General features: G+C 60.6%; 104 protein-coding genes and 1 pseudogene (2 of these 105 running past the window's edge). 62 read left to right on the top strand and 43 right to left on the bottom strand.

From position 1 onward, the window contains the following. From ELH03_RS24740 to ELH03_RS24695, 10 genes are all read left to right on the top strand, one after another. Window positions 1-409: the final stretch of a sensor histidine kinase gene (locus ELH03_RS24740; RefSeq protein WP_128411025.1), read on the top strand. Its footprint begins 1127 nt before the window's first position; only the last 409 of its 1536 coding nucleotides appear in the window; its start codon lies off the left edge, out of view; it ends in the stop codon at window positions 407-409. Between the two features lie 174 nt (window positions 410-583). Beyond that, on the top strand, window positions 584-907 hold the full coding sequence (locus ELH03_RS24735) for an antibiotic biosynthesis monooxygenase family protein (RefSeq protein ID WP_027686323.1): 324 nt from the start codon (window positions 584-586) through the stop codon (window positions 905-907). Between the two features lie 147 nt (window positions 908-1054). Then, complete coding sequence (locus tag ELH03_RS24730) at window positions 1055-2065, top strand: LacI family DNA-binding transcriptional regulator (protein WP_130806815.1); 1011 nt, start codon at window positions 1055-1057, stop codon at window positions 2063-2065. Between the two features lie 43 nt (window positions 2066-2108). Then, window positions 2109-3383: an ABC transporter substrate-binding protein gene (locus ELH03_RS24725; protein WP_130766845.1), complete on the top strand. Its 1275-nt coding sequence runs from the start codon at window positions 2109-2111 to the stop codon at window positions 3381-3383. A 72-nt stretch (window positions 3384-3455) separates the two neighbouring features. Then, complete coding sequence (locus ELH03_RS24720; RefSeq protein WP_063475756.1) at window positions 3456-4307, top strand: carbohydrate ABC transporter permease; 852 nt, start codon at window positions 3456-3458, stop codon at window positions 4305-4307. Beyond that, window positions 4304-5161, top strand: a complete 858-nt coding sequence (locus ELH03_RS24715) for a carbohydrate ABC transporter permease (protein WP_027686319.1) — start codon at window positions 4304-4306, stop codon at window positions 5159-5161. The genes ELH03_RS24720 and ELH03_RS24715 overlap by 4 nt, the downstream gene beginning before the upstream one ends. Before the next feature lie 13 nt (window positions 5162-5174). After that, the gene (locus tag ELH03_RS24710; RefSeq protein WP_128403288.1) at window positions 5175-6233 is read left to right on the top strand and encodes an ABC transporter ATP-binding protein; all 1059 of its coding nucleotides are present in this window, start codon (window positions 5175-5177) and stop codon (window positions 6231-6233) included. A gap of 19 nt (window positions 6234-6252) precedes the next feature. Then, window positions 6253-7521, top strand: a complete 1269-nt coding sequence (locus ELH03_RS24705; protein WP_130766844.1) for an MGH1-like glycoside hydrolase domain-containing protein — start codon at window positions 6253-6255, stop codon at window positions 7519-7521. Window positions 7522-7647: 126 nt separating this feature from the next. Then, entirely contained in the window at window positions 7648-7923 is a 276-nt protein-coding gene (locus tag ELH03_RS24700) for a ribbon-helix-helix domain-containing protein (protein WP_128403286.1), read from the top strand. 8 nt (window positions 7924-7931) lie between these two features. Next, entirely contained in the window at window positions 7932-8180 is a 249-nt protein-coding gene (locus tag ELH03_RS24695) for a type II toxin-antitoxin system RelE/ParE family toxin (RefSeq protein ID WP_245504891.1), read from the top strand. A 138-nt stretch (window positions 8181-8318) separates the two neighbouring features. On the opposite strand, the gene ELH03_RS24690 is transcribed toward ELH03_RS24695, so the two are convergent. From ELH03_RS24690 to ELH03_RS24660, 7 genes are all read right to left on the bottom strand, one after another. Beyond that, the gene (locus tag ELH03_RS24690) at window positions 8319-10946 is read right to left on the bottom strand and encodes an AAA family ATPase (RefSeq protein WP_130766843.1); all 2628 of its coding nucleotides are present in this window, start codon (window positions 10944-10946) and stop codon (window positions 8319-8321) included. Next, window positions 10943-12067 carry a metallophosphoesterase family protein gene (locus ELH03_RS24685; RefSeq protein ID WP_130766842.1) on the bottom strand — a complete coding sequence of 375 codons (1125 nt, stop codon included), beginning with the start codon at window positions 12065-12067 and terminating at the stop codon, window positions 10943-10945. The genes ELH03_RS24690 and ELH03_RS24685 overlap by 4 nt, the downstream gene beginning before the upstream one ends. 294 nt (window positions 12068-12361) lie before the next feature. After that, the gene (locus ELH03_RS24680) at window positions 12362-13741 is read right to left on the bottom strand and encodes an aldehyde dehydrogenase family protein (RefSeq protein ID WP_409995847.1); all 1380 of its coding nucleotides are present in this window, start codon (window positions 13739-13741) and stop codon (window positions 12362-12364) included. Window positions 13742-13754: 13 nt separating this feature from the next. Then, window positions 13755-15401 carry an acetolactate synthase large subunit gene (locus ELH03_RS24675; protein WP_130766841.1) on the bottom strand — a complete coding sequence of 549 codons (1647 nt, stop codon included), beginning with the start codon at window positions 15399-15401 and terminating at the stop codon, window positions 13755-13757. 95 nt (window positions 15402-15496) lie between these two features. Next, complete coding sequence (locus tag ELH03_RS24670) at window positions 15497-16375, bottom strand: DUF6030 family protein (RefSeq protein WP_130766840.1); 879 nt, start codon at window positions 16373-16375, stop codon at window positions 15497-15499. A gap of 429 nt (window positions 16376-16804) precedes the next feature. Then, window positions 16805-17527, bottom strand: a complete 723-nt coding sequence (locus tag ELH03_RS24665) for a ribonuclease activity regulator RraA (RefSeq protein ID WP_130766839.1) — start codon at window positions 17525-17527, stop codon at window positions 16805-16807. Window positions 17528-17597: 70 nt separating this feature from the next. Continuing rightward, window positions 17598-18383: an IclR family transcriptional regulator gene (locus ELH03_RS24660; RefSeq protein WP_128403279.1), complete on the bottom strand. Its 786-nt coding sequence runs from the start codon at window positions 18381-18383 to the stop codon at window positions 17598-17600. 214 nt (window positions 18384-18597) lie between these two features. Between ELH03_RS24660 and ELH03_RS24655 the strand changes: the two genes are divergently transcribed. The 5 genes from ELH03_RS24655 to ELH03_RS24635 are packed head-to-tail and all read left to right on the top strand — an operon-like array spanning window position 18598 to window position 23962. After that, window positions 18598-20118 (top strand): ABC transporter substrate-binding protein, encoded by a 1521-nt coding sequence (locus ELH03_RS24655; protein ID WP_130766838.1) that lies wholly within the window; start codon window positions 18598-18600, stop codon window positions 20116-20118. A 40-nt stretch (window positions 20119-20158) separates the two neighbouring features. Beyond that, window positions 20159-21079, top strand: coding sequence for an ABC transporter permease (locus tag ELH03_RS24650; RefSeq protein ID WP_128403277.1), 921 nt, complete (start codon window positions 20159-20161; stop codon window positions 21077-21079). Continuing rightward, on the top strand, window positions 21076-21993 hold the full coding sequence (locus ELH03_RS24645; protein WP_128403276.1) for an ABC transporter permease: 918 nt from the start codon (window positions 21076-21078) through the stop codon (window positions 21991-21993). The genes ELH03_RS24650 and ELH03_RS24645 overlap by 4 nt, the downstream gene beginning before the upstream one ends. Next, window positions 21993-22964 carry an ABC transporter ATP-binding protein gene (locus tag ELH03_RS24640; RefSeq protein ID WP_128403275.1) on the top strand — a complete coding sequence of 324 codons (972 nt, stop codon included), beginning with the start codon at window positions 21993-21995 and terminating at the stop codon, window positions 22962-22964. The genes ELH03_RS24645 and ELH03_RS24640 overlap by 1 nt, the downstream gene beginning before the upstream one ends. Continuing rightward, entirely contained in the window at window positions 22961-23962 is a 1002-nt protein-coding gene (locus ELH03_RS24635) for an ABC transporter ATP-binding protein (protein ID WP_128403274.1), read from the top strand. The genes ELH03_RS24640 and ELH03_RS24635 overlap by 4 nt, the downstream gene beginning before the upstream one ends. 64 nt (window positions 23963-24026) lie before the next feature. On the opposite strand, the gene ELH03_RS24630 is transcribed toward ELH03_RS24635, so the two are convergent. The 7 genes from ELH03_RS24630 to ELH03_RS24600 form a co-directional block, all read right to left on the bottom strand. Beyond that, complete coding sequence (locus ELH03_RS24630) at window positions 24027-26144, bottom strand: carboxy terminal-processing peptidase (RefSeq protein ID WP_128403273.1); 2118 nt, start codon at window positions 26142-26144, stop codon at window positions 24027-24029. 149 nt (window positions 26145-26293) lie between these two features. Then, entirely contained in the window at window positions 26294-26773 is a 480-nt protein-coding gene (locus ELH03_RS24625) for an MEKHLA domain-containing protein (protein ID WP_128411019.1), read from the bottom strand. Between the two features lie 126 nt (window positions 26774-26899). Continuing rightward, the gene (locus ELH03_RS24620; RefSeq protein WP_130766837.1) at window positions 26900-28090 is read right to left on the bottom strand and encodes a M20 aminoacylase family protein; all 1191 of its coding nucleotides are present in this window, start codon (window positions 28088-28090) and stop codon (window positions 26900-26902) included. A gap of 70 nt (window positions 28091-28160) precedes the next feature. Beyond that, window positions 28161-28940 carry an amino acid ABC transporter ATP-binding protein gene (locus ELH03_RS24615; protein ID WP_128403913.1) on the bottom strand — a complete coding sequence of 260 codons (780 nt, stop codon included), beginning with the start codon at window positions 28938-28940 and terminating at the stop codon, window positions 28161-28163. Continuing rightward, complete coding sequence (locus ELH03_RS24610; protein WP_128403914.1) at window positions 28937-29866, bottom strand: amino acid ABC transporter permease; 930 nt, start codon at window positions 29864-29866, stop codon at window positions 28937-28939. Before ELH03_RS24610 ends, ELH03_RS24615 begins: the two co-directional genes overlap by 4 nt. Then, window positions 29863-30753 carry an ABC transporter substrate-binding protein gene (locus ELH03_RS24605; RefSeq protein WP_130766836.1) on the bottom strand — a complete coding sequence of 297 codons (891 nt, stop codon included), beginning with the start codon at window positions 30751-30753 and terminating at the stop codon, window positions 29863-29865. Before ELH03_RS24605 ends, ELH03_RS24610 begins: the two co-directional genes overlap by 4 nt. 73 nt (window positions 30754-30826) lie before the next feature. Beyond that, on the bottom strand, window positions 30827-31789 hold the full coding sequence (locus tag ELH03_RS24600; protein WP_128403916.1) for an ABC transporter substrate-binding protein: 963 nt from the start codon (window positions 31787-31789) through the stop codon (window positions 30827-30829). 100 nt (window positions 31790-31889) lie between these two features. Here ELH03_RS24600 and ELH03_RS24595 point away from each other — a divergent pair, with 100 nt between their 5' ends. Further along, window positions 31890-33215, top strand: a complete 1326-nt coding sequence (locus ELH03_RS24595; RefSeq protein ID WP_128403917.1) for an aminotransferase-like domain-containing protein — start codon at window positions 31890-31892, stop codon at window positions 33213-33215. 57 nt (window positions 33216-33272) lie between these two features. Here the strand turns inward: ELH03_RS24595 and ELH03_RS24590 are convergent, their stop codons facing one another. Then, entirely contained in the window at window positions 33273-33995 is a 723-nt protein-coding gene (locus ELH03_RS24590; RefSeq protein ID WP_003562390.1) for a response regulator transcription factor, read from the bottom strand. 13 nt (window positions 33996-34008) lie between these two features. After that, window positions 34009-35247 (bottom strand): GAF domain-containing sensor histidine kinase, encoded by a 1239-nt coding sequence (locus tag ELH03_RS24585; RefSeq protein WP_130766835.1) that lies wholly within the window; start codon window positions 35245-35247, stop codon window positions 34009-34011. 281 nt (window positions 35248-35528) lie between these two features. Here ELH03_RS24585 and ELH03_RS24580 point away from each other — a divergent pair, with 281 nt between their 5' ends. From ELH03_RS24580 to ELH03_RS24560, 5 genes are all read left to right on the top strand, one after another. Next, window positions 35529-36545 (top strand): ABC transporter substrate-binding protein, encoded by a 1017-nt coding sequence (locus ELH03_RS24580; protein WP_128411018.1) that lies wholly within the window; start codon window positions 35529-35531, stop codon window positions 36543-36545. 72 nt (window positions 36546-36617) lie between these two features. Beyond that, complete coding sequence (locus tag ELH03_RS24575) at window positions 36618-38069, top strand: sugar ABC transporter ATP-binding protein (protein WP_130766834.1); 1452 nt, start codon at window positions 36618-36620, stop codon at window positions 38067-38069. Beyond that, complete coding sequence (locus ELH03_RS24570) at window positions 38066-39013, top strand: ABC transporter permease (RefSeq protein WP_130766833.1); 948 nt, start codon at window positions 38066-38068, stop codon at window positions 39011-39013. Before ELH03_RS24575 ends, ELH03_RS24570 begins: the two co-directional genes overlap by 4 nt. Further along, window positions 39010-39960, top strand: coding sequence for an ABC transporter permease (locus tag ELH03_RS24565; protein ID WP_128411017.1), 951 nt, complete (start codon window positions 39010-39012; stop codon window positions 39958-39960). Before ELH03_RS24570 ends, ELH03_RS24565 begins: the two co-directional genes overlap by 4 nt. 14 nt (window positions 39961-39974) lie before the next feature. Continuing rightward, window positions 39975-40889, top strand: a complete 915-nt coding sequence (locus ELH03_RS24560; protein WP_130766832.1) for an SMP-30/gluconolactonase/LRE family protein — start codon at window positions 39975-39977, stop codon at window positions 40887-40889. Between the two features lie 204 nt (window positions 40890-41093). On the opposite strand, the gene ELH03_RS24555 is transcribed toward ELH03_RS24560, so the two are convergent. Next, on the bottom strand, window positions 41094-42320 hold the full coding sequence (locus ELH03_RS24555; RefSeq protein ID WP_128411015.1) for an MFS transporter: 1227 nt from the start codon (window positions 42318-42320) through the stop codon (window positions 41094-41096). A gap of 118 nt (window positions 42321-42438) precedes the next feature. Here ELH03_RS24555 and ELH03_RS24550 point away from each other — a divergent pair, with 118 nt between their 5' ends. From ELH03_RS24550 to ELH03_RS24540, 3 genes are all read left to right on the top strand, one after another. Next, window positions 42439-43029, top strand: a complete 591-nt coding sequence (locus ELH03_RS24550; RefSeq protein WP_128411014.1) for a TetR/AcrR family transcriptional regulator — start codon at window positions 42439-42441, stop codon at window positions 43027-43029. 339 nt (window positions 43030-43368) lie between these two features. Further along, the gene (locus ELH03_RS24545; RefSeq protein ID WP_128403925.1) at window positions 43369-44706 is read left to right on the top strand and encodes an epoxide hydrolase family protein; all 1338 of its coding nucleotides are present in this window, start codon (window positions 43369-43371) and stop codon (window positions 44704-44706) included. Between the two features lie 193 nt (window positions 44707-44899). After that, window positions 44900-45469, top strand: coding sequence for a nucleoside 2-deoxyribosyltransferase (locus ELH03_RS24540; RefSeq protein ID WP_128403926.1), 570 nt, complete (start codon window positions 44900-44902; stop codon window positions 45467-45469). A 113-nt stretch (window positions 45470-45582) separates the two neighbouring features. On the opposite strand, the gene ELH03_RS24535 is transcribed toward ELH03_RS24540, so the two are convergent. The 4 genes from ELH03_RS24535 to ELH03_RS24520 form a co-directional block, all read right to left on the bottom strand. After that, window positions 45583-46068, bottom strand: a complete 486-nt coding sequence (locus ELH03_RS24535) for a GFA family protein (protein WP_128403927.1) — start codon at window positions 46066-46068, stop codon at window positions 45583-45585. A gap of 360 nt (window positions 46069-46428) precedes the next feature. After that, window positions 46429-47775: an SLC13 family permease gene (locus tag ELH03_RS24530; protein ID WP_130766831.1), complete on the bottom strand. Its 1347-nt coding sequence runs from the start codon at window positions 47773-47775 to the stop codon at window positions 46429-46431. A gap of 95 nt (window positions 47776-47870) precedes the next feature. Then, complete coding sequence (locus ELH03_RS24525) at window positions 47871-49385, bottom strand: malonate--CoA ligase (protein ID WP_130766830.1); 1515 nt, start codon at window positions 49383-49385, stop codon at window positions 47871-47873. Continuing rightward, window positions 49382-50806, bottom strand: a complete 1425-nt coding sequence (locus tag ELH03_RS24520) for a malonyl-CoA decarboxylase (RefSeq protein WP_130766829.1) — start codon at window positions 50804-50806, stop codon at window positions 49382-49384. The genes ELH03_RS24525 and ELH03_RS24520 overlap by 4 nt, the downstream gene beginning before the upstream one ends. Before the next feature lie 166 nt (window positions 50807-50972). On the opposite strand from ELH03_RS24520, the gene ELH03_RS24515 reads away from it, so the two are divergent. After that, complete coding sequence (locus tag ELH03_RS24515) at window positions 50973-51623, top strand: GntR family transcriptional regulator (protein WP_130766828.1); 651 nt, start codon at window positions 50973-50975, stop codon at window positions 51621-51623. Window positions 51624-51806: 183 nt separating this feature from the next. On the opposite strand, the gene ELH03_RS24510 is transcribed toward ELH03_RS24515, so the two are convergent. From ELH03_RS24510 to paoA, 5 genes are read right to left on the bottom strand one after another with little or no spacing between them, the layout of a single operon-like run. Then, window positions 51807-52415 (bottom strand): nucleotidyltransferase family protein, encoded by a 609-nt coding sequence (locus ELH03_RS24510; RefSeq protein ID WP_130766827.1) that lies wholly within the window; start codon window positions 52413-52415, stop codon window positions 51807-51809. Then, window positions 52408-53334, bottom strand: a complete 927-nt coding sequence (locus ELH03_RS24505) for an XdhC family protein (protein ID WP_130766826.1) — start codon at window positions 53332-53334, stop codon at window positions 52408-52410. The genes ELH03_RS24510 and ELH03_RS24505 overlap by 8 nt, the downstream gene beginning before the upstream one ends. Window positions 53335-53389: 55 nt before the next feature. Next, window positions 53390-55588: an aldehyde oxidoreductase molybdenum-binding subunit PaoC gene (gene paoC / locus ELH03_RS24500; RefSeq protein WP_130766825.1), complete on the bottom strand. Its 2199-nt coding sequence runs from the start codon at window positions 55586-55588 to the stop codon at window positions 53390-53392. Between the two features lie 3 nt (window positions 55589-55591). Beyond that, window positions 55592-56542 carry an FAD binding domain-containing protein gene (locus tag ELH03_RS24495; RefSeq protein ID WP_130766824.1) on the bottom strand — a complete coding sequence of 317 codons (951 nt, stop codon included), beginning with the start codon at window positions 56540-56542 and terminating at the stop codon, window positions 55592-55594. Then, on the bottom strand, window positions 56539-57186 hold the full coding sequence (paoA, locus tag ELH03_RS24490) for an aldehyde dehydrogenase iron-sulfur subunit PaoA (RefSeq protein WP_130766823.1): 648 nt from the start codon (window positions 57184-57186) through the stop codon (window positions 56539-56541). The genes ELH03_RS24495 and paoA overlap by 4 nt, the downstream gene beginning before the upstream one ends. Window positions 57187-57463: 277 nt before the next feature. Between paoA and ELH03_RS24485 the strand changes: the two genes are divergently transcribed. Then, on the top strand, window positions 57464-58330 hold the full coding sequence (locus tag ELH03_RS24485) for a creatininase family protein (protein ID WP_130766822.1): 867 nt from the start codon (window positions 57464-57466) through the stop codon (window positions 58328-58330). Here ELH03_RS24485 and ELH03_RS24480 read toward each other — a convergent pair. Beyond that, on the bottom strand, window positions 58293-59282 hold the full coding sequence (locus ELH03_RS24480; protein ID WP_130766821.1) for a LysR family transcriptional regulator: 990 nt from the start codon (window positions 59280-59282) through the stop codon (window positions 58293-58295). The genes ELH03_RS24485 and ELH03_RS24480 overlap by 38 nt on opposite strands. Before the next feature lie 184 nt (window positions 59283-59466). Between ELH03_RS24480 and ELH03_RS24475 the strand changes: the two genes are divergently transcribed. From ELH03_RS24475 to ELH03_RS24450, 6 genes are all read left to right on the top strand, one after another. After that, the gene (locus ELH03_RS24475) at window positions 59467-60483 is read left to right on the top strand and encodes an ABC transporter substrate-binding protein (protein ID WP_130766820.1); all 1017 of its coding nucleotides are present in this window, start codon (window positions 59467-59469) and stop codon (window positions 60481-60483) included. A 67-nt stretch (window positions 60484-60550) separates the two neighbouring features. Next, window positions 60551-61375, top strand: coding sequence for an ABC transporter ATP-binding protein (locus ELH03_RS24470; protein ID WP_130766819.1), 825 nt, complete (start codon window positions 60551-60553; stop codon window positions 61373-61375). Next, window positions 61375-62229 carry an ABC transporter permease gene (locus ELH03_RS24465; protein WP_130766818.1) on the top strand — a complete coding sequence of 285 codons (855 nt, stop codon included), beginning with the start codon at window positions 61375-61377 and terminating at the stop codon, window positions 62227-62229. Before ELH03_RS24470 ends, ELH03_RS24465 begins: the two co-directional genes overlap by 1 nt. After that, on the top strand, window positions 62229-63542 hold the full coding sequence (locus tag ELH03_RS24460) for a cytosine deaminase (protein ID WP_130766817.1): 1314 nt from the start codon (window positions 62229-62231) through the stop codon (window positions 63540-63542). Before ELH03_RS24465 ends, ELH03_RS24460 begins: the two co-directional genes overlap by 1 nt. 1 nt (window position 63543) lies before the next feature. After that, a complete protein-coding gene (locus ELH03_RS24455) occupies window positions 63544-64953 on the top strand; it encodes an FAD-binding oxidoreductase (RefSeq protein WP_130766816.1) in 1410 nt (469 codons plus the stop codon). Beyond that, complete coding sequence (locus ELH03_RS24450; protein ID WP_130766815.1) at window positions 64950-65531, top strand: NAD(P)H-dependent oxidoreductase; 582 nt, start codon at window positions 64950-64952, stop codon at window positions 65529-65531. The genes ELH03_RS24455 and ELH03_RS24450 overlap by 4 nt, the downstream gene beginning before the upstream one ends. Before the next feature lie 100 nt (window positions 65532-65631). Here the strand turns inward: ELH03_RS24450 and ELH03_RS24445 are convergent, their stop codons facing one another. Next, window positions 65632-66021 carry a RidA family protein gene (locus tag ELH03_RS24445; RefSeq protein ID WP_130766814.1) on the bottom strand — a complete coding sequence of 130 codons (390 nt, stop codon included), beginning with the start codon at window positions 66019-66021 and terminating at the stop codon, window positions 65632-65634. Window positions 66022-66215: 194 nt separating this feature from the next. After that, window positions 66216-68093 carry a HAMP domain-containing methyl-accepting chemotaxis protein gene (locus ELH03_RS24440; RefSeq protein ID WP_130766813.1) on the bottom strand — a complete coding sequence of 626 codons (1878 nt, stop codon included), beginning with the start codon at window positions 68091-68093 and terminating at the stop codon, window positions 66216-66218. Window positions 68094-68439: 346 nt separating this feature from the next. Here ELH03_RS24440 and ELH03_RS24435 point away from each other — a divergent pair, with 346 nt between their 5' ends. Next, on the top strand, window positions 68440-68967 hold the full coding sequence (locus ELH03_RS24435; RefSeq protein WP_130766812.1) for a GNAT family N-acetyltransferase: 528 nt from the start codon (window positions 68440-68442) through the stop codon (window positions 68965-68967). A 62-nt stretch (window positions 68968-69029) separates the two neighbouring features. On the opposite strand, the gene fhuF is transcribed toward ELH03_RS24435, so the two are convergent. The 7 genes and pseudogenes from fhuF to ELH03_RS24405 all read right to left on the bottom strand — a co-directional run bounded on the left by fhuF (window position 69030) and on the right by ELH03_RS24405 (window position 74653). Further along, a complete protein-coding gene (gene fhuF, locus ELH03_RS24430; RefSeq protein ID WP_130766811.1) occupies window positions 69030-69845 on the bottom strand; it encodes a siderophore-iron reductase FhuF in 816 nt (271 codons plus the stop codon). A gap of 3 nt (window positions 69846-69848) precedes the next feature. After that, complete coding sequence (locus ELH03_RS24425) at window positions 69849-72029, bottom strand: TonB-dependent siderophore receptor (RefSeq protein ID WP_130766810.1); 2181 nt, start codon at window positions 72027-72029, stop codon at window positions 69849-69851. Between the two features lie 334 nt (window positions 72030-72363). Next, the gene (locus tag ELH03_RS24420; RefSeq protein ID WP_130766809.1) at window positions 72364-72789 is read right to left on the bottom strand and encodes a type II toxin-antitoxin system VapC family toxin; all 426 of its coding nucleotides are present in this window, start codon (window positions 72787-72789) and stop codon (window positions 72364-72366) included. Next, window positions 72786-73040 carry a FitA-like ribbon-helix-helix domain-containing protein gene (locus ELH03_RS24415; protein ID WP_105009160.1) on the bottom strand — a complete coding sequence of 85 codons (255 nt, stop codon included), beginning with the start codon at window positions 73038-73040 and terminating at the stop codon, window positions 72786-72788. The genes ELH03_RS24420 and ELH03_RS24415 overlap by 4 nt, the downstream gene beginning before the upstream one ends. Window positions 73041-73346: 306 nt before the next feature. Then, window positions 73347-73463, bottom strand: a pseudogene (locus ELH03_RS38035) (TetR/AcrR family transcriptional regulator); the annotation flags it as partial. A 44-nt stretch (window positions 73464-73507) separates the two neighbouring features. Continuing rightward, the gene (locus ELH03_RS38530; RefSeq protein ID WP_281035107.1) at window positions 73508-73630 is read right to left on the bottom strand and encodes a hypothetical protein; all 123 of its coding nucleotides are present in this window, start codon (window positions 73628-73630) and stop codon (window positions 73508-73510) included. 129 nt (window positions 73631-73759) lie between these two features. Continuing rightward, the gene (locus ELH03_RS24405) at window positions 73760-74653 is read right to left on the bottom strand and encodes a LysR family transcriptional regulator (protein ID WP_105008508.1); all 894 of its coding nucleotides are present in this window, start codon (window positions 74651-74653) and stop codon (window positions 73760-73762) included. Between the two features lie 153 nt (window positions 74654-74806). Between ELH03_RS24405 and ELH03_RS24400 the strand changes: the two genes are divergently transcribed. From ELH03_RS24400 to ELH03_RS24355, 10 genes are all read left to right on the top strand, one after another. After that, window positions 74807-75460 carry a hydrolase gene (locus ELH03_RS24400; protein WP_130766808.1) on the top strand — a complete coding sequence of 218 codons (654 nt, stop codon included), beginning with the start codon at window positions 74807-74809 and terminating at the stop codon, window positions 75458-75460. Between the two features lie 458 nt (window positions 75461-75918). Continuing rightward, on the top strand, window positions 75919-77205 hold the full coding sequence (locus ELH03_RS24395) for a GGDEF domain-containing protein (protein WP_130766807.1): 1287 nt from the start codon (window positions 75919-75921) through the stop codon (window positions 77203-77205). Between the two features lie 178 nt (window positions 77206-77383). After that, complete coding sequence (locus ELH03_RS24390; RefSeq protein WP_128400675.1) at window positions 77384-78127, top strand: FadR/GntR family transcriptional regulator; 744 nt, start codon at window positions 77384-77386, stop codon at window positions 78125-78127. Further along, the gene (locus ELH03_RS24385) at window positions 78111-79709 is read left to right on the top strand and encodes an ABC transporter substrate-binding protein (protein WP_130766806.1); all 1599 of its coding nucleotides are present in this window, start codon (window positions 78111-78113) and stop codon (window positions 79707-79709) included. Before ELH03_RS24390 ends, ELH03_RS24385 begins: the two co-directional genes overlap by 17 nt. A 57-nt stretch (window positions 79710-79766) precedes the next feature. After that, window positions 79767-80726, top strand: coding sequence for an ABC transporter permease (locus ELH03_RS24380; protein WP_130766805.1), 960 nt, complete (start codon window positions 79767-79769; stop codon window positions 80724-80726). A 2-nt stretch (window positions 80727-80728) separates the two neighbouring features. Further along, on the top strand, window positions 80729-81607 hold the full coding sequence (locus tag ELH03_RS24375; protein WP_130766804.1) for an ABC transporter permease: 879 nt from the start codon (window positions 80729-80731) through the stop codon (window positions 81605-81607). A gap of 18 nt (window positions 81608-81625) precedes the next feature. Then, window positions 81626-82543 (top strand): dihydrodipicolinate synthase family protein, encoded by a 918-nt coding sequence (locus ELH03_RS24370; RefSeq protein WP_128400671.1) that lies wholly within the window; start codon window positions 81626-81628, stop codon window positions 82541-82543. 8 nt (window positions 82544-82551) lie between these two features. After that, on the top strand, window positions 82552-83568 hold the full coding sequence (locus tag ELH03_RS24365) for an ABC transporter ATP-binding protein (protein ID WP_130766803.1): 1017 nt from the start codon (window positions 82552-82554) through the stop codon (window positions 83566-83568). Then, entirely contained in the window at window positions 83569-84522 is a 954-nt protein-coding gene (locus ELH03_RS24360) for an ABC transporter ATP-binding protein (RefSeq protein WP_128404207.1), read from the top strand. Between the two features lie 25 nt (window positions 84523-84547). Further along, window positions 84548-85483 (top strand): dihydrodipicolinate synthase family protein, encoded by a 936-nt coding sequence (locus ELH03_RS24355; protein WP_130766802.1) that lies wholly within the window; start codon window positions 84548-84550, stop codon window positions 85481-85483. Between the two features lie 99 nt (window positions 85484-85582). Here ELH03_RS24355 and ELH03_RS24350 read toward each other — a convergent pair whose 3' ends face one another. Further along, window positions 85583-86347, bottom strand: coding sequence for an IclR family transcriptional regulator (locus tag ELH03_RS24350; protein ID WP_130766801.1), 765 nt, complete (start codon window positions 86345-86347; stop codon window positions 85583-85585). A gap of 193 nt (window positions 86348-86540) precedes the next feature. Between ELH03_RS24350 and ELH03_RS24345 the strand changes: the two genes are divergently transcribed. From ELH03_RS24345 to ELH03_RS24315, 7 genes are all read left to right on the top strand, one after another. After that, the gene (locus ELH03_RS24345; RefSeq protein ID WP_130766800.1) at window positions 86541-88115 is read left to right on the top strand and encodes an ABC transporter substrate-binding protein; all 1575 of its coding nucleotides are present in this window, start codon (window positions 86541-86543) and stop codon (window positions 88113-88115) included. Window positions 88116-88259: 144 nt separating this feature from the next. Continuing rightward, window positions 88260-89114, top strand: coding sequence for an alpha/beta hydrolase (locus ELH03_RS24340; RefSeq protein ID WP_130766799.1), 855 nt, complete (start codon window positions 88260-88262; stop codon window positions 89112-89114). Further along, complete coding sequence (ggt, locus tag ELH03_RS24335; protein ID WP_130766798.1) at window positions 89111-90721, top strand: gamma-glutamyltransferase; 1611 nt, start codon at window positions 89111-89113, stop codon at window positions 90719-90721. Before ELH03_RS24340 ends, ggt begins: the two co-directional genes overlap by 4 nt. A 64-nt stretch (window positions 90722-90785) precedes the next feature. After that, window positions 90786-91760 (top strand): ABC transporter permease, encoded by a 975-nt coding sequence (locus tag ELH03_RS24330; RefSeq protein ID WP_017957362.1) that lies wholly within the window; start codon window positions 90786-90788, stop codon window positions 91758-91760. A 5-nt stretch (window positions 91761-91765) separates the two neighbouring features. Next, window positions 91766-92680, top strand: coding sequence for an ABC transporter permease (locus ELH03_RS24325; RefSeq protein ID WP_130766797.1), 915 nt, complete (start codon window positions 91766-91768; stop codon window positions 92678-92680). Then, window positions 92677-93654: an ABC transporter ATP-binding protein gene (locus tag ELH03_RS24320; RefSeq protein ID WP_130766796.1), complete on the top strand. Its 978-nt coding sequence runs from the start codon at window positions 92677-92679 to the stop codon at window positions 93652-93654. Before ELH03_RS24325 ends, ELH03_RS24320 begins: the two co-directional genes overlap by 4 nt. Beyond that, window positions 93651-94658, top strand: coding sequence for an ABC transporter ATP-binding protein (locus ELH03_RS24315; protein WP_197730011.1), 1008 nt, complete (start codon window positions 93651-93653; stop codon window positions 94656-94658). Before ELH03_RS24320 ends, ELH03_RS24315 begins: the two co-directional genes overlap by 4 nt. Before the next feature lie 50 nt (window positions 94659-94708). Here ELH03_RS24315 and ELH03_RS24310 read toward each other — a convergent pair whose 3' ends face one another. Together ELH03_RS24310 and ELH03_RS24300 are read right to left on the bottom strand one after the other, a co-directional pair. Continuing rightward, window positions 94709-95134, bottom strand: coding sequence for a CBS domain-containing protein (locus ELH03_RS24310; RefSeq protein ID WP_017957358.1), 426 nt, complete (start codon window positions 95132-95134; stop codon window positions 94709-94711). A gap of 332 nt (window positions 95135-95466) precedes the next feature. Next, the gene (locus ELH03_RS24300) at window positions 95467-96516 is read right to left on the bottom strand and encodes an AI-2E family transporter (RefSeq protein ID WP_130766795.1); all 1050 of its coding nucleotides are present in this window, start codon (window positions 96514-96516) and stop codon (window positions 95467-95469) included. A 532-nt stretch (window positions 96517-97048) separates the two neighbouring features. Here ELH03_RS24300 and ELH03_RS24290 point away from each other — a divergent pair. Both ELH03_RS24290 and ELH03_RS24285 read left to right on the top strand, forming a co-directional pair. Beyond that, a complete protein-coding gene (locus ELH03_RS24290; protein WP_130766794.1) occupies window positions 97049-97723 on the top strand; it encodes a L,D-transpeptidase in 675 nt (224 codons plus the stop codon). A 14-nt stretch (window positions 97724-97737) separates the two neighbouring features. After that, window positions 97738-98274, top strand: a complete 537-nt coding sequence (locus ELH03_RS24285; RefSeq protein ID WP_130766793.1) for an OmpA family protein — start codon at window positions 97738-97740, stop codon at window positions 98272-98274. Window positions 98275-98367: 93 nt separating this feature from the next. On the opposite strand, the gene ELH03_RS24280 is transcribed toward ELH03_RS24285, so the two are convergent. Then, window positions 98368-100830, bottom strand: coding sequence for a glycoside hydrolase family 3 C-terminal domain-containing protein (locus tag ELH03_RS24280; RefSeq protein ID WP_130766792.1), 2463 nt, complete (start codon window positions 100828-100830; stop codon window positions 98368-98370). Between the two features lie 203 nt (window positions 100831-101033). Here ELH03_RS24280 and ELH03_RS24275 point away from each other — a divergent pair, with 203 nt between their 5' ends. Continuing rightward, a complete protein-coding gene (locus tag ELH03_RS24275) occupies window positions 101034-101672 on the top strand; it encodes a TetR/AcrR family transcriptional regulator (protein WP_105008524.1) in 639 nt (212 codons plus the stop codon). A 69-nt stretch (window positions 101673-101741) separates the two neighbouring features. On the opposite strand, the gene ELH03_RS24270 is transcribed toward ELH03_RS24275, so the two are convergent. Together ELH03_RS24270 and ELH03_RS24265 are read right to left on the bottom strand one after the other, a co-directional pair. After that, on the bottom strand, window positions 101742-104768 hold the full coding sequence (locus ELH03_RS24270; RefSeq protein ID WP_130766791.1) for an alpha-mannosidase: 3027 nt from the start codon (window positions 104766-104768) through the stop codon (window positions 101742-101744). A gap of 272 nt (window positions 104769-105040) precedes the next feature. Further along, on the bottom strand, window positions 105041-106060 hold the full coding sequence (locus tag ELH03_RS24265; protein WP_130766790.1) for a LacI family DNA-binding transcriptional regulator: 1020 nt from the start codon (window positions 106058-106060) through the stop codon (window positions 105041-105043). A gap of 170 nt (window positions 106061-106230) precedes the next feature. Here ELH03_RS24265 and ELH03_RS24260 point away from each other — a divergent pair, with 170 nt between their 5' ends. The 8 genes from ELH03_RS24260 (at window position 106231) to ELH03_RS38030 (ending at window position 114043) form a co-directional block, all read left to right on the top strand. Beyond that, complete coding sequence (locus ELH03_RS24260) at window positions 106231-107490, top strand: ABC transporter substrate-binding protein (protein ID WP_130766789.1); 1260 nt, start codon at window positions 106231-106233, stop codon at window positions 107488-107490. 63 nt (window positions 107491-107553) lie between these two features. Next, window positions 107554-108435: a carbohydrate ABC transporter permease gene (locus ELH03_RS24255; RefSeq protein ID WP_130766788.1), complete on the top strand. Its 882-nt coding sequence runs from the start codon at window positions 107554-107556 to the stop codon at window positions 108433-108435. After that, entirely contained in the window at window positions 108428-109264 is an 837-nt protein-coding gene (locus ELH03_RS24250; protein ID WP_130766787.1) for a carbohydrate ABC transporter permease, read from the top strand. Before ELH03_RS24255 ends, ELH03_RS24250 begins: the two co-directional genes overlap by 8 nt. Before the next feature lie 13 nt (window positions 109265-109277). Then, the gene (locus tag ELH03_RS24245) at window positions 109278-110420 is read left to right on the top strand and encodes an ABC transporter ATP-binding protein (RefSeq protein WP_130766786.1); all 1143 of its coding nucleotides are present in this window, start codon (window positions 109278-109280) and stop codon (window positions 110418-110420) included. Between the two features lie 139 nt (window positions 110421-110559). Next, entirely contained in the window at window positions 110560-111933 is a 1374-nt protein-coding gene (locus ELH03_RS24240; protein WP_130766785.1) for a NosD domain-containing protein, read from the top strand. Window positions 111934-112025: 92 nt separating this feature from the next. Continuing rightward, the gene (locus ELH03_RS24235) at window positions 112026-113714 is read left to right on the top strand and encodes a glycoside hydrolase family protein (protein WP_130766957.1); all 1689 of its coding nucleotides are present in this window, start codon (window positions 112026-112028) and stop codon (window positions 113712-113714) included. A 43-nt stretch (window positions 113715-113757) separates the two neighbouring features. Then, window positions 113758-113943 (top strand): hypothetical protein, encoded by a 186-nt coding sequence (locus ELH03_RS37525; protein ID WP_165420529.1) that lies wholly within the window; start codon window positions 113758-113760, stop codon window positions 113941-113943. After that, entirely contained in the window at window positions 113855-114043 is a 189-nt protein-coding gene (locus ELH03_RS38030) for a hypothetical protein (protein WP_130766784.1), read from the top strand. The genes ELH03_RS37525 and ELH03_RS38030 overlap by 89 nt, the downstream gene beginning before the upstream one ends. Window positions 114044-114127: 84 nt before the next feature. On the opposite strand, the gene ELH03_RS24225 is transcribed toward ELH03_RS38030, so the two are convergent. Next, window positions 114128-114646, bottom strand: coding sequence for a hypothetical protein (locus ELH03_RS24225; RefSeq protein ID WP_245504889.1), 519 nt, complete (start codon window positions 114644-114646; stop codon window positions 114128-114130). A gap of 148 nt (window positions 114647-114794) precedes the next feature. Between ELH03_RS24225 and ELH03_RS24220 the strand changes: the two genes are divergently transcribed. Further along, on the top strand, window positions 114795-115343 hold the 5' portion of the coding sequence (locus ELH03_RS24220; RefSeq protein ID WP_130766783.1) for an ROK family transcriptional regulator. The gene runs 591 nt beyond the window's last position; only the first 549 of its 1140 coding nucleotides appear in the window; it begins with the start codon at window positions 114795-114797; the stop codon falls past the right edge of the window.

Below are 115343 nucleotides of genomic sequence, written 5' to 3'. Positions count from 1 at the left end.
CCAGTTTAGCGGAATATCTGCTCGAGAATTCATTCCATCATTCGTTAAGACGCTTGTCGATGTCCACGGTCGCGCCGTTTCCGTTGACTTTGAAATCGACGACATCGTGATTGCAGCCGACAAGGCAACGCCGTTTGCCCTCCTGCTCAACGAGCTGATTGCCAACAGCATGAAATACGCGTTCGACGGTCGGGCATCCGGAAACATTCGCGTCATGCTGCACGTAACCGAAGGAGAGGAATCCCAACTTACCGTCGCTGACGACGGGATTGGATTTGATGGCCGATCGGACAGCGCCGGGATGGGGACGCGGCTGATCAAAGCCTTCGTAAATCAACTGCATGGCGAGGCGAGGTACAATCGCCTGGAAGGGACGCAGTTTACGGCAACACTCAAGCTTACCGATTGAGCGAGAGTTAATTCGAAGCCACGTCCCTGCCCAAAGCAAGCCTTCGGTTATCTCCGCTGCATCGGGGGCACTTTTCATCGGGCTTGGGGCGACACATTTTCCAGGCACCCTGCCGCTGGTGCGGGATTTCCTCGCCGTCGGCTTGCTCAATTCAGATGTCACTGGGAGCAGAAAATGACGAAAGTTCCAACCATAGCTCGTATCTGGCGTGGCCGCACGAAGCCGGAACTCGCTGATGAGTATGAAGCCTACAACCGCGCCGAGGGAATTCCTCCACTGCTAAAGACAGCACTCGACGTTCAACTGTTGCGCGAAGATCGTGAGGATGAGACATGGTTCACGACGATCTCCTACTGGGCCGACATGAAATCGATGACCGCGTTTACGAAAGGCGATCCACAGCAGGTTCATCATCTGGAGCGGGACGCAGAACTGCTTTGCGAACTTCCCGAGCGTATCCAGATACACAAGATAGTGGTCCCGCCCAGGCTGCGCTGAAAATACCCCCGCCCCTTCACACATCTCCGTGACGCCTCTGCTCGTCTTGGAAGATCATACCCGCGACGTCGACACGAAATCCAAAACGTTTTGGCTTGACTCCCAAAACGTTTTGGAGAATCTTTTTCTCACTTCGGGAGGAAGATCTTGGCCAATCTCAAACAGCTTGCGCAATCGCTGGGACTATCGATCACCACGGTATCGCGTGCGCTCGATGGTTATGCCGATGTGTCGGCCGCCACTCGCGAACGGGTGCGCGAGGCTGCCGACAAGGTCGGCTACCGGCCGAATGCTTCGGCCCGCCGCCTCCGCAGGCAGCGCGCCGAACTGGTCGCGGTCACGCTGCCAAGCGATCCCGGCCACATCGGTCCTCCGCATTTCCTCGATATGTTGTCCGGCTGTGCCGAACATCTTGCTGCTGCCGGCCTCAATCTGGTGATTGCACCGGTGCCGCGCGGCGAGAGCGAACTCGACATTTGCCGCCGCTTCGTCGATGGCCGCCGCGTCGACGCCATGCTTCTCGTTCGTACCAAGCGGAAGGACGAGCGCGTCGAATTTCTGCAGTCGCGCGGCATTCCCTTCGTCACCAACGGCCGCACCGAAAGCCTGCTGCCCCATCCCTATATCGACGGCGACGGCTTTGCCGGCTTCCGGGCCGCGACGCTGCGCTTCCATGCCGCCGGCCACCGCCGTATCGGTCATATCGCCGGCCCGCAGGAATATTACTTCGCATATGACCGCTGCCGTGGCTGGCGGGCGGCGATGGAGGAATGCGGCCTTGCCACCGACCTCTGCGCCGAAGGTGCGCCGTTGGAACAGGGCGGGTATCTCGCGGCGCTGGAAGTTTTGCGTCAACCATCGCGTCCGACCGCACTCGTCTGTGCCACGGACGAAATGGCGATCGGGGCGCTGAGGGCGCTGCGCGAGGTCGATGGCGGCAACCAGATCAGCATTGTCGGCCATGACGATCTGCCGATGGGCGCCTTCACCAGCCCGCCGCTCTCGACCATGCGCATGACCGGCGAAAACCTCGGCGCGAGCTTCGCCTCGCTGCTGCTGCGCGCCATTGGCGGGGAGCCCGCCGAAGAACTCCAGGAACTTCACGCGATCGAATTCGTCGATCGTGACAGCCATCGCCGTCCCGCCAAGGCGGCATAGACAGAAGTGCATCTCAAACAAAGAACAATGAAGGAGGAGAAAGATGAAACATATCATGTCATTTGGAATTCTGGCTTCCACCGTGCTGGCCTTCGCTTCGCCTGTGCTTGCCCAGACGGTTTTCGTGTCCACTCAGCTTCGTCCGATCGAAGAGGCGACCGTCGTCCGCGAGGAGTTGTTGAAGGATGTCGGCTCGGTTGATTACGTGGTCGAGGAGCCGCCGCAGTTTGCTGTCCGCATGGAGGCCGAACGTCAGGCCGGCAAGCGCACCGTCAGCCTCGTCGGTGCGCTGCATGGGGAGCTCTCGCCGCTTGCCGACAAGGACACGCTCGAGCCGCTCGACGATCTCGCCAAGAAGCTGGCAGCAAGCGGCATGCCGCAGTCGCTGCTCGACCTCGGCAAGCTCGGCAAGCCGACCCAGCAGTACATCCCGTGGATGCAGGCGACCTATGTGATGGCCGCCAAGAAGGAAGCGCTGCAATACCTGCCTGATGGCGCCGACGTGAACGCGCTGAACTACGATCAGTTGATCGAGTGGGGCAAGAATATGCAGGAGGCGACGGGCCAGCCGCAGATCGGTTTCCCGGCCGGCCCGAAGGGGCTGATGGCGCGTTATTTCCAGGGCTATTTCTATCCGTCCTTCACGGGCGGTGTCGTGCGCACCTTCCAGAGTGCCGATGCGGCCGCCGGCTGGGAGAAGCTGAAGACGCTGTGGACCTATGTGACGCCGAACTCCACCAGCTACGACTTCATGCAGGAGCCGCTGGCTGCCGGCGAAGTCATGGTCGCCTGGGACCATATCGCCCGGCTGAAGAATGCCATTTCCGCCGCACCGGATGATTATGTCGTCTTCCCCGCCCCCGCCGGTCCGAAGGGCCGCGGCTACATGCCTGTTGTCGCGGGTCTCGCCATTCCGAAGGGCGCACCTGACAAGGCCGGCGCAGAAAAAATCATCGAGCACCTGTCCATGCCGGACACGCAGCTTCTGACCGCCTCCAAGGTCGGCTTCTTCCCGACCCTCAAGGTCAAGCTGCCGCCGGATCTCGACGCCGGCGTCGCTCTGCTTGCCGGTGCGGTCACGGCCACCCAGGCGTCCAAGGACGCGGTCATCTCGCTGCTCCCGGTCGGCCTCGGCGACAAGGGCGGGGAATTCAACAAGGTCTACATGGATAGTTTCCAGCGCATCGTGCTGCAGAACGAGCCCGTTGCAGACGTGCTGAAGACCCAGGGAGCTACCATGGCCAAGCTGATGGCCGATACGAAGGCTGCATGCTGGGCGCCGGATGCCAAAAGCGACGGCCCCTGCCCGGTCGAATAAATCCGCCCGAGACGCGTCCGGGCGAAATGCCCGGGCGCTCCTTCACCACTCAGCTCGTCGAGGCAGGAGCCGATGACCAATAGCCGACCCTGGATCCCCTATCTGCTGATCCTGCCATCCGTCGCCTTTCTGGCGCTGCTGTTCGTCGTGCCGCTGGTGCAGACAATCTGGCTGGCGGTTTCGGACAATGGCGCGCCGTCGCTTGCGAATGCCGAGCGCATGGTAACCGACATCAATTTCACCCGCTCGGTGAAGAACACCTTCCTGCTGACGATCGCGGTCGTGCCGGTGCAGATCGCCATTGCGCTTGCCATGGGCACCATGGTCGCCAAGGTCGGCCGCGGGCGCGAGACGATCCTGTGGATCTGGACCATCCCGCTCGGCATTTCCGATCTCGCCGCCGGTCTCGTCTGGCTGTCGATCCTGCAGAATACCGGCTATCTGAATTCGCTGCTCTTCGGCCTCGGTATCATCGGCAGGCAGGCAAGCTGGCTTTCCTACCAGACGCCGGTCGCGCTCTTCATCGCGATTGCGGTTGCCGAAATCTGGCGCGGCACGGCAATCGTCATGGTCATCATCGTCGCCGGTCTCAACCAGGTGCCGAAGGAATTCAAAGAAGCCGCCGAAATCTTCGGTGCTGGTCCGTGGACGCGCTTCTGGCGCATCACCCTGCCGCTGATCCGCCCCGCCCTGCAATCGGCGCTCATCCTGCGCACCGTGCTCGCCTTCGAGGTCTTCGCGGTGGTCTATGCGCTCGGCGGGCGCAATTTCCCGGTCCTCGTCGGCGAGGCCTACAACTGGCAGAATCAGAACCAGAACTACAGCGTCGCTGCCGCCTATGCGGTGCTGATCATGATCATCTCGCTTGCCGCCACGCTCATCTATCTGAAGGCCTTGAAAGTCGATCCGGAGCGCCTGCCATGACCACGGACACAATCAGCACGGCCGCGGACACACCCAAAGCCGCCGGCTTCGTCTCTTCACGCCGCTGGCTGCTCTGGAGCGGCATTGCCGCACTCTGTGCCTGGGTGCTGGTGCCGATCTATCTGGTCGCGCTCGGCGCACTCGGCGGTCGCCAGGGCGTCTATGTCTGGCCGAAAACCGGCCTTCCCACCGGCATTTCACTGGAGCCCTTTTTACTCTTCCTGAAGACGGAAGGCGTCGTCCAGTCCTTTCTCAATTCGCTGGGTGCGGCAGGCATCACGGTGGCGCTTTCGATCCTGCTCGGCGCGCCGGCCGGTTATGCGCTCGCCCGCTACGATTTCCGCGGCAAGGACAGCTACCGTCTCCTGGTGTTGCTGACCCGCGCCTTCCCGCTGGCGATCCTGGCCCTGCCGCTGACGGTCTCCTTCATCCGGCTCGGCCTCTACGACACGATCCTCGGCGTCGGCCTCATCCATACTGTCCTGGCGCTGCCTTTCGCGGCACTCGTCACGCAAGGGATTTTCCTCGGCGTGCCCAAGGAGTTGGAGGAAGCCGCCTGGGTGTTCGGCTGCACCCGCATCCAGGCCTTCTTCAAGGTGGTGGCACCCTTGGCGCTTCCCGGCATCGTCGCAACCGCGGTCTTTGCCTTCGTCATCTCATGGAACGAGGTCTTTGCTGCCTCGGTGCTGACGGTGCGCAACCGCACGCTGACCGCCTACCTGCTGACCGTGCTTTCGGAAAGTCCGATGCATTACCGTTTTGCCGGGGGCCTGATGCTCATCCTTCCCTCGGTTGTCTTCATCTTCGCGGTCAGACGTTACCTCTTCGCGATCTGGGGCATTTCCTCCAAATAACGGGACCAGAGATATGGCCAATATTGTCATCGACCGCATTCGCAAGAGCTTCGGAGCCTTCCAGGCGCTGAAAGAGGTTTCGCTGACGATCAACGACGGCGAATTCGTCTCGCTGCTCGGTCCGTCCGGCTGCGGCAAGACCACGCTGCTGCGCATCATCGCCGGCCTCGAGACTGCAACATCGGGAGATGTCCGTATCGGCGACAAGTCGGTGATCGGCTTGCCTCCCAAAGATCGCGGCCTTGCGATGGTCTTCCAGAACTACGCCGTCTTTCCGCACATGACGGTCTATGAGAACGTCGCCTTCGGGCTGCGGATGCAGAAGGCCGACGACGCCAGAGTGAAGGCGCAGGTCGAGAAGGCCGCCGGCCTCCTGCATATCGAGCAATATCTCGACCGCTACCCGAACAAGCTTTCCGGCGGCCAGCGCCAGCGCGTCGCGGTCGCTCGTGCCCTTGCCGTCGAACCGAAGGTTCTCCTGATGGACGAACCGCTTTCGAACCTCGACGCGCTGCTCCGCCTCGAAATGCGCACCGAACTCAAGACCGTGCTGCAATCGGCGGGGACCACGACGATCTACGTCACTCACGACCAGACCGAAGCCATGGGCCTTTCCGACCGCATCGCCGTCATGCATGGCGGCGTGATCGAGCAGGTCGGCCATCCGGTCGAAATCTACAACCACCCGGCGACACGTTTCGTCGGCGGCTTCATCGGCAACCCGCCAATGAACTTCATCAAGGTGCCGGTCACGAACAGCCAGGTGGCGGCAGGCACCGAGCAGTTTGCCGCGCCGCAAGGGTCCGGCAATCAAGTAATCCTCGGCCTGCGTGGCGAGGCCGTCGAACTCGCGCCGCTGCCGCAGGGTCTCGAAATGAGGGTACGCGTTGCCGAACCGATGGGCTCGCACCTGCTTCTGACCGGCTCGATCCACGACCAGCCGGTGCGCGTCATCCTGCCGGCCTCGGAAACCGTAAAGAGCGGCGACACGATCGGTCTGAAGCTTGACCAGAAGCGCATCACCTGGCTTTCGCCTGAAAGCGGCAAGTCCTTTCCGGCCGTTTTGGCCTAAGAATACCGGAGTACCCGAAATGAATATGCATATCGACCAGGCGAAGCGCATTCTCGCCGCGAACGATCGCGGCGGCTATACGGTGCCGACAGACCGGCTCTATCCCTTCCAGTGGAACTGGGATTCCGCCTTCGTCGCCATGGGTTTCGCGCTCTACGATATCGATCGCGCCTATCGCGAGCTGGAACGGCTGGTCGAGGGCCAGTGGGCGGACGGGATGATCCCGCATATCCTCTTTCACGCACCAAGCGAAACCTATTTCCCGGGACCGAACGTTTGGCGCACGAAGCACACGATCGCGACCTCCGGCATAACCCAGCCGCCGGTCTTTGCGATCGCGCTGCGCAAGCTGCATGAAGCCGCCGGCAAGGGTGCCGAAGCCCGCACCCTGCCCCTCTACGAGGCGGCGCTGAGATGGCACCGCTGGTGGTATTCCGCCCGCGATCCCAATGGCACCGGACTTGTCGCGCTGCTGCATCCCTGGGAAAGCGGCAGCGACAATTCTCCCGCCTGGGACATCGCGCTCGCTCGTGTACCCACCACCACCGATACCCCCGTCTTGCGCAAGGATACCGGCCATGTCGATGCCGACATGCGTCCGCGCGACGAGGATTACCGCCGCTTCATCCATCTCGTCGATACCTATGCCGCCTGTGGCTGGGATCCGGCGAAACAATGGGAAAAGGCGTCCTTCAAGGTCGCCGAGATCCAGACGACCGCCATCCTGCTCAAGGCCGGCGAAGACCTAGAGCACCTTGCCCGCCTGTTCGACCAAACCGAGGACGCGATCGAGATCGCTGCCTTCAACAACCGCACTCGCAAGGCGATGATGGCCCAATGGCGGCCGGACCTCGCTCGCTTCGTCTCGCGAGACTTGATCTCCGGCGAAGATGTCGAAGCCGCAACGCAAGCCGGTTTCATCCCCCTCCTCTCGCTGGATCTCGGCAAGCAGGTTGCCGACGCGCTGGTTTCGGAAATGAAGGTCTGGTCCAAGGATCTCAAGGTCGCCTTTCCGACGACGAAGCCGGGCATCGCCAGTTGGGAGCCGAAGCGTTACTGGCGCGGCCCCGCCTGGGCCATCATCAACTGGCTTCTGATCGACGGATTGAAGCGCAATGGCCACGCGGATGTCGCCGAAGAGCTGCGGCAATCCACCATCGCAGCGATCGAAACGGAAGGTTTCGCCGAATATTTCGACCCGGTCACCGGCCAAGGCTGCGGTGGCCTCGGCTTTTCCTGGACAGCTGCCGCCTATCTGTGGCTTGAGCGAGGCAGAGTCCTTGCCTGAGCGTGGAGCCGCGCCCAACTTAAGCCGTTTTCTGCGATTGGCTTAACCGCTCAAGGTCGCCTATATATGTAAGCGTATGATTTAATCATATGGTGTGCTATAAAGAGATAACGGAGGATACACACCATGCGTACAACCCAACCCCTCACCATCACCCTTCCGCTGGAAATGGCGCAGATGGTGAAGGCCAAAGTCAGCTCCGGCGAATATGCGACCGAGAGCGAAGTTATCCGCGACGGTCTGCGCACCTTGGCCGCCCGCGACGCCGCAGTTGAGAAATGGCTGCGCGACGAGGTCGCGCCTACCTATGACGAGATGAAAGCCTACCCTGAGCGCGCCCTTTCCGCCGAGGAAGTCAGGCGGCGACTCGACGCCCGCATGGCCGCTCACGCCAAGAAATAGCGCAGGGCATGAACTACAATGTTATTTTTGCGCCCGAGGCGAGCGACGACCTCGAAAGCCTGCTGGTGTACCTGATAGACGAGGCCGGGCCGGAGACGGCTCGCAGCTATGTTGGTAAGATTGTGGATTACTGCCTCAGCTTTAGACGTTTCCCAAGCGAGGCGCTCTGCGTGACGATCTGCGGCCGGGGCTGCGCGTCGTTGGATATCGCGGCAAGGCAAGCATCGCGTTTATGGTGGAGGGGAACGCCGTATTAATCCTGCGTGTCTTTCATCGCGGCCAAGACGTCAGCTTCGACGATCATTAGCAACGCCGTCATGACCGGCAGCTTGCGACCAGAGTACGGGTTGCTCAGCCTCAGAAAATGGCTGACCAACTCTAACGTGGCTCTGTGGTTAATCCGGCTGCCATGGCTGCATGGTGAGCACATTGCCGCCTAGCTTCGCGAAGGCGCGCTGGCGACAGGAGAAGACGAGGATCTGCTGGTCGCGCGATTGGCGGTGCAGCGCATCGAACATTCGCTCGATCCGGTCGTCGTCGGAATAAACAAGCGCATCGTCGAGGATAACAGGCGCCGGCCGGCCGTCGCGGGCAAGCAGCCGGGCGAATGCAAGGCGGGTCAGCACCGAGAGCTGCTCCCGCATGCCGCCGCTCAGCCGGTCGACATCCTCGTCGAGGCCGTTGCGGCGCACGATCTGCGGCAGCAAGGTGTCGCCGTCGAAGGTGATCGAGATGTCGTCGAACAGCAGGCCGAGCAGTGGGGCGAGTTCGTTCATAACAGGCTTGAGATAGAGGTCGCGCGCCGCCGCCCGCGTCGCCGTCAGCGCCTTGCGCAGGCGATCGAGAACGCCGACCTCCGTCTCGAAACGCTTCACCTGCTCGCGCGCCGCTGCAAGCAAATCCCGGCTTTCCAACCAGTTTTCTTCCAGCGCACTGTCCGAGCGGGTGCGGATCTGACCGCCGAGATCGGCAAGCTCTTCGCGAAGCCTGGCAATTTCGCGGCCTGCGGCGTCGGCGACCGAACGTGCCCTGGCAAGGGCGGCCTCTGCGCCTGCAAGGTCCCGACCTGTCCTGCGCAAAGGCCCAGCCCGGAGTTCAACCGCATCGACCTGTTCTTTGGCGCTGGAAAGTTTTACGGCAAGGTCCTGTTGCAATTCAGTTCGGCCGGTTTCGGGGCCGATGACCGCCTCTATGGCCTCGAGTTCCTGGCCAAGTCTGGCGTGCTCTGTCTGCGCGCGCAATATGGCCTCGCCGGCGTCCGTGCGCATCACTGACGCCTCCCGCGCCCGATTGCGCGCCAGTTCGATGCGTCGCGTCGCATCCGCGAGACGGGCGCGCACCTCCTCCGGGTTGGCGTCGAGTTCGACCGGACCCTGGCTGAGTTCGGCAAAGCGTGCGGCGTCGAGGTGAAGTTCGTCGATGCCATTCGGGGCGAGATCGGCGAGCCGCTGGCGTGCCCGCACCAGCTCCTCCTGCTTGTTCCGCGCGGCAACATCGCGCTGTCGCGCCGCCCTCAGACTGTCGACACCAAGCTTGGCAAGCAATGCTTGGCGCGTGGCCTCCGCGGTCTCCAGCGCCCCGTCCTGATCGGCCTGCCGGCTGGAATGGATGGTCAAGGTGCCGACGCCTGTTATTTCGAGCCTCGCCATCCCGGCAAAGCTCTTATCCTCGCCCCCGGGCAAAGGCTGGCGGTCCATGCTCACCAAACCTGAGACGTCCTTCAGGTAATCGATCCTGAGCGTGGGAAGGCCGACTTCGGCGGCGGCGCGCAAGCCGACGATCTTGAGATCCAGCGCTTCGAGCCGTTCGATCGCATCGGCTGGAATGGCAAGCAATGCATGCGCCGCCTCCCCGTCCTCGATCTGCTGCCGCGCAGCTTCCGCCTGTTCGAGGCGCAGACGCACCTCGGCCAGCCGCTCGGCGGCGTGGCGCGAACGCAGCGCTGCCTCCAGCCGCGCAAGCAGTTCACGGTTTACCCGCTCCTCCTCTTCGGCCGCTTGCACCTCCGCCGTTGCGGCCTCGCTTTCGGCCAGCGATGCCGTGCGTCGCTCGGCTGCATTTGAAAGCTCTTTCTCCGCCAAGGCGAAACGCCGCGCGAGTTCGCCGCTGCGGTTCAATGCCGCCTGGAAGCGGTCGAATGCCTGCTGCGCCTCATCGCGGCGGCTGGCGGCCAAGGCAGCCTCGGCATCGAGCGCCTTGAGTTCCCTGTCATGCAGTTTAGCAGCTTCGAGCACCGACTCGGCATTGGCAATCGCCGTCTTCCGGCCGGCCTCCTCATCAGGGTTTTCCAGTTCGCTGAGTCTCGCCTGCACTGAGCGGCGGCGGTCGAGTGCGCCGTGCAGCATCTCCACCTCCTTGGCCAGCCGCGCCTCCTCCTCCTGCAGCCGGTCACGCTCCTCGAGGGCGGCGGCGAAGCGGCCTCCTGCCTTCGGCCGGAGCGTCGCGGTGACCAGGCGATTAAGTTCGTCCTCGCAGGCTTCGAGCACCGCCGACATGCGCCGTCCGCCCGTCAACGCCTCCACCTCGCCCTGCACCGAAGACAGCAGGCTTTCGCGCACCCGCTTGTCGTTCTCTTCCTCGCTCTTGCTGCGATTTTCGATGCCGGTGACGCCCTGGCGCACCCAGAGCAGACCCGCCGGGCCGGAGGTTCCGCCGGAAATGAGATCGCCGATGAAAGCTTCGGCCTCGTCGGCCTGGGCGACCAGCCGACCGCTGCCGAGATCGGTGACGCTGGCGCGCCGTCCGCCATAGAATTGCTTGGTCAGGCGGTAGCGGCCGGCTTCGATCGTGATATCGGCCTCGACGATCGGATTGCCGCCGCTATAGGGACGCAGCATCTGCACGTTCTTTGGCGTGCCGCTGTGCGGCTGGAAGAACAGGGCATGCAGCGCCTCGAAACAGGTTGATTTGCCATGTTCGTTGGCGGCGCTCAGCACATTGACGCCGTCGGTGATTCCTTCGACTGATATGCCGCGGTCGGCGAAACGTTTGACATTGTGGAGGCGAAGGGCGGTCAGTTTCATCGATCGATCGCCTCGCAATAAGAAAACAGGCGGATCAACGCTTGGCGCGCGACGTTCCTGTCGTCGCCGGAACGGGCTTCGTCGAGGCTTTCGGCAAGCAGCAAGTCCGCAGCATCGCGCAGTGCACCGGCTCGGTCGATGGTCTCGAGATCATCGCTCTCGCAGTCGGTCCCCAGAAGGTCGGTATCGATCTCCAGATGCGCAAATTCCGGCGCGACCTGCTCCAGCAGGCTGATCATTGCCGTCCGCCCGTTCAACCGGGCACGGCCGGACAGTGCGACGCGCAACAGGGTTTGTCGCCGCGCGAACGGTTCCGGCAGCGCGGCCTTCAGCACTTCAACACCGTCTTCCGATGCCAGCAGAGGAAGGTGCAACGTCTGCCAGGAAAAGCTGGCGGTCGTCACCGCCGTCGTTGTCGGCATCGCCCCCTGCCCGGCAATGGAAACGACCATCGCCTGACCCGGCCGGTCATGCTTGAAACGGTCCGGCTCGGGCGCGCCGCTATAATATGTTCTGGCGTCTACCGCTACCGATCCGTGCCAATCGCCGAGCGCCATATAATCGAGGCCGGCCAGCGCCGCGCGGTTCGGCGCAATCACGTTGGTGGCCGTGGCATCCTCGGAAAATTCCTGGATAGGGCCGTGGGCGAGGCCAATGCGGATAGCGCCGTCCGGCGTGGCGGCACCCGTCATCCATTCGGTCAGGTCGCGGCCCGGCCTCCTGGTCGTGCAAGGCGCCGGCAGGAGGATCACATCAGGTCCAAGCGGAAGGGGCACCGCTTCCGTCGCCAGGATGACATTGTCGGGCACAACGCCGCGCGCAGCACTCCAGAGCTGATCCGCCAGCAGCGAGTCGTGATTGCCCGGAAGCAGGACCCAGCGCAGCGGCGTATTCCGGGCCATCTCGCCAAGCGCCTGGCGAAGCACGGCCGGCGTCGGCGTCTCGGTATCGAAAGTGTCGCCGGCGAGCAGAATGACAGCTGCCCCATGCTCTCGTGCCGCACCGGCAAGCCTGGCGATCACGCCATGCCGCGCCTCGCGCAGGCGCCCTCTCAAATCCTCCGGAAGATTGCCAAATCGTTTGCCAATATGAAGGTCTGAACTGTGCAGGAAGGAAAACATTAATCAGCCATGTTTGCGATGCGCTGCGAGCTTTCGAGCATGGCCAAGGACCTCTCGTCCGTAGTTTCGTGATTCCGTTGTTCCGTGACAGACCATGCCTCCCGACAACAGGCGAGGCAAGTCGATCCTGGCTAAACGAGCTGTTATCCAATGCTTGTCTAACTCTCAGCGGTACTCGACATCGCATCGCCCAGCAGCCTCGATGCAAATGCCGGTGGTCCGGCACGCCCCGCGAAAGCGTCGTCCATTGTCCAATATTGTCGGCTGCCAACGGCGACGGAGTGCCGACCGGTCTTAAGTAACCTGGTTGAATACCACCATCTTGTCGTCAGCCATTTCTTCCATCGTCCAGGGAATGCCGCCGACCCCGTATCCGGACTGTCTGCGTCCGGCGAAAGGCATCCAGTCGGTGCGAAACGCCGTATGGTCGTTGACGAGAACGGCCGATGCATCCAGATGTTTTGCCGCCCTGAGAGCAACCGCGATATCGGCGGAAAAGACGCTTGCCTGGAAGGCATAGGGCAGCGAGTTGGCGATGCGGATCGCTTCGTCAAGGTCGCGGTAGCCGTAGACGCAGGTCAGCGGTCCGAAGACCTCGAGCACCGACACTTTCGCCTTAGTAGGCGGGTTCAGTAAGACAGATGGCAGCAGTGTCGTCTCGGACATCCGCCCACCTCCGATCTGTCTGGCTCCGGCGTCCGTCGCCTCCTTGATCCAGGTCGCGACGCGGTCTGCCTCGCGTGGCAAGATGAGCGGACCTACCTCGGTTTGCGCAAGTGTTGGATCGCCGACATTCAGGGCTGCAACCTTGGCGGCGAGAGCCTCGGTGAAGGAAGCCAGAATATCTTCATGCACGAAGAGGCGCTGGGCCGACACGCAGACCTGCCCAGCGTGATAATAGCCGCCTTTGACGATGGTGCCGACAATCGCATCGACATTGGCGCTGCGGTCGACGATGACGGGCGCCGCTCCGCCATGCTCCAGTGCGCATCGGGTGCCTGGCGGCAGCTTGCTCTTGAGGTACCAGCCGACCTTTGCAGAGCCGATGAAACTCAAAAACGCAACGCGACGATCGGTTGCGAAGGCTTCGGCAAGCGCATTGTCCTCGGTGATGAGGGTCTGGCACCAGCGTTCGTCGAGACCGGCCTCCCAGAATAGTTTGACGATCTCGATGCAGGAAATCGGCGTCGTTGCCGCCGGCTTCACAATCACAGGGCAACCGACTGCAATCGCCGGCGCGATCTGATGGATGATGAGATTGAGCGGATGGTTGAAGGCCGATATCGCCGCCACGACACCGATCGGCTCCCTGGTGGTGAAGGCCCATCGGTTCGCGCTTGCCGCAGTCAGCCCCATGGGGATTTCCTTGCCGCCGAAATTGCGCAATTCGTCTGCCGCGTTCACCAGGCCGTCGATCCCGCGCGTCACCTCGATGATTGCGTCGGTCAGCGGTTTGCCGCCTTCGCGGGCGATCATCATCGCAAAGTGGTCGCGGTTCTCCTGCAGAAGCGCCGACGCCTTCCTGAGGATTGCCATCCGCTGATGTGCGGGCAGCCAGCCATCGCGATCGGCGAAGGCTTTTGCGGCGACTTGAAGCTTGTGTTCGAGAGCGGCCGCGTCGTCTGTCGGCAGCTCTGCAATCGGTTCGCGGTCGAACGCCTGGGAGATCTTCATGGTAGACTGCATCTCAGGCCTCCAATATCGCGGGGAGCCGTTCGCGAAGCTCCTTCACCAGCACGCGTTCATTTTCCGAATAGTCGACTGGTACATTCACCAGATGGACGCCACCTCCGGAGAACGCCTCTTCAAGAACCTGTTTGAACTTGCCGATATCGTCGACCCTGGTTCCCCTGGCACCATAGGATTCGGCATATTTCACGAAGTCGGGATTGCCGAAGGTCATCCCGAAATCCGGGAACTCGTCCACCGCCTGCTTCCAGCGGATCATGCCGTAAGCATTGTCCTCGATGACAAGAACGACGAGGTTGAGTTTCAGCCGGACGGCCGTCTCGAGTTCCTGGGAGTTCATCATGAAGCCGCCATCGCCGCAGATCGCCATGACACGCCGCTCTGGAGAGAGCATCGAGGCAACCATGGCCGACGGCAGTCCCGCTCCCATCGTTGCAAGAGCATTATCAAGCAGCAGCGTGTTCGCCATCCGCGTCCGGTAGTTTCGGGCGAACCAGATCTTGTACATGCCGTTGTCGAGCGCCAGGATGCCGTCATGCGGCATCACCTCTCTTATGTCGTGGACCAGCCGCTGTGGCGTGAAGCGATCCTCCGTCGCCCGCGCGGCGATGCGTTCGAGAATGCGCTCGCGGAGATGAAGAAGCGCCTGAGCGTTTGGCAGCTTGCCCTCGAGGCGATCGGCCAGCGCCTTCAGCGAAGGGCCGATGTCGCCAATGACCTCGGATTGCGGGAAATAGACCTGCTCGACGGTCGCCGGCTGATATCCGATATGGACGACCTTCGGACCGCCCTTGCCCATGATGAACGGTGGCTTCTCGATGGTGTCATGGCCGATCGTGACGATAAGGTCGGCTTGTTCGATGGCCTCGTGGACATAATCCCGCTCCGACAGTGCGGCGGTGCCCATGTAAAGCTCGGTTCCACCTGGAACCGTTCCCTTCCCCATCTGGGTCGTGAAGAAGGGGATGCGCGTGCGGATCACGAATTGGGCGATGTCGGAGGTGGAGCGAGGACGGGAGGCGGCGGCCCCGAACATCAGAAGCGGACGTTTGGCCGCGGCGATGAGGGCGGCGGCACGGTTAAGCACAGCATCGCTTGCCGTCGGCAGTTCGAGCTGGTGCGGCGCAATCAGCGCCACCTCCTGGCATTCTTCGGCCGCGATATCTTCCGGAAGCTCCAGGTGCACCGGCCCCGGCCTTTCCTCCTGGGCGATGCGGAACGCCTCCCTGACCGTCGTCGGGATCATCTGCGGCGACACAATCTGCCTTGCGAGCTTGGTCAGCGGCTTCATCGACGCGACAACATCGACCACCTGGAAACGCGCTTGGCGGGATGAGAGGATCCCCTTCTGACCGGTTATCATCACCATCGGCATCGCACCGAGCAAGGCGTATGCGGCACCCGTCGAGAGGTTCAAAGCGCCAGGCCCGAGCGTCGTCAGGCAGACGCCGGGCTTTCCCGTCAGGCGGCCATATGTCGCGGCCATGAACGCCGCCGCCTGCTCGTGTCGGGTGAGCACGAGCTCAATCGACGACTTGCGGATGGATTCGACGACGTCGAGATTCTCTTCGCCGGGAATGCCGAAGATGCGCTCGACACCTTCGTTCTCAAGCGCTGCCACTAGAAGATCGGAGCCTTTGGTCATGGATGTGTGCCCGTGCTGTTTGGTTTGAGACTTTCAGAAAGGAAGGTCCCTCGAAGATATGTTCTTTTCCGGGGCTGTCCATGCGTTCGGCGGCTTCAGCCACAGTTCCAGCTTGATCTCGGATCGTGACGCGTGCTTGCGCCGTCATTGAGCGCTGGCTGATATGGACGTTCCCGAGCGCTCCCCGAGGATGAAGCTCGCTGGAGCACTGCGGGCATTTGGAGCCAGCGCTCACTTGAAAAATACGACTTGGTCTTCACCTGCGAATTTGAAGTCACCTTAAGACCAAGAACAAAATTGAAGATATTTGCGCCGCCGGCTTCGCGCGTGAAGCTGAGATAGGAGCCGAATCGTTCGTATTCAACGTTTTGAAGGTTTCGGATCGAGGCAAGAGTATCCTCGAAATCACGCCAGCACGCCTGCTTCACAATGATCTCGAAAATGCGAAGGACGGCCGGGGCGAGACGTCCCTGGGCGTCGGTCGTCGGCCCAATGATCTTGGCGCGGATCTCAAGAATATCGCCCATTTCATCTCCACGAACCTTAAGGAAGGTCGAGCTGAGCGGACGCACCTCGTCCCGTTCGTAGATCCGCTGAAAGTAACATTCATAGCTGCGATTGCGCATCGATGCGGCTTTCCATTCGCTCATCTCGATGCCGGCTTCTCGAAGAGCACCGCAAAAGTTCGACCCCGAGACGCGCCACATCCGCAGAAACTGACTTGCCAACTCCAGCTTCGGGGCCTCGATCAGCTGCAGCGGTATCGACGTCGGCGGGAGGGGAGAAGGAGCCGCCGGATCAGGGCGGGCGGCGATGCGAGATGATCGGGCAGCCTTATTGAGAGCTCGATTTTCAAGGGGGCCGACCGGATCTTCGAGGCGGTGGATTTCACGGTAAAAAACGACGATGCCTGCAAGAAGCAAAATTGATATCAAAAGCCCTGGCCAAAGCAGGGACCAGCGGTTCCTCGGCATTGGGAAATTCCGGTGCCAAGGCGGGCTGTCTCGAGGAGGATCGACTGCTGATGGCACTTTATCCACGGCGCGACCTCACAAGCAAATAGGAGCGGCTGCGAGTTCGAGCTCAATCAATCTCGATCCAATTTTCGACCAGCCGGTGTCGGTCGGTGCGTGGACCAATCAGCCCTGCTGACAACTCCCTCTCAGATGAGCAACGGATGCGAAAAACGGTACAGTCTGTCCGACTCACCTTCGACACTGCGAGTGTGAAGTCGCGTGCGTGGAGCGTCAAGCAGCAACCCCCCAGTGGATGGCGCTCGTCCCCTAGTATTCCCGCGGCGGCTTTGCAATATAGGCAGCATCGGCGAGCGTTTCAAAAGAACGAACGCACGGGTTAATCTGCGAAGAGACGGCAGCCTTAGACAATGCTTTGAAGCAATGGTGTCATGCCGTCATATGACGCGCTTGACGCCAGGCCTCATAACGTTCGAGGGTCTCCTTGTTGGGCGGGTACACGCCCAAGGTCGATTTGCCTGACTCGATTTCCAGCTTGAGAAACTCTTCCTGCTCCTCCATCGCGACGGCTTCTTCGGCAATGTCGTCGACATATTCCCGCGGAATAACGATCACCGCTTCACTATCGCCGAAGATGATGTCATCGGGGTAAACGGCAACGCCGCCGCAGGCGATTGGCTGGTTCATGTCTGAGGCATGGTGGGCAACCAGGTTCGCCGGCGCTGCCGGTCCCATGCAGAAGGTCGGGAGGCCCAGTTGCGCGATATCGGCCGTATCGCGGACGCCGCCGTCGAGCACGAGACCGGCGGCACCACGATAGACGAGGCGACGGGCGAGCATGGCGCCGATGCCGGCGACTTCCGCCAAGGAGCGGCAATCGAAGACGAGAACATGGCCGTCGGGGATCGTATCGATGGCCCTGCGCTGCTGATTGGATGGATCCGAACTGTAAGTCGAACCGTCTATATCTTCCCGTGCGGGGATGTAGCGTACGGTGATGGCTGGGCCGATCATCGGCCTGTCGGCGCTGGCCAGCGGCCGCACGCCGCGAACCGCGGTGTTCTTCAGGCCACGCTTCAGCAACAGAGTGCTGAGACTTGCAGAATTCGTCCGCAAAAGCTTTGCGTAAACTGATGGGTCCAAAGCCGTCATGAGATCCTCCATTGTCCGGTGGAAGCTCTAGCACAACGAAAAGATAGTTCAATAAAGAATTTGATGTTTCTTATTTGGATAAAGGTTGCTTGCCATTGATCGCCTTTGTCAAGATGGCGGCACTCTCCGCAACCTCGCGCTTGATTGCCCGTGCCCTGTCCGGAGTCGCTTCACCAATGAACGGGACGCTGATCGTCGTGACAAGTCGACCTTCGGAATCGAAGACAGGCGCGGCAAAGGCTCGGAGGCCAAGGTTCGATTCCTGATTGTCCTCGGCCCACCCATTGCGCCGAATTTCAACGAGTGCTTCCTTTAGCGCCTCCGGATCGGTAATAGTATATGGCGTCTTCGACTCCAGTCCGCCGCTGCAATAGGCCTCGATGTCACCGTAGTCCGAATAGGCAAGGGCGAGCTTGCCGGCGGCGCCGACATGTTTGCGGGAGCGACTGCCGACCTTGATGAAAAGCGAATAATCGCCGGGACTGGAGGCCGCAAATATCGTCATCATCTCGTTGCCTTCGGGGGCGGCCAGCCTGAAGGATTCGAAAATGCGGTCAGCCGCAGCCGTCAGGATCGGCCTTGCCGCCTCGATCACCGTTGCCCTGTCGGCGCCGGGCGAGATGCGCCGCGCAAGCTCGACGAATTTTGGCCCCAGCTCGTAGGACGCTCCACCATTCACTCGCGCGACAAGCCCATGCGCGGCCAATGAATTGAGGATCCGATAGACGGTCGAACGCGGAACTCCAAGCTGATCAACCAGCGCGGCCAGGGAAATTCCCGTCTTCGCATCGGCAACGGCCTCGAGCAAGTGGGCGGTCTTTTCGACGACGGGTGATCCATGTTTTGGTTCAATCATGAACTTGAAATTCCATATGAGAATTATAATGTTGACTTCGTGGGATCGAGCGCGCATGCTTAGTGGCGTAGGTGTCACATTTGACACTACGCGCTTGGCGGAGGAAGTAAAGCCATTTGGATACCCGCCGAGGCGGTGCGCAACCGGGTGGTTTTCACAAGACGGCACTGCGATGGACGGGATGCCGCTCGTTTGGATCTGGAGGAGGGATTTCATGAAGAAGATGAAGGGAATTGGTGCGCTGAGCATCGGACTGGCATTTCTGCTGGCTCTAGGCAGCGCAATTCGCGCCGACGCTGCCTCGGATAAGCTGACGGTGGTGGTGACCGACGAACCGAAGTCGCTCGATCCCTGTGACACCGACCTTTCCGGCAATTCTCGCATTCTGCACAACAACATCACCGAAGCGCTCGTCAATCTGAGCCCCGCCGACGGATCGGTCGTCCCGAGCCTTGCCACCGGCTGGCGGCAAGTGGACGAGCTGACCTGGGAATTCAAGCTCCGCGACAACGTCACCTTCCACGACGGCAAGACGTTCGATGCCAATGCAGTCGTTGCCGCTCTCAAGCGGGCGCAGGATCCGGCACTAGCCTGCGAAGTCGGACTTGCGACGCTGAAGGGCGTCAAGTTCAGTGCAGAAGCGGTGAACCCGACCACCCTCCTTATCAAAACTGATATCGTCGAGCCGATCCTGCCGAACAAGATGTCCGCCGTGGACATCGGTTCGCCGGCGACCCCGAACGACGGCAAGTCGCGCTCCCCGGCCGGAACCGGACCCTACAAGCTTGCAGCGTGGACGCCCGGGCAATCGGTCGACCTCGTGGCCTATGACGGCTATTGGGGCGACGGGCCGGCGATCAAGAACGCAACTATCATCTGGCGCGCCGAATCCGCTGTTCGCGCGGCGATGGTCGCCACTGGTGAAGCACAGATCGCATATGAAATTGCGCCCCAGGACGGCACCACGGAACAGGATCATGCCTTCCCGAACGCCGAAACCTCGCTGCTGAGGATCGACGCGGAAATCCCGCCACTCAACGACAAACGCGTGCGTGAAGCCCTTAATCTTGCGATCGACCGGGACGGCCTTGTCGGCACCATCTTCCACCAGGATGCCCAAAAGGCGATGCAGGCGGTGCCGCCGTCCGTCTTCGGGTTCAATCCGGACATCCCCGTCTGGATGTATGATCCCGAAAAAGCGAAATCCCTGCTCGCCGCGGCGAAAGCCGATGGCGTGCCGGTCGACAAGGAAATCGTTATCTACGGCCGCATCGGCATCTATCCCAATTCGTCCGAAAGCCTGGAAGCCATTCAGGCGATGCTCGCGGATGCAGGCTTCAATGCCCGGCTCGAAATGCTTGAAACAAGCCCGTGGCTGAAGAAGCTTCTTAAGCCTTGGGACAAGGAACGTCAGCCGTCGATCCTGCAGACGCAGATCGACAACACCGAAGGCGACGCCGTATTCACGCTGCCGAACCGTTTTACCACCGACGGCAACCAGTCGACCATTGCCGATGCCAAGCTCGATACATTGATAACCGACGCGTCGAAGGCAACCGGCGACGAACGCAAGAAACTGTTCGAGGAGGCGTTCAGCTACATCGCTGTCGATGCGGTCAATATCGTCCCGCTGTTCCACATGGTCACGATTGCTCGCATCGCCGAGGACGTCGCCTATACGCCCGATGTGCAGGCCGGCAACGAGATCAAGCTTGAGTCGATCAGCTACCGTTGACGGCGCAGACTGGTTGCCGAACGTCCCTTGAGGAGAGCGGATGTCCTTCACCTACTTCCTGAAACGGGCGGCCTTTGCGGCACTCGCGCTTGCCGCACTGATGACATCCGCCTTCTTCCTCGTGCGGTTGACGGGCGATCCCGTCAATCTCTACCTGCCCGTCGATGCCTCGGATGCGGCCCGCGAAGCCATGCGTGTCCGTCTTGGCCTCGATCGTTCCCTCCCGTGGCAATTCCTCGATTGGGCCGGGGACATGCTGAGCCTCGACTTCGGCACGTCGCTTTGGCACAACCGCCCGGCCATGGACGTTGTCCTGGAGGCGTTGCCGAATACGCTGGCGCTCGGTGCCATAGCCTTGACCCTGGCCTTCATCGCTGCCGTCATCATCGGATCGATTGCCGCTGTGAACGCCGGAGGCTGGATCGACCGGGGTATCAACGTGCTGTCGCAGGCAGCGGCCAGTGTGCCTGATTTTTGGCTCGGGCTGATGGGCGTCCTGCTGTTTGCCGTCACCTTGCGCATTCTGCCGACATCGGGTTTCGGCGGTCCGATCTATTGGATCCTGCCGGTTGCCTGTCTTTTTGCCAGGCCATTCGGGACGCTGGTACAGATCGTCCGCGGCTCGATGATCGAAGCACTGAATGCGACATTTGTCCGGACTGCGCGGGCCAAGGGCGCGCGGGGCGGCCGGGTTACCTTCGTGCATGCGCTGCGCAATGCCCTCCTGCCCGCGGTGACCGTGACCGGTGACCTCGCCGCCCAGTTCGCCGGTGGCGGTGGCGTCGTCGAGGTTGTTTTCGGGTTTCCCGGCATCGGCAAGCTGCTGATCGACGGCATCCTGAAGCGCGACTTCGCGATCGTCCAGGCATCGATCTTCGCGGTCGCCGTCGTTATCTTCTTCATCAATATCCTGGTCGACATGCTCTATGCCTCGATCGATCCGCGTGTGAGGGTCGAATGACCAGCACGTCCGCCGACGTCCTCCCCGCCCGCGAGCGCCAAAGCCGCCGCATTCTGTGGTTCATGCGCGCACTCGCGGGTGACCCGATGGCGGTCGCTGCGACAATCTGGCTGCTGATCGTCGTCCTTGCCATTCTTGCGGATGCATCGTCGCTGCTGGGCGAAAACCGCATTTCGCTGAAGGCGCGCAACCTGCCGCCCTTCGACTTCGGCCAGTCCTGGACGTTATGGCTGGGCGCCGACCCCCTCGGGCGCCCGCTTCTCGTTCGCCTCATCCAGGCGGCATCGACGACGATCGGCATAGCACTGGTGACCGTACTGACAAGCCTTATCGGCGGAACGCTGCTCGGCGTAATCGCCGGTTATTTCGGTGGCGTCATCGGCAACCTTGTCATGCGGGTGTGCGACATCATCCTGGGTTTCCCGACGCTGCTGGTGGCGCTCTTTGGCCTTTACCTGTTCGGCCCGAGCGTCGGCAACCTCGTGATCGTGCTCGCCGTTACCCGCATGCCTGCCTATATCCGCGTCGCAAGAGCCGAAACTCTGGAAGTCCGGGAGAGGCTTTTCGTTGATGCGGCGCGCGTCTTCGGCGGCGGGCCTGTCTGGATATTGCGCAATCACATTCTCCCAAGCGTCGCTCCCACGATGCTGACGCTCGCCTCGGTCAATCTCGCCATGGTCATGCTGTTCGAATCCGGGTTGAGCTATCTCGGCCTCGGCATCCAGCCGCCTGCCGTGAGCTGGGGTCTGATGGTGGCGCAGGGCCAGGGATATCTGTCATCCGCCTGGTGGCTGGGCTTTTTCCCCGGCCTGGCTGTGATGCTCACGACCATGTCCTTCAATCTCCTCGCCAACTGGTTCCGGATCGTCAATGACCCGTCGCAGCACTGGCGTCTTGTCAGCCGGAGGCGCTGATGGCTCTTCTCGAAGTCAAGGACTTGCAGGTCAGTTTCGATACGGCAGCCGGCCGCATCCTCGCACTCAACGGCGTCTCCTTCTCGCTCGAGCGTGGAGAGGTCCTGGCGCTTCTCGGCGAAAGCGGCTCCGGCAAGTCGGTGACCGCATCGGCCATCATGGATCTCGTTCCCAACCCGCCGGGCGAAATCAATCAAGGGTCGATCCGTTTTGACGGTGTCGAGCTGTTGCAACTCTCGCGAAACGAGCGGCGCGATCTCTGCGGCGATCGGATCGCGCTGATCTTTCAGGATGCGCTCGCAGCGCTCAACCCGGTCTATTCCGTGGGTTGGCAGATCGCTGAAATGTTCCGCATCCACGGCCGTACTCCCAAAGGCGGTGTCGAAAAGGCCGTGATCGACCTCCTGACGGCCATCGGCATTCCCGACCCTGAAAGCCGCGCCAGGCAATATCCGCATGAGTTTTCGGGCGGTATGCGCCAACGCATCATGATCGCCATGGCCGTGGCACTGGAACCAGATGTCATCATCGCAGACGAGCCGACGACAGCGCTCGACGTCACGATCCAGGCACAGGTGGTCGATCTTCTGGAGAATATCCGCAAACGCAGCGATGCCGGCATGATCTTCATCACCCATGATCTCGGCGTCGTCGCCGAACTCGCCGATCGCGTCGCCGTCATGTATGCCGGCCGCGTCGTCGAGACCGCAAGCGTCTTCGAACTGTTCGAGGATGCGCGGCATCCTTACAGCGTTGGATTGCTTGCCTCGCAGCCGCGCATGGACACAGATGAAGACGAATTGGCGCCGATCCCCGGCTCCGCCCCCAATCCTGTCGCCCTGCCTTCCGGCTGCGCATTCAGAACCCGCTGTCCACGCGCAGAAGCGCTCTGTGCCGAGGTCGTCCCCCATCTCGAAACCGTAGGGCCGGGCCGCCAGGCCGCCTGCCACTTCCCGGTATCTCCAGTATGATCGAACCTCTGCTCAAGGTCCAAAACCTCTCCCGGCACTTCGGCAGTGCCTCGGCGCCGGTGCGTGCCGTCGATGATGTCAGCTTCGAGATTGCCAACGGAGAGACGCTCGGCCTCGTCGGCGAAAGCGGTTGCGGCAAAACCTCGCTGGTTCGGACGCTCTTGAAGCTTGGGCCGGCGACAAGCGGCAGCGCTTTGCTTGACGGTGTGGACGTTACGACAGCCAGTGGCCGGCGGCTGCATGAATTGCGCCGCAAGATGCAAGTCGTTTTTCAGGACCCCTACCAGTCGCTCAATCCCCGCATGCGGGTCGACCGGCTGATTTCCGAACCGTGGGCATTGCACCCGGGGGTCGTGCCTAAGAGCAACTGGCGTGAAGAGACGGTCAAGCTGCTCGAATCCGTGGGGCTGCGCGCCGAGCATGCGGACCGCTATCCCTCGGAATTTTCAGGCGGCCAGCGGCAGCGCCTTGGCATTGCCCGCGCTCTCGCCCTCAATCCGACACTTCTTGTCTGCGACGAGCCTGTCTCGGCCCTCGACGTCTCGGTCCAGGCGCAAGTGATCAACCTGCTCGCCGGACTGAGGCGCGAGCGCAATCTGGCGATGCTGTTCGTCGCGCATGATCTCGCCGTTGTGCGGCATGTCTCGGACCGAGTCATGGTCATGTATCTCGGCAAGATCATCGAAACGGGACCGAAGCAATCGATCTTCAGCGCGGCGGCCCATCCCTACACGCAGGCCCTGATGTCGGCGGTCCCAACACCGGATCCGAGGCGTCGCGCGCAGCGCAAGCGCATCGTTCTGCAGGGCGATCTGCCGAGCCCCGCAAATCCGCCCAGCGGATGCCGTTTTCGAACGCGTTGCTGGAAAGCAACCTCGATCTGCGCAGAACAAGAGCCAGCCCTGACCGCGCGAACGGAAGCCCCTGGACTCCTGACCGCCTGTCATCACGCCGATCCGGAAATCGCCGACGAGATCCCTCGCCGTGTGGGAACCTGAACCCAGGCCCACTATGGCGAGGTGATCGCAAAGCTGCGCATGCCGTTGCGCCGGTCGGGTATGATTACTTTCCGCGCGTGTTTCCCGTTTGTTTTGTGGCTGCCTTTAGCACACCTTCCTGCAGATCCACCTCGTCGGCAAGAATGGCGGCGGCCTCGTCGAGCAGGACGTCTTTGGCGTTCTTGCGGGCATTCTCGATGGCAATATCAGCGCTCAGGCTGCGCTCGCCGGCCTCAAGGCCATCATCTCCACCCGGATCCTCGCCATCGCTTGCTTGCGCTCGATCCTTGAACCGTTTCTCTCGAGCCGTCGCTTCTTTGCGACGTTCGGCTTCATTGAGGGAGATAACCCCTTTTTCGCGCTGCGCCTTGAGGTCGGCAATGTCTTTTAACAGGCGTTGGAAGTCCGGATCGCTTCCAACCCGCGCATCATGGCGGCTTTGCAATGTCGGCAGCAACGTCGTGACAGTGTCGGAGGGCGTGTAGTTTGCGGGCTTGATCTGCGCCCACGGCAGGGCATTGTCATAACTGGTTTCGCCGAAAACAGTCGGATCGGAAAGTCCCGGCAAGCCGATATCAGGCGTCACGCCGCGCAGCTGCGTCGTACCGCCGTTGACCCGGAAAAACTGGGCAATCGTCACTTTCAGCTCCCCGAATTCGGGTTTGCTGTTGTGAACCATCTGGTCAAGATCGATGACGGTTTGAACGGTGCCCTTCCCGAAACTGGGTTCGCCGACGATCAAGCCGCGACCGTAATCCTGGATTGCGGCGGCAAAAATCTCCGAAGCAGAGGCCGAGCCGCGATTGATCAAGACACCCATCGGGCCTGTCCAGACAGGCTCTGCAAACTCCGCGCCTTTGACATCGATCTTGCCGTCGCTGCGACGTTGCTGAACGACCGGTCCATTGCCGATGAAGAGACCGGTCAAATCAATTGCCTCGTCCAATGAACCGCCGCCATTGTTGCGCAGGTCAATGAGAACGCTGTCGACCTTTTCCTGCTTCAGTTCGTCGAGAAGCTTGGCGACATCGCGGCTTGCGCTTTTGTAATCCTTGTCTCCTTTGCCCTTAGCTTCAAAATCCTCATAGAATACCGGCAGAGTAATGATCCCGATTTTACGCGTGGCTTCGCCCGCCTTCACGGACAGCACAGTCTTTCTGGCAGCCTGCTTATCGAGACTGATTTTATCGCGCACCAGGTTGACGACGCGATGCGTGCCATCTGCTCCGGCATCTGCCGGCAGGATGTCCAAGCGCACGACGGAGCCTTTTTTCCCGCGTATCATCTGCACGACCTCATCAAGGCGCGTGCCCACCACTTCCTTGATCGCCCCATCCTTGCCTTGACCAACGCCGGTAATGCGGTCTCCGACCGCGAGCTTGCCGGACAGCTGCGCCGGCCCGCCAGGCACGAGCTCACGGATCGTCGTGTAGTCGTCGCGTTCCTGCAGCACAGCACCGATACCAAACAGCGAAAGCTTCATCGAGACATTGAAGTCGGCTGAAGCGGCCGCGCCGAAATAGTCCGTGTGCGGATCGATCGACGTTGCATAGGCGTCCATGAACGATTGGAAAACGTCGTCGCTTTTAAACTTGTAGGCGCGCTCGAGTGTGTTTTCATAACGTTTGTCGAGTGTTTCGCGAATGGCCGCGTCGTTTTTGCCGCCCAGTTTCAACCGCAACCAGTCGTTTTTGACGCGCTTGCGCCAAACCTCATTGCTCTCGGCTTCCGACTGCGGCCACGGCTCTTTGTCACGCAGCACTGAATAATTTTCCTGCGCACTGAAATCGAAGCCCTGCTTAAGCAGGTTGCGCGCATAGTTCATGCGGTCGACAACGCGCTGTTGATACGCTTTGAAGATCGCAAACGGGATCTTCAAGTCCTTCTGCTCGATGGCATCATCGATTTCGCTGCGCTCAGACATGAACCCGTCGATGTCGGCTTGCAGAAAAAGCATGCGGTCCGGATCAAGCGATTTGATGAACCCATCCATGATCCTGGCCGATAAGGCGTCGTCCAGTGGAACAGGCTTATAGCTGTAGCGCGTAAGAATTTTTGCACTTAACTGAGCAGCTTGCGCCTGTCGCGTCAGCGGCGCCACAACCGGCGGCGATGCGACTTCAGCATATGCCGACTGTGCGATTGCAAGAAATGCACCAAGAAAAACATAGGCTATGCGCATTCAGCATTCATCCAATCATAGTGCGGAGTGTTGATGTATGATCTAAGTGAGACAATTATGGTTTTTTGGCAACCTGGTGGCAAACAACATGGTTTGCAAAGCCGCGGAAACATATCCAGGCGCGTCGTCGGCATCTCCGCAGCCGACGCTCAATCCGCCTGCACGTCTTGCCAGGAATCGAATGTCGCAGCCTGACCGCGACGGCATCCGCTGCGGTCGACAAGATCCCAGACGATGGCTTTCTCGATATAGAAACGCCGCCCTGACTTGGCGATGCGAATTCCACGGTAGTCGGCGATAAAGCCGTTCGCGGCCACGGCATTCAACAACCTGTCACGTTCCGCGCGCTCCGGTGCCTCCGCCGAAAGACGGGATGGCAAAGTGATGAATTCGTCCCATGAATATTCAAAGCAGCCCTGGGCAGCGCGGTTTGCGTAGATGAAGCGCGGATCGGCGTCAGTGTTGTGGGCAAGGACAACCGCCGGCGACTGGTCGTAAAGCCATTCAGCACCCCGGCCTTCCGGCGTCAGGCGGCGTCCCACACTTCGTTCGAAGCTGTCCGCCATCAGTGCGTAAAATTCGAGATCGTAAGACAAGTCGAGTCCGGCGTCGTTATAGTCGGCAATCATGCTACGCATCCTGAATTGCGGCGAGAGATCATGAAGGGATGTTCTCGCTTGAAGCTACAAAATCCTTTTGCGCTACAGAAAGTGCAAGCTCCAAATGCGACGCGGTCAAGCTGGGCGAACACGACTTCAGGCGTCGTCCTGGAGGTAGCGCTCCGCGAGCCTTGCCCACATGGCCGCGCCAACCGTCAGGCTGGCATCGGCGAAGTCATATTTGGGGCTATGCAGGATGGCGGAATTCATGCCGTTGCCGAGGCGCAGGAAGCTGCCCGGCTTGTGCTCGAGAAAGTGCGAGAAATCTTCGCTGCCGGGAATGAGCGGGCAGGTCGCGACCTTGTCTTCGCCGATCAGTTCTACCGCAACGATGCGGGCAAAATCCGTCTCGGCAGGCGAGTTGACGACGACAGGATTGCCGCGATCGTAGTCGATCTCGATGGAAGCATTGTGACCTTCGGCCACCGAGCGGGCGAGCCTGGTGATGCGTTCCTGCAGCAGATCGCGAATGCCAGGTTCGAAGGAGCGCACGCTCAATGCGAGCTTGGCATATTCCGGAATGACGTTGACTGCGTCGCCAGCATGGATCGTGCCGACGGTGATGACCGCTGTCTGGGTCGGATCGAGATTGCGCGAGATGATCGTCTGCAGCGAGACGACAAGGTTGCACGCCACGACCACCGGATCGACGGTCAGGTGCGGCCGCGAGGCATGGCCGCCTTTGCCCTTGATGGTAATCTCGACGGTATCAGACGCCGCCATCATCGGGCCGGATCGCAGCAGGATGGTGCCTTCGGGAGCGCCGGGGTGGTTGTGGAGACCAAAGATAGCGTCGAACGGAAACCGTTCGAACAGGCCGTCGGCGATCATCGCCTGGGCGCCGCTATTCTTGCCCGCCTCTTCCGCCGGCTGGAAGATCAGCGTCACCGTGCCGCTGAAGCGGCGGGTGCGGGCGAGATACTCGGCTGCGCCGAGCAGCACTGTCGAGTGGCCATCATGGCCGCAGGCATGCATCTTGCCGGGGGTGCCGCTGGCATAGGCAAGTCCGGTTTCCTCGACGATCGGCAGCGCATCCATATCGGCGCGGATGGCGATGCCCTTGCTGCCGTTGCCGGCGCTGAGCCGGGCGACAACGCCATGGCCGCCGACATCGCGGGTCACGTCATAACCCCAGCCTTCCAGCTTTTCCGCAACGTAACGCGCCGTTTCCGCTTCCTCGAAGGAGAGTTCCGGATGGGCATGCAGGTACTGGCGGGTCGCCTTCAACTCCGCCTCCATGGCTTCGAAGTCGGAAAGGCGGGCATAGGCATTGTCGAGTGTGGGCATGAAAACATCCAGTATTGATCGAAAGAACCATTGCTGCGGCCCAAGGACCGAAGCAACCGATTGACATTGTTCAGAGGAAACGGGCGAGAAACGCCTGGGTTCGGGGATGTTGCGGATTGCCGATGACATCCTCGGGCTTGCCCATTTCAACGACATTGCCGCCGTCCATGAACACGACCCGATCGGCCGCTTCACGGGCAAAACCGATCTCGTGGGTCACGACGATCATCGTCAGGCCCTGTTTGGCGAGATCGCGCATGGTGGAGAGAACTTCGCCCACCAGTTCCGGGTCGAGCGCAGAGGTGGGCTCATCGAACAGCATCAGCTTGGGTTTGATCGCAAGGGCGCGGGCGATCGCGACGCGCTGCTGCTGACCGCCGGAGAGCTGGCGAGGATAGCTACCCGCCTTTTCCGACAGGCCGACCCGATCCAAAAGCCGCATGGCGTTCTCGGTAGCGGCCTTGCGACTTTCTCCGTGCACACCGATCGGGGCTTCGATGATGTTCTGCAGCACTGTCATATGCGGATAGAGATTGAATTGCTGGAACACCATGCCGATCTTGCGCCGCTGGCTGGCGATCCCGTTGCTGGACAGCTTTTCCAGCCGGTCTTTGCGCAGGCGGTAGCCGATCTGTTCGCCATCGACTTCGATGAACCCCTTATTGATCGCTTCGAGATGATTGATGCAGCGCAGGAAGGTCGATTTTCCCGAGCCGGACGGGCCAAGCACCACGACGACTTCACCCGGCATGACGTCGAGATCGATCCCCTTCAGCACTTCGAGCTGGTCGAAGGACTTGTGGACGTTACGGGCTCTGACGAGAGGTTTTGCAATTTCGGCACCGGTCAATGGCTTGCCTCCTCGGCAAGGGTCTCGGATTTGGCGGCAGCGGTGTTGTTGCGCCGTTCGCTGCGGCCGTAATAGGCCTCGATATAGCTCTGACCGAGATTGAGGATGGAAGTGATGAAGAGGTACCAGAGGACGGCGACCAGCAGCATCGGCACGATCTCGAAGGTGCGATTGTAGATCGACTGGACGGAATAGAGCAGATCGGCCATGGCGATGACGCTGACGAGCGACGTTGCCTTGATCATGCTGATCAGCTGGTTGCCCGTCGGCGGCACGATCGAGCGCATCGCCTGAGGAATGATGATCCGCCACAGCGCCCTCGCCTTGGTCATGCCGAAGGCTTCCGCCGTCTCGAACTGGCCGCGATCGACCGAGAGCAGGCCGCCGCGAATGATTTCGGCCATGTAGGCCGCTTCGTTCAAGGCAAGGCCGACGATCGCCGCCGTCATCGGCGTGATCACCGAATTGGTCTCCCAGCTTGCGAGCGCCGGGCCGAACGGAATGGCGATCGAAAGTTCGGGAAAAAGGGTCGAGAGATTGTACCAGAAGATCAGCTGCACCAGGAGCGGCGTGCCGCGAAAAAACCAGATGAACAGCGATGCCAGCGAACTTGCGAGCCGGTCATTCGACAGCCGGGCGATCGCCAGTCCGAGGCCGAGAACGATGCCGATGGCCATCGCGACCACCGTCAGGCCCAGGCTGACGTAAAGGCCACTGATAACAGTCGGATCGAAGAAATAGGCCGCGACGACAGGCCAGCCGAAATTCTCGTTATGAGCGACGATCCACAGGAAGTTCGCGGCAATCAGGAGCACGGCCACCCACAGGACGAGCCGGCCCGTTTGAAAGGGCTTGTGGGCATGGGCAACGTCCCGGAAGTCTGCACCGCCCAAAGGCGGTGCAGCAGTCGTGCGATCGTTGCTCATTTCGGCAGGGCTCCACCAAGATTGAGGCCGGGCTGCTTGATCATGTTGTTCTCAAGACCCCACTTCTTCATGATGGCGGCATAGGTGCCGTTATCCATCAACGCCTTGATCGAGTCGATTAGAAGGGGGCCGAGCGGCGAGCCTTTCGGCACCACAGCGCCCTGATAGAGATCGTCGAAGCCATTCTTCTGGCCGACGCCGCTCAGTTCCAGTTGGCCGTTTGCCTGAGACACGAAATAGGTCAGCGGCGCCTGCGAGGAGAAGAAGGCATCGGCGCGTTTCGAGCGGACCGCCAGGATCGAGCTCGGCTGGTCGGTGTAGGACTGCACTTCGGGCGAGGGCTTGCCCGCCGTCTTGCACTTTTCGACCTGGGCCTGGATTACCTTTTCGGCGGAGCCGCCGGCCATGACCGCGATGCGATTGCCGCAGGCGCTGTCGAGCGAAGCGATGGCCTTCGGATTGCCCTTCTGGACGGAGAAGACCACGTATTCCTGAACCCAGTCGACGAAATCATTAGCCTCTTCACGGGTCTTGAAGTCGCCTATCGGGCCGAAGGCGAACTGGTATCGGCCGGAATTGATGCCGGCGAGCAATGCGGTCAGTCCGCTGACGGTTTCGTGCTCGATCTCGACGCCGAGCATCTGGCCGATCGCATCGGTAAGATCGGCGCTGGCGCCGGTCAGTTTCGTGCCGGTGACGATCTCATAGGGAGGAAAGGAACCGTTGTTGACGGAGATCATCTTGCCGTCCGTGCGGATCTTCTCCGGCAGGCGGGCGCGAAGAGCGTCGTTGACGGTCTGTTTTGGTACGGCCGCCTCCTCAGCGAAGACCGAAGTCGTCATCATCAGACCGAGCAGGGCGGCGGAAGCGATGAGTTTCAAATGCATGTCATTCCCCTTTTTTGGTTTGCGAAAATGGTAATTCAACGATGAGGCCTGCGAAGGGTTTCACCGGCCTTGTTCACCGGGCCTTGGCGTGCCACGGAAACAGCTCGGCGGGTGTCAAAAGGCGCGGCATGATCTTCTGTTCGTAGAGTTCCTCGGCAAAGTCGGCGATCATTGCCTCGTTCTCGGCAAGCCCGCTGGCCCTCCAGGTCGGCGGCAGGTCGGCCGCGCAGCGGCGCAGTTCGTCGATCATCCAGGGCGTGGTGTCGGCGTATTTCTCGCGCTTTTCCACCCAGAGACGCTGGGACTCGTCGATCAGCTCGCTGAGTTCATCCATGATCCAGGGATGCTCCTGGACGATATCAGCCTTGAAGCCGATCAGATGCATGCCCGGGATATAGCCGACTTCGTGGAAGTAAATGACTTCAGCGGCGCGGAAGTCATCCAGCACCTGTCGCAGGGGCGATTCCTGATCGAAGAAACCCTTCGGCATGAAAGGCGTGAACACGGCGTCGAGGCCGCCATCCAGTAGAAGATCGACCATCGGACGCTCGCCGGGAGCAGCCTCGATGCGGCCAGGCCGTCCAAAACCATCAAGGCGGTCGGCGATCGGGTGCGCTTCCGTCAGGCGTCCGGCATACCACATGGCGTCCTCGACGCCGACGCCCTCCCGGCGCAACGCAGCACGGGTCCAGGTATTTCCGGAATCGCGCCAGCCGGTCACGCCGATCTTCTTGCCGGCCAGATCGGACAGCTTGCGGATCGGACTATCCTTGGTGGTGATAATGCAGCGATGGCGGAAGCCGCGCATGATGAAGTTCGGCATGCCGACGATCCGATCATCGCCATCATGACGCACCTGCGAATAGCGGCTGAAGGACATTTCCGCGGCGTCATGCGCCGCGTCATCGGCGAGGCTGGAGACCAGCGTGCCTACACGATCCACTTTGATATCGAGACGGGAAGAACTGACATCACCGAGCACAAGCGGTGTCATGTAATCCCAGTCTCTAAGGGCGATGCGAAGCGTCACAGGCATGCAAAAACTCACTAAAATGGCTCGACGAAAGGCAAATTAAATGTTCAAAATGGTGAGGACAAATGTTATTACGTTATTGAACATTTAAAGTGAGAAAAAAATGGGCGACGCGGTCGAAGCCTCCTGGTTTGCCGAAAAAATAGCCGACCGCAGCATCAGGGGGATCGCTCTCGAAACGAGCGCGCTGATCCGCGCCGGTGTCCTGCCCATTGGCACGCGCCTGCCGGCGATCCGCGATATCGCTTACGAATTGCACGTCAGTCCGGCAACGATCTCCGAAGCATGGAGCGAATTGCGGCGGCAGAAGATCATCAGCGGCCGGGGGCGCAACGGCACTTGGGTCAGCGGCGACCGCTTTGTCGCCAAGCCGGAACGCCTCGCCAGCTCGGGAAACTATAGGGAAGGTGTGCTCGACCTTACCCTAGCCGGGCCGGATGCAGCACTTCTTCCCCGCCTGGCCGAAGCAATGGCCTATGGCGCGTCCGTCGATGACCTCAACAGCTATGAGCGGAGCCGGATCGTACCTGAGTTGAAGGACGCCGTTTCAGAGCGATGGCCTTATGCGGCGGAAGCCTTTCTGGCCACCAATGGCGGTTACAACGCCGTCTATACGATATTGCATGCGCTGGTCTCCTCGGGCTCGTCGGTCGCGATCGAACATCCGACCGCCATGCGACTGCTCGATATTCTGGAAGATCTCGGCGTGAAAATCATCCCTGTCGCCTGCGACGGCGAGGGCCCCCTGCCGGATTCGCTGCGCGAAGCATTGCGGCAACGTCCGGCGGCTTTCCTGTTCCAGCCGCGGCTGCATTCCGTGACCGGCGTTACGGTCAGTTCATCCCGCCTCGATCAGCTCGGAGATGTGCTGGAAGACAGCGATACGCTTGTCATCGAGGACGATGGCGTCGGCGACGTGTCGGCGGCACCTCCGCAGTCGCTCGGTGGCCGATTTGCGGAGCGGACGATCCATATCCTGTCACTCTCGAAAAGCCTCGGCCCGGATCTGCGTCTCGCGGTCCTGTCGAGTTCCGCGCCTATCGTCGACCAGATCCAGTCTTACCGCTCCTTCAGCGCCGGCTGGACCAGCCGTATCCTGCAACGTGCCGCCGCCTGGCTACTGCGCGATCCGGCAACCTGGCAGCTAATCGGCGAGGCGCGCGAGATCTATCAGCAGAGGCGCGACGCTCTTGCCGATGCACTCGGCGAACGGGGAATACCGATACCGCCAAGCCAGGGCCTGTGCCTCTGGGTGCCCGTCGTCTCCGAACCATTCGCGATGGTGACGCTCGCCGCACGCAATATCGCCGTCAATCCGGGCAACAAATTCTCCGTCTTGCCAAGCAGTCATATTCGAGTGGCGACCAGCACGCTCAGCGATCGCTGCGAGGAAGCGGCCGATGCGATCGCGCTGGCTCATGCGCCGTGAAAGGCAGTGGCCGCAGCCACGTCTCTGATCCCCGGTCATTCCGCGCAAGTCCGGAAACTACTTTCCCTCAAGCCATTCCTGCAGCTCTGCTTCAGCCCGCTCCAGAGCGCTGTAGTTCAGGAGTTTGCGCAGGAAAGCGACCGTGACGGCGCGGGCGCGCAGATTGAAGCGGCCGTCCTCGTGGTCGTCGCCGGCGCTCTGGTAGACGTCGAGCTTGTCGTAGAGCTGCTGCAGGCGGTTCTGCACGCTGCGCAGCGACAGGCCCCGACGTTTGGCGATGGCCCGGTCGGTGAGGCCGAGAGCGATATCGACGAGGATCTCGTATTCAGAATCGGTGAAGCCGTTCGTCTGGCCGAGGCTCTTCTGCTGAAGGCCCCGCACCTCGCGATCGATGACGCATTGGCTCTCGATGAAGATCGAGCGCAGCGCAAGCTTCAGCCGCTCGTCGGAGGCGGATTTCAGCACATAGCCATAGGCGGCGCCATCCGGCACGATGCGGGAGACGCCGCGCACATAGGCCTCGTCCGAATAATTCGACCAGAACAGGATGCGGGTCTCGGGCCGCTCCTTCCAGATGGTGCGCGCCGCCTCGATGCCGTTGCGGTTCGCCATCTGCAGGTCCATGACGATATGCGCCGACTTGTGGTCGCGGGCGAGCTTCTCGCCGACGGTTCCGTTCTCCGCCTCGATGACCGTATCGCATTCCGGCAGGGCCGCGTTAACCGCCTCGTGCAGATAGGATCGGTGCAGCGGGTCGTCCTCGACGATTAGAACCTTCATGGCGCCCTTCTCCTCAGTTTGGCCCGATTGCCGGGTCGTGTGGTACGAGCGGCAGCACGACGCGCACCGCAGTCCCGCGATTGTTGTGACCGGGCCCGGTCGTGAAGCGCGCCGAAATCAGCCGCGCACGGGTCTTCATATTGTCGATGCCGCCGCCGATCCGTCCCCGCGCCTTGGTGAGGCCGGTTCCGTCGTCGGAGATTTCGATCGACAGCCGCTCCTCGTCGGCCTCGAGCCGCACCGTGACGGCCAGCGGAGCGGCATGGCGCACCGCATTGTTGATCGCCTCCTGCGCGATGCGGAACAGCGCGACGCTGACGGTCGGTTCCAGTCGCTCCAGTGCGCCGTGCGTCTCGTCGACAAGGCCCCATTCGATCCCCGATCCGCTGTCGCGGGTCGATCGGTCCAGATGATGTTCGATCGCCTGGGCGAGGCCGAAGAGCTGGAGCACGGAGGGTTTTGCCTGCTCGATGATCTGCCGCAGATCCTGCATGCAATGCTGCAGCGAACGGGAGATGGGCTCGAGCGCGTCGGGCGCCACCTCGCCGTTGCGCGACAGCCGATCGATCCGGCGGGCGAGCCGCGTCAGGTCGGCGAGCGTCTGGTCGTGCAGGTCCATGCCGATGCGCTGGCGTTCCTGCTCCAGGGCTTCGGTAAGCTTCAGCGCACCTTGCCGCAAGCCCTCCTCTCGGGCGCGGGCCTCTGCCTCGACAATGGCCGAGCGTTGCGCCTGCTCGGCCGCCTGCAGCGCGAAGAAATAGGGCGTCAGCAGATCGGCGATGATGCGGGCGCGCTCGATGTCCTCCATCGTATAGACGCCCGCCCTGTGCGACGAACAGGAGAGCGCCGCGATGATCGTGCCTTGCACCTTCATCGGCACATGCAAGCGGCTCCTCAGCGACTGTTCGACGATCGGCCGCTTGAACGCTCCCTCGAAGTGGAAACGCGGGTCGGTCATGGCGTCGTCCGCCAGCAGAAAATCCACCTCGCCCCGGAGCAGCGAGCGGATGGGGCTGTTGACAACAGGCGCGCCGGCAAGGCCGCCCCAGGCGGTCTCGATGCCAGTCTCGTAGGCCGTGTGGTAGTTGCCGCCCTCAAGCAGCACGCAGACATCGAGGTGGTCGTGCGGGATGATATGGGCGACCTCGGCCGCAACGGAACGGATAGCCGAGCGGAAGTCGAGCTGGCCCGCGAGCAGCCGGGAAATGCCGAGATAATGGTCGAACATGGCTGCGGGTACGAGATGCAGCATTGTCAGTTCCTCCCCGAGACGGCAGCAGGCTCCTCAACCCGCAGTGTCTCCTTCCCAGTAAGCGCCCGCGGACGCGTCGCCGTCTTGCGTAAACCCGCAGCTTGTTGCGCAAATCCCGCAAACGACTTGCCGCCTTGCCCCTGTACAGGCCGATCGATCTCCCGCATCCTGCCCTTACTGAGAGGAGGAAGCTCAGTGCAAGAACAATTTTCACTCGGACCCAGTTGGGCCGGCAGGAGTGAAGCGATCCGCCGACCAGCGCGATCATCAGGGAGGAAGACATGACAATCCGTAAGATGCTTCTGGCATCGGCCGCTATTGCTTGCGCCGCGATGCCCGTTTCCGCTTTTGCCGACACGTCGGCCAAGAAGATCGCCCTTTCCAACAACTATGCCGGCAACTCGTGGCGCCAGGCCATGCTGACGAGCTGGGGCAAGGTTACGGGCGAAGCCGTAAAGGCCGGCATCGTTGCCGCAGCCGACCCTTTCACCACCGCCGAGAACCAGGCGACGGAACAGGCCGCGCAGATCCAGAACATGATCCTGCAGGGCTATGACGCGATCGTGCTGAACGCCGCCTCGCCGACGGCGCTGAACGGCGCGGTCAAGGAGGCCTGCGACGCCGGCATCACCGTCGTTTCCTTCGACGGCATTGTGACCGAACCCTGCGCCTGGCGCATCGCCGTCAACTTCAAGGAAATGGGCCGCAGCGAGGTCGAGTACCTGTCGAAGAAAATTCCGGACGGCGGCAACCTGCTCGAGATCCGCGGCCTTGCCGGTGTCTTCGTGGACGACGAGATCTCGGCCGGCATTCACGACGGCGTCAAGCAGTTCCCGCAGTTCAAGGTTGTCGGCTCCGTTCATGGAGACTGGGCGCAGGACGTGGCGCAGAAGGCTGTTGCCGGCATCCTGCCGAGCCTGCCCGACATCGCCGGCGTGGTAACGCAGGGCGGCGATGGCTACGGCGCCGCACAAGCGATTGCCGCGACCGACCGGAAGATGCCGATTATTATCATGGGCAACCGCGAAGATGAACTGAAGTGGTGGAAGGAGCAGAAGGAGGCGAAGGGCTACGAGACCATGTCCGTGTCCATCGCGCCCGGCGTCTCCACGCTCGCCTTCTGGGTGGCGCAGCAGATCCTCGACGGCAAGGAGGTCAAGAAGGACCTCGTCGTGCCCTTCCTGCGCATCGACCAGGATAATCTCGAAACCAACCTCGCCAATACCCAGGCCGGCGGCGTCGCCAACGTGGAATACACGCAGGCAGACGCAATCAAGGTCATCGAGTCGGCAAAGTAATTCTCCCGGCGACTGCAGCGCGGCCGCAGATGGCCGCGCGGCATTCTTTGCGCAGCAGGCATGGCGGGCAGCATGGATGACGTTTTGAAGGCGGTGATCGCCGTCGATGGCGCCAAGGTGAGTTTCGGCGCGGTCAGGGCACTCGATGGCGTGACCCTCCGCGTCATGCCGGGCGAATGCGTCGGGCTTGTCGGACACAATGGCGCCGGCAAGTCCACCATCGTCAGCGTGATCAACGGCGGTCTCACGCCGCATGAAGGAAGCGTGGCGAGCGACGGCGAGCGGCTGGAGCGCTACGGCATCAACGCGGCGCGTGCCCGCGGCGTGCGCTGCGTCTTCCAGGAGCTTTCGCTCTGCCCCAACCTTTCGATCGTCGAGAACACGCGCATCATGCATCGCCATCTCGGTGGCTTCGGCTGGCGCAGGCGTGCCGCAAAAATCATCGAGAAGAGCCTCGACACCGTCTTTCCCGGCCACGGCATCGACAGCAGCCGGACCGTCGGGGATCTTTCGATCGCCGAGCGGCAGATGGTCGAGATCGCCATGGCCTTTTCCGACGCCGGCATTGCGCCGCGTCTGGTGATCCTCGACGAACCGACCTCGTCGCTCGATGCAAGCCTTGCCCGGCAGATGCTCGACCATGTTCGCCGCTTCATCGCCACGGGCGGATCCGTCATCTTCATCTCGCATATCCTGCACGAGATCCTCGAAACCTCCGACCGCATCGTCGTCATGAAGGACGGCCGCGTTGTCGCCGAGCGCCCGGCGCAGGGCTTCGACCATCACGGTCTCGTGGAAGCGATGGGCACCGTTGCGAAGGAGGAGACAGCCCAGCGCTCGGCGCACGAAAAATCCACCGCTCCGCTCATTCTGTCCCATCAGGCGAAAGGCCCTCCCTTTGCGGCGCGCAAGGGCGAGATCATCGGACTGGCGGGTCTGGCGGGCCATGGCCAGACCGAGCTGCTGCTCGCTCTGCATGCCGCCCAGTCCGGTAACTGGTTGCCCGAGCGCGATCCGCTCGTCACCTTCGTCGCCGGCGACCGCCGCCTCAACGGCGTCTTCGAACTGTGGAGCATCCTGCGCAACTTCTCCATCGCCTCGCTCGGTGACCTCTCCCGGCACGGTCTCATCCTCGCGGGCGAAGAGGAGGCGAAAGCCGCCGACTGGAAGCGGCGGATCGAGATCCGCACGCCCGATATGAACAACCGCATCCTGTCGCTTTCGGGCGGCAACCAGCAGAAGGTGCTCTTTGCCCGCGCGCTTGCGACGCGCGCTCCGATCGTCCTGATGGACGACCCGATGCGCGGCGTCGATGTCGGCACCAAGCAGGAGGTCTACGCGATCATCCGCGAGGAAGCGGCGCATGGCCGCACCTTCATCTGGTATTCGACCGAAATGGACGAGGTCCGCCTCTGTGACCGCGTCTACGTCTTCCGTGAAGGCCGCATCACGGCCGAACTCGCCGGCGACGCCGTTAACGAGACGAATATCATCGCCGCCTCCTTCGAGGGGGTCGCCGCATGACGTTCCGGCTGTCGTCCGACGCCATGCGTCTTGCCATTCCTGCCCTGTCGCTGACGCTGCTGCTCGCCGCCGTCTTCTGGCTGCAGCCGCGCGCCATGAGCTATGTCGGGCTCAACTTGCTGTTCAACCTGGCTGTGCCGATCGCGCTTGCGACGATCGCCCAGATGATCGTGATGGCGGTCAACGATCTCGATCTCTCGATGGGCGCCTTCGTCAGCTTCGTCGCCTGCGTCACCGCGACCTTTCTGCGGGATGCGCCGGTGACCGGCGTGCTGATCCTTGCCGGGGCGATCGCAACCTATGGGGCGCTTGGCGTCGTCATCTATCTGCGCAACCTGCCGTCCATTGTCGTGACCCTCGGCATGAGCTTCGTCTGGGGCGGCCTTGCCGTATTGCTGCTGCCGGCACCGGGCGGGCAGGCGCCGGACTGGGTGCGCTGGCTGATGACCGTCAAGCCGCCGTTGGCGCCGATGGCGATCGTCGCGAGCATCGTCATTGCCGCCTTCGCCCATCTTCTCGTCATGCGGTCGTCGCTCGGCGTGCTGATGCGCGGCATCGGCGGAAACCAACGCTCGGTCGAGCGCGCTGGCTGGTCGATTGTCGCGGCACGCGCCGCCGCCTATGGCCTTGCCGGCCTCTTTGCCGTGCTCGCCGGCATTGCCCTGGTCGGCCTGACTACCTCGGCCGATGCCAATATCGCGCTGCGCTACACTCTGCTGTCGATCGCCGGCGTGATCCTCGGCGGCGGTGAGTTCATCGGCGGCCGCGTCTCCCCGATCGGCGCCGTCATCGGCGCGCTGACACTGACGCTCGCCGGCTCGTTCCTGTCCTTCCTGCGCATCTCGCCGGACTGGCAGATCGGGGCTCAGGGCGCGATCCTGATCATCGTGCTGGCACTACGCCTGATGCTGAACCGCCTGGAGAAGCGGGAGAAACGCCGATGACCCCGCTCTTGCGCCTGTTCCGCAAACCCTGGATCTGGTCGTGGCTTGCCGCCTTTGTCGTCTGGTTCCTGACGATCATGGTGACGCTCGGCGCCAGCACGCTTGGCCTGTCGCAGGCAGCCCTCACCTTCGCGGCCTTCTCGGTCATCGTCGGCATCGGTCAGATGTTCGTCATCACACTCGGTCCCGGCAACATCGATCTCTCGGTTCCCGCCACCATGACGCTTGCCGGCACGGTGGCGTTGAAGCTGATGAATGTCGAAAACGGCATGATCCTGCCCGGTCTTCTTGTCGCCATCGTCATCGGCCTTGTCGTCGGCCTCGGCAACTATGCACTCATCAAGGCGCTGCGCATTCCGCCGATCATCGCCACGCTGTCCATGAGCTTCATCGTCCAATCCGCCGCGATCTGGACGAACCGGGGATTGCGCATCAAGCCTCCGAGCGTGCTGGCGGAATTCACCACGTCGAACACGCTCGGCGTGCCGAACGTGGCAATCGTCGCACTCCTGATCTCGCTTCTCGCCTGGTTCCTGCTGGAGAAGACGATCTACGGGCGCTGGATCTCGGCGATCGGCCAGAGCATGCCGGCCGCGCGCATGGCCGGCATACCGGTCGACGGCACGCGTTTCGTCACCTACCTTTTCTGCGCCGTGCTCGCATCGGTCGCAGGCTATCTGCTCGCCTGTTTCTCCGGCGGCGCCGCGCTCAACATGGGCTCGGAATATCTCTTGATGTCGATCGCCGTCGTCGTGATCGGCGGCACGGCGGTCGCCGGCGGCGATTCCAACGTGCCGGGGATCTGGGGCGCATCGCTCTTCATGTTTCTGGTCGTCTCCATGCTCAACACGTACGGGCTCGGCGCGGGCATCCGCCTGATCATGACCGGCCTCATCATCATCAGCGTCATCATGCTTGCCGGCGGTCGCCGGGCCGGCATGCGATAAACGGAAAGACCGCCATGTCCGAGGCCAGCATCTACGAAATCCACGACCCGCGCTTCCGGCAAATGATCGTGACCAGCGCCGCTCTCGACGAACTCTATTCCGGCTGCCGCTGGGCGGAAGGTCCGGTCTGGTTCAATGACGCGAACCAGCTTCTCTGGAGCGACATTCCCAACCAACGCATGCTGCGATGGACGCCCGAGAGCGGCGTCTCCGTCTATCGCCAACCCTCCAATTTCACCAACGGCCATACGCGCGACCGGCAGGGACGGCTGATTTCCTGCGAGCATGGTCCGCGCCGCGTGACGCGCACCGAAGTCGACGGCTCGATCACCGTGCTCGCCGATCGTTTCGAGGGAGCAAGGCTCAATTCGCCGAACGATGTGGTGGTGAAATCAGACGGCACGATCTGGTTCACCGACCCCACCTACGGCATCATGTCGGACTATGAAGGTTATCTCGCCGAGCCGGAGCAACCGACCCGCAACGTCTACCGGCTCGATCCGACGACCGGCGAAATTGCGGCTGTCGTCACGGATTTCACCCAGCCGAACGGCCTCGCCTTCTCACCCGACGAGACAATCCTCTATGTGGCGGATTCGGCGGCAAGCCACGATGAAAGCGCGCCGCGCCAAATCCGCGCTTTCGATGTGGTCGACGGCAAAAGGCTCGCGAACGGCCGCGTCTTCTGCCTGATCAACAACGGCATTCCGGACGGCATCCGCACGGACGTGAACGGGAGTCTCTGGTCGAGTGCGGCTGATGGCGTGCATTGCTTCGACCCGACCGGCAAACTGATCGGCAAAATCCGCGTACCGCAGACCGTCGCCAACCTCACCTTTGGCGGGCCCCAACGCAACCGGCTATTTATCGCGGCGACGCGGTCAGTTTATTCGGTGTACGTTGCGGTGAGCGGGGCTCAGGTGCCGTGACATGACGATTTCGTCCCGCGTTGATGGAAATTGAATTGGGGACCCGCAGGCTAGGAAGACGGCGTGCCGCGACATGTTCGGTCCGGCGCACTGCCACATGCACTTGAACAAGCAAACGCACTCATCGCGGCGGTCGCGAGTGTGCCTCGGGACGTGCGGCAGGCCGTTCCTGGCCTGCGCCGCTCGTTGCTACTGCCCGCCCTGCTACTGCGCCGGCTCCAGCATCGCGCAATCATCCCCGCCGGTGCACTCTCCCGAAAGTGTACGCTGACCGAGCGCAATGATAAGGACGGTCGTGGCCCCGGCCGCCGCAGACACCCAGAATCCGCTCTGGGGACCGTAGCTGTCGACGACCCAGCCCGAGACGAAGGCGCCCAGCGCCATGCCGATGCCGATTCCGGTCATCACCCAGGTGACGCCCTCCGTCAGCACCGATTCCGGCACGCGACGCTCGATCAGCCCGAAGGCCGTTATAAAGGTCGGCGAGATCGCGATGCCGCTGACGAAGACAGCGACAGCAAGCAGGGTTACCGAGCTGCCGGCGACGAGCAGCGGCAGCGAGGTCAGGGCGAGGATCGCAACAGCGATCAGCAACTGACGGTGCAAGGGGATACGCAGATTAAGCGCGCCGAGGGTCAACCCCAATAGGAAGGAACCGAGGGCATAGACACCGATGACCAGGCTTGCCGCATTCGGCTGACCAAGCTCCTTGGTAATGGCGACGACACTCACTTCAGCAGTTGCGAAGATCGCGCCGACGAAGATCAGCGCGAGTGTGATGATCTGCACCGGGCGTTGGCGGATCGCGGAGCCAACCGAAGCCGCGCCGGCGACATGACGCACCTTCGGCTCGGTGCCGCGCTGCACGATGAAGGCGGCCGTCCCGAGCGCTAGAAAAGCTGTGCTCACCATCATGCCGGCTTCCGGGAAAAGTGACACGGCGAGCCCGACTGACAGCGAGGCGCCGGCGATATAGACCAGCTCGTCCGCGGCACTTTCGAACGCGAAGGCCGTGTTGAGCTCGGGCTGATTGCGAAAGAGTTCCGTCCAGCGCGCCCGCATCAGCGCCGGGATGCTTGGCATGGCTGCCGCGAGGAAGGCTGAGGCAAACAGGGTCCACACCGGCCAGTTCTGGTTGGCCGCCGCGATCAGCACGATGAACGCCAACACTGACACGATGGTTGTGGGAACGACTACTGCCGTCTGTCCCAACCGGTCGACCGCTCGCGAAATCTGCGGTGAAATCACCGCATTGGTAAGCGCATAGGTCGCCGACACAGCGCCTGCCAGCCAATATCCGCCATGTGCCTGGGAGAGCATGGCGACGATGCCAATCGGCGCCATGGCGATGGGAAGGCGCGCGAAAAAGCCGGCTACGGAGAAGCCCTTGGCCCCAGGTGCCGCGAATATTTGTTTATACGGATTTGACATGGGCCGATCCTTCCAGCTATCGGATAGAACACTTATATACGGAGCGTATGTGTTTAGATAATGCATACGTCCCGTATGTCAATGAAAAAGATACGCGGCGTATGTCAAAGGAGTAGCCATGCGCAAACCGCGCCAGGAGATGATCGCAGAGACCCGCGGTAAACTTATCGCAGCTGCGCGGCGTGCCTTTGGCACGATCGGCTACGCGGAAGCGTCAATGGACGATTTCACTGGCGAAGCGGGGCTGACGCGCGGCGCCCTCTATCACCATTTCGGTGACAAGAGGGGCCTGCTCCAGGCCGTCATCATGGAAATCGACGCGGAAATGACTGAACGGCTGAACGAGGTTTCGGCCGCCGCCCCGACGCGCTGGCAAGGCTTTGTCGACGAGTGCTCCGCTTATATCGAAATGGCGCTTGAGCCCGAAATCCAGCGCATCATGTTTCGCGATGGCCCTGCCGTACTCGGCGATATCTCGCAATGGCAGAACACCCCCGGCTGTATCGCCGCCCTCTCGCGTAGCCTCGACCGTCTCAAGGTCGATCGCGAGATCATCGACATTGACACCGAAACCGCCGCTCGCCTCATCAATGGCGCCAGCAGCCATATGGCGCTGTGGATCGCCAATGCGGAGAATCCGGAGGCGGTTTCGAAGCGGGCGGTCGCGGGGTTCAAGGCTATGCTGGGGAGCCTCCGCCGACAGGAATGAGGTGTTGATTTCCCGCTCAGGCGCGGCAGCTTGACAATTCCCGTCCCCGCGACACCAGACGGTTCGAGTGCCGACCCCCTCCGGGCCTAGGTGCGTTCTCGATTGCCGCCTTTTGCTACTTCCTGTTCAGGCAAACGCTTTCCACGTCGAAAGCTTTGACAGCAGCTCGCCACCGGGGCCAGATCGTTCCCTGATGATCGCGTTCCCGCACCTGCGTAGTCGCCACTCCACACTCTGATACGTTTTTGGCATTTCTTGAAACATGCCAGATACGCAGACCCGTCAGACATCACTCCGTCACAAAATGTCGCCCTGGGCGACAAGAACATGGAGTGTCTCATGAAGAAGATTGAAAATGTTCTCGCCTGGCGCCGCCTTGTCCGCGGAGCAATGGTGATGGCGGTTGGACCAATGTTGCTGTTTCCAGCCGGCTACCTTGTGCCAGCGAGTGCTGCCGACGCCACATCGGAAGGGCCGGCGAAGCCGATCGGGGCCGATGAAACTATCCGCCCGTTCCAGATCCGCGTTCCGCAGTCACAGCTTGACGATCTGCGCAAGCGCATTGCCGAAACGCGATGGCCAGACAAGGAGACCGTGAGCGACGCCTCGCAAGGCATTCAGCTTTCGCGTGTCCAGGATCTGGTCCGTTACTGGGGTACTGACTACGACTGGCGCAAGGCCGAGGCCCAGCTCAATGCACTTCCGGAATTCATCACGACGATTGACGGGGTTGATATCCAGTTCATCCATGTGCGCTCCCGTCATCCCAACGCCCTTCCGGTCATCTTGACCCATGGTTGGCCGGGTTCGACCTTCGAGTTCATCAAGGCGATCGGCCCTCTTACAGATCCGACTGCTTATGGCGGTAAAGCGGAGGACGCATTTGATGTCGTCATTCCTTCGATCCCCGGCTACGGCTTTTCGGGTAAGCCGACGGAGCTCGGCTGGGGGCCCGATCGAGTTGCGCGAGCATGGGATATCCTGATGAAGCGGCTCGGCTACGCGCACTATGTTTCCCAGGGCGGCGACCATGGTTCCGTCATCTCCGACGCGCTGGCGCGCCAAGCACCACAGGGCTTGCTTGGTATCCATCTCAACATGCCGGCTACCGTTCCGGGCAACCTCACGAAGGCCATCAATAGTGGCGACCCGGCCCCTGCGGGGCTGTCGGCGCCCGAGCGGGATGCATTTGAATCCCTGAGCACCTTCTTCGGCCGGAATGCCGCCTACGGGGCCGTGATGGTGACGCGTCCGCAGACGATCGGCTACTCGCTTTCCGACTCGCCGTCGGGCCTGGCTGCATGGATCTACGAAAAATTTGCGCAGTGGAGCGACAGCGAGGGCATTCCTGAACACGTTTTTACGAAGGACGAAATGCTGAATGACATCACGCTGTACTGGCTGACCAACACCGGATCATCATCGTCGCGATTCTATTGGGAAAACAACAACAACAACTTCAGCGCAGATGCCCAGAAGACCAAAGAGATCAAGATCCCGGTGGCGATCAGCGTTTTTCCAAAGGAGATCTACCAGGCGCCGGAGAGTTGGAGCAAGCAGGCCTATCCCACGCTGCATTATTACCACCGTGTCGATATGGGCGGCCACTTCGCCGCCTGGGAACAGCCCAAACTCTTCGCTGAGGAATTGCGAGAGGCGTTCAGGTCAGTGCGTTGATACAGCGGCGGTCAATAACCGCCCGGCGTGTCGACGTCGAGCACGAGCAGGCCCGGTGTAGCGATGGCTTTGCGGTGCCAACGCGGCACTTACAATCCAGTGGGCGGTTTCGCCCACTGGATTGTGATCCTACTTCGCTGTAGAGCGAAGAAGGTATTTTGATTGCTCTGTCCATCCCTTTAGGTGCGATTTTATGACAAAAAAAGTTTATCTCGCCGGTCCGGAGGTCTTCCTTCCCAACGCCCGTGAAATGCTCGACCGCAAGGCGGCACTTGCCCGTGAGGCGGGACTTATCCCGCTCTCGCCCGGCGATCTGGAAATCCCGCACACGAACTCGAAGCGCGAGCGGGCGGCGGCGATAAACGCGGTGGACGAGAAGATGATGATTGAGGCTGACGCGATCATCGCCAATCTGACGCCATTTCGCGGCATTGCCGCCGATACAGGGACAGCCTTCGAACTGGGCTTTATGTGCGCAAGTGGTAAGCCTGTATTCGCCTACACCAATGTGGCCCGCGATCACAGCGGACGGGTGAGCGATCTTTATGGCGGAGCCGTCGCCTATGATGGCGAAGGTCGACTGCGAGACCCGAACGGGATTGCGATCGAGGATTTCGGCCTGGCCGACAATCTCATGCTGCACGCCGGGATTGAGCGGCGTGGTGGCGTCCTCATCATCGGAGACGCGGCGCGGGATGCGCTCTATACGGATCTTACCGCGTTCAAGGCGTGTCTTGCCGTCGCCGTTGAGAAACTGCGCTAAGGCGCTCGATAATCGGCGATCCCTCGCCGACGCGAGGGCTTGCAGCTCGCTTCACGCCGCCCGAGGGGATCGCCGCTCCAGCCGCGCGTTGTGTGGGTGGACAGGTTTGAGAGTTAGCCAGACGGCGACCAATGATCGGTATCGTGGTCAGGATGCTGATGATTGGTGCTGCTGATCCGGTGCAACATCTGGGGATTGTCGGCGTAGGTCGGTCGCTCGCCCGGCACTTGAGCCAGGTTGGCGTACCAGGACACCCGGCTCTCGTTGCCGTATTGGTTTTCGGGCGGCGCGCGATCGGGCTGGTCGAGGGTACCGACCAAAACTCCGATGTCGTCACCATCGGGATAGTCGAAGGTGAGTGGGGTGCCACAGTCACGGCAAAAACCACGTCGGCCGACGTCCGAGCTGCTGAAGTAGCTGATCGCGCCACGCGTCAGGCGAAATGCGGGCTTCATCACGGGGCAGATGATCGCGAACGGACCGCCCACGGCCTTCTGGCACATCCGGCAGTGACAGATATGGACGTTTTGCGGGGGCTCCTGAAGCGCGTACCGCACGGCGCCGCATTGGCAGCCACCAGTTAGAACGACTGTTTGCATGCGGAGAAACCATGGAAGGAACGGGCTAGCGCAAAAGCGCGTGAGTCCAAGGCAGAGGCGCCTTGCCGGTACAAAAGAGTAGCGTCTTGGGTGAGCAAAGAGCACCTCCCACTTCTACATTTGCGGCACGATGACGAATGCTCGCCGACTGGCTGTGTGAATTATGCATCTGCTAGGCTCGACACGTCAATCTCCGGTAGCTGATTGTCATGAGGGGCGACGATCGCGGCCCGAAAGGCTTGTTCGAAGCGAGCCGTTAATCTGCCTTGAAACCGTTTCTTTCTATTTCTGTGATCGGGTATCAGCGGTCTCCAAGTGTACCGAAGAGGGCTCGGTGCACTTGGCAGCTGCAGCCCGCCGTCAGACCTGCCCGGGCACGACGAACACCAGCCAGGCAACGATCGGGCCGATGATAGCGATCAGTGCGCTGTAGATCAGCAGCTGTCGCAGCACCTGCTCTCTGCTGTCGTCCGGAGCATTGGCGACGACAAGAGCGCCGTTGGTGGAGAATGGGCTGGTATCGACGATCGTCGTCGAGATGGCGATCGCCGCGACCACGCCGACGGCGCTTATGTGCCCTTGCAGGAGGAATGGAACGGCGAGCGGGATAATCGCGCCGAGCAGCGCGGTCGAGGATGCAAAGGCCGAGACGATGGCACCCGTAAAGCAAAGCAGGAGCGCTACCAGCAGCGGCATGCCGAGACTGGATATGCCATTCGCCACGTAGTCGACCGTACCGGCCTTCTCCATGACGCCGACATAGGTGATGATGCCGGCAATCAGCAGCACGGTCGACCAACTGACCTTGTCGATTGCTGCCTTCTGAGTCTTCGGTGACAGCAGCGCGAGGACGACGGCGACGGTCATTGCGACGAGGCCAACGTTGAACTTGAAAACCAGGGCGCCGATGCCGAGCGCCGTCAGGCCGATCAAGGTGGTAATTCTCTCATTGTTCAGGCGCAATGTCTTCGCGGTATCAGCCGCCGTGCCGTAGGCGTGCTCCCTGATCGGTTTTGCCGGCGTGCCGCCGTGACCTCTGATCGACGCCGATACGCCCTCGGGATGCAGTTCGGGCAACGGACCAAGTGATGCGGGATTTTGCTTCATCACCCTCGCGCCGCCGAAAACGAAGAAGACCAGCACCGCGATCGCCAGGTTGAAGAAGAAGCTGGAGAGAAACAGCGAGGTCGGAGCAAAAGGCAGGCCGGCCTTGGCAACGATCTGGTTGGTGATTCCGCCATAGATGCTGATCGGCGAAAACCCGCCTGCCTGCGCGCCATGGATCACCATCAGACCCATCATCACCGGGTGAATGCGGTACTGCACGGCAAAGCTCAATGCGACGGGTGCGAGAATGGCCACCGCAGCCGGACCAAGTGCACCGAAACCAGTAATGATGGCCGCGACCAAGAACATCATCCAAGGAATCAAGCCGATCCGCCCGCGCACCAGGCGGACGGCACATTCGACGAGCCAGTCGATCGTGCCGTTGATCTGCGCTATGGCGAAGAGGTAGGTGACGGCGACGAGCGTCAGGAAGAGATCACTCGGAAAGCCGGCAAATATATCGTTGGTTTTCATCCCGATGATCATTGAGCCGAGCACGAAGGCGCCGGCAAAGGCGAGCGCACCCATGTTGATTGGCTGGATCGTCGCAATGATGAACATGGCGACCAGCAGGCCTATGGACAGTATTTCAATACCCATGATTCCCCTCCCTCCGACGCCTCCGCGTCGCAGTTGCTGTTTTCAAGATTGATGCGGGATATCGACGCGCCCTCCTCCCAGAGAGCGCGGTCGCCTTACGTCTTGGTGTAAAGATCGGCGTATTTCTGCCGCAGGATGTTTTTCTGAACCTTACCCATCGTGTTGCGCGGCAAGTCCTCGGCAAAGATGATGCGCTTGGGCTGTTTGTAGCGCGCGAGCCGGTCCTGGAGCGCGCCGACGATGGTCTTTTCATCGACGACAGCGCCGCGCTTGCGCACGACGATGGCGGTCACGCCTTCTCCGAAATCGGGATGCGGCACGCCGATCACCGCGCTCTCGACCACACCCTCGATCTGGTCGATCTCGCCCTCGACCTCTTTCGGATAGATGTTGTACCCACCCGAAATCACCAGATCCTTGCCGCGGCCGACGATGTGGACATAACCGTCCCGGTCGATCTTGCCGAGATCGCCGCTGATGAAGAAACCGTCGGCGGTGAATTCGGCCGCGGTTTTTTCCGGCATGCGCCAATAACCCTTGAAGACGTTCGGCCCCTTGATTTCGATCATGCCGGTTTCTTCAGGCGGCAGCACGAGCCCGGTGGCGGGCTCGGTGACGCGTACCGTCACATCAGGCAGCGGGAAGCCGACCGTTCCGGCAATCCGTTTCCCCTCATAGGGGTTGGACGTGTTCATATTGGTTTCCGTCATGCCGTAGCGCTCTAGAATGGCGTGACCGGTACGTGCCTGGAACTCGGCATGTGTTTCTGCAAGCAGTGGAGCCGAACCGGAGATGAAAAGCCGGATGCTGGCTACCGCTTGCTCGTCGAGGCGCGGGCTTTGCAGGAGGCGCACGTAGAAGGTTGGCACGCCCATCAGCATCGTTGCCTGCGGCATCAGCGACAGGATCTCCTCCGGGTCGAACTTCGACAGCAGGAACATCGAGGCGCCGGCGAGCAGTGTGACGTTCGTGGCGACAAACAGCCCATGCGTATGGAAGATCGGCAAGGCATGGATCAGTCGATCGCTGGCGGTGACGTGCCAATAATCTCGCAAGGTCAGGGCGTTCGAGAGCAGGTTCCCGTGCGTAAGCATCGCCCCCTTGGAGCGTCCCGTCGTTCCCGACGTGTAGAGGATCGCAGCCAGATCATCGGCGGAGCGCGAGGCATCGACAAAGTCGGCCGGCTCATCGCGTGCTAGATCCAGCAACGAGCCGCAACCATCGGCGTCGAGCGTTTCGATGATCGCGCCGTGAGACTTGGCGATTGTCTCCACGCCCGCTCGCGCCGCCGACGCAACAACCACCAAACGCGGCTCCGCATCGGCGATAAAGTAATCGAGCTCAGCCAGCGTATAGGCGGTGTTGAGGGGCAGGTAGACCGCGCCGCTTCGAAGACAGGCGAGATAGAGGATCAATGCCTCGGCACTTTTTTCGACTTGCACCGTCACGCGGTCGCCGGGGCGAATGCCGAGCGTGTCCATCGCGCTGGCAATGCGGCCGGAAAGAGCGAAGGCGTCATCATAGGTCCATGTGCGCGTGCCATCGATCCGGATGAACGGTGCGTTACCGGGCGCGGCGGCCCGCATGGCGTCGAAAAGATGGTTGCTCACTTTCGCCCTCCTCCAAGCGTTGAATTCACTATCTGTGCGAATGGCCGGGAGCCTTGCTGGCCATTGCCGGCGCTACGGCCTTCGTCGTTCTGGTTGAGCAAGCTTTTGACTGCAGGCGAGGCAATCACTTCGCCGCGCTGCGCCAGAGCCTCGTGATTGGCCACGATGTCATCGAGCTTGTAGAGGTAGTTGACCATCAGGCCGTGTGCCTGCTGCATCGCCTTTGCCGAGCGGTCGCCAAGAAAATTCAGTCTTTCAAGTCGAGCGCCGTTGCCGAGATGGAAGCGGGCGACAGGATCGACCGGGCGGCCCTCCGGCGTCCGTTCGACCAGGAAATAGCGCGCCGCAAGAGGCAGCAACACGCGCTCCACTTCGGTCGCCGTCTTCTCGTTGTCAGGCCAGTTCGGATCGTCCAGCGACATCAGCGTTTCGCGAGCCGCTTCGGATAAAAACCGGTCGGCGGCCGAGGCGCGCGCCTTGGCAAGCCAGCGGCCAAAGCCTGGAACGGGCGACAGCGTGACGAAATTCTTCAGGCCGGGCAGGTCTCTGCGCAGGTCTTCCACGACCTGCTTGATCAGGAAGTTGCCGAACGAGATCCCACGCAAGCCATCCTGGCAGTTGGAGATCGAATAGAAGACAGCCGTCGTCGCCTCGTCGGCGTTGATCTGCTCCCTGCCCTCGTCGAGCACATCGCCGATCGCGCTTGGCACGGATCGTGTCAACGCCACCTCGACGAACACCAGCGGCTCGTCGGCCAATCGGGGGTGGAAGAAGGCAAAGCATCGGCGGTCGGCGGGCGCCAACCGACGACGCAATTCCTCCCAACCGGCGATCTCGTGCACGGCCTCGTATTTGATGATCTTCTCAAGGATGTAAGCCGGCGTCGACCAGTCGATGGGCCGCAGCGCCAGAAAACCGCGATTGAACCAGGAGCCGAACAGATGCGTGAAGTCGGCGTCAAGCGCGTGATAACCTGCGGATTGATCTTTGGAAGCAAGCAGCTGCTGACGCATCCGGACGAGCTTGGCGGTGCCGTTCGGCGCGTGATTTAAACGGCGCAGAAGCTCTTGTCGCCGCGGCTCAGCTGCCTGGTGGAGAGCAATGATCGCGGCAGAGCTTTTGTCAGCGCGGTAATTTTCAATTGCCTGGTCGAGCTTGGTCGTATCGGGCCCGAACTTTTCATGAAGCATAAGGAGGAATGCCTGCGCGCCCTCGCTCTCAAGCGCGCCCCAGCGATCGAGGATCTCGGCCGCGAGCGCCATGCCCGAGGCTTCGCCCCGGCTCGACAGCAGCATTTCACAGAGTGTTTGGAGATCGGCCTTGGCTGCGACCTGCGTGGCGCGCGAGCCCGAAAACAGAAGCTGGCGTCCGCGATCCGTGATGCTCTGCAGCATGTCGGTGAAGAAGGAAGCCTCAGACATGCCATCTCTCCTCTCTTCTGCCGGCCGGCTGAGTGCGGACCGTTTTTGACGGCTGCTTCCCATCGTCGGGTTTCACCGGTAGTATGTAGAATGCCACTCTTCGTACACGAGGTCAACAATCGTGTATACAAGAATAGCATTTGTGTATGAAGAAAGCGAAAACGAAATGTCCGAGAATGTCGGCCGATGGCTTCGGGATGAGATTGAAAATTCAATTCTTTCTAACGAGTTCTCCCCCGGTGAGCGGCTCGACGAAACGGTGCTTGCGACGCGTTTCGGGGTCTCCCGCACACCGGTGCGCGAGGCGCTGATGCAGCTCGATGCGATCGGCCTCATCGAAATTCGACCGCGCAGAGGCGCTATCGTCATCGATCCGGGGCCGCACCGCGTCTATGAGATGTTCGAGGTGATGGCCGAGCTGGAGGGCCTGGCCGGGTCGCTCGCAGCACGACGGCTGGATGAGGCCTCCCGGGAAGCGATCACGGCCACCCACAGCCGCTGTGAGAAATCTGCCGCTGCCGGTGACAGCGATGCCTATTATTACGACAATGAGGAGTTCCATAAGGCCATCTACGCAGCCGGCCGAAGCGATTTCCTCGAGGAGCAATGTCTGCAATTGCATCGGCGCCTGCGACCTTATCGCCGCCTCCAGCTGCGCGTGCGCAACCGCCTGTCGACCTCCTTCTCAGAACATTGCGCCATCGTCGATGCGATCTTTGCCGGAGATGGAGACGCGGCCCGCCGGCTGCTGCGGGGGCATGTCGGCATTCAGGGAGAGAGGTTTAGCGATCTGGTCGCGAGCATGGCCGCCAGATGAGGCTCTAGGTCAATTCCAGGAAAAGTGCGAAGCGGTTTTCCGTCCGGGATTGCGCGAAAACAAAAAGTTAGAGCGTCCTTTGCGCGTCTGAAAAGACGCGCGGCGCTCTAGGCGTGGTGGTTCCAGATCGAATGCAACGGTCATCAGATAGGGAACCGAACCATCTCGCTGCCATCCAGCGAGTTAGTTCTTCATTGCGCCGCCGGTGGCCACGATATCGTCCGGCGTATCGACGTCGAGGCAAGCCGCATCGCCGACATCGACATCGAGCACGGGCAGAGCTGACGTCGCAACGATATCGCGCGCGCCGACGTCGCCCTCAAGTCTCAAGACCGCGTGATGGAGCGAACGTGGCAGGATAACGGGATTGCCGGGTTTGCCGCGTGAGACGGCGCGCACGATGGCCTCGCCGCCCGCGTTGCGAAAGGCGAAAATCAAGGCATTAAGGTGTGCCGTGGAAATGCCGGGCATATCGGCCAGCATGACGAGAATGCCGTCGGTGCTGTGGGCTGCTGAGAATCCTGCTATGAGCGAGCTCGCCATGCCGCTGGCGTAATCGGGATTGTCGACGAAAGTCAGAGCGAGCCCCTGGAGCGCAGCTTCAATTTCGCTCCTGCGATGGCCCACTACAACAGTTACAGACGCGGCATCCGCACCGAGCGCCGTCAATGCTGACCTCCGCACGAGCGGTACGCCGTCGAACTCGGCCAGCAGCTTGTGTTTCCCGCCTTCACCCATCCGGCTTGCCTTGCCGGCAGCGAGAATGACGATCGCGACCGACGCATTAAGCATAAGCAACCAGTCTTGCCGCAGCGACATCCGCCAGAACCGACAGGGCGAGCGACGTCGCATCCCGCGTCGGGCCGAACAACCCGATGGGTGCCTTGATTCGACCGATATCATCCTGCTTGAAAGCCATGGCTCTCAGCCGCTCCACACGTCGACGATGCGTCCGGGTGCTGCCGAGCGCGCCGATGTAGAACCCGGGCGACCGAAGCGCGGTCTCGAGAATGGCAGCTTCGGCGTCGAGCTCATGATGCAGGAGCACGACGGCCGTGAAGGGGTCGATGTCGGCTGCGACCCTGCCCCCCTCGCCCTGTCCCCTGACGATCACGTCGTAGCCGGAAGCTTCGGCCAGTCGTGCGACGGCCTGCGCTTCGATCGTCTGCCCGGAAAGGACGACGCGGGTGCGGGGACGGTAGACGGTCACGAAATCTCGCTCGAGCCAGCACGCCCGTGGCAGTGGGTCTACCGGTTCGAGCGTCTGCCGCTCTGGCGAATATGCAAGGCCGGCTGCCTGCCTGCGTTCGAGACGCTCCAGAACATGCCGCAAAGCTCCGACATCTTTCAGGACATGGATTGCGACAGAGATTCCGCCGCCGCAGGGAAGGACAATGTCAAAGAAGGGAGACCCGTCGCCGAACTTGACCGTGCGGTCGCGCCCTTGCGCCATTGCATGAAGCGCTTCGGAAGCGACCGCGGCTTCGACACATCCGCCGGAGACATAGCCGCAGAACCGCCCGTCTGCGGCAACCGCCACATGAGCGCCGAGCGCGCGCGCGGCCCCGCCGCGAATTTCGACGAGGGTGGCGAGCGCCACCGCGCCAAGACCATGGGCGTCTATCGCGAAGCGAAGCAGTTCCGCAGGATCGTCGGTGGACGACGCCCTGACGGGAATTGGCGCCGTGATGGGCGCGAATGTCTGATCCATGGGAAATCCTACAGGAATTGACGGCGGTTCGGCTTTCGGACCGCCGTCGACAAAATCATGCCACGTCCGGCAAGCCGCCGATGAGCTTGTCAAGCGTCAGCGGGTAATGCCGAACCCTGACGCCGGTCGCATTGTAGACGGCGTTGGCAATCGCTGCCGCGACGCCGCACAGGCCGAGCTCGCCGACGCCCTTGGCTTTCATCGGCGACGACATCGGATCGGTCTCGTCCAAGAAGATCACCTCCTGGTGCGGAATGTCGGCATGCACCGCCACTTCGTAGCTGGCGAGGTCGTGGTTGACGAAGAAGCCGCGACGGGTATCGACTGCCAATTCCTCAGACAGCGCGCCGCCGGCCCCCATCGTCATAGCGCCGATGACCTGGCTGCGGGCGGTGATCGGGTTGAGGATTCTTCCCGCCGCGCAGACTGCGAGCATCCTGCGGATCCGGCTTTCCCCGGTTGCGATGTCGACGCCAACCTCAACGAAATGCGCGCCGAATGTCGATTGCTGATGCGTCTCGGTGAGCTCGCCCCACTTGATGGTATCTTCGCCGACAAGGCTATCCGGGCCGGCAGCCTCGGCAAGAGGCACCGAACGATTGCCTGAACGGACCGCGCCATTCTCGAAGACGATGTCTTCGGAGTTGAAGCCGAGCTTCTTGGCAATGGCCTCACGCAGCTTGACACAGGCTGCATAGACGCCGGACGTGGAAGAGTTGGCACCGAACTGTCCGCCGGAACCCGCAGAAACAGGAAAACGCGAGTCGCCGAGTTGGACAGCGACCTTGTCGATTGTGACTCCCATCATCTCGGCGGCCGTCTGCGCGATGATCGTGTAGCTGCCGGTCCCGATGTCGGTCATGTCGGTTTCAACAGTCACGACGCCTTCCCGGTCGAGCTTTACCCGTGCTCCGGAAGGAAGCACGAGGTTGTTGCGGAAGGCGGCGGCAACGCCCATACCGACCAGCCAGTTACCATCCCGCCTGGAACCCGGCCTTCCTCTTTCACGCCAGCCAAACCGCTCCGCACCGAGCGTGAGGCAGCCGATGAGATTGCGCTGGGAAAAAGGCCGCTGCGGTTTTTCCGGATCGACCTGCGTGTCGTTGACGATGCGAAACTGTACTGGATCCACACCAACTTTCTCAGCGATCTCGTCGATGGCAATCTCGAGCGCCATCAGTCCGGGCGCTTCGCCCGGAGCGCGCATGGCGTTGCCCTCGGGGAGGTGAAGCGTCGCCAGCCGCATCGCCGTCATGCGGTTCGCCCCGGCATAGAGGAGACGAGTCTGGTTCACTGCTGTCTCCAGTCCGCCGCCAGGAAGGTCCCCGGACCAGCTTTCGTGGGCAATGGCGGTTATCTTGCCGTCACGCTCGGTTCCAATGCGAATCCGCTGGATCGTCGCCGGCCGGTGGGTCGTATTGTTTATCAGAAGGGGTCGAGGCAAGGCGACCTTGACGGGCCGTTTTACCGCACGCGCGCCGACAACGGCCAGCACGGCGTCGGCCCGCAGAAATAGCTTGCCGCCGAAGCCGCCGCCGATGAAGGGCGACATGAGGTGGATCTTCTCCTTGTCGATATCGAGTGTCGTCGCAAGGTCGGAACGCCACCAGTCGATCATCTGGCTGGAGGTCCAGACGGTCACCTCGTCGCCGTTCCAGGCTGCGATCGATGCGTGCGGCTCCATCATCGCATGCGACTGGTCGGGCGTCGTGTAAGTCGCTTCCAGAGTAACGGGAGCCGACGTGAAGGCAGCCTCGAAGTTGCCGGTCGCAGTGTCGGGCTGCTGCGATTCATCCGGCTTGACGGCCGAATCCTTTGCCTGGCCGAGGTCGAACGCACCCGTTTCTTCGGCATAGTCGACCTTGACCAGAGCGGCTGCGGCGCGCGCCTGCTCGAACGTCTCGGCGACGACGACCGCGATCGCCTGATGATAGTGCTGAACCTCGTCGCCACCGAAAAGCCTGGCGGTGTTGAACTTGCCCTTCTTCCGCTCGCCGATGTCGAGCGTCGTCACCACGGCAAGCACACCAGGAGCCCTCTTGGCGACGGAGACGTCCATGGCCTTGATGCGGCCCTTGGCGATGGCCGCGCCAACGGGATAACCATAGGCGTAGCGCATGTTCGGATCGTGCCACTCATAGGCGTACATCGCCCGGCCGGTCGTCTTGAGCTGGCCGTCGATGCGGTGGATCGGCTGACCGACGACCTTCAGATTGTCGATCGGGTTGGTTGTCGCTGGCGTATCGAACTGCATGGCTCAACCCCTTGCTTCGGCAATGACCGCGCCGAGCGTGCGCTCGACCAGATCGACCTTGAAACGGTTCTGTTCGGTAGGGTGGGCATCTGCAAGAAGGACGCCCGCCGCCGCCCGCGCGCCTTTCGGCAGCTCGGCTTCGGCTGCCTCGATGCGCCATGGCTTATGGGCGATGCCGCCGACGGCGACGCGTCCTGTCCCGTCCGGCTGGATGACCGCTCCGACCGAGACGAGTGCGAAGGCATAGGAGGCGCGGTCTCGAACTTTGCGATAGATGTGCTTGCCGCCGATCGGGGGTGGTAGCAGGACCGCAGTGATGAACTCGCCGCGCTCGAGAACGGTCTCGATATGGGGTGTGTCGCCGGGCAACCGGTGAAGGTCGGCGATCGCAATCGAGCGACGACTGCCGTCGGCCTTGACGGTCTCTACGGCGGCATCGAGCGCCCGCATCGCGATGGCCATGTCACTCGGATGAGTGGCGATGCAGCTCTCGCTTACCCCGACCACTGCATGCTGGCGACTGAAGCCGCCGATGGCGGAACAGCCGCTGCCTGGCTGCCGCTTGTTGCACGGCTGGTTCGGGTCATAAAAATAAGGACAGCGCGTGCGCTGCAGGAGGTTGCCGGCCGTCGTCGCCTTGTTGCGCAGTTGCCCGGAGGCACCCGCGACAAGCGCCCTGGAAAGCAGGCCATAGTCGCGGCGAACAGTTTCGTGAGCTGCAAGATCGGTGTTGCGGACCAAAGCGCCGATGCGCAGCCCGCCCTCCGGCGTGGATTCGATCTTGTCGAGGCCGAGACCGTTGACGTCGATCAGATGCGCCGGCGTCTCGATCTCGAGCTTCATCAGGTCGAGGAGATTGGTGCCGCCGGCGATGAACTTGGTTTCAGGATTGGAGGCTGCCGCCTTGGCCGCGGCCTCGACGGACGAGGCACGTTCATAGGTGAAGGCTCTCATGCTTTAATCCCCGCGACTTCCGAAATGGCATCGATAATGTTGGAATAGGCGCCGCATCGACAGATGTTGCCGCTCATGCGTTCGCGGATCTCGGCCGGAGTGACAGCCGCCTCAGCCGTAAGATCGCCGGTAACGTGGCTCGGTATGTTCGCCTTGATCTCTTCGAGCACCGCCACGGAAGAACAGATCTGTCCCGGCGTGCAGTAGCCGCACTGGAAGCCGTCATGTTTCACGAAAGCCGTCTGCATCGGATGAAGGTTTCCAGGTTGGCCGAGGCCTTCGATCGTGGTGATTTGATCGCCTTCGTGCATGACCGCCAGTGTCAGGCAGGAGTTGATGCGGTGGCCGTCGACCATGACGGTGCATGCGCCGCATTGGCCGTGGTCGCATCCCTTCTTCGTGCCTGTGAGATGCAGGTGCTCGCGTAGCGCGTCGAGCAGCGACGTTCTATTGTCGACCTCGAGATCGCGGTTCTCGCCGTTAACCGCGAAAGAAACTTTCGATGTATAGGCCATTTCATTTCCTGGGGACTGTGCCGCTGCGGGAGCGACGGCTCCGGTGACCGCAATCGTTGCGGCCGACGAGATAAGCAGATCTCGACGGGAAAGTTCCAGTTGTGTCTGGCTTGGCATGAACTGTTCCACCTTGCTCGTTGGACATAGGCGCGCGTCAACGCCGTCTGCTGAGGTAGTGCAACTCCGCCTTCTGATTAGGCCCTTTCCGTTGCATACGGTTATCGATCTGGCTCATGAATTCCCCGAGCCGCGGTCATAAGATGCTGCGAGCCACATCTTCACTGAAGTTGCCTTGGATGCGGAAGCGTCGGCGCAGCGTCTCGTTGGTGGGGTCACCGACCATGCCTACGCCGGCGGAGCAACGCCCGCGGATGCGTACGAAAAAAGGCAGCGCCATGCGCAAAAAATGATGCTTTTCCGGCTTATCTTTATTCCCTACTCCCTATCGAAGCAGGTGACGAAAAGGGAAGACCGCATGGCTACGCCGTTTTACTGGAACGAGCTCAATACATATGATTTTGCCGGCCTCTCTCCCGAGACCACGATTGCCGTTCTGCCTATCGCCTCGACGGAACAGCACGGCCCGCATCTGCCGATCGCAACGGATGTCGCCATCGCGACCGGTATGCTGGCGGAACTGAAGAGGCAGCGGCCGGAGGATCTGGACATTCTGGTCCTTCCGACACAGGAGATCGGCAAGGCCAACGAACACATCTACGGCCCCGGCACGCTGTCGCTCAGTGCCGAGCTGCTCATCCCCGTCTGGACGGCGATTGGCGCAAAGGTTGCCGAAGCCGGGCTGCGGAAGATGGTGATCGTCAATTCCCACGGCGGCAATGTCGACATCATGAGCATTGTCGCGCGCGAACTGCGCGTGCGCTATCAAATGGCGGTGGTCTCCACGCAATGGGGCCGTTTCGGTCATCCGGAAGGCATGGTCAGCGATCACGAGAGCAGATACGGCATCCATGGCGGCGATGTCGAGACGTCGTTGATGCTGCACTTCCGCCCCGAGCTGGTGCGCATGGACAAGGCCCAAAACTTTGCCTCGAAGGCCGAATGGATGCGGGAGCAATCCAAATTTCTTCAGCCTCTGCCGCCGCATTCGCTAGCCTGGATCGCGCATGACCTCAATCCCTTCGGCGTGGTCGGCGATGCCTCGATCGCCAAAGCCGAAAAGGGCGAGGCGATCTGCCGCCATCAGGTCAAGGGGTTCGTCGAGTTGCTCCAGGATCTCAAGGCCTATCCGCTTTCGAATCTCTATGTGAAATAGGCTCAGCCGCGGGTTTCACATCCGGTGGGATATGACCCTTGGCCTGCAATTCTTGCACCAGGCCGAGCAGTTCGGCGAGCAGATATTCGACGAAAAGGCTGGTGGCTGCGTCGAGCGGGGCACGGGCGCGCGCAAACAGCTTCATCTGCTGGTAACGCGCATGCGGCTCGGCGATCGGCCGGAAGACGAGTTCACCGCGCCGGCATTCGGTGATGACGTCGAGCGGATTGAGCAGTGTCAGCCCCGTGCCGCATTTGACCAGCTGTTTCAGCATCTCCGATGCATTGGTTTCCAGCACCGGCTCGACCGAGATGGGCAGGCGCGCAAAAGCAAGATTGATCACCTCGCGCAGGCTGGTGCCCGGCTGCGCCAGAACCAGTTTTTCCTGGGTGACATCGGCGAGGTTGATCGGCCCGGGACCGATCAGGTGATGCCCCGGCGGCAGCACGACACCGATCGGGATATCGAAATTTCCGAGCGTGCGGATGCCGGGCGTGGCGGGGATGTTGAAGCCGAGACCGATATCCACTTCGCCGGAAACGACAGGGTTGGCCGTCGTGCCGCCGGTGTCGTTGCGCAGCTGGACGAAAACGCGCGGATGCTCTGAAAGAAAGCGCGCGATGATTTCGGGCAGCGGCCCGGCGGCAAGCCCAACGGTCGTCACCATGCGCACCTTGCCTGCCTGCTGCATCTTCAGGCTGCGGATACGCCCCTCCAGGCGCTCGTAATTCTTCAGCACGTCCCGAATATGTTCGATGCAGAGTTCGCCGGCAGCCGTCAGCCGCAAGCCACGCGGCAGCCGCTCGAAAAGCGGCGCCCCGATCTCCTCCTCCAGCGCCAAAATCTGCCGGTTGACCGCCGACGACGCGACGTTGAGCCGCGCGGCCGCCTTGCGGATCGAACCGCAACGGGCGATCTCGTTGATGTAAAGAAGGCGTCTGGAGTGCAACACGATCTCTCCAATGCATAAATTTTGCGCAGGACGCACAAATTATCTTCAGCTTTCACAGAGATGCCGAAAAGGCATCAATGCGCACGAATTTTGATGCTTTTCAAAGCGCATGGCAATGGCTCAAATTCCCTCAAAAGGGAGCCGAGCAAGGCTTCCCTCGGCCACAAAAGGGGAACTGCCGACCATGTTGAAAGCACTGATGAAGACGCAATTTCTGAGCTGCCTCGGCCTCGCCTCGATGTTTGCCGCCGCCTCGCCGGCGCTTGCCCTCGACAAGGTGAGCTACGGGACGAACTGGCTTGCCCAGGCGGAACATGGCGGCTTCTACCAAGCCGTTGCAGACGGCACCTATGCAAAATACGGCCTCGACGTCACCATCGTCCAGGGCGGCCCGAATGCTGCAAACAGCGCGCTGCTGATCTCCGGCAAGCTCGATTTCTACATGGGCGGCCCGCAGGGCGAAATATCCGCCGTCGAACAGGGCATTCCGCTGGTCGATGTCGCCGCGATCTTCCAAAAGGATCCGCAGGTGCTGATCGCCCATCCGGACAATGGCGTCGACAAGTTCGAGGATCTCGCCAAGCTGAAAACGCTGTTCCTCAGCAAGGACGGCTACCTCACTTATTTCGAATGGATGAAGGCCAACTTCAAAGGCTTCAAGGACGAGCAGTACAAGCCCTACAACTTCAGTCCCGCGCCCTTCCTCGCAGACAAGGACTCTGCCCAGCAGGGCTACCTGACCTCCGAACCCTACGAGATCCAGAAGCAGGCAGGCTTCGAGCCGAAGGTCTTCCTGCTCGCCGACAACGGCTATTCGCCCTATTCGACGATGATCACGACGACGCAGGCGATGATCGACGGCAAGCCCGACGTCGTGCAGCGCTTCGTCGATGCCTCGATCGAGGGCTGGTACAACTACCTTTACGGCGACAACACCAAGGCGAACGCGCTGATCAAGAAGGACAATCCTGAAATAACGGACGGCCAGATCGCCTATTCGATCACCAAGTTGAAGGAATACGGCATCATCGAATCCGGTGACAGCCTCGACAAGGGCATCGGCTGCATCACCGACGCCCATTACAAGAAGTTCTTCGAAGAGATGACTGCCATCAAGGTCTTCAAGACCGACACCGACTATACGAAGGCCTTCACGACGAAGTTCGTCTGCAAGGGCACCGGAATTGCGCTGAAGAAATAAGCCTCCCAGGCCAGGTCCGCCGCTCGTCTGGCGGCGGACCGCACTCCTTCGACAAATGAGCGAGAAAATGTCCCTAGCCGAAACCAAGGCGGCGCCTTCCAAGGAAGCGAGAAAGCGGCCGCTGGTCGTCATGCAGTCAGTGTCGAAGGTCTTTTCCAGCGGCACGACAGCACTTTCGGGCATGTCGCTGACCGTCGAAAGCGGCGAATTCATCAGCCTGCTTGGCCCCTCCGGCTGCGGCAAGTCCACGGCGCTGCGCATCATCGCAGGCCTTGGCGATATCTCCGCGGGCAAGATCGACTGGCCAAGTTCACGCATCAACTCCAAGGGCCTGCCTGAAGGCGATATCGGCTTCGTCTTCCAGGAGCCGACGCTGATGCCGTGGAAGACCGTTTTCGGCAACGTCTACCTGCCGCTGAAACTGCGCGGGATCTCCAAGGCGGAAGCCCGCGACCGGATCACCGAAGCGCTGGCGACCGTCAGTCTCCAGGATTTCGCCGATGCCTATCCGCGCGAACTTTCCGGGGGCATGAAGATGCGCGTGTCGATCGCCCGCGCGCTGGTGACGAAGCCGAAGCTGCTGCTGATGGATGAGCCTTTCGCCGCGCTCGACGAGATCACCCGCCAGAAGCTCAACGACGACGTGCTGCGGCTGTGGAAGACGACCGGGATTACGGTGATCTTCGTGACGCATTCGGTGTTCGAATCCGCTTATCTCTCGAACCGGATCGTGGTGATGAAGGCAAGGCCCGGCCGCGTGCATGCCGATTTTCCGCTGACCACCAGCTTTGAGCGGGATTCGCATTATCGAACCTCGGAACAATATCGGCAGGCCTGCGAAAAGGCGTCCCGTTCGCTGATCGAGGCGATGGGCGGATCGGAGGAGCACTGATGAGCGTCGAAAGCATCGAAACCGCCGAAGCCGCATCCCCGCCCGCCTCCCAACCGGCGAACGCCCTGCGGCATGAGCTGGCGCTGCGCATCGCCGTGCCTTTCCTCGTCATCACCGTGCTCATCATCGCTTGGGAGCTTTACGTGGTGCTCTCGGGCGTTCCGCCATACATCCTGCCCGGTCCCGGCGCGGTGGCCGCGGCCTTCGTCAATGATTGGGGCACGCTTGCGCCGGCCCTCTGGGTCACCACCAAGATCACCTTCATCTCGCTGATGCTGGCGCTGGCTGGCGGCGTGGGGTTTGCAGTCTTCCTGGTGCAATCGCGCTGGATCGAGATCGCTTTCTATCCCCTTGCCGTTATCCTGCAGGTGACGCCGATCGTGGCGATCTCGCCGCTGATCCTGATCTACGCTCCCTCCACACAGGTCGCGCTGCTCATCTGCGCGTTCCTCGTCGCATTCTTCCCGATCCTGTCGAACATGGTGCAGGGCCTGAAGAGCGTCGACCATAACCTCATCAACCTCTTCGAGCTCTATGGCGCCTCGCGCTGGCAGACGCTGATCCATCTGAAGATCCCGGCCGCCCAGCCCTATTTCATGACCGGTCTTCGCATCGGCGGCGGGCTTGCGCTGATCGCCGCCGTCGTCGCCGAATTTGCTGCAGGCTCGGCCGGTGCCGGCTCCGGCCTCGCCTTCCGCCTGCTGGAAGCGCAGTACCGGATGAACATCCCGCGGCTCTTCGCGGCGCTGTTGATGCTCTCCATGCTTGGCGTAGCGATCTTTGGCCTCACCACCCTCATTGCCTGGCTGAGCCTTCACCGCTGGCATGAAAGCAGCATCAAACGGGAAAACTGATGACCTATTCCTTCATATCCCCGCCGAATGCGGCCCGCTTCGTGCTGAGCAATGCGACAGTACCCGCCGTCACCGTCGAGCATGTCGATGTGCCGGTCACCGAAGGGCTGGCCACGGTCGATATCGTCATCAGCGACGGCATGATTGCCGCCATCCGGCCGGCCGGCGCCGCACCGGTTGATTATGCCAGGATCGATCTCAAGGACGGCATGGTCTGGCCGTGCTTTGCCGATATCCATACCCATCTCGACAAAGGCCATATCTGGCCGCGCCAGGCCAATCCCGACGGCAGCTTCATGGGCGCGCTCGATGCCGTCAGGGCCGACCGGGAGGCCAACTGGTCAGCCGCAGACGTCAAACGGCGCATGGAATTCTCGCTCCGCTCCGCCTACGCCCATGGCACCAGCCTGATCCGGACGCACCTGGATTCGCTTGCGCCCCAGCATCGCATATCTTTTGAGGTTTTTGCCGAAATCCGGGATGCCTGGAAGGATAGGATTGCACTGCAGGCGGTCGCCCTCTTCCCGCTGGATGCCATGGCAGACAGCACCTTCTTTGCCGATCTCGTCACAACAATCCGGCAGAACGGCGGCCTGCTTGGCGGCGTCACCAGGATGGGGCCGGAGCTTGTCTGGCAGCTCGACACGCTCTTCAGGACTGCCGCAGAGCATGGCCTGGATATCGATCTGCATGTCGACGAGACGGATGATCGCGGCGCGGAAACACTGAAGGCAATCGCCGAGGCTGTGCTGCGCAATGGGTTCGAGGGCAAGGTGACCGCCGGCCATTGCTGCTCGCTCGCCCGCCAGGACGAAGACACCGCCGCGCGCACCGTCGCGTTGGTCGCCAAGGCAGGGATCGCGGTCATCTCACTGCCGATGTGCAACATGTATCTGCAGGATCGCTATCCCGGCCGCACCCCGCGCTGGCGCGGCGTCACGCTGTTCAAGGAACTGGCCTCAGCCGGTGTCGCGACCGCGGTCGCATCCGACAATACCCGTGACCCCTTCTATGCTTATGGTGATCTCGATCCAGTGGAGGTCTTCCGTGAGGCCGTGCGGATTCTGCATCTCGACCATCCGCTCGATACCGCCGCCCGCGTCGTCACCACCTCGCCCGCCGCCATCGTCGGACGACCGGACAAGGGCCGTATCGCCGCCGGCGATCCCGCCGATCTCGTGCTCTTCAGCGCGCGGCGCTGGAGTGAATTCCTGTCCCGTCCTCAGGCTGACCGCGTCGTGCTTCGCCGCGGCAAGGTGATCGACCGCAGCCTGCCGGATTACCGTGAACTCGATAGCGTCGTTGGAGCCTGACATGGCCGATTATCAGAAGATCAAAAAGGAACTCGAAGGCATCGCCATTGAGGACAACCCGGCGCTGGTTCGCCAGAAGAGCCGGGATTTCTATTGGTACTCGCCGATCCTGAAGGCGCAACTCGACAATGTGACGGCCGATCTCGTGGTCACGCCGAAGACCGAGGAGGAGGTCATCCGGACGCTGAAGGTTGCCTATGCCCATGGCGTGCCGGTCACGCCGCGCGGCGCCGGCACCGGCAATTACGGCCAGGCCATGCCACTTTCCGGCGGCATCGTGCTGAACCTTGCTGCCATGGACAAAATCAAGGAGATCCATCCTGGCCGCGTCATCTGCGAACCGGGCATCGTGCTTGCCCAGCTCGACAAGCAGACCAAGGCCCATTCAGGCCAGGAGCTGCGCTTCCACCCCTCCACTGCCCAGACGGCGACGGTCGGCGGTTTCATCGCCGGCGGTTCCGGCGGCGTCGGCTCGATCACCTGGGGCGGTTTGCGCGACCTCGGCAATATATTGCGCCTGCGCGTCGTCACCATGGAGGCCGAACCGCGCGTCCTCGACCTCACCGGCTGGGACCTGCAGAAGGTGAGCCACGCCTATGGCACCAACGGCATCATCACCGAGATCGAGATGCCGCTTGCACCTGCCTATGACTGGGTCGACGTGCTCGTCGGCTATGACGACTTCATGGAAGCGGTGCGCTTCTCCGATGCGCTGGCGAAATGCAACGGCATCCTCGTCAAGGAGATCGCACCGATCGCGGCTCCCATCCCTCACGACTATTTCACCCGCCACAAGCCTTACATCCGTCAGGGCCAATCGATCGTCGTGCTGATGATCGCGCCGCACTCCATCGATGCCTTTCTTGCCTTCACCGGGGCGCAGAAGGGGGAGATCATGTTCCGCTCCGACAAGGTGGAGAGCATGCGCGGGATCCCGCACGCCTATGAGCTTGCCTGGAACCACACGACATTGCGTGCGCTGAAGGTCGACCCGAGCTTCACCTATCTGCAGGTGCAATACCCCGGACCGGATCATGTCGCCAAAGTCCGGAAGATGGTGGAGATCTTCGGTGACGAAGTACCGGGTCATCTCGAATTCATCAAATTCGATGGCCAGATCCAGTGCTCCGGCCTGCCGCTGGTGCGCTATACCACCGAGGAGAGGCTGGAGGAGATCATCAAGATCCACCAGGACAATGGATGCCCGATCTTCAATCCGCATCGCTATACGCTTGAAGAAGGCGGTATGAAGCGCACCGACGCGGTTCAGCTCGCCTTCAAGCAGGAAACCGATCCGAAAGGCCTGCTCAATCCCGGCAAGATGATCGCGTGGGAAAATCCTGATTTCGATTTCAACGCCGGCAAGAATTATCTCTTCCCAGGCCTGGCGGCCCTGATGGAGGCTTCATGAGGGTTCTCGTCCTCCACTCTCACCCGGTCGAGGAAAGTTACGGCAAGGCGCTCTACCGGCAGACCGTCGAGAGCCTTGAGAAGGCCGGGCATATTGTGGACGCCTGCGACCTCTATGAAGAGCAGTTCGATCCGGTGCTCTCGCGCCACGACCGGCTCGTCTATCACGACTATCCGGAAAATCTGAAGCTGGTGGAGCCCCATGTCGAAAGGTTGAAGGCGGCCGAGGGGTTGGTGATCTGCACCCCGATCTGGAACTTCGGCTTTCCGGCAATCCTGAAAGGTTATTTCGACCGCGTGTGGCTGCCGGGCGTTTCCTTCGAGCTGGTCAACGGCAAGGTGGAATCGCGGCTGCGCCACATCCGCAAGCTTGCAGCCGTCCTGACTTATGGCGCAACGCCCTTCCGGGCCTTTGCAGCCGGCAACCCTCCAAAGAAAATCGTCAAGCGCGTGCTGAGGGCGCAGATCAATCCGTTCAACCCGGTGACCTTCCTCGCCCATTACGACATGAACAATTGCACGCCGGAGACGCGGGCAAAATTCCTCGCCCGTGTGGGAGAGGCGATGGAGCGATTCTAGAGCAATTCTAGCAAAAGTGTGCTGCGCTTTTGCCAGGCAAAGCGCGAAGCGCTTTTGAGAGGTGGAGCATCTCCGCGCTTCGAAGAAAAACGGAAATACTCTACAAGATTTTCGCGGCCGTCACCTCGACCTCGACGAGGAACTCAGGGCGGGTAAAGCCGCCGATGACGAGCAAGGTGGAAACCGGCTTGGGATCGAGCGTATAGCGATCCCGCACGGCCATATAGGCCGGGAAATCCTCGCGGCGTGTAACGAACCCCGAAATGCGGATCACGTCGGCAAAGCTCATCTCCGCCTCTTCGAGGATCGCCTTGATTGCCTCGAAGCAGAGTTCCGCCTGAGCAGTAATGTCGCTCGGAACAGTATCGTCGAGACCGATACCAAGCTGGCCCGACGTGACCAGGAGCGATGCGCCGGGCGGCACCAGCAGGCCGTGATTGTAATTTCCAAAAGGCCGGCGCACCGAGGCCGGATTGAAGGTCTTCTTCATCGATCGCTCTGAAATTTACCCATAGGTCCACAGATACCGCGACCCTACAGGATGCGGCAGGATATGAGAATATCGCTGCCGCTCATGATGCCTTGCGAGGAGTGATGCGGGACAGCCGCCTTGGAGTGATCGAGCCGATGATCCTCCAGACGCTAGTTCAACATCTTCAGTACCTGATCTGACTTAGCCGCGCGTCATCTTTGCGTCACGCGCCGCGAAGCGACCAAGTGGATTGGCCTGTTGCCTTCAAAGGCCCGTCCGCTGCGCTGCCCGTCCGCTGCGCTTTTGTCGCCATCCAATTGAAACTGGTTGACCAGATCGCGCAGGCGGCCTGCCTCGGAGGACAATGAGGCAACGGCAGCCGTCGATTGCTCGACCATCGCCGCATTTTGCTGGGTCGCCTGGTCCATCTGATTTACGGCCGTGTTGATCTCAGCAAGTCCCGTCGACTGCTCGCGCGCCGATGTGGCTATCGCATCCATGAGTTGGTTGATCTGTACGACGTACTCACCGATCGACTTGAGCGATGTTCCGGTTTCGAGAACCAGTTTCACGCCATTTTCCACATCAGCTGATGACTTTTGAATGAAGCCTTTGATTTCCTTGGCCGCTTGAGCGGCGCGCTGGGCGAGCTCACGAACTTCCTGGGCGACGACTGCAAAACCTTTGCCCGCCTCACCCGCGCGGGCAGCTTCAACGCCGGCATTCAACGCCAAGAGGTTTGTCTGGAAGGCGATTTCATCAATTGCACCAATGATGTTCGAAATCTGCTGTGAACTGTCTTCGATGCGTCGCATGGCCTGTTCCGCCTGCGAGACGACAGTTGCGGACCGCTGAGCGCTGATATCGGCTTCTTTGGCCACATTGCGTGCCTCGTCGGTGCGTTTGGTCGACATCGTCACATTCGACGTGATCTCGTCCAAGGCTGCAGCCGTCTCCTCGAGAGAGGCTGCTTGTTGTTCGGTACGCTTGGAAAGATCCTGCGCGGCAGATGCAATTTCACCGGTACCATTATCGATGCTGTGCACGGTCTGGAGCACGGCGCCGATCGTCGCACCCAATTGCCGGAGCGAGGCGTTGAAGTCTTCGCGCAAGGCTTCATATTCGGCCGCAAATTGCTCCGAAAGCTGGAAGGATATGTCGCCTGCTGCAAGCCGCCGGAGACCTTCGCCCAATGTCGTGGTCGCGAAGCGCAATTGTTCCGCCTCGCGTTCGGCGCGCTGCTGGGCTGCGGCGCGCGTTGCCTCGCTCTCGCTGCGGGATTCTGCGGCTTCCTTCTCGAGCCTGACGACGTTGAGGGCATTCTGACGAAAGATTTCAACCGCACCGGCCATTTCGCCGACTTCGTCGGCGCGACCGGCATAGGGAATATCACTGTCAAGATCACCATCCGACAAGCGCCTCATGGCGGAGGCGATGCTTCGGATTGGGTTGGCGATGCCGGAAATCGCAAAGAAGATGCCGGCTACGGCAAGAAGCACAGCCAGCGCTGCGATCGCGGCCGTCAGCATGAAAGCGGATTGTGCGGAATCACCGCTCGCAGCCACGAAGCCTTCGGCCTGGCTGAGAATGAAAGCGACCAGATCCGCCACCGCCTTGTTCACCAACTCGGCTTGTGGCTCCATATTTTCCTTGAAGAGGCGGATTGCTTCAGGCGTCTTCCCGTCATTTTCAGACGCGATCATTTGCTCTGCCAGCGCGCGATATTTGGCGAGTTCCGGCTTGATCTGATTGATCAGTTCGCGCCCCCGCTCGGTGCGGACGCCTTTTTCGTATTCGGTGACAACTTTCTCGACCGCGGCGCCGGCGGCATCGATTTTTTGCTGTCCGACATTCCGCTCCTCCGCTGTATCCTCCAGGAGGTACTGAGCATAGACCAATTTCAGGTCGAGGAAGTTATCCTTGATCTCGCGAGCCGTCACAAGCCGCTGCATCCAGAAGGTCCCGATCTGCTCAGTATTGGCACGAAGTGTCGAAATCGTGCTCAGCGAGACATAGGAAAGGCCAACCATGAACAGGCTGATGATCGACAGCTTTAAGATCAGGGCTTGCTTGATACTCGGGCGCTTCATGCGGGTCTCCTCGAAGGTAGCTGGGACGACCGGTGTGCCGGCTGATGCAAGATTTCGCGCCAGATTCAATAATTTAGTATTAACTAAACAATGATCCCGCTCTATTTCCTAAGATCTTCTGAGAAGATCCATACTTCTGCGATCAATTAAACGCCCTGCGACTTAGAGTTCCTGGAAATCCAAGGAAATAGCAGCCATGCCGAGCGAAAATGTCAGCGCCATCAGGTCTCGATACCAAGAAATGGATCGGTCGACATTGATTCGGATCGGCACGATTTGTTCATCTTCGCCATGGAGAACGAGCGTTGGAAGTCAAGTTTAAATCGACCGGATGAAAGCGAGAAAAATGGGGAGGACAGTGGAGATCCTGACGGGCAAGGCGGAGCTCTGCCGATCGATCATGGGGGCTTTGCCCGACTGGTTTTCAGAACCTGAGGTCATCGAAGCGAGCGCCCAGGCGATCGAAGACCTGCCGGTGTTCGGCTATGTCGAAGCCGACGTCGTGACCGCATTGATGGCCTTGAAGCTGCACCCGCCCGGCGCCGTCGAGATCGCGCTGATAGCGACACGACCCGAACATCATGGTCGCGGCGCCGGACGCCATCTCATCGATGCGGCCGAACGTTTCGGCCATGAATCGGGTGCCCGGCTGCTGACCGTCAAGACGCTCGCCCCGCGCGGCCGCGACGAACCGCAGTTTGAGGCGACGCGGCGCTTCTATGACCGGAACGGCTTTGTGCGGGCGGAGGTTTTTGCAAAGCTCTGGCACGAGGAACATCCATGCCTGTTCATGGTCAAGCCACTCGCCGACGTCGAGGCAGCTGAGACCGCGCTTCGAGACGACGGGGCTTTCTGCTTGGCGCGTCGGCAATGACCACGCGCGCGCTATCTAGGAGCGGTCCTTCTCGTCATCGGCGACTGCCATCCGTCGACTCTTCAGGACCTTGGCGGGCCGATAGGAGCTGAATGACGCCCGTCCGGCAGCGGACAGGCTTCGCCGCAGCCAGCCACGCCCGGCAGATTGTAGCGCAGGCAGCAGACTTTTCGGCGGGCAAACTCCAGTCCGCATTGCTGGCGCGCTATGCGGATCATGCCCAACATCGGATTACGCCCGCCGCACGGCCATGCAGCTTCTTCGAGCAGCGCCATGCCGCCTTCGACAAGGGCGGGCTCGTGACGATGGGCGATCTCCTTGAGAATCCAGCAGAGATATGCCGCGACATTGTTCCACAGAAGCTTCGGAGCGACGCCGGCATTGGTGGCGATCGCCGCGATCACCGGTTCGGCGTGGCGGCGCATCAGCCGGTGAAGGTCGCCGGCGGGATCGGTGGTAACGTCTGGTCTTTCGGACATCACGAATGCTTCCGGCTCGCCCGTATGCTCGTTGCAGACGAGCGAAAGCCCGTCGATCTCCAACGGCAGCCCGATCCGGTGCACGAACATGTGGAGGCTGGGGGCGATCGTCAGCATGCTGAAATAGTAGAGCGTCCACATGGAGACGATCGCACGACGGTCGCTGCCTGGAAACTTTTGCGCATATCGGCCAATGATTTCGTCAAAGATTGCCCGGTTGCAAAGATCCCTGCAGGGAACGACAACGCCCGTCTGCGGTGGGGAACCGAGCAGCTTGCCGCGGCAATAGGAGAACGGGCCGTCGCCCACCAGGCCGTCGAGGTCGACGGCCTGGTGGGCGACGGGATGATCAGCGATCAACGTCGCGGGCTGGAGCGCTCGGGTCATCTCCGGCGCCATGTATTACCACCGATACTTCAGGGTCGCCGTCATGTTGCGGCCTTGGCCGAGATAGCAGAAGCCCTCGTTGCACACGGTGTCGCGCTGGTCGGCGATGTTGCGGATATTGAAGGCAGCCGTCAGGCCCTCATACTTCTTGTCGAGCGCGCCGAAATCATAAGCGGTGGATGCATCGACATAGAAGCTCGAAGGGTTCCTCGAGGTATTGGCGGTATCCGTCCAATTCTCGCTGACATAGCGGACCCCCGCGCCGATCGACAGGCCGTTGAACGGATTGGTTTCCTGGAAAGTATAGTTGGCCCAAAGGCTTGCGACATGCGAGGGGGTTACGGCCGGGGTGTTGCCCTCGTTGTCGCCGCCGGTGACCTCAGAATGGTTGTAAGTGTAGGCCGCAATGATGTCGAGGCCGTCGGCGATTGCTGCGCGAGCTTCAAGCTCGATGCCCTTTCCTGTCACCTCGCCGAGCGAGTCGTAGGCAAGGGTCAGCGGATTGACCAGCACCGGCTTGTTCTTTTCGACGATGTGATAGGCGACCGCCGACAGCAGGATATCGGTGCCCGGCGGCTGGTACTTCACGCCGAGCTCGTACTGTTCACCCTCGGTCGGCTCCAGGATCTTGCCGGATGTCGACCGGTTGGTCACCGGATCGAACGAGGTCGCATAGGAAACGAAGGGTGCAATGCCGTTGTCGAAGAGGTAAAGCGCACCGGCTTGCCAGGAGAAGGCGTTCTTGTTGACGTCTTCCGAGTCGTTCAACCCGAAGGAGGGATAGGTCGTGTCACGCGTCTGGTTCACCCAGGTCTGGCGGCCGCCGAGGTTGAAGCGCCAGTTTCCGGCGTCGATCTGGTCCATGGCGTAAACGCCGACTTGGCGCATATCGGCATCGGCAACGATGAAGTTATAGGCCGGCGTAGCGCCCGAGACACCATAGGTCGGGTTGGCGATATCGAAATCGAAGGCCGAGTTCACCGCCCCGATGCCGTAGCCCCAGTTCGACTGCAGATTGGTGTAATCGAGCCCGAACAGCATCGTATGGGCAAGCGGGCCGGTATCGAACTTCGCCTCGAGCTGGTTGTCGACCTGGAAGACATTCATTTCGTCCCGGATCGAGCTTGCGTTGCGATGGGCGACAGTACCGGTCCAGCTGGAGACGCCGAGGTAACGAGCCCTAAGATCGAGATGCGAATAGCGCAGGTTCTGGCGGAACGTCAGGCCGTTGTCGAATTCGTGCTCGAACTGATAGCCGATCTGCTGCTGCTTGACCTTCTGGTAGTCGTAGTCGGGATCGCTCTGCCTTATGTCGAGAATTTTGCCGTCGGCGGTCGTGATCGCGCCGACATTGGCATCGGTCTCGTCGGACTGCGCCAGGCCGTAGAGCGTGAAGGATGTGCCTTCGTCGGGCTTCCAGGTGAAGGACGGCGCCAGGAAATAGCGGTCGTCGGCAATATCGAAATTGTTGTCGCCGTGACGGGCAAGACCGACGATGCGATAGAGAAAGTCGTCGTTCCCTTCGCTGATGGGTCCACCGAAATCGAACATCGCCTGAGCCCGATCCTTGGTGCTGTAGGACATACCGACTTCGTGGATCGGCTCTTCGGCCGGAAGCTTCGATATCTTGTTCACGAGGCCGCCCGGCGATCCCGAGCCGTAGAGAACGGATACCGGTCCCTTGATCACCTCGACGCGTTGCAGCTGATAGGGATCGGTGCGGAACATGCCGTAATTGATATAGGGCTGGCGCAAGCTGTCACGATAGTCGCCAACCGTCGTGATGTTGAAGCCGCGAATGAAGATCTGGTCGAAGCGCGGATCGAATCCGTTCGGTCCGGTTGTCACACCGGCCGAATAGCGCACGGCCTCGATAATGCTCTGGGCGCCACGCTGCTCGATTTCCTTCTCGGTGGTCACCGAGACCGAACGCGGCGTTTCGACGAGCGGCGTGTCGATCTTGGTCGCGGCCGAACTGTTCTTGGCAGCGACGGACGTCCGGTCAGTCTTGCTATCAGAGGATGCACCTTGAATGACGATCGGCTCCAGCGCTGTCGCGCTAGCATCCGTGGACGCGCTCTGGGCTGAAGCGGGCGATGCCGCTAGGCCGATCAGGACGATCGCTGTCGTGACAAATACGCTATCTCCATAAATTCGCGATACATTATTAGAAACGTTCAAAAAAACACGTGCCATTGCTTGGTCCCTACGCCACGGATGCGGGCGGAACCTATGCAGCGAAATTGGCCCTGTCAACTTAAGATGATTATTTTAGTCACCTTTTAATCGACAAAAATCCACGCCTTCGACACTCCCGAACAGGTTGCACGTAGAATTGGGGCCATAACGTCCCCGTGCGGGTAAATGCCAACGCAGGCGGCTCTGTCATGCGAGAGCCCAACTGCGGACCGAGGCGACTGTCAACCTGCCGGTTTTGATGGGGACCGAGCTGACGATTCCTCATTGTTGCTGATGCAATCTATTGCCGATTTACGGGATCGCTCGGCAATCATCTGACGCTTTGTCGCTGCTATGTTGGTGCGTACCAAGGGTTGATAACGTTAAGTCCTGCGGCTTCGAAGGGACTAGTGTCGCGGGTGGCGACAATAAATCCGTTCGCCGCAGCAGTTGCGGCAATATAGGCATCTGCTTTACCGATTGCCCGACCTGCGACGCGTGCTCGCGCCATTAATTCCGAATAGCTCTGTGACGCAGCCATGTCGAAGGATAGAACGCGTCCTGAAAATAGAGGCAGAACTTCCTGTTCTAGTCGATCGTAGAGGACGGTTTTTCGTCTTCCGCCAGGCATCGCGGCAATGCCGAACCGTAACTCAGCTACTGTAATCGCTGAAACGAACAGCGTTTCCACTGCTTGGGCATCGATCCACGCCAGCACCTGATTATCGGGTGTGGGCTTCCATGGCTCTGAGATGACGTTGGTATCGATCAGGATCATTCGAAACTCATAGGTTCCGCAGGCGTTTTATCTCGGACGAGCTGCAGATTATCCACGTCGTTGTTGGAAAGCCCTGCCTCGCGTCCGATTGATGCTAGCAACGAGCCCAACATCACGCGCTCAGCTGGCCGTACCGCTGTTTCTAGGATGTCACGGATTTCTGCTTCGGTACTGCGGCCGTGATGAGCTGCCCTCACTCTCAAGGCACGATGTGTCTCCTCAGACAAATTGCGTATTGTAACTGCTGCCATCGATTGCACTCCCTTAACGCTGATGGTCATGCTATCAATATATGGAAGGTGATATCACCTGGCAACTCTCCGAATTGGTTTGGAATGACGCTTTTTGAACTGCGACAAATTGCAACCGTCATCCACCATCCCTGCGCAACCTTTGCCACCCGACCACGCTCAAGCAGTATCAACTGACTGATTAGGAGGGGTATTTCGACCGCAGATGCCGCTGAAGTGGCTCGCCGGATAGGTCGGCCGGCGGAGTTGCGCAAAACCCCATCGCTCACTTGAGCAACTGCCACTCCCATTAGAGCCGCGGGCCAATTACGGGATGAGACCCGTGGTCCGATAGGCCCGTATTGTCCGGTCATAGATGCCGATGTCCCGGCAACCGCGCGCGACCAGCTGCGCGCCTTCGATAGCAGCAAAGATCGCCATCGCACCGGCCCCCGGCCTTTGGGTACGATCGAATGTGGGTCTGGCAATCAGGACGCCGTGATCTCGTTCACCCGCGCGTCGTACAAGAGATCGTCACCAAACTCCTCCCCGACGATGCCGCCCAGTTCTGCCGACAGTGACACCGCGGCGTCCAAAGGCGCGAACGTCATCGTTACCCGCTGCACAAGCCCGGTCTCGTCGCGCTATTTCCGGAACCTCAGTTTCTCGAAGATGCAAATATCGCCTTCGTGTGACTTAGAATCGAGCGAGACCGGTCGGGGCTTCCCGCCACTCGGGCCTCAGCGACCTTCCTCCGCGGGGTCATGCGCCTGTTGGAAACAATCGATCAGCATGTCGGTCAGTACACGCACCTTCCGCGCGGGATGCTGACCCGGCGGGCGAATGACATAAACGCCTGCCGGAGGGGGCGGATGGCGTGTCATGACCGGAACCAGCGCGCCGGAGGCGACATGATCATCGATGACGCCATCGGGGATCCAGGCGATGCCTAGCCCTTTCAAAGCCGCGGCAAGGAGAGCCATGGCGTTGTCGGCCTTGAAGCGCCCACGCGGGTAGACCGTGACAATCTCCTCGCCATCCATGAATTGCCAGGCCTCCGTTCCCTGCATGAGGGCCTCGTGGGTGGCGAGATCCTCCGGCTTTTCGGGAGACCCCTGCGCCCTGATATAGTCGGGGCTTGCGACCAGCTTCCCATAGATCGGCCCAACGCGCCTTGCGATCAGGTTGGAATCCTGCAGATAGCCGACGCGGATCGCGCAATCGAAGCCCTCAGCGATGAGATCGACGAAGCGATCGCTATAGACGGTTTGGATCTGGAGCTGCGGGTGGCGTTGGGCCATGTCAGCGAGCACGGGCGCGAAGTGGGTCGGGCCGAAGGACAGCGGAACGGCCACTCTCAGGCGGCCCCGAAGGTCGCCGGCGGGCAGGATCGTTTCCCTGGCGATATCGATCTCGGCACACACTCTCGCCGCATGATCGCGAAACGTGATCCCAGCCTCGGTCAGGGCCGCGCCGCGGGTGGTTCGTGCCAGAAGCTGGACGCCGAGGTCGGCTTCGAGCCGGGCCAGCCGTCGGCTGACGATCGACTTGGAGACGCCGAGCCTGCGCGCGGCGGGCGAAACGCCTCCGGCATCGGCGACCTCGACGAATGTCCGCAGCTCTTCGATCTCCATTTTAGCGTTCCCCGTTTCGCGACACAGCGTGGCCCGAAAGGGTACTACCGCATCACAGGTGGGAACGGCAATACTGCTCCCAGGCAACGTCACTCCTGACGCATGTCTCCGGAAAAACCAATGCCGCGCACAACGGCAGCAAAGGAAGTATTCATGACCTTTCGTAATGGCCTTGCTTCGCTTCTTCGTCCCGAAGATTCGGCACTCGTTTTGATCGACCACCAGCCCTACCAGCTCGCGAACCTGAACAGCCACGATCCGCAGGCGGTGGTCAACAATTCGACCGCCCTGGCGAAGGCCGCGAAGGCCTTCGGCGTCCCCACTATCCTGACCAGCGTCGTTGCCGATCGGGGCGGCCTGATCTTCCCCCACATCACCGATGTCTTTCCCGGGCAGGAGGTGATCGACCGGACGTTCATCAACACCTGGGAGGACCAGAAGGTTGTGGATGCGGTCAAGGCGACCGGCCGCAAGCAGCTGATCATCGCCGGCCTGTGGACCGAGATCTGCGTCGCGATGCCGGTAATCCAGGCGCTGGGCGAAGGTTGGGATGTCACGGTGATCACCGACGCCTCGGGCGGCACGTCGGTCGAGGCCCACGAGGTGGCCATCCAGCGTATGATCGCGGCCGGCGCGAACATGATGACCTGGCTGGCGCTGGCATCCGAGTGGCAGCGCGACTGGGCGCGCACCGAGCATGTCGGCGAGCTGACGGAGGTGCTCAAGCAACACGCCGCTGGCAGCGGCATCGCCTATCTGTGGGAGCAGCAGTTGCTCAACACGCCGGTGCCAAGCACCGCGGACTGATCTGGGCGGGGATGACGGGACCCTTGAGGTAAAACTCACCGTCTTATCGATCCTCGTCATCCCCTCTCGATACGAAGCCGGCCATGCACGGATGCCAGTGGCCGGCATGATCAACGACCACCTGCCGCGTTGCTTCGTCAATATGCGGGTCGGAAGCCAACGCCCCTCAGGCTGACCTGGAACATTGCTTTAGCGTCGGATTTCAGCGGGCATCCTCCTCAATCTCGCTTCGGGCGAGCTTCCATCATTGGATGGCCCACCTCATCGAGGATGATTGGGGTCTTGAAAGGAATCGAACGTGAATTCGGCCTGGCACGCGTGAGACTTTGGCCCGATATGACACGTTGACGACATACTGTCGTCCCCTGGTACAAAATCATTAGGGCAAGCATATCGTCTTTTGGGGCGGAATTCGCGGCTCGTCTTGCCTCCGGTCGTCTGCTCCCTAGATCCGACACATGGATACCGAGCGAACCACAGCTCCTATCAAATCGGTAAGGGCGTCTTCGCGGAAACCTCTCCAGAGGTTGAGCCCGGCCATTGTCGAGCAGGTCGAGCGCCTGCTCGGTGGACGCACGCGTGATATCCGCTTCAATGGGGAACTGGCTCAGCTTTTTCGCGAACGCTCCTGGCCGCGGACTGCCAAGATCATCCGCGCGTGGATGGTTTGGGTTATCGTGCTCGATGTTCTGACGTTGGGCCTCAACGCGATCTTGCTTCCGACCGGAACCGTGATGTCGATGCTTTGGCCAGCGTCTATTCTTCCCCCCGCAGCTCTTGTCGCAGCGATAGCCTTCCTGCGGCCGCACGCTTTGTGGGTGCAGGGAGTTTTCATCCTCTCGGCTGTTTTTCTCATCCTCCTGTCGGTAGCCTTGGTGGGCGTTAACACCGGTGGCGAGTTTTACGAGCGGCATTTGACCATCATGCTTTTTGTGGCCGTCACTGCCATTATGATATTTCCCGTTCCACTCGGTTGGGCGATGGCGATCGGTGCTGCTGCCCTCGGTATCTACCTTGTGTTTCAGCTGCGCAATCCAGACATTGAAGCGGGGAGTGCTCTGGCCGGGACGCTGTTTTTCGCAAGCGGGGTGGCTGCAACCGTCGTTGCCCGACGCACCGCCACCATCTTCGCTCAGAAGACCTTCTTGCTTGAGTTACGAGATCGAAGTCGCCTCGCGGAGCTTACTGACGCCAATTCTCAGCTGGAATTGCTGGCGCGAACCGATCCGCTGACTGGTGTCGCCAACCGGCGTTCGATGATGGAAACGCTCCATCATTTCTGGAACGAGGACCTTAAACGAACGAACAGCGCGGCGATGCTGATGTGCGATGTCGACGACTTCAAGCGCCTCAACGATAATCTCGGGCATGCCGAAGGCGACCGCTGTCTGGTGAAAGTTGCCGGCATCATTCAGAGCAGCATGAGAGACGAGCGAGACCAGGTCGCCCGGTACGGAGGCGAAGAATTTCTCGTCTTTCTCCCAGGCCCTGATGAACAAGAGGCCCGGGTGGTTGCTGAGAGAATTCGAAGCCGAGTAGAAGCTGCGTCTCTTCCAAATCCCACCTCCCGCGTCGGTCCCTGGGTCACTGTCAGCATCGGAATAGCGATATTGATGGAAAACAGTGAACTCGTGTCAGCAGAGCACATGCAGCGACAAGCGGATGCGGCGCTCTACCTTGCCAAAAAGACTGGCCGCAACTGCGTGGTGGTCCATGCTGCAGAGGTCGGTCAAGCCTTCGGCTGAAGTCATTCCAGGAAAACTGCGCTGTTTGGCTGTTGTCGTTCTGGCGCCCAAGAACGACAGCATCAAACAGCTACGAGCGGGGGTTCGGCGTCAACCGTTTAAGCCTGACCATTTGACAGATATCCTACAAGTGGATATGTAATGGTCATCTTATTGGCGATGCGAGAAAGTGGCCGGCATGACATTGAAATCGATGAAGCCCCTGACGCGCGCGCCACTGCTGCATGTCTCCGTGCAGGAAAGTCTGCGCGCCTATATCGACGATAATGGCCTTGCTCCCGGAACCCTTCTTCCGGCGGAAGGAGAGCTAGCCACCCAGCTCGGTGTCAGCCGCAATTCGCTGAGGGAAGGCATCAAGGCGCTGGAATCGCTCGGCGTCCTGGAGACGCGGCGCGGTGTCGGCATCTTCGTGAAGGCCTTTTCCTTCGAGCCGCTTCTCGACAACCTCGCTTACGGCCTCGGCGGCGCCCTGCGGCAGATCGAGGAAGTCCTCGAAATCCGGCGCACGCTTGAAGTGGGATTGATCAGCAAGACGATCGACGTGATCGGCGAGGAGGACATCGCCGAGCTGCGCGCCACCGTCAATCGGATGCGCGCCCATGCCGAGCGCGGCGAAACCTTTGCGGAAGACGACCAACTGTTCCACCGACTGCTGTTTCGCTGCCAGGACAATGAAACGCTCGTGCGGCTGATCGATGTCTTCTGGCTCGCCTTCTACAAGGCGTCGGATTTCGTCAATCTTGAAAATCTCGATCCGATGGCGACGTGGCGCGATCATGCCGCGATCGTCGATGCAATCGAGGCAAGGGATCTGGAGGAGGCGCGCAGACGCCTGGATCGTCACTACGAGGGCATTGCGCGGGTGATTGCCAACAACAAGACAAGTTCAAACGTGGGAGGAACACATGAAAAGACTGTCTAGATTATCCGTTATTGCGCTTGGCGCCCTGCTGTCGACGGTTGCCGTTCCGGCTCTTGCCGTTTCGGGCGTTGCAGCCCAGGCTCAGGCAGCCACGCTGTCCGGCGGCTTCGATGTCGGCCCCGGAGGTTTCCAGGGCAATTTCAATCCGCTTGCCGCGACCGCAGGCTTCACCTGGCTCAGCATCTACTACGAACCGCTGATCGCCTATGACGAGAAGCTGCAGAAGGTCGTCGGCGCGCTGGCAAGCTCCTACGAAGTCAGCCCGGACCAGATGACCTACACGTTCAAGCTGGCGGACGCCAAATGGCATGACGGCAAACCGTTCACCGCCAATGACGCGAAGTTCACCATGACCCTTGCGATGGATGCGAAAACCGGCTCGGTGCTCGCTGCCCGACTGAAGGGCATATCGTCCGTCGAGGCGCCGGACGATCACACGATCGTCATGAAGCTCAGCGCACCGAGCAGCAGTTTTCTCGATACGATGACCAAGGTGATGATGCTGCCCGAGCATGCCCTCTCCTCTATCCCGGCCGATCAGCTGGCGAAGAACACCTGGTGGTCCACCGCCCCGATCGGCACCGGCCCGTTCAAATTCACCAAATACGTCTCCGATCAATATGTCGAACTTGCCGCAAACACCGATTATCGCGGTGGCAAGCCGGCACTGGAGCGCCTCATCAATCGCTATTTCGCCAACCCGGCCGCGGCGATCGCGGCGCTGAGATCCGGCGAAATCCAGTTCACCTATGTCGATTCCAACGACGTGCCGACCTTCAAGGACAACAAGGACTTCAAGGTCATCGAAGGCAACTCTTTCGTCGTCAACTATCTCGGCTTCAACCACGAATCCCCGCTCTGGAAGGATGTGCGCGTCCGTCAGGCGGTGATGTACGCCATCAATCGCGACGCCATCATCCAGAGCCTCTATGGCGGTGCGGCCAAGCCCGCCAACTGCGCCTATGTCGCCGAACAGCTAATACCGCCTGATGTTGACACCTATGCCTACGATCCTGAGAAGGCCAAGCAGCTGCTGACGGAAGCCGGCTGGGACCAGATCAACGGCGGGAAGCCGATCACGCTTCTGACCTATTACACCACGCCGCTTGCCACCAACGTGCTTGCCGCAGTCCAGGCGATGCTGGCCCAGGTCGGCATCAACATCGTCCCGCGCGCCGTCGATGCGCCGACCTATAACAGCATCGTGCTCAATGCGACGCCGGATATTGCCCAGTTCCAGTTGGTTTATGCCGGGCTGCAGAACGGGCCGGATGCCGGAAGCATCAATGTCGGCCTCAACGAGAAGCAGATTCCGCCGGCCGGACCGAACGTCGCCAGGGTTCGCATGCCTGACCTCACCAAGGCACTCGATAGCGCGCTGGCCGAGCCGGACAGTGCCAAGCGGGATGCTGCCTACCAGGACGTCTGCAAGGTGATGAACACGAACCTGCCCTGGGCGACGCTCTGGGTGGCAAACCGCTACGGCATCGTCTCGACCAAGGTGAAGGATTTCGTCTGGACGCCGGCGCCGGGCGGCGGCCCCTACCAGGCCAACCCGCAGAAATGGTCGATCGCCGAATAGGCGTTTTCCGCAAAGCCTTGAGGGTGGCTTCGGCCACCCTGACAAGACGGATGAACCATGCTCCAATACAGTCTCAGACGCCTGGTCATAGGAATAGGCATGCTCGTCGCCCTGAGCATGCTGATCTTCCTGCTGTTGCGCCTGACACCCGGCGATCCGATCGATGCCTATATCGATCCGAACCTGCCGATGTCGCCGTCTGATCTAGCCGATCTGCGCAGAAACCTCGGGCTCGATCAGCCCTTGCCCGTGCAGTATCTGGGCTGGTTGCAGCAGGCGCTGACCGGCAATCTCGGCTATTCGATCAAGCGTCTCGATCAACCGGTTCTCGGTCTGGTGCTGTCACGGATCGGCCCGACAGTGCTCTTGATGGGCACCGCACTTGCCTTCGCCATTGTCGCAGGCATCGCCTGCGGGGTGATCGGCGCCGTCCGCCGCAATTCGCTTGCCGATCTCTCCTTGTCGGTGGTTGCGCTTGCCGGCATTTCGAGCCCGGCATTTCTCAGCGCGCTGATCGGCCTTTATATTTTCTCCGTCCGCCTGCACTGGATGCCATCAGGCGGCATGCTGACGCCGGGCGAGGAATTCTCGGTGGGCGATCTCCTCCACCATCTGATCCTGCCGGCGGCACTTCTGTCTGTCGCGCAAGCTGCATTGATCATGCGCTACATGCGCGCTTCGCTGCTCGAAGTCCTGAACCAGGATTACGTGCGCACGGCCCGCGCTAAGGGCGTTCGCGAATTCTGGGTCATCAGCAAGCATGCGTTGCGCAATGCGCTTCTTCCGATCGTCACCCTGATCGGCTCCACCATCGGGCTTGCAATCGGCGGCGCCATCTTCATCGAGAGCGTCTTCAACTGGCCGGGCATGGGGCTCCTGCTCGTCGATGCCGTGCAGACCCGCGACTACCCCGTCATCATGGGGGCGACGCTCGTCATCGGCACCTGTGTTATCGTCGTCAATCTTCTGACCGACATCACCTATGCGGTCGTCGACCCGCGCATCAAGGTGGGCTGACCATGCTGGCACGCCCTTCCGAACGCCGCAGTCCTGGACCACTTGCCCGCGCCTTCAGTCGTTTTCTGCTCAATCGCGCAGCCGTTGCCGGCGTCTGCATCGCGACGCCAATGCTGCTGCTGATCCTCTCCTATCCGTTATGGTGGGCTTTCCGGCCGAACGACATCGATCTCCTGGCGATGAATAGCGGCCCGACGGCAACGCACTGGTTCGGAGCCGACGGCGTCGGACGCGACGTCTTCGCGCGCGTGCTCGAAGGCGGCCGGATTTCGCTGCTGGTCGCCGTCGCATCGACCACGCTTTCGGCGATCATCGGGTTTCTTTTCGGGGCCATCTCGGCGCTTGCCGGACGCTGGACGGACGCCGTCTCGATGCGCTTCGTCGATCTGGTGATGACCCTGCCGCCCGTCATCTTCCTGCTTGTGCTCGCCTCGATTGCCGGTACCGGCATCTGGCCAACGGTCCTCGTCATTTCGCTGCTATCCTGGCCGCTGCTTGCGCGCATGATCCGCTCGCGACTGCTGGAATTGCGTGAACGCGACTTCGTCATGGCCGCCCGCGGCATGGGCGCCGGCATCGGGCATCTGCTCTTTCGCCACGGCCTGCCGAACTCGATCGATATCCTCGTGGTCTATGCAACGCTGCAGATCGCCAATGCCATCTTGCTCGAGGCGGGGCTGTCCTTCCTCGGTCTCGGTATCGCCCCGCCGGCGGCCAGCTGGGGCAACATGCTGAACGCGGCTCGCTCGACCGCCGTACTCGAACAATATCCGTGGCAATGGCTCTTCCCCGGCGCCGCGCTGATCCTTGCCGTCCTGGCAATCAACTTCATTGGCGATGGCCTCAGAGATGCCTTCGACCCGCGTGCCGAACTGAACTGACAATCGAAAGAAGCGAAAATGACCAAATTCAAGGGTGTCGTTCCCCCCGTCGTAACACCGCTCAATCCGGATTTCACCATCGACTACCCATCCTATACACGTGTGCTTGAGCATCTGATCGGTGCCGGCTGCCATGGCGTATTCGTACTCGGCTCGACGAGCGAGGTGATCTTCCATGACGAAAAGACCCGGCGGGAAATCATCGAACATTCGGCCGAGGTGGTGAATGGCCGCGTGCCGTTGATCGTCGGCGTCATCGATCCGACCACGGATCGCGTCATCGCCCATGCGAAGGTCGCAAAGGCCGCCGGCGCCGACGCGGTCGTGGTGACGGCCCCATTCTATACGGTCACCAGCCAGTCCGAGATCCTCGATCACTTCCGTTATATCCGCGACGCGGTGGATGTTCCGCTGGTCGCCTACGACATTCCGGTCTGCGTTCACGTCAAACTGCAGCGCCAGACCGTGGTCACGCTTGCTGGGGAAGGCGCCATTATCGGCCTCAAGGATTCCAGCGGCGACGACGGCAACTTCCGCTATGCGCTCCTCGACCTTGCCGAACACAAGGACGTCTTCCTGATGACCGGCTCCGAGATCGTCGTCGACACCGCCCTGCTGATGGGTGCTCACGGCGTGGTCCCCGGTATCGCCAATGTCGATCCGCACGGCTATGTCCGCCTTTGGGATGCTGCGCAGCGCGGCGACTGGGTCGCCGCGAGGAAGGAGCAGGAGCGCCTCTGCCGCCTCTTCGAAATCGTTTGGGTCGCGCAGGGCCGCGTCAGTGGCGGCGCATCCGGCATCGGCGCCTTCAAGACCGCCATGTGCAGCCTCGGCATCATCGATTCCGCCGTCATGCCGCGGCCGCGTGCCTCTCTCAACGATGTCGAAACGGCGCGGATCGACGAGATCCTGCGTGCAACCGGTCTGCTGAACTGAGCCGACTGATGGAACAGACCGCCGAACCCGTACTCGACATCAGAGGATTGCGAACGATCTTCCGGATCCGCGGCGGCGAGATCACGGCGGTTAACGATGTCGACCTGGCCGTTGCCGCCGGCGAGACGCTCGCGCTCGTCGGCGAATCCGGCTCCGGCAAGTCGGTCACCAGCCTATCGGTCATGCGGCTGCTCACCCGCAACATCGGCGTGATCGCCGCAGGCAGCATCCGCCTTGCGACGAGCGCCGGCGTGGTCAGAGATCTGGTCTCCCTCGACGAAGAGAGCATGCGCAGGATCAGGGGCGACGACATCGGCATGATATTCCAGGAGCCGATGTCGAGCCTCAATCCCGTCTTCACCATCGGCGACCAGATTGGCGAGCCGATCCGCATCCATCGCGGCGCGGACCGCAAGGCGGCGATGAACGCCGCCGTCGCGTTGCTTGAAAGCGTCGGCATACCGGACGCTCGACGCCGTGCCGGCCAATATCCGCACGAACTGTCGGGCGGCATCCGGCAGCGCGCGACGATCGCCATGGCGCTCGCCTGCGATCCGGCGCTGCTGATCGCCGACGAGCCCACGACGGCGCTCGACGTGACGATCCAGGCGCAGATTCTCGACCTGCTCCTCAAGCTGCAGCGCGAGCGCGGCATGGCCATGCTCTTCGTCACCCACAATCTCGGCGTCGTCGCCGAAATCGCCCATCGCGTTGCGGTGATGTATGCCGGCCGGATCGTCGAAGAAGGGCCGGTCGGCGAGGTGTTCCGCAATCCCAAGCATCCCTACACGATGGGCCTTCTTGCCTCCATGCCGCGCCTTGGCGATGCGGCGCGGATGAAACAGGCCGGCGAAAAGCTCGCCGCCATTCCCGGCATGGTCCCGAGCCTGATGAACATGCCGAGCGGCTGCGCCTTTTCCCCGCGCTGCAAATTCGCGATCGATGCCTGTCGCGTCGCGGTTCCCACGCTCGAACAGGTCAATCCGCAGCACCGCAGCCGCTGCATCAGATGGCAGGAGATCTAGATGAGCGCACCGCTGCTCTCCGTCCGCGACCTTTCGAAACATTATACTTCCCGTGGCACGCGGCTGAACATTCTTCAGGGCATTTCCTTCGATATTGGCAAGGGTGAAGTCGTCGGGCTTGTCGGCGAATCCGGCAGCGGAAAGACCACGATCGGGCGTACCGTCCTTCGCCTCGTCGAGCCGTCGTCAGGCAGCGTCCGTTTCGACGGGACGGAACTCACAGCGCTTTCCGCCTCCGCGCTCAGACGGCAGCGACCGCGCATGCAGTATATTTTCCAGGACCCCTTCGCCAGCCTGTCGCCGCGTATGACCATCGGCGAGATCCTGACAGAAGGCCTGAAGATCCAGGGGATCGGCACCGCCCGTGACAGGCTGGAACGGGCGCGGTCGGCCTTGACCCAGGTCGACCTGCCCGCCGATGCGATCAATCGATATGCCCATGAATTTTCGGGTGGCCAGCGCCAGCGCATCGGGATTGCCCGTGCGTTGACCTTGTTGCCCGAATTCATCGTCGCCGACGAGCCGGTCTCGGCGCTCGACGTGTCGATCCAGGCGCAAGTGATCAACCTGCTGCGCGACCTGCAGCAGCAGCTTGGCCTGACCATGCTGTTCATCTCGCATGACCTTGCCGTCGTCGAATATATCTGCGACCGGGTGATCGTGCTTTATCTCGGCCGCATCATGGAAATCGCGCCGAGTGCCGATCTCTATGCGAGACCACAGCATCCCTATACGCGCGCGCTGCTCTCGGCGATTCCGTCGCCCGATCCTGACGCTCGCCGTAACAGGCAGATCCTGAAAGGCGATATTCCAAGTCCGGCCAATCCGCCGAGCGGATGTGTTTTTCGCACGCGCTGTCCGAGCGCGCTCGAGGCCTGCGCCGGTACGATCCCGCAATTGCGGGAAGTCGCTCCCGGCCACTTCAAGGCCTGCATTCGCGACGACCTCAACTGATCCGTCATCCATCGGAGAATAACAGATGAATGCGAAGACGCCGCATCCCGCCATCGGCGGAAATTGGGTGAGCCTGCTTTTGCCGATCGCAGCCGATGACAGCATTGAATTCGACAAGCTCGGCGAAGAGATCGACATCCTCATCGATACGGGCGTCGATGGTATTTACTCAAATGGCACCGCCGGAGAATTCCACAATCAGACGGAGGTGGAGTTCGACTGCATCCAGGCAATGCTGGCCGAGCGCTGCAAGGCGTCTTCAACCCCATTCGTCATCGGCGCCTGCCAGCCCGACCCGCTGATCATGCTCAATCGCGTCCGCCGCGCGGCCGCGCTCGATCCCCGCGCCATTCAGGTCATACTGCCGGACTGGTGGCCGCTCACCACCGCCGAAGCGATCGACTTCTTGAAACGAGCGGCCGAGGTGGCCGACGGAATTCCGCTCATCCTTTACAATCCGCCGCATGCAAAACGCGTGCTGGCACCAAAGGAACTCAGCATGGTCTGCGCGGCGGTGCCTGAGGTGATTGGCATCAAGCTCGCCGATGGCGACGGCTCCTGGTATGCCGAGGCGCGTCTGTATCTGTCCGGGCTTTCGCTCTTCGTCCCCGGCCACCATCTCGCAACCGGCACCAAGGAAGGTGTGGCAGCAGGCTCTTTTTCCAACGTGGCCTGCCTTAGTCCCCGCGGTGCTCAGACTTGGACGGTCTCGATGCGAAACGATATCGACGCTGCACTCGATCTGGAACGACGCATCTGCACGTTTATGGACGCGCATATCGTCCCGTTTCGCCAGGAATTTGGCTATTCGAATGCCGCTCTCGACAAACTTTTAAGTGCGATTGGCAATTGGGGACCCGTGGGCACCCGTTTGCGCTTTCCCTATCGCTCGATAGACATGGCAGAAGCGGTCAGGTTGGGACGCATCGCGCGCTCCAAACTCCCCGATCTTTTCCCCTAGCTCAAAGAGCGGGCTTGGCACGAAACAACCTGCGTTTGCTCGCCTTGATGGGCGTCGAACCGAAGAGACAAGGTCCGATATGGCGCAGAACGAAAAGCTCTACCATCCCAGCCGGGCCGATATCTTGCTGGAGGCCTCCTTCAGCAGAACGATGAAGCGGTCGACGTCGCTTTTTTGCGTGCGGAAGGCCGGGGCGCCGACATTCACCGCGGCGATCACGGATCCGTCGAATGCCAAAACCGGCACTGAGACGGAGACGAGTTGCTCGCTCACTTCACCATAACTCACACAAAATCCCTGGCGGCGGATTTTATCCAATTCAGCAACCAGCTTGCCACGATCCGTGATTGTGCGCTTGGTCAGCCGCGGCAAAGTCTCGGGGATCATTTGCAACTGCACCTGGGGGTGGATATAGGCGAGAAGCACCTTGTACGAGCCGGCCGTGAGCGGCCGCCTTCGACCGATCATCGCCTGAACCCGCAAGTCGCGCATCGGTTCGAACTTTGCAATGCACAGGGATTCGCCATTGTCGATGATCCTGAGCTGGGTCGTTTCGTTCGCCTTCTGGCCGACTTCTTCAAGAATAGGATTGGCTATTCGCACCAGATCAACCTGTGTCGAGGCAGCGGTCCCGAGAATGATCGCAGTCGTCCCCAGCCGGTAAGTACCCGTATCGCTCTTCCGCACTAGGCCGCGCCGTTCCAGTGTGCGTAACATGCGCAAAATTCTCGGCTTGGTTTCCCCGAGGTTCTGCGCCACCTCGGTCAGTCTGATATCCGGATTTTTGGCGACATTCAGCAATACGTCGATGCAGACATCAACAGATTGCACAATATCGCTTTTTGATGGTTGTCTTTTGTCCATGGAACCAGAATTTTCTCCGCGACAAGGGCTGAAGGATTGGCATAGTTTCAAGTTACGCCTATCGTAACGCGCTTGTTTTCCGTTTGACAGCCCCCTTGAGGCCCCCTTACCAATTTGTGTCAAGAGTGGACGGGAACCCGCTCGTACCGACCAAGCAAGGTCGGCCCAAAAACGCTAAACCGGGATGGAAGAAATGGCCGCAAAGATATTGACGCGGGCAGCGATCGGGCTGCTCGGAACGATCGCTATTCCTGCAATGGTCGCCGCACAGGAAACCCCGCTGACGATCGGGATGTCGACGACGCCGACGACGCTGGATCCCCATGAAGACAGTTCGGCGCCAAACAATGCGACCTCGCGCCATATCTGGGACAGCCTCATAAACCTCACGGGAACGTCGGCAAATGCGCCGGAACTCGCCACCGAGTGGAAAGTCGTCGATCCGACCCACTGGGAATTCAAGCTGCGGAAGGGCGTGAAATTCCATGACGGCAGCGAGTTCAACGCCGATGACGTCATCGCGTCGCTTTTGCGTGCCCGCGACAAGCCCAGCCAGAGCTTTGCTTCCTACACCCGCAATATTGTCAATGTTACGGCCACCGATCCCTATACCATCGTCGTCGAGACAAAGGTTCCGGATCCGATCCTGCTGAATTCCGTCAGCCGAATTCGCATTATCAGCGCCGATTGCAAGGAGGCGCCGGTCCAGGATTTCGACAACGGCAAGTGTGCAATCGGAACCGGGGCCTATTCCTTCGTCTCCTATTCGCCAGGCAGCAATCTGACCTTGAAGCGCAATGACAGCTATTTCGCTGGCCCCTCGCACTGGTCGAACGTCACGATGCGCTTCCTGCCCGATGACGGCGCCCGTCTGGCATCGCTTCTTTCCAACGAGATCGACATTGTCGAAGCCCTTCCTGCCGATGGAATGGCACGCGTGGAAGCGAGCGATAATCTGCAAGTCATCAACGGCCTGTCTTCCCGCTTCGTTTATCTTGGCCTCGATGTCAGCCGCGATGTTTCGCCTTTCGTGAAGGCTGCGGATGGCTCCGATCTCGACAAGAACCCGCTCAAGGATGAACGGGTTCGTCGCGCAATGCTGATGTCGATCAACCGGCCGGCAATCGTCGACCGCGTCATGCAGAAGAACGGCACGGTGGCCGATCAATTCGTCGCCCAAGGCTATGCGGGCTATTCCGAAAAAGTCGAGAAGGTGGGCTATGATCCTGCTGCCGCCAAGGCGCTTCTGGCTGAGGCCGGTTATCCGGATGGCTTCATCCTGACCCTGCATGGTCCCTCTGGCCGTTACGTCAAGGATGCCGAAGTTCTGCAGGCGGTCGGCCAGATGTTCACGCGCATCGGCATCAAATCGAAAGTCGAGGTCCTGCCTTGGTCGATGTATTCGGAAGCCTATTCAAAGGGCACCTACAGCACCTATTTCGGCTCCTGGGGTGTGAACACCGGCGAAACCACCAATCCGACTGTTGCGCTGGTCGCGACGCGCGACGAGAAAAAGGGGACCGGCAGATATAATGGCGGCGGCGTGTCCGATCCGAAGATTGACGAGGTGCTGGCCAAGGCCAGTTCGACGCTCGATCAAGCCGAACGCACGCCCCTTCTCGAGGAACTGTCGACCGAGACCTTCAACAACCTCTGGCTCCTCCCGATGCACTACGAAAACGTCGTGCTGGGCGCAAAGAAGACCGTGTCCTACACCCCGCGCGGCGATAAATATACGCTCGCTTACGACGTGAAGCCGGCGGACTGATGCATGTCGTCCAAACGCGTGCAGCGGTTTTGTGACAAATAAAGATTTGAAGTGCGTCGCATCGATCCAATCGATGCGGCGCGGTTTAAAACAGCAGCATGGGGCCGCCGAGGCCGACCTTTCTTCATCTCCCAGGAGACATTCATGCAGGAACTTGGAACGGGCGAAGCCGTCGCCCGGGCGAAGGCCATCTATGACTATGGCCAGACGGCCATCTTCGCCTCTCAGGCCGATCCCCGCCTCCATATGGTGCTTTATGTGCCACCGACGGCGGCAGACGGCCGCAAGCTCGACCTCCTGGTCGCGGTCCACGGCACCGGGCGCACGTCGGCCATCGACTTCCGCGACGGTTTCGCCGAATTCGGGCTCTACAACGACTGTGCCATCCTTTGCCCGATCTTCCCGGTTGGCGTTCTCGGCGATGGTGCGCGTTCCGGCTACAAGTTTCTTGAGGAAGGCGACATCCGCTACGATCAGGTCGTCCTTGCCATGGTCGCGGAGATGGCCGACAAATACCGCCAGGACTGGTCCAAATTCGCCATGTTCGGCTTCTCCGGCGGCGGGCATTTCGTGCACCGTTTCGCAATCCTGCATCCGGAAAAGCTCTGGGCGGCATCGATCGGCGCACCTGGTTCCGTCACCCTTCTGGATCCGACGCGTGACTGGTGGATCGGCATTCGGGATCTGGAGGCGCGCTTCGGCAAGGCCTTCCGGCCCGAAGATCTCGCCAAGGTGCCGGTGCATATGATCGTCGGCGACGCCGATCTGGAAACCTGGGAAATCACCCATAAACCGGGCGGAAAATATTATATGGATGGCGCCAACGACGCCGGCAAAACTCGGCCCGAGCGCTTAGCCGCCTTGGCGAGCTCATTCCGCAAAACGGGTGTCGATGTGACGTTCGATCGTGTTCCAGGCGTCTCTCACGACCGGATGAAAGTTCTGGGCCACGTCAAGGCCTTCCTGGCAAAGGTGCTGGAGGGCCGTCGCGCGAAATGAGAAATGCAACGATCGTAGCGCCTCAGCCGGAGGCAGTCGAAGCCGGCGCGGAAGTTCTCGAACGCGGCGGCAATGCCATCGACGCAGCACTCGCCTGTGCTTTCGTCCAAGGGGTGGTCGACCCGCAGATGGCCGGCATCGGCGGCTTCGGCTCGATGCATGTCTACATGCCGAAAAAGGGCGTGCACGAGATCCTCGAATTTTATGCGCGCGCGCCGTTGAAGGCTGCGCCTGACATGTGGCTCGACAAGATCAAGCACCAGAGCCGCGACGGCTTCGGCTACGTGCTTGAAGGCAATATTTCCGATATCGGCTATCTTGCCGTCTGCACCCCCGGCTCGCTCAAGGGCTATGAGACCGCGCTGCGCGACTACGGCACCTTCGATTGGGCCGATCTCATCAAGCCGGCTATCCGCCTTGCCCGCAACGGTTTCATGATCCGAAACCACATGCACTGGTATTGGGCCAAGGACCAGTCGAATGACGGTTTTGCCAACACGCTCGACAAGCTGCGCTTTTCTGAAACGGGCCGGAGAACCTATTTCCACGATGACGGCACGCTCAAGAATGTCGGCGACCTGCTCGTCAACACGGACATGGCACAGACCCTCGTACGCATCGCGCGAAGTGGCGGCTCGGACATCTTCTATCACGGCGAACTGGCCGAACAGATCGCCGACGATTTCAAGGAAAATGGCGGCTTGATCGATCGGCAGGATCTGGCGCGGTACGAGTTGTCGAAGGTAGAGCCGGTTTGGGGCGACTACCGCGACAACCGCATCGCCACCTCGCCTCCGCCAGGCTCGGGCTTCCCGATGCTGGAACTCCTGCATATCATGGAGCAGTTCGATGTCCGCTCGCTGCAGCATGGCAGCGCCGAACATGTCCGCATCCTGTTCGAAGCCATGAAGCGGATGACGATCGACAAGGATGCGCATATGGGCGATCCCGCCTATGTCGACGTGCCCTATGAAAAGCTGCTGTCGCAAGAGCATGCAAAGGCGCATGCTGGCGCAATCAAGGCGGGCGAGATCGCCAGCGTATCGCGGCTTGATGGGTCGCAGCGCGACACCACCCACATCTCGGTGATCGACAAGGACGGCAATGCCGTCGCGATGACCCACACCCTCGGCAGTCCCTCGGGCGCGATCACCGACGGCCTCGGCTTCATGTACAATGGCACGATGAGCCGCTTTAATCCGCTTCCGGGCAAGCCCGGCTCCATCGCGCCCGGCAAGCGGCGTCCCAGCTCGGCGGCACCGACGATCGTCTTCAGGGGCGACGAGCCCAGCATCGTCATCGGAGCGCCAGGCGGCAGCTATATCGCGCCCGCCGTTGCACAATGCCTGATGAACATGATCGATTTCGACATGTCCGTGCTCGAAGCCGTCTCGGCGCCGAGGATCGTAGGGGTCTCAAACACGATCGACATCTGCAATCGCATTCGACACTCTGTCGAAGACGAGTTGCGGGCGCAGGGCTACCAGGTGGCGCGGTCGCCGCAGACATATGCGTTCGCCGCAGTCCACGCGATTAAGATTGACGGCGGCATCTCGAAAGGCGCGGCCGATCCGCAGCGCGACGGGATGGCGATCTCGGTCGCCTAGATTCAAAATTACAGCGTCCTTTGCGGCTCTCGAAAAGATGCGCGGCGCTGTAGGGAGAGGTTCAATGGTCACATCCATTATCAGGCGGTTGATACAGGCGCTGTTCGTCGTTGTCGCGATGACGATCATTGTCTTCATCGGCGTCAATGTGATCGGCAACCCGGTCGACATCCTCATCAACCCGGACGCCAATCAGGCGGAGCGGGCACTCGTCATCGCGCATTACGGTCTGGATCAGCCGCTGTGGAAACAGTATCTGCTGTTTCTCCAAGGACTTCTGCACGGGGACTTCGGCAACAGCTTCGTTTATGGGCGGCCGGCGCTCGGTCTGATCCTCGAACGTCTCCCGGCGACGCTCGAACTGGCGATCACGGCTCTCGGCATCGCGCTGCTGTTCGGCCTCCCGCTTGGGTTGTATGCAGGGCTCTACCCCAATCGGATTTCCTCCAAGCTCATCATGAGCGGCTCAATTCTGGGCTTCTCGCTTCCGACCTTCTGGGTCGGTCTCATGCTGATCATGGTGTTTTCCGTCGAGCTCGGCTGGTTGCCGACGAATGGCCGCGGCCCGACGCAAGAACTGCTTGGCGTACAATGGTCGTTTCTGACCGCAGACGGCATCAGGCACCTTTTATTGCCCGCCTTCAACTTGGCTCTGTTCAAGACGTCGCTCATTCTTCGGCTGACCCGCGCCGGCGTGCAGGAGGTCCTTCCTCAGGACTATGTGAAGTTTGCCCGTGCCAAGGGATTGCGAGAGCGGCGGATCATTTCCGTGCACGTTCTCAAGAACCTGATGATCCCGGTGGTGACCATCATCGGGCTCGAGTTCGGCTCACTCATCGCCTTTTCGGTCGTCACCGAAAGCATCTTTGCGTGGCCGGGCATGGGCAAGCTCATCATCGACTCGATCAACCTTCTCGATCGCCCTGTCATCGTCGCCTACCTCATGATGATGGTGCTGCTCTTCGTCGTCCTCAATTTCATCATCGATATCTGTTATACCCTTCTGGATCCGCGGGTCCGGCTGGAAGGAAAGGCTTGACCCTCATGGCCGAACCAAACACGCAAGACACAAGTGCTCCAGCGCCCGAACGCAGTCGTCTGTCGAAAGGGATCGCGGATTTCTTCAGCTCTCCGGCAGCCGCGATCGCCTTCCTCACGCTGGTGATCATCTGTTGCCTGGCGCTGTTTGCGCCATGGATCTCTCCGCAAAATCCCTATGATTTGATGCAGCTCGACATCATGGATGGACGGCTGCCGCCGGGGTCCGAATCCATGACCGGGCTCGTCTATCACCTCGGTACCGACAGCCAGGGCCGCGATATCCTGTCCGGCATCCTCTATGGCCTGCGCACCTCCTTGCTGGTGGGCGTTCTGTCGGCTTTCGCTGCTGCCATCATCGGAACCTCGGCCGGACTGTTCGCCGCTTACATGGGAGGGCGCACGGAAACCGCGATGATGCGGCTCGTCGACCTGCAGCTCTCGTTTCCCACCATATTGATGGCGCTCATGATGCTTGCCGTGCTTGGCAAGGGCGTGCCCAACGTCGTGATCGCACTGATCATCGCCGAGTGGGCGACCTATGCCCGCACCGTCCGCGGCACCGCTCTGGTCGAGCGCGAGAAGGAATATATCGAGGCGGCCCGGATGCTGCGCCTGCCCCGATGGCGCATCCTCTTCAGGCACCTGCTGCCGAACTGTCTTGCGCCGGTCATCGTCATCGCCACCATGCAGATCGCCCGGGCAATCGGCCTCGAGGCGACCTTGTCCTTCCTCGGTCTCGGTGCCTCCGTGACCGAACCCTCGCTCGGCATGCTGATCTCGACGGGCTACCAGTATCTTCTGACCGGCCTCTACTGGATCAGCTTCTTCCCCGGCATTGCCCTTCTGGTCACGATCGCGGCGATCAATCTCGTCGGCGACCGGCTGCGCGATGTCCTCAACCCGAGGAACATGTCATGACCCCATTGCTGCAAGTGAGCAATCTCGTCACCGAATTCGGCGGCGGCAGGGGACGCCCCAGCCTTTGCGCCGTCAATGATGTGTCGTTCACGGTGGAGCGCGGCAAGGTCCTTGGTCTTGTGGGAGAATCCGGATCCGGAAAGTCGGTGACCGGCTTCTCGATCATGCGACTCCTCGATAAGCCCGGCCGGGTTGCCGGCGGCCGGATCATCTTCGACGGCGCCGACATCGCGAAATATTCGGACGAAGAGATGCGGCAGCTGCGCGGCAAGCGGATCGCCATGGTATTCCAGGATCCGATGATGACGCTCAACCCGGTCCTGACGGTCGGGACGCAGATGGTGGAAGCCGTCCAGGCACACGACCGGGTATCGAAGGATACCGCCCGGCAGCGGGCGCGGGATGCTTTGGCGCTGGTCGGAATACCAAGCCCTGAAGAAAGGCTTGCCGCCTATCCGCATCAGTTCTCCGGCGGAATGCGCCAGCGCGTGGCGATTGCCATCGCGCTTCTTCACAAGCCGGACCTTATTATCGCCGATGAACCGACAACGGCGCTTGATGTGACGATCCAGAGCCAGATTATTTCCGAATTCCAGAAGCTCACCGAAGAGGGAAATACGGCAGTGATCTGGATCACCCACGATCTGGCGATCGTCTCAAGATTGGCCGACGAGATCGCCGTCATGTATGCCGGCCGCCTCGTCGAGACCGGACCGGTGGGCAAGGTTCTGACCGATCCTCACCATCCCTACACGGCCGGTCTGATCGCCTCCGTTCCTTCGCAAAACAGACGCGGAGAGCCCCTTCACCAGATCCGCGGCATGACGCCGGCGATCAACCGGCTCCCACAGGGATGCAGTTTTCGTACGCGCTGTGATCGGGCAACCGACGGCTGTCTGGTCATGCCGGCGCTCATGCCGGAAGGCGATCGCTCCTTCCGCTGCATTCATCCCGTAACGAAAGAGATAGCATGATGACCACGACCGCCATGCCCCTGATCGAAGCGAGGAACGTGTCGCAGCGCTTCGGAGCCAAGCCCGATCTAGCCGCCAAGATCGCGCTCAAGCTCAAACTGGCCAAACCGGCGCCTGTCGTTCACGCGCTTGATAATGTCAGCCTCAGCATTCGGCCCGGAGAGGTTGTCGGCCTTGTCGGTGAAAGCGGCTGCGGGAAGTCGACGCTCGGCCGCGCCATTGCAGGGATCACTTCGCCGAGCCAGGGCCAGATTCTCTGGAAGGGGATGGATCGAAGCGCCATGTCGAAAGGCGAGCAGCATCAGTTTGGTCTTGCCAGCCAGATGATTTTCCAGAATCCGATGGCGGCTCTCAATCCGAGGATGACCGTCGAGCAGCTTATTTGGGAGGCGCCTCGAACGCATGGGCTTGCCCGCTCGACAGAACGCGACGCCTATGTCGACAGATATTTGATGCTGGCCGGTTTCGACCCGGCCATGAAAATGCGATACCCGCACCAGTTTTCCGGTGGCCAGCGGCAGCGCGTCAATATTGCGCGCGCGCTCGCCGTGCAGCCGAAATTCCTCGTCTGTGACGAAAGCGTCGCAGCACTCGACGTTTCCATCCAGGCCCAGGTGATCAACCTGTTCATGGAACTTCGTGACAAGCTCGACCTGACCTATTTGTTCGTCAGCCATGATCTCGGGGTCGTGGAACATATTTCCGACCGTGTTGCGATCATGTATCTCGGCCGCATCGTCGAAGAAGCGCCCGTCGAGGAGGTTTTCAGGCGGCCCAATCATCCTTACACGAAGGCGCTCTTGGCCGAGGTGCCGCGCATCGAACCCGGCAAGCGACAGTTCAAGCCCGTCGACGGCGAACTCCCCAGCCCGATAAACCCGCCGAAAGGCTGTCACTTTCATCCGAGATGCCCGTTTGCGATGGACCGCTGTCATATGGAAGTGCCGGTGAAAAAGGAAATTGCACCGGGGCACTTGTCGGCTTGCCACCTCAACGATGAATGATCTCAAACGATAGGATCGCTGATTGCGTCAGGCCTAAAATCATCCCTGTTCTAATGTGCATGAGCGCCGCCCGGACGGGACACTTTTTTCAACCCGGCTCCCGCTGCAGCGGTGTCCGCCAGGGACGCATCGCCGAGCGAGATGACGCCGGTTAGGCGTTTGTCACGATTGACGACGGGAAGGCGGCGGACCTGGACCTGCCCCATATTGCGGGTCACGTCGTCGACATCTTCGTCTTCGAAACAATATTTGACATCGCGCGACATGACTTCGCGCACCTTTGCATCACCCCCGAGTCCGTCGGCAAGCCCGCGCACGACGAGATCGCGGTCGGTGATCGTTCCGACGAGCCGGTCGTTGTCGCCGACAGGCAGGAAGCCGATCTGCCTGTCGGCCATGCATCTCGCGATTTCGGCTATCGTCTGATTAGGGTTGGCGATTTCTACATCGCGCGACATGATCTCTGACACTTTCATGGTCTTTCCTCCTGCTTGTGCGGTTAGCGGAACGTCAAACGTTGCGGTGAGAGTCGTTCCGAAAGGAGGCGGCTCCATTTATGCCCGCTCCTCCTGGTCACTCCTCGACCCATCTTCAACGGGGCTTATCAGGATCCGACCTGAGGGCCTGGACTTCTGCCGGCAGTCCGTGGCGCACTTTCCGCACCTTGCTCGGATCACTATAGTAACATGGGCCCCGAAAACCGACCTTACGGTTGGCGTCGATTGAACATGATGATGGTTCGAATCTATCAAACCAGCCAGGGAGACGAAAGTTCCGGAAGCCATCGTTAATTGCTCCGGCCGCATCGTCAGGAATCCGACGTGCCCTCCTCCTCCACGAATATCCCCCAAGCGGCGATGAAGAGAGCGGCTATCAGCGGTCCGATCACGAAACCATTGATGCCTAGTAGAGAAATGCCGCCAATGGTGGAAATGAGGACAACATAGTCGGGAAGCTTGGTCTCCCTGCCGACCAGGCGCGGCCGCAGAAGATTATCGACAAGACCGATGACGAGGGCGCCGACCGCAACCAGCACAATCGCCCTCACCCAAAAGCCGGCCAGGGCCAGGTAAATGGCCGTGGGCACCCAGATCAATGCAGCGCCGACCGCAGGCAGCAGCGACAGGAAGCTCATCAGTACGCCCCACAGAAGGGCTGGCTCGACGCCGAGGGCCCAAAAGGCGATCCCGCCGATCGAACCCTGGATGATGGCGATGATAATATTGCCTCGCACGGTCGCGTGAACGACCGAAGTGAATTTGGAGGTAAAGCGAAGGGTATGGGCATCGCTGAGAGGCAGCGCTCTTCTGATGGCGCGGGCAACGGCGCGCCCATCCCGGAACATGAAGAACAGGAGATAGAGCATCACGCCGAAGGTGACGAAGAACCGCAGGGTGTTCTGACCGAGGCTCAAGGCGCGTCCGGCAAAAAAACCGCCGCCCTGCATCAATGCCGAGGAAACGCGGTCCTGAAACGTATCGACGCCATTCAGCTCGATGCTCCGGAGCCAGTCGCGGAGGAACAAGGGCAATGCTTCCTGCAGATTATGAATAAAGCTCCGGACGTCGATCTCGCCGCTGTCCATACGTTGATAGAGATGGTTGCCCTGCTGGACGAGTGAACTGAGGACGATCAGCCCGGGAATGATCACGACGCAGAGACAGATCAACACAGAGAGCGCTGCAGCAAGGTTTCCCCGCCCACCCAGCCGAGCCTCCATACGGGCGTGAAGCGGGAAGAAGATGATAGTGAGGACGACTGCCCAGAATATCGCCGAATAGAACGGTAGCACGACGGCGACGAACGCAATGGTCACGAGGACCAGAAGCACATAGAAACTGACACGCTGAAGGAGCATTCGACCTTTCCGCTTCGAGACCGCGATGATGATAGCACAGATGCGGCGGCAGCGCTGGGCCTCCCCTCCACCCTAACGGCGCGATAACGCAGGCGCCGTCTCGCGTGATTTCACCGAACTGGCATATCGATTGGCTTTGCAGGAAGCATCCGGGGCCGATCGTCAGATTGCTGAAAGGTGTCGGGCATTTGCCCCATCATGTGGTCCCTGCCGTGGCGCGACGGATGCTTGGTGATCTTGTGGAGGCATCCGCACAAGAAACGGAACTCCCGCGTGTGAGGAGCATCGGCTCGCAGGCGGTTGCGGAAGCGCCATCTCGCAAAGAGTACATGCCGGTCTTCAGAGGAGATGAATCCCCGGCCCTTTAATTCGAAGCGCCGCGGCATTCCAGAGCAACGATGGGGCAATACCAGACACAGGAGGCCCGCGACCCGATCTCTGCCTTTAGGGTGGAGATGATTTTTCTATTGTGGCAAATGAAAAATCTGATTTACTGACGCTTCGCTGCTTGGCTTTAAGGGGGATATTGCCGATGCCGTGGACACGCAGAAATATTGTGCTTGGTGGATTGGCGTTACTTGGCGCCGGTGCAGTCCGGAAACCGGCATTCGCCGCCGCGTCTTCCTTTTTCGACGGCACCATCGTCGACAATGGCGTGACGTTCCGAAGAACCAACTTCGCCAAGATCGACAAGAAGTGGCACCGCCAGGTCGTCAAATATTTCAGCAGCGAGCCGATCGGCACCGTCGTCGTCGATTCGAGGCACCATTTCCTCTACGTGATCATGGAGAACAAGACGGCCATCCGCTACGGCGTCGGCGTCGGCCGCGAGGGCTTCAAATGGTTTGGCCGCGCGACGATCGACAGCAAATCGCTTTGGCCGCGCTGGACGCCGCCGCCTGAGATGCGCAAGCGCCATCCCGAACTGCCCGAATTCGTGGCGGGAGGCTCACCGAAAAATCCACTCGGTCCCCGCGCCATGTATCTGCATCGCGACGGCGTCGACACCGGCTATCGCTTCCACGGCACGCTGGAGCCGTGGAGCATCGGCAAGGATGCGTCGAGCGGCTGTATCCGCATGTTCAATGAAGACGCCATCGATCTTTACCAGCGTTGCCCGATCGGCACCGCGGTGCAGGTTCTGCCGCATATTGCCGATCAGGCTGAGAATGCCGCGCAGGTCAGCCAAACAAGTCCGGTCGAATGAGGAATATCACCCTGATGTCTGCTCCGACGGGATATGTGAGGCGCCTTGCCGCCGCAGCCATGCTCTTGGCACTCGCCGCCTGCAGCACCACCGATATCGCCTCCGTGGAAGAACCTGCTACGGCGCCGATGACCGGCCAGACCAACGATCCAGCGCCCGGTTTCGAGAACGTTGCGATGGGCAGCGAAGAGGATTTCATCCTCAATGTCGGCCGGCGGATCTACTTCAAGCAGGATTCCGCAACACTCGATTCCGTCGCCATGGCAACCCTGGACAACCAAGCCGCCTGGCTCAACAAGAACCCGTCCTGGCTGCTCAAGCTGCAGGGATTTGCCGACGATTCCGGCTCCGCATCCAAGATGGAGACGCTGTCGCAGAAGCGCGCCGATGCCGCGATGGCCTATCTCGCCTCGAAGGGCGTGGAGGCCAGGCGCATGTGGGCCAAGGGCTACGGCAACGACCGCGAAGTCCGCGACTGCACGGAGCGCTCTTGCAAGGTCCAGAACAGGCGCGTCGTCTCCAATCTGCGCGCTCAGCCCGACGCGGTCTGATCCAGCTCGAACCACTCAACGCTTGGCGCGGACGCGCCAAGCGCTATCGGCCGGGCTCAGCTCGAATACGACATGGATCTCGCTAGCCTGCGTTTAATACGAAGGTGGCAGTACATATTCGAGTGGTGACGGCAGATCGATGATGAACCTGATATCCGCGGCATTCGACGCCACAATCAGCTGGTAATCGCCGGGTTCGGCGCGGAAGGCCCCGGCCTCGATGTCGAAATAAGCGAGATCGCGCGGCAGGATCTTCATTTCGGCCGTCCCAGTCTCACCGGGCAGCAGCGAAAGCTTTGCGAAGGCGCGCAGTTCCTTGTCCGGCCGCTCCACCCTGGATTTTGGCGAACGCACATAGAGCTGGACCAGTTCCGATCCGGCCCGATCACCGATATTGGTCAGATCGATGCTGACAGTCAGGCCCTCGGTACCCATGTCGCTCGCCGACAGGCGCGGCTCACCCCAGGTGAAGCGCGTATATCCAAGGCCGAAACCGAAGGGGAAGAGCGGCTCGACAGCGCGTGTATCGTGGTGACGGTAGCCGACGAACACGCCTTCGGCATAGCGCACATGCCCATCCTTACCCGGATAGACGGCTGTATCGCCTGTCATGGCGGAATTGTCGGCAAGCGCTTTCGGGAAGGTCTGCGGCAGGCGTCCACCGGGCTCGACGTCGCCGAACAGGACATCGGCGACGGCATTGCCCAGCTCCTGCCCGGGATACCAGATCTGCAGCACGGCGCGAACCTTGCCAAGCCAGGGCATTTCCACCGGGCCGCCGGTCTGCAGCACGACCACGGTGTTGGCGTTGACGGCCGCAACCCGCTCGATCAGTTCCTCCTGCCGGCCCGGAAGCCGCATGTCGGGCAGGTCCAAGCCCTCGGTGTCCCATTCGCCGTCGCGGCCGACGAAGAGAAGCGCCACATCGGCATTCAGCGCCGTCTCGACGGCGTCCTCGATATCGGCCTCGCCCAAGGGCTTTTCGACGCCGAACCGAATGGCCGTGAGGTTGATCCCCTCCCCGTTCGCCACCGGCGGATCATACTCGACGGTGACGGCATGGGCTCGGCCCGCATCGAGCGCCACCGTGCCGCGCTGTTCGTCATTGGCCGTGCCGAAATAGTTTTCGCCGCGTGTCCAGCCGTCATGGCCGTCGACGGTGAGCCTGCCATCGACGAAGAGCCGGGCCAGTCCGGCATTGGTCATGCCGAAGACATGATCGCCGCTCTCCTCCGGCACGAATTGCATCGTCATCCGTGCCGAGAAATCGGTGGGGTCGAGCTCGGTCGACGGCAGCTCGAACCAGAAGAACTCACCCTTGTCGACGGTCTCGACATGAAGCGGATTGCCCCGGCAACCGCGCCCCTTGAAATATTCGACGGTGATCTTTCCCTTGGCCACCTCGATCAGACGGTTATGGCGGCAGCCGACGGCGTGGCTGACGCTGTTGGCATTGGAAAGGGCGGCTCGAATGCCTTCGAGTGGGCTGACCGTATAATGCGCCGCGATCTGCGCGCTGCCGCCGCCCATGACACGCGCGCTCGCGGCGTTGGGTCCGATGACGGCGATCCGGTCGAGCGATGCCTTGGCAAGCGGCAGCATGCCATCGTTCTTCAAAAGGACCGCGCCTTCCGCGCCGAGACGCCGGATCAGCGCTCGGTCCTCCGGCAGGTCGACCGCCTGCTCCGTGAGGTCGGGCCTCTTCTCGAACGCGCCGACCCGCTCGAGCAGCAGCAGGATCCGCCGCGCCGCCGCCCGCACCGTGGCGGCTTCGACGCTGCCCTCGCGCACGGCCGCAACCAGCTTCTCGCCGCGATCGCGCGCCGGGCCGGGCATTTCGAGATCGAGACCGGCATTGATCGTCTCGGCCGTCGAATGCGAACCGAACCAGTCGGACATGACGATCCCGTCGAATCCCCATTCCTCGCGCAGCACCTTGGTCAGCAGCCACTCATGCTCGCTGGTATAGGTGCCGTTGAGGCGGTTATAGGAGGACATGACGGCCATCACGCCAGCGCGCCGGACGGCCTGTTCGAAGGGCGGAAAGTAGATTTCGCGCAGCGTCCGCTCGTCGATATCGGAAGACATGGTCTGCCGCTCGATCTCGGATTCGTTGCCGGCGAAGTGCTTGATCGTCGCCGCGATCCCCTGGCTCTGCACGCCTTTGATATAGGCGACCGCGAGTTCCGCGGTCAGCATCGGATCCTCGGAATAACATTCGAAATTTCGCCCGTTGAGCCCGGAACGATGGATATTCACCGTGGGCGCGAGCAGTACGGCGGCACCCTTGCTCTTCGCTTGGCGGGCAAGCGCCACACCCATGCGCTCGACCAGGTCGGGATTCCATGTGGCGCCGAGCGCTATGGCAGTGGGAAAGCAGGTCGCCTTGACGCCGCCGACCAGCGAACCCGCGCCGCGGGCGCCATTCGGGCCGTCCGTCACCTTGATCTTCGGCACATCAAGACGCTCAACGGGAACCGTCGTCCAGAAGTCGGCGCCGGACAGCAGGGAGACCTGCTCCTCGAGCGTCATCTTGTCGAGAATGGAATCGATCATGCAAACCTCCCCTTCAATCGAATTTCGGGTGCCGCGAAGTATTGCCGGAGCGTGCGCGGTGCTAACTCCTCCGGCGGCAAACGCGAACTTCTCAGCGCGTAAGGCAGCTCTTAAACCTACCGATTACTCGGTATTTTTAAGATGTCAACTGGCGAAGCCTGATGTATGGATAAAGAGCGCCGGAGAAACCGGCGGGAGAGACGATGGCAGAGTTTTCCGAATCGATGACCGGACAGGACGAAAAGCGACGACGCAGATCCCGCAAGGGCGAAGCGCGCCGCGCGGAGATCCTGACGGCTGCGATGCGGCGCTTCGCCGAAGACGGCTACCAGAATGCCGCCATCGGCGATGTGGCCCGCGACGTCGGCCTGTCGCTGCCCGGCCTGCTGCACCATTTCCCGACCAAGGTCGATCTGCTGCTCGCCATTCTGGACAAGCGCGATCTCGAAAGCGAAAGCTTCATCGGGCCCTATCGTTCCGATCTCCGCGGCCTGCTCAAGGGCATGGTCGAGGTCTTCCGCCGCAACGCCGAAATGGTCGAGGTCATCAGGGCTTTCGCCATCCTGAATGCCGAGAGCCTCATGAAGGATCACCCGGCCAAGGCATGGTTTCTCGATCGCGCCACTCAGCTGCAGAATGACATCGCCGCGACCTTCGAAGAGGCCGTCGCCGATGACTCGATCGACGGCGAGATTGATGGCAGGGCGATGGCGGCCGAACTGATCGCCGTGATGGACGGCCTTCAGATGCTCTGGCTGCGCGATCCCGCCCGCTTCGATATGGTCGGCGGGTTGGAAGCCTATATCAGCCGCCTGCTGGTGAGCCTTGGTTTAGAGGGCTGAATTGAGTTGAGCGCCGCGGATCATTCCGCGGCACCGAAGTGAAAGAGAGCCGTCGGCCAAGACATAGCCTCAGGCTTTCTTCAGCTTCCAGGTCCGGATTTCGAACGGCATGATGTCGGCAGGTCCCTTCCGCTCCATCGGCTCTTCGAGAATGTTGAGCGGCTGGGATGCTGCCCATCCGGAAGGCAGGTCGAGGGAGAGCTTGCCGCGCCGGCCGGCCGGTTCATAGAGGCGCAGGATGAGACCATCGCCCTCTTCCGCCGGCTTCAGGCCTGAGAACGCGACAGGAATGCCGGTGACCGCAAGCGGCGCGAAAGTGCCGGCGGAGAGGCCACTGGCTTCGGCTGAGACGAGCGGTTGGTTGAGATCGATCGCCTCGTCGAGAACGCCGCCTTCATGCCAGGCGCCTTCATGCGGCATCAGCGCATAGGTGAAGCTCTGCTCACCTTCGTCGGCGAGCGGATCCGGATAGATCGGCCCGCGCACGAGGCTCATGCCGATCACATTGCCGCGGGCGCTATGGCCGTATTTGGCATTGTTGAGCAGCGCGACCCCGAAGTCCGGCTCACTGATATCGACGAAGCGGTGCGCGACGGCCTCGAACATCGCCTGCTCCCAGGACGTATTCGTGTGCGTTGCCCGCTCGACGATGCCGAAGGCGCATTCGAACGTCGCCTTGCGGGCCTGCGCAGCGACGGGGTTCAGGGTGCGTAGAAGCGTGCGGCGGTCATGCCAGTCGATCGTCGTTTCGATGTCGAGCCGCCTGGCGTTGGCGGTCAGCACATAAGTCTGCGTGACGCTCGAATTCCGGTAACGGTAAACGACGCGGATCGCCGCGCGGTGCGGCCCGTCTTCCACGAGTGCGATACTGTCAGGCGACTCGAGGCGGACGGCCTTTTCGGCATAATCCGCATCGATGTCCCAGGCGTCCCAGTTGCGCGGCTTGTCGGCCGGATAGACCCAGAGCTGGTTTGCCGAGCCGTCGACCGCTTCCCGGCCCGTGGCCTTGTGAAGGAGGCTCGAAACCGCCCCGTCCTTGCCGATGCCAACGACGAGGTGGTCGTTTTCGAGACGGTCGGGGCCTGCCTTCAGCCCGCCTGCGGGTTTGAGCGAGCCCTTGTCAAAGACCGCGACGGACAAGGGCGCGACGAGATCGGCGGCCGCGATGGCCGTGCCGTCGGAGAGTGTCGCGCTGAGCGGTCTGGCCGCAAGAGACGGATTGACGACGACGAGGGCATCGCCGACCCCGCCCTTCGGCAGCTTGGTCGACAGCGCTTGCAATCCCCCCGCCTGTTCGGCCTTGGCATGTTCGATGACGCCGTCCAGTTCCTGCTCTGCATCCTGATAGACTTCGCGGATGCTCGAGCCCGGCAGAATGTCGTGGAATTCGTTCTTCAGCACCACGCGCCAATCCGCTTCGAGGCTTCGGGGCCTGTCTGCTCCGAGCATATGCGCCAGCGAAGTGATGGTTTCGGCGGTGATCAGCGCCCGTTCGGCCTGGCGATGCTTGCGCTTGACGCCGCTTTGCGACGTCAGCGTGGCGCGGTGCAGCTCCAGATAGATTTCGCCATCCCACACCGGAAGGTTCTTTTCCCCAGCGGTGCGGTGCGCCTGCTCGTAATAGCTTTTGACGGTGCCCCAGCGTGCCTGCGGGATCGCCGGGAAATCGCGCAACTGCACCTCGCGCTCGACCATCTCGGGCGTGACGCCGCCGCCGCCGTCTCCATAACCGACAGCCAGCAGCGAAGTATCGTGCTGCGTCTTGCCGCGGAAATTCTTCCATGTCGGCACGTAGCAATCGGCTTGCACGAAGCCGTTATAACCCTGCATCGGATTGTCGAACGTATGGGTCAGCACCTGGCTGCCGTCGAGGCCCTTCCACCAGAAGAGATCGGAGGGGATATGGTTGGTCTCGCTCCAGTTGACCTTGATCGTAAAGAAACTGTCGATGCCGCCCTGTCTCAGGATTTGCGGCAGCGCGCCTGAAAAGCCGAAGCAGTCCGGCAGCCAGCAGACCGTATGGCGGGTACCGAAGGTCTTTTCGAAATAACGCTGGCCATAGAGAACCTGACGGGCGAGACTTTCGCCGGTCGGCATGTTCGTGTCGGGCTCCACCCACATGCCGCCGACGGTTTCCCACTTTCCGTCCGCGACCTTCTTCTTGATACGATCGAGAAGCTCAGGATCCTCCTCTTCCATCTGCGCGTAATAATGGGCGGTCGATTGATTGAAGCGGAAATCGTCGGAGCGCTCCATCAGCGACAGGGCTGTGTTGAAGGTGCGCCGCATTTTCCGCCGCGTCTCGCGATAGGGCCAAAGCCAGGCGAGATCGATATGCGCATGGCCCGTCAGCAGCAGTTCTCCATTCGGCGGGAAGCGCTTCTGCAGCTCCTTCAGCCGCGCCGTCAGAGCCTCGAAGGCCGTGGCTGCCGAAGCGCTTTGCTCGTTCGTGAGGCCTGCGGGATTAGCTTCAAGCTCCGGCAGTTCCCAGATCTTTTGCTGCATGACGGCGCCGGATGTGCGGGAGATATAAGCCGCCGTATCCGACGGCCAATCGAGACTGCGCAACGCGTGCTCGGCGGCATCCATCAGATGCGGCACGACTTCATGCTCGCCGAGCACCTCGATTGCCTCGGCAACCTGCTTCAACAGAAGATGCAGGCGGTGAGCTGGACCATCGAGCCAGATAAACCGGGCCCTGTTGAGCCGCGGAGCGCGATTGGGTTCGCCGAACGGAAAGCGGGCGACGGTTTCTGTCGCGATCGAGAAGCGGCGGCCCTTCACCGGGAATTCCTGATGATAGGGATCGAGACCGAATGTTTCCGTCTCACCATCGGGATAGCTGAGCGTAATCAGGCTCTCGCCACCGAGATCGAGCTGCAGGCGAATGTCTGCGAGAGGCCACGCCTCCGGCGCTTCAGCGGTCGCGGCAAAATGCACCACCCCCTGGCGGTGCGGCCAATCCTGGTGATGTCCGATCGGCTCGCCCTCGAAAGTCCAGCCGTCGATCGCAGCGCTTTGTCGATCTCGCCAATGAGCCAACTCGGCAATGCGAACTTTGAGACGATCGAGGCGCTGGGCAATGGTCAGAGGCATGGCTTATCCTGTTGAAAATCGACGGCTGACAATCTTGTCGTCATGCTTTTGGGGTCATGGTCATGGTTTTGGGGGAGATGAAGATGGCGCGACCGACATCGCGATTGCCCTGCCCCCTCCTCCAAGCAGGCTTGCAGAGTCTTAGATTAAGTAACTTTGATTTGGCGTCAAGCCCGGAAGAAGTGAACCCCTCCCGGTTTAACGGATATCACCGTTACGCCATGTTCTTGCGAAAGCTTGCTCGACTAGACGCTCTCGTGCATGAGGTCAGATTACAAGGAGGAGACCGAAAGTCGCTCCACCAAATTGCAGGACATAACTCGACTGCTCGGGCAAACTTCGTTTCCCGCCACCACGCTATTCAACAATTCCGCCCCTTGCAGGCCGAGCTCATAATATGGCAAAGCGGCGGTGGTCAGCTCCGGCCTCAGCGCCAGGGAAACCGTCCGGAAATCGTCAAAGCCGACAATACTGACATCCTCGGGAATCCGAAGACCCAATGCCATGGCCGCGATGTAGATTTGGATCGCCATTTCGTCGTTGCCGCTCATGATTGCGGTCGGTCGATCCTTTTGTTGAAGCATCTCGGTGGCGGCAGCAAAAACGTAATTCTTCTCTGCTCCTACCGGTCCTTCCATGCCTAGACGGATACTTAGGTCGCTCTCCGCAAGGCCAAAGTCTCCGGTGGTTTTGCGGAAAGCATCGAGGCGCAGTTCCGCGCCAAGCAAAATGGGATTGAGCCGGATATAGCCGATCTTTCGATGACCCCGCTCAAGTAGATAGCGGGTAAGATCTCGCGCACCCTGATAGTCATCGGGCTCGATCGACGGCAACAGCTCGCTCGTGCGAGGTCGACAGTTGATCATGGCTGTGGGGATGCCGACGTCGCCGGTTTCGGGGTCAACGATGCGATGGTACATAGTAACGTAGAGAACACCGTCAATGCGGTGCGATTGGAACATTTTCCAAATTTTAATTTCCTGCTCGGATGCACCGCCCGTGTTTGCCATCAGGATGGTCTTGCCGTTAGCATTGGCCCAATCTTGGATCCCGCGAACGATATCCACTGAATAAGGCGTCGTCGACACGTAGTCAGCGATGATGCCAAATGTGTTAGAGCGACTTGAGCGTATTTGGCGCGCGGCCATATTCGGCACATATCCGAGGTCTCGAATTGCCCTTTCGACCCTCTCCCTGGTTTCCTCGGTCACATATGGTTCGCCGTTAATGACCCGAGACACAGTTTTGTTCGAAACTCCGGCCACTTTCGCGACGCTGACTATGCTCACCATGTATGCCAATCTCCTTGCCCGGATTTGTTTTAAACCAGACGCATGACAACGTCGACATATTTTTCTGACAACGTCGTCATTTCATATTGACAACGTCGTCATACGGGGACTACCTTCGCAGCAAGAAGGAGGGCTCAGTGCAAGTGCAGCGAGCCAACAGGGAGGAATCAATGAAGAAATTGCTTGGTGCCAGCGCACTCGCGCTTGTTTTCATAGCCGCCACTGCCAATGCCGAAACCATCAATATCTTGGTCGAAGGCGGCGGCGAAATGTTGCAGAAGGCGGTCGCCGAGAAGTTTACTGCCGAAACAGGCATCAAGGTGAACTTCACGACCGTTCCCTATCAGGGCGTCTTTGACAAGTTCTCAGCCGAAATCGCCTCAGGCTCTTCCGCGTTCGATGTCGTGACGATCGACGTCGTGTGGAATGCGAAATTCGCGAGCCACGTCGAGGATCTTTCGGCTCTTTTCACCGATGCGGTTCGCGCGGATCTGCCGCCTTCCTTGCTTGCCGACGCGAAGGTCGGTGACAAACTGATCGGCATGCCTGCCTGGGCCAATGCCGAGATCGTGTTCTATCGCAAGGACCTGTTTGATAAGGCTGAGGAAAAGGAGGCTTTTCAGGCCAAGTATGGCTATCCTCTCGCGCCGCCAAAAACCTGGCAGCAGTGGCGCGACATTGCGAAATTCTTCACGCGTGACACTGACGGCGATGGAAAGACAGACTTCTGGGGCACCGACACCATCGGCACGTTTTCAGAGGAATGGATGGCGCATGTGCTGCAGGCGGGTTCGCCAGGGGTGATCCTCGATAAGGACGGGCAGGTCATTATCGACAATGAGGCGCACAAGAAGGCACTTGAATTCTACATCGCGCCACACTGCATTGATCATTCCGTTCCCGAAAATGTGAACGAGATCGGCTGGGGCGAGGCGCAGAACCTGTTCTACCAGGGCAAAACAGCCATGATGAAGTTCTGGGCGCACGCCTACAAGATGACGCCCCCGGATTCAAAGGTCAGCGGCAAGGTCGGCGTGGTGCCGATGCTGGCCGGCGAGGCCGGGATCGCAGCTGTTCCCGGCCCTTGGTATAACGTCGTTCCCTCGACATCCGAGCACAAGGATGCGGCGAAAAAATTCATCTCGTTTGCTATCGCCAATAATGCCCTGGGTATCGAAGCTCCCCTCGGCCTTGCCGCGACGAATTCCGCCTATCGGAGCTATTCAGGCAAGGCCGGCTATGAGCACTTCCCCCCACTTCTTGAGACGCTGAGCGCGCCTGCCACCCAGGGCCGACCGATCAATGAAAAATATCAGGAAATAGTCGATGAAGCGGTGCTGCCGGCTGTCCAGCAGGCACTCACCTGCAAGGCGGATATCGGGGAGGTCCTGACGGAAGCCAAGGAAACGATCGAGGACATTCTCAACTAGCCTCGTACATTCCTCCACATCGTGGGGCAAAATATGCCCCACCCTTAGCTTTCGGAGACGGACATGTCGGGTGAAGACCGATTTGTACTTTGCATGCTCGCGCCTGCAGTCGCCATCCTCGGCGTGCTGGTCGCTTACCCGGTGGGGCTCCTGGTATTCGATTCCTTTTTCAAGGTCGATACGATCACGCCCCATATTCGCGAATGGGTCGGCCTGCAGAACTATGTCGATGCCTTGACGTCGAAACGTGTCATGGAAAGCGCTCTGCGGACCGTTCAGTATTCGCTCTTCGCGCTGTTCTTCGAATTCACCTTCGGTTTTGGTGCCGCGCTGCTTTTTTCGGCGCTTGCCGGTCAATCGCGGTGGCATCGCACGATTTTCGCTCTGCCGTTGATGGTTCCGCCCATCGTAGCGGGTCTACTTTGGCGATTTCTGCTCGTCGGCAATATCGGCATCCTGAACTACGGGCTCGTCCGATTGGGTCTGATTAGCGATCCGGAAGCGATCGCATGGTTGTCCAGCGAAGATATCGTCATCTATTCTGTTTCCTTTGCCGACATCTGGCTGACGACTTCCTTTGTCGCCCTTGTGTCCTATGCCGGGCTGACGAACATCCCGAAAGACCTGCTGGAGGCAGCGCGGATGGACGGGGCGAATGCGCTCAAGCGCTTTTGGCATGTCACCCTTCCCCTCATGCGGCCGGTGATCGCCGTCGTGGTGATCGTGCGGGGCGTGGATGCTGCAAAGACATTCGACCTGATCTGGATACAGACGCAGGGTGGTCCCAGTCACGCTTCTGAAGTCTTCTCGATGAACATCTACCAGCGCATGGTTCGGTTCGGCGATCTCGGCGAGGCTTCCGCGTCCGGAACATTGTTTCTCATCGTCATGATGCTTTTGGCGGCAGTCGCCTATTGGAAGATATGGAGGCCGGTCCATGCGTAGAGCTCCCCGCCTCAATGTCAGCGGAATCCTGATCAACGCGGCAGCCCTCGTGTTGGTGCTCTCCTACGCGCTGCCTTACATCTATCTCCTCATGACCTCCATCAAGCCGGCGGCTGATGTGCAGCAGATCCCGCCAAGCTTCTTCCCCGCCGTTGTCTCGCTCGAGAATTTCCGCGAAGTGCTGCAATCCTCCACTTTGCCGAGAGCCTTCGTCAATTCCCTTACCGTCGCTGTGCTGACGACGGCTCTCTCGCTTTCGGTGGCCGTGCCTGCTGCTTACGTTGCCACGCAGTACCGGCGCCGGATCACCACCATTTTCCTGCTCTTCGCCCTGGTGACGCGCATGGTGCCGTCAGTGGCGCTCGGAGTGCCGCTGTTCCAGCTTTTGAAATCTGTGGGTCTGCTCGATACCATTCCAGGCCTGGTGCTCGCTCACACGTCGGCTGCGGTGCCACTGGCACTGCTTCTCATGTCCGCGTTCTTCGAGGGCATACCGAAGGAACTCGAAGAGGCGGCGCGCATGGATGGCTGCACACGATTCCAGGCGTTTCGAAAGATCGTGCTTCCGGTCATGACAGGGGGGATAGCGGTCACCGCGCTCTTTACCTTCATTACAAGCTGGAATGAGTTCCTCTACGCGCTGCTGTTGACGTCCGAGGCGACCAAAACGGCGCCGATCGTCATCGCCGAATACAATTCGGTCTACGGGCTCGCCTGGGGGGCGATGACCGCCGCAGCCGTCCTCTACTCGCTGCCGGTCATCATCGTAACGCTCGCACTGCAAAAACAGATCGTCGGCGGCCTGACTTTCGGCGCTGTAAAGGGATGAGGGAGGCAAAGGCATGGCCGGCATAGAATTGCACAATATCAACAAGGTCTACGGAAACAGCTTTCACGCTCTGCACAATCTGAGCTTCGACATCAGGGATGGCGAGTTCATGGTGTTCGTCGGCCCGTCCGGCTGCGGAAAGTCGACGGCGCTCAGGATGATCGCTGGCCTGGAGAGCATTACGAGCGGTGAACTCAAAATCGGTGACAGGTTAGTCAACGATGTCGATCCCAAGGATCGTGACATCGCTATGGTCTTTCAGTCCTATGCGCTCTACCCGCACAAGACCGTGCGGGAGAACATTGCCTTCCCCTTGCTGATGGCAGGCCTGCCGAAGACCGAGATTGCCGGCCGCGTAGACGAAGCAGCCCGCATCCTCGAACTGACGACTTTGCTCGACCGCAGGCCGGCACTCCTTTCAGGAGGCCAGCGTCAGCGTGTCGCCATGGGACGGGCGATCGTCCGCAAACCAGCGGCCTTCCTGATGGATGAACCGCTGTCGAACCTCGATGCCAAGCTGCGCGTGCAGATGCGCGCCGAGATCGCCAGCCTCCAGAGAAAACTGAATGTCACGACGATTTACGTGACCCACGACCAGGTCGAGGCGATGACGATGGGTGACCGCGTCGCTGTCATGAAAGGCGGTGTGCTGCAGCAAGTCGACACACCGCAAAACCTGTACAATCGCCCTGACAATGTCTTTGTCGCCGCCTTTATCGGATCGCCCTCGATGAATTTGTACGAGGCCGTTCTGAATGGGAGGACGCTGACCCTGGGCAGCAACAGCTTGGAAATCCCCGACCGGGTTTTCGAAGGCCGCCCCTCGCTCAACGGTGCGTCCAACCGTCAGCTCATTGTCGGTATCCGGCCCGAGCATATGAACGACGCCGCAATCCGGCCCTCTTCGGCCGAGATTTCGGCGCCGGTCACTCTTGTCGAGGCGTTAGGTTCTGAATCCATGGTGCATCTGAATATCGACGCAACCCGGGTGGATGCCGGCGACCCGGACGCCGTCGCCGACATCGGCAACGAAAAGGCTGCTGTAGCCCGTTTTTCTCCGAAGAGCACAGTCCGCGCAGGTGACATCGCGCGCATCGCTGTCGATGCCGACGAACTCCATTTCTTTGAACCCGACAGTCGCTCCAGCATCTGGTGATGGTGCGCAGGATCCTGCTCCAACTCGAACAAGAGAGCCGGTTGAACGCATTTCCCAGGCGGCTTGGGCACGACAAGCCAATCAAGAACATCGGCCTACTCTCGCTGTGGAGTAGGAAATGGCCGCGGAGACATGAACTATGGCAAGTGACAACTTTTACGACGTAACACAATATCCCTTAGGCAACCCCCAGGAGGACATTGGATCGGTCATCAATAGCATCATTGCGGATATTAAAAGCAGGCAAGCGGTTCCCGATCAGAATGAGGGCGGAAAGCCCGGAGCAGTGATCTATATACCGCCAGGCGATTATCGTCTTGCCACCCAAGTCGTTATAGACCTGAGCTATCTGAAGATTGTCGGCTCGGGACATGGATTTACGTCTTCGAGCATCCGTTTCAATACACCTGCAAACGAACTGGCACAGTGGCGTGAAGTGTGGCCGGGCGGAAGTCGCATACGTGTGGACATGTCTCCGGACGCCGCCGACGGTGAGGCTGCCGGAGCCGCGTTCTACGTCAAGCGCACCGGCAATCCTCGCATAAGCTCTGTGGAATTTGCCGATTTTTGCATCGATGGCCTGCACTTCATGGACGACGGTTCGGGGCAGAATGATGCGGAAAATACCTACAGGAATGGCAAAACGGGAATCTATGTGGGCAGCGCCAATGACTCATTCCGAATAACGGGTATGGGCCTTATCTATCTGGAACATGGAGTGACTGTTCATGATGCGGATGCGCTGGCGATAGACAATAATTTCATTGCAGAGTGCGGCAACTGTATCGAATTGAAAGGTATGGGGCAGGCCTCGAGGATAGCGAATAATTTTGTCGGAGCCGGATATAGAGGACATTCCGTCTACGCTGAAAATTACGGCGGCATCCTGGTCTCTTCAAACAACGTCTTCCCGCGAGGCGCGAGCAGCGTCTATTTTTCCGGCGTGGTGCGTTCCTCGATCACAGGAAACAGATTCCATTCCTTCTATCCCGGAATGCTGGTTTTTGCTGCGAATTGTTGCGAAAACCTGGTGTCCTCAAATCACTTCCTGCGAGATCGCGAGCCGTGGGCGCCCATGCAGAAGTACGATAACGGCCTGGATGACTTGTTTGGACTCTTGCACATTGATGGCAACAACAATTCGGTCATCGCCAACCACATTTCAGAAACGATCGATACTCAATATATCAAGCCTCCCGCCGCAAAGCCTGTGATCATCAATGTCGTTTCCGGAAGCGGCAACTACATCGCCAATAATCACATCGTGGCCACAACCGAAATGTCGCAAATCAACGACGCACCAAACAGCGCCTGTTTTTCAACGCAAGTGGGCGCATTGCTTTCAACTGACAATTTGAAGGCGCTCGAGGTAACGGCAGTACTGGTGCAACGGGGTTCGGTGCGGAATACAGTTCTGGATTCAGGCCGTGCCGAACAGGTCGAGATGGACAGAACAGTGAATGCTTTCAGGGGCACTCCAGTTCCCGGGCAATCGTCGGCAGAGTTTCACTAGACCGAGCAGAGCTAGGCCGTCGGTCGAAAATCCAGTGACTATTCGGAGTTGTGTTCATGGCGAACCAAATGGATCGGGAAGATGACCCGTTGATGAAGCAAAACCTGTTCCTACCCTCGGGGTACCACTTGGAATTTTGGGGCGCGGGCGGCGGCTTTTTTCGTATCGACATTGACGGGAAAACGGTTTGGCAGGTTCGGTCATTTGCCATCCATCCGGAGTTTTTCAAATATCACCACAGGGAAGCTTGCGAGGTCACCATTGTCACCAATGCGCCGGACGCTGTTCTGTGGGCCTATGGGTATCAGCCTCAAACCGTGAACGAGACCGGTATAACAGTGTTTGAATTCTCGGAAAAAGGGATCCTTCAACGCACCGGCGCGGAAATTGAAGCTTGGCTTCGGTCCGATCCGGATCGTCCTGCACTTCATTTCTCGCCAATCCGGCATTGGATGAACGATCCCGTAGGTCTCTGCAAGATCGACGAGCTATGGCACCTTTTTTATCAATTCCATCCCGGCGGCAGTGATTGGGGACCGATGCACTGGGGACATGCGACCAGCCGCGATCTGGTCAATTGGCTTCACATGCCGGTATTTCTGCATCCCGAACAGAACCTGTGGCGTCTCGACGCCACAGGAGGCGCATTCTCCGGCAATGCCTTTCGGGATCGAAATGGAAGTTTGATGTTCTTTTACACCGAGCGCCTGCCCGCCTATGACCTTTTCAAGGGCTATCGGGAAATTCAGAAAATAGCGCGCCCAGATCGGCGGATGATCGAGGCGGAAGGCATTGTGACGGTGTTGGAGCAGCGTCCCGATGGGGTCGAACACGATTTCCGCGATCCAAAGGTTTGGTGGGACGACGCAGCCAACGCCTATCGCATGATACTCGGCGCATCGATCGAAGGCGATCCCGCGGTGTTGTTGTTCGGCTCCGGCGACGGCCTCGATTGGCAATATCTCAGGCCGCTCTACCGTGCGCCGGTTAATTTCCGCCAAGAAGGCGCGCGTGCGGTGGAATGCCCGGATTTCTTTCGGCTGGAGGAAAAGTGGGTTCTGGTGATGGGTTTTGTTGGCCATGTTGAGCCACGAACACGGCGCCACAATCTCCTTTATGCGCTGGTCGGCGAGTTTATCGACGACTGCTTCATACCCGACATGCCGGAACTGCAATTGCTGGATTTCGGCACCGATTATTATGCGATGCAGAGTTTCGAAGCGGGAGGGCGCCAGATCGCCTTTGCCTGGCTTTTCAATTGGGAATATCGCAAGCCCGAGGGCTCAGCCTATTCCGGGGAGATGTCTCTACCACGTGTTCTAAGTTTGAGTGAAGACAGGAAGAGGCTGCGCATGCTGCCGACGATCGAAGTCGACGATCAGTTTGCCGCTGACCCTGTCGTCGAGGACCAAAGCGGTAAATTCTCGCTACCGATGGCTCCCATTGAAATCTGCCTTTCCGGAGTCTTGGAAGGCAGCAAGGTCGTTGCGACGCAGGGCGGCGAACTTGCCTTCGAGGTGGGCGTCGCTGGCGGTATTCTCTCGATCCGGCTCGCCCAGGACGACGGCTCGATCCATTACGTGGCGGAGCTTGCCGACGGAAAGGACCTTCGTCTGTTTCATGATTGCGGAATCGTCGAGATTTTCGCCGATGGCGGAACTGTTTGTGGAACCCGTCGCGGCTACGCGAATATCAACCCCGATTACCTGGAAATCTCATCGTCCGCTTCAACTCGGGTGCTGGAAAGGGATGAGAAACGCTGCTGTGCTGCCGCGAGGTGAGCTATTGAATGAAACGCTTGGACCTTCACGGAATAACGAGATCTTGATCGACAACAACAGTTATCGAAACCCCCGTCGGCCCTATTTGACCGAGAATTGCACTGATATCGCAGATTTCACGCAGCGCTGGGGAGGGTGGGATGCTTCAAGTCCGCAAATTGTTGACAGCCGCGACAGCCGTCATCGTGGTTGCCGTATCGTCGTCATCCTGCACGACGACCTCGAATGACTCGATGCAAACCGGCTCGGTTGGATATAGCAGCGTCGACTATGGGCTCAGACCTGCCTGCCGCGACGGCTTCGGCAACGATCGTCCTTGCAGCTATTAGAGGCAATGGCTGCTCGACGAGCGACATCAGCGGATGAGCCGTCGGAAGCAAATATTCATTCCGCTTCAGCTTTGTCGTGAGCGTTCAAAGTAGCGATTTACGATGTCCTTGACTTCGCTTGAACTGAACCCCGGAACCGTGCGGTATCGCGACGGTCCTTTCAAGAGGCTGCCGCTTGCGCAACTGTTCAAGTATCTCCGGATCAGCATCTTTGCGCACAGTCAGGTAGATAAATCCCGCCTGCTCGGCCTGAGGGATATCAACGCGTTCGATCATTGACCAAGGGATGAGCTTCGGCAGCTTTTGACCAGCGATACCGTAGGGCCCGATCACCATTGTGGGCTTCCGGAAGTCTACCTGCCGAGCCTTTACCGCAACATAAACGATGACGACGAGGAACAGGATCGCGAACAGGCCCTCTCCGACACCGCTCGTAGGTCTGCTCATTTCGATCTGCCCAAGGGCGATAAGTGAGAGGTAGACGAAAAGGAGCGCCATGACGCCAAGGAACATGAAGAGGTATCTAATGCTCCCTCGCAATACTAGAATTGGCTGGGTGGCGTTTGGGTCGCGGTCGGCGGCGGGAGAATGTTCATCAGTCATGCGTTGAATTCAACTCTCCACGCAAGTAATTCCGAGCACACCTTAACTGGTAGAGCCGCGGCCCTTCGTTACAAGCATCTACTGGAAAATCGTTACGAACACCTGCAAGCGTGATACACAATCGAGATGGTGCTCTAGGAAGACAGTCATGCGGTATCTTCGGTCAGGGCCGCGTCGGCTTCACACTCAGGAGATGGGCGCCCCACGCGCCAAAACAGTCGGTCTGCGGTCCGGTGAAATCGCCGATCGAAATATTCGCGTCATCCTGGAAGCGATCCGCCGACATGGCCCGCTGACGCGGATGGAGCTTGGCCGGCATTGCGGCCTGACCGGCCCCGGCATTACCAATATTCTCCGCCGACTGGCCGAGGAAAAGCTTGTCACCTCCAACCGCCGCAATGGCCTTGGCGGAGGGGCCACCGCTACCGAGTTTGCCTTGCGCCCAGAAGGTGCTTTCTCGATCGGCGTCAAGCTTCGCCAAAGGCGTGGCGAGGCCGTGCTCATCGATCTGAGTGGCCAGGTCCATGACCGGGTCTATATCGAGCTGGACCCTGCTGACAAAGTCGGCCTGGTGCATGCGGCCGTCAGGGATATGGTCGATCGCCACCCCGCATTGCCGATCATCGGGCTCGGCATCGCCGCCAACGACTGGACCGAGGATCAAAGCGATCAGATCGCTGCGATGTCGACGATTGCG

The sequence above is a fragment of the Rhizobium beringeri genome, from assembly GCF_004306515.1.
GTDB classification, from domain to species: Bacteria; Pseudomonadota; Alphaproteobacteria; order Rhizobiales; family Rhizobiaceae; genus Rhizobium; species Rhizobium beringeri.
The sequence above is the reverse complement of the archived record's forward strand: the minus strand, read 5'-3'. Positions and strand labels throughout refer to the sequence as shown.

Bases quoted from the DNA above. Each gene is read 5' to 3' on its own strand.
- ELH03_RS24735 (WP_027686323.1), top strand. From the start codon at position 584: ATGACGAAAGTTCCAACCATAGCTCGTATCTGGCGTGGCCGCACGAAG.
- ELH03_RS24725 (WP_130766845.1), top strand. From the start codon at position 2,109: ATGAAACATATCATGTCATTTGGAATTCTGGCTTCCACCGTGCTGGCC.
- ELH03_RS24720 (WP_063475756.1), top strand. From the start codon at position 3,456: ATGACCAATAGCCGACCCTGGATCCCCTATCTGCTGATCCTGCCATCC.
- ELH03_RS24715 (WP_027686319.1), top strand. From the start codon at position 4,304: ATGACCACGGACACAATCAGCACGGCCGCGGACACACCCAAAGCCGCC.
- ELH03_RS24710 (WP_128403288.1), top strand. From the start codon at position 5,175: ATGGCCAATATTGTCATCGACCGCATTCGCAAGAGCTTCGGAGCCTTC.
- ELH03_RS24705 (WP_130766844.1), top strand. From the start codon at position 6,253: ATGAATATGCATATCGACCAGGCGAAGCGCATTCTCGCCGCGAACGAT.
- ELH03_RS24700 (WP_128403286.1), top strand. From the start codon at position 7,648: ATGCGTACAACCCAACCCCTCACCATCACCCTTCCGCTGGAAATGGCG.
- ELH03_RS24695 (WP_245504891.1), top strand. From the start codon at position 7,932: ATGAACTACAATGTTATTTTTGCGCCCGAGGCGAGCGACGACCTCGAA.
- ELH03_RS24690 (WP_130766843.1), bottom strand. From the start codon at position 10,946: ATGAAACTGACCGCCCTTCGCCTCCACAATGTCAAACGTTTCGCCGAC.
- ELH03_RS24685 (WP_130766842.1), bottom strand. From the start codon at position 12,067: ATGTTTTCCTTCCTGCACAGTTCAGACCTTCATATTGGCAAACGATTT.
- ELH03_RS24680 (WP_409995847.1), bottom strand. From the start codon at position 13,741: ATGAAGATCTCCCAGGCGTTCGACCGCGAACCGATTGCAGAGCTGCCG.
- ELH03_RS24675 (WP_130766841.1), bottom strand. From the start codon at position 15,401: ATGACCAAAGGCTCCGATCTTCTAGTGGCAGCGCTTGAGAACGAAGGT.
- ELH03_RS24670 (WP_130766840.1), bottom strand. From the start codon at position 16,375: ATGCCGAGGAACCGCTGGTCCCTGCTTTGGCCAGGGCTTTTGATATCA.
- ELH03_RS24665 (WP_130766839.1), bottom strand. From the start codon at position 17,527: ATGACGGCTTTGGACCCATCAGTTTACGCAAAGCTTTTGCGGACGAAT.
- ELH03_RS24660 (WP_128403279.1), bottom strand. From the start codon at position 18,383: ATGATTGAACCAAAACATGGATCACCCGTCGTCGAAAAGACCGCCCAC.
- ELH03_RS24655 (WP_130766838.1), top strand. From the start codon at position 18,598: ATGAAGAAGATGAAGGGAATTGGTGCGCTGAGCATCGGACTGGCATTT.
- ELH03_RS24650 (WP_128403277.1), top strand. From the start codon at position 20,159: ATGTCCTTCACCTACTTCCTGAAACGGGCGGCCTTTGCGGCACTCGCG.
- ELH03_RS24645 (WP_128403276.1), top strand. From the start codon at position 21,076: ATGACCAGCACGTCCGCCGACGTCCTCCCCGCCCGCGAGCGCCAAAGC.
- ELH03_RS24640 (WP_128403275.1), top strand. From the start codon at position 21,993: ATGGCTCTTCTCGAAGTCAAGGACTTGCAGGTCAGTTTCGATACGGCA.
- ELH03_RS24635 (WP_128403274.1), top strand. From the start codon at position 22,961: ATGATCGAACCTCTGCTCAAGGTCCAAAACCTCTCCCGGCACTTCGGC.
- ELH03_RS24630 (WP_128403273.1), bottom strand. From the start codon at position 26,144: ATGCGCATAGCCTATGTTTTTCTTGGTGCATTTCTTGCAATCGCACAG.
- ELH03_RS24625 (WP_128411019.1), bottom strand. From the start codon at position 26,773: ATGATTGCCGACTATAACGACGCCGGACTCGACTTGTCTTACGATCTC.
- ELH03_RS24620 (WP_130766837.1), bottom strand. From the start codon at position 28,090: ATGCCCACACTCGACAATGCCTATGCCCGCCTTTCCGACTTCGAAGCC.
- ELH03_RS24610 (WP_128403914.1), bottom strand. From the start codon at position 29,866: ATGAGCAACGATCGCACGACTGCTGCACCGCCTTTGGGCGGTGCAGAC.
- ELH03_RS24605 (WP_130766836.1), bottom strand. From the start codon at position 30,753: ATGCATTTGAAACTCATCGCTTCCGCCGCCCTGCTCGGTCTGATGATG.
- ELH03_RS24600 (WP_128403916.1), bottom strand. From the start codon at position 31,789: ATGCCTGTGACGCTTCGCATCGCCCTTAGAGACTGGGATTACATGACA.
- ELH03_RS24595 (WP_128403917.1), top strand. From the start codon at position 31,890: ATGGGCGACGCGGTCGAAGCCTCCTGGTTTGCCGAAAAAATAGCCGAC.
- ELH03_RS24590 (WP_003562390.1), bottom strand. From the start codon at position 33,995: ATGAAGGTTCTAATCGTCGAGGACGACCCGCTGCACCGATCCTATCTG.
- ELH03_RS24585 (WP_130766835.1), bottom strand. From the start codon at position 35,247: ATGCTGCATCTCGTACCCGCAGCCATGTTCGACCATTATCTCGGCATT.
- ELH03_RS24580 (WP_128411018.1), top strand. From the start codon at position 35,529: ATGACAATCCGTAAGATGCTTCTGGCATCGGCCGCTATTGCTTGCGCC.
- ELH03_RS24575 (WP_130766834.1), top strand. From the start codon at position 36,618: ATGGATGACGTTTTGAAGGCGGTGATCGCCGTCGATGGCGCCAAGGTG.
- ELH03_RS24570 (WP_130766833.1), top strand. From the start codon at position 38,066: ATGACGTTCCGGCTGTCGTCCGACGCCATGCGTCTTGCCATTCCTGCC.
- ELH03_RS24565 (WP_128411017.1), top strand. From the start codon at position 39,010: ATGACCCCGCTCTTGCGCCTGTTCCGCAAACCCTGGATCTGGTCGTGG.
- ELH03_RS24560 (WP_130766832.1), top strand. From the start codon at position 39,975: ATGTCCGAGGCCAGCATCTACGAAATCCACGACCCGCGCTTCCGGCAA.
- ELH03_RS24555 (WP_128411015.1), bottom strand. From the start codon at position 42,320: ATGTCAAATCCGTATAAACAAATATTCGCGGCACCTGGGGCCAAGGGC.
- ELH03_RS24550 (WP_128411014.1), top strand. From the start codon at position 42,439: ATGCGCAAACCGCGCCAGGAGATGATCGCAGAGACCCGCGGTAAACTT.
- ELH03_RS24545 (WP_128403925.1), top strand. From the start codon at position 43,369: ATGAAGAAGATTGAAAATGTTCTCGCCTGGCGCCGCCTTGTCCGCGGA.
- ELH03_RS24540 (WP_128403926.1), top strand. From the start codon at position 44,900: ATGACAAAAAAAGTTTATCTCGCCGGTCCGGAGGTCTTCCTTCCCAAC.
- ELH03_RS24535 (WP_128403927.1), bottom strand. From the start codon at position 46,068: ATGCAAACAGTCGTTCTAACTGGTGGCTGCCAATGCGGCGCCGTGCGG.
- ELH03_RS24530 (WP_130766831.1), bottom strand. From the start codon at position 47,775: ATGGGTATTGAAATACTGTCCATAGGCCTGCTGGTCGCCATGTTCATC.
- ELH03_RS24520 (WP_130766829.1), bottom strand. From the start codon at position 50,806: ATGTCTGAGGCTTCCTTCTTCACCGACATGCTGCAGAGCATCACGGAT.
- ELH03_RS24515 (WP_130766828.1), top strand. From the start codon at position 50,973: ATGTCCGAGAATGTCGGCCGATGGCTTCGGGATGAGATTGAAAATTCA.
- ELH03_RS24510 (WP_130766827.1), bottom strand. From the start codon at position 52,415: ATGCTTAATGCGTCGGTCGCGATCGTCATTCTCGCTGCCGGCAAGGCA.
- ELH03_RS24505 (WP_130766826.1), bottom strand. From the start codon at position 53,334: ATGGATCAGACATTCGCGCCCATCACGGCGCCAATTCCCGTCAGGGCG.
- paoC (WP_130766825.1), bottom strand. From the start codon at position 55,588: ATGCAGTTCGATACGCCAGCGACAACCAACCCGATCGACAATCTGAAG.
- ELH03_RS24495 (WP_130766824.1), bottom strand. From the start codon at position 56,542: ATGAGAGCCTTCACCTATGAACGTGCCTCGTCCGTCGAGGCCGCGGCC.
- ELH03_RS24485 (WP_130766822.1), top strand. From the start codon at position 57,464: ATGATGCTTTTCCGGCTTATCTTTATTCCCTACTCCCTATCGAAGCAG.
- ELH03_RS24475 (WP_130766820.1), top strand. From the start codon at position 59,467: ATGTTGAAAGCACTGATGAAGACGCAATTTCTGAGCTGCCTCGGCCTC.
- ELH03_RS24470 (WP_130766819.1), top strand. From the start codon at position 60,551: ATGTCCCTAGCCGAAACCAAGGCGGCGCCTTCCAAGGAAGCGAGAAAG.
- ELH03_RS24465 (WP_130766818.1), top strand. From the start codon at position 61,375: ATGAGCGTCGAAAGCATCGAAACCGCCGAAGCCGCATCCCCGCCCGCC.
- ELH03_RS24460 (WP_130766817.1), top strand. From the start codon at position 62,229: ATGACCTATTCCTTCATATCCCCGCCGAATGCGGCCCGCTTCGTGCTG.
- ELH03_RS24455 (WP_130766816.1), top strand. From the start codon at position 63,544: ATGGCCGATTATCAGAAGATCAAAAAGGAACTCGAAGGCATCGCCATT.
- ELH03_RS24450 (WP_130766815.1), top strand. From the start codon at position 64,950: ATGAGGGTTCTCGTCCTCCACTCTCACCCGGTCGAGGAAAGTTACGGC.
- ELH03_RS24445 (WP_130766814.1), bottom strand. From the start codon at position 66,021: ATGAAGAAGACCTTCAATCCGGCCTCGGTGCGCCGGCCTTTTGGAAAT.
- ELH03_RS24440 (WP_130766813.1), bottom strand. From the start codon at position 68,093: ATGAAGCGCCCGAGTATCAAGCAAGCCCTGATCTTAAAGCTGTCGATC.
- ELH03_RS24435 (WP_130766812.1), top strand. From the start codon at position 68,440: ATGGGGAGGACAGTGGAGATCCTGACGGGCAAGGCGGAGCTCTGCCGA.
- fhuF (WP_130766811.1), bottom strand. From the start codon at position 69,845: ATGGCGCCGGAGATGACCCGAGCGCTCCAGCCCGCGACGTTGATCGCT.
- ELH03_RS24425 (WP_130766810.1), bottom strand. From the start codon at position 72,029: ATGGCACGTGTTTTTTTGAACGTTTCTAATAATGTATCGCGAATTTAT.
- ELH03_RS24420 (WP_130766809.1), bottom strand. From the start codon at position 72,789: ATGATCCTGATCGATACCAACGTCATCTCAGAGCCATGGAAGCCCACA.
- ELH03_RS24415 (WP_105009160.1), bottom strand. From the start codon at position 73,040: ATGGCAGCAGTTACAATACGCAATTTGTCTGAGGAGACACATCGTGCC.
- ELH03_RS38530 (WP_281035107.1), bottom strand. From the start codon at position 73,630: ATGACGTTCGCGCCTTTGGACGCCGCGGTGTCACTGTCGGCAGAACTG.
- ELH03_RS24405 (WP_105008508.1), bottom strand. From the start codon at position 74,653: ATGGAGATCGAAGAGCTGCGGACATTCGTCGAGGTCGCCGATGCCGGA.
- ELH03_RS24400 (WP_130766808.1), top strand. From the start codon at position 74,807: ATGACCTTTCGTAATGGCCTTGCTTCGCTTCTTCGTCCCGAAGATTCG.
- ELH03_RS24395 (WP_130766807.1), top strand. From the start codon at position 75,919: ATGGATACCGAGCGAACCACAGCTCCTATCAAATCGGTAAGGGCGTCT.
- ELH03_RS24390 (WP_128400675.1), top strand. From the start codon at position 77,384: ATGACATTGAAATCGATGAAGCCCCTGACGCGCGCGCCACTGCTGCAT.
- ELH03_RS24385 (WP_130766806.1), top strand. From the start codon at position 78,111: ATGAAAAGACTGTCTAGATTATCCGTTATTGCGCTTGGCGCCCTGCTG.
- ELH03_RS24380 (WP_130766805.1), top strand. From the start codon at position 79,767: ATGCTCCAATACAGTCTCAGACGCCTGGTCATAGGAATAGGCATGCTC.
- ELH03_RS24375 (WP_130766804.1), top strand. From the start codon at position 80,729: ATGCTGGCACGCCCTTCCGAACGCCGCAGTCCTGGACCACTTGCCCGC.
- ELH03_RS24370 (WP_128400671.1), top strand. From the start codon at position 81,626: ATGACCAAATTCAAGGGTGTCGTTCCCCCCGTCGTAACACCGCTCAAT.
- ELH03_RS24365 (WP_130766803.1), top strand. From the start codon at position 82,552: ATGGAACAGACCGCCGAACCCGTACTCGACATCAGAGGATTGCGAACG.
- ELH03_RS24360 (WP_128404207.1), top strand. From the start codon at position 83,569: ATGAGCGCACCGCTGCTCTCCGTCCGCGACCTTTCGAAACATTATACT.
- ELH03_RS24355 (WP_130766802.1), top strand. From the start codon at position 84,548: ATGAATGCGAAGACGCCGCATCCCGCCATCGGCGGAAATTGGGTGAGC.
- ELH03_RS24350 (WP_130766801.1), bottom strand. From the start codon at position 86,347: ATGGACAAAAGACAACCATCAAAAAGCGATATTGTGCAATCTGTTGAT.
- ELH03_RS24345 (WP_130766800.1), top strand. From the start codon at position 86,541: ATGGCCGCAAAGATATTGACGCGGGCAGCGATCGGGCTGCTCGGAACG.
- ELH03_RS24340 (WP_130766799.1), top strand. From the start codon at position 88,260: ATGCAGGAACTTGGAACGGGCGAAGCCGTCGCCCGGGCGAAGGCCATC.
- ggt (WP_130766798.1), top strand. From the start codon at position 89,111: ATGAGAAATGCAACGATCGTAGCGCCTCAGCCGGAGGCAGTCGAAGCC.
- ELH03_RS24330 (WP_017957362.1), top strand. From the start codon at position 90,786: ATGGTCACATCCATTATCAGGCGGTTGATACAGGCGCTGTTCGTCGTT.
- ELH03_RS24325 (WP_130766797.1), top strand. From the start codon at position 91,766: ATGGCCGAACCAAACACGCAAGACACAAGTGCTCCAGCGCCCGAACGC.
- ELH03_RS24320 (WP_130766796.1), top strand. From the start codon at position 92,677: ATGACCCCATTGCTGCAAGTGAGCAATCTCGTCACCGAATTCGGCGGC.
- ELH03_RS24315 (WP_197730011.1), top strand. From the start codon at position 93,651: ATGATGACCACGACCGCCATGCCCCTGATCGAAGCGAGGAACGTGTCG.
- ELH03_RS24310 (WP_017957358.1), bottom strand. From the start codon at position 95,134: ATGAAAGTGTCAGAGATCATGTCGCGCGATGTAGAAATCGCCAACCCT.
- ELH03_RS24300 (WP_130766795.1), bottom strand. From the start codon at position 96,516: ATGCTCCTTCAGCGTGTCAGTTTCTATGTGCTTCTGGTCCTCGTGACC.
- ELH03_RS24290 (WP_130766794.1), top strand. From the start codon at position 97,049: ATGCCGTGGACACGCAGAAATATTGTGCTTGGTGGATTGGCGTTACTT.
- ELH03_RS24285 (WP_130766793.1), top strand. From the start codon at position 97,738: ATGTCTGCTCCGACGGGATATGTGAGGCGCCTTGCCGCCGCAGCCATG.
- ELH03_RS24280 (WP_130766792.1), bottom strand. From the start codon at position 100,830: ATGATCGATTCCATTCTCGACAAGATGACGCTCGAGGAGCAGGTCTCC.
- ELH03_RS24275 (WP_105008524.1), top strand. From the start codon at position 101,034: ATGGCAGAGTTTTCCGAATCGATGACCGGACAGGACGAAAAGCGACGA.
- ELH03_RS24270 (WP_130766791.1), bottom strand. From the start codon at position 104,768: ATGCCTCTGACCATTGCCCAGCGCCTCGATCGTCTCAAAGTTCGCATT.
- ELH03_RS24265 (WP_130766790.1), bottom strand. From the start codon at position 106,060: ATGGTGAGCATAGTCAGCGTCGCGAAAGTGGCCGGAGTTTCGAACAAA.
- ELH03_RS24260 (WP_130766789.1), top strand. From the start codon at position 106,231: ATGAAGAAATTGCTTGGTGCCAGCGCACTCGCGCTTGTTTTCATAGCC.
- ELH03_RS24255 (WP_130766788.1), top strand. From the start codon at position 107,554: ATGTCGGGTGAAGACCGATTTGTACTTTGCATGCTCGCGCCTGCAGTC.
- ELH03_RS24250 (WP_130766787.1), top strand. From the start codon at position 108,428: ATGCGTAGAGCTCCCCGCCTCAATGTCAGCGGAATCCTGATCAACGCG.
- ELH03_RS24245 (WP_130766786.1), top strand. From the start codon at position 109,278: ATGGCCGGCATAGAATTGCACAATATCAACAAGGTCTACGGAAACAGC.
- ELH03_RS24240 (WP_130766785.1), top strand. From the start codon at position 110,560: ATGGCAAGTGACAACTTTTACGACGTAACACAATATCCCTTAGGCAAC.
- ELH03_RS24235 (WP_130766957.1), top strand. From the start codon at position 112,026: ATGAAGCAAAACCTGTTCCTACCCTCGGGGTACCACTTGGAATTTTGG.
- ELH03_RS38030 (WP_130766784.1), top strand. From the start codon at position 113,855: ATGCTTCAAGTCCGCAAATTGTTGACAGCCGCGACAGCCGTCATCGTG.
- ELH03_RS24225 (WP_245504889.1), bottom strand. From the start codon at position 114,646: ATGACTGATGAACATTCTCCCGCCGCCGACCGCGACCCAAACGCCACC.